The following is a 108,446-nucleotide window of genomic DNA, read 5'->3' on the forward strand; positions in this document are numbered from 1 at the left end:
CGGCATCGACCAGGCGGTGCACGAGGAGGGCATCGCGTCCTCGCTGGCCAACCTGGCCGCGTATGTCGAGTCGGCACGCTGACGACGTGGACGCCGTCTCAGGCCGGCGGGGTGAACACCACGGTGAAGATGGCGACCAGCGACGCCGCCGACATGACCATCGCCCCGAGTGCCGGATCGACCGCGAGCGCCAGCACGACGCCGCAGACCACCAGGCCCAGCGCGACCCCGACCACGCGACGCTGCCGCGCGGACATCCGGGACCATGCCGTCGACTGTCGAGCCACCCCGTCAGCGTCCCACAGGGCCGGGCGATCGGCTGGCCGGGGTTGCCCGCCGGCGGGCTGACGTGCCGGCCGGACACCGGTTTCGGCGCCGGCCGGCACATCGACCGAACTACAGGTACGGGCGGGTGATCAGCTCGATGGCGTGGCCCCCGGGGTCCTTGAAGTAGACGCCCCGCCCGCCGTGCTCGTTGTTGATCTCACCGGGTCGACGCATCTGCGGATCGGCCCAGTGCTCGACGCCCTGGTCGCACAGCCGCTGGTACGCCCGATCGAACAGGTCGTCGTCGATCAGGAACGCGTAGTGCTGCATCTGGATCTCCACCGGCGGCTCGGCGAACTGGAGCAGCACGCCGTCGGAAAGCTGCACGTTGGTGAACGGACCCCAGGACGGCGCCTCCGGCAGCTCCAGCAGCTCCCGGAAGAACCGGGCCGACGCGTGGCGGTCCCGGGCGGCGACGATGGTGTGGTTGAACGAAACGGTCATGCGGTTGACCTCACGGTGCTCGACACGAATGGGAACCATCGGTGCGCGAGCGGCGGGGAGGTCCGCGGGCCCGACCTGGCGGGTGCCCGTGGCGCACCCGTGGCGCGGTCAGACCTCCACCGGATCACCAATCCGTGCATGGCCTCGGGCCGGTCCGGTGTTCACGATCGCTGACGCTAGTCGGCCCGGTCGACAGTCGCAATCGTCACGCCGGCCGGGCCCGCCGGTCGGGAGGCGTCGCGGCGTCGTACGACTCGCGTGCGTCGAGCAGCTCGTTCCAGTGCCGCTCGGTCCAGGCGCACGCCACCGCGATCGGTTCGAGCATGCTGCGGCCCACCGGCGTCAGCTCGTACTCGACGGCGCGTCCGGGGTGGACGGTGCGCGTCACCAGACCGTCCCGTTGCAGGGCGCGCAGCGAGCCGGTGAGCACCTTCGGGGTGACGCGGCGCAGCGGCACCCGCAGTTCGGAGAAGCGCCGGGGCCCGCCTTCGAGGCAGCGGATGATGAGCGCCGCCCACTTGTCACCGAACCGGATCGGGTTGAGCGAGGACGGGCACAGCTCGTCGAACATGTCGGCGGGCAACGGTTGCCTCATGCGGCTCACGATAGCCGGTATCCCCGAGGTAACCAGGCCCGTCGATACCGTCGGCGCACCGGCCGGGCACAGGGCTCCGGCCCTGGTGAGAGGCGTCTTCTCATGAACATCGTGATCTTCGGCGCCGGCGGTCGCGCCGGACGCCGGGCCGTGGCCGAGGCGCGGCGGCGTGGCCACCAGGTCACGGCGGTGGTACGCGACCCCGCCCGGCACCGCGACCCGGTCGACGCGCCGGTGGTGGCCGGCGACGTCACCGACCCGGACAGCGTGGCGCGGGCCGCCGCCGGCCAGGACGCGGCGATCAGCGCGGCGGCGGACCTGACCGTGCCACCGCAGGACTTCTTCCCCGCGTCGTCGCGCGCGCTGGCCGCCGGGCTGACCGAGGCGGGCGTACGCCGCCTGGTGGTGGTCGGCCTCGCACCGGTCCTCCCCGGGCCGTCCGGCGCGCCCCTGATGGACGAGCCCGGCTACCCGGACGAGTACCGACCGTTCTTCCTCGGCCACGCGGCGGGCCTCGCCGAGCTGCGACACTGCGACCTCGACTGGTCGTACGTGGCGCCCGCCGGCGACTTCGACCACGACGGCGCCCGCACCGGCCGCTACGAGTTCGCCGCGCACGGCGATCCGGCCAGCCGGATCAGCTACCCGGACTTCGCGATCGCGCTGCTCGACGAGATCGAGGCGCCCAGCCACCTACGGGGCACCGCGAGCGTCCGGGAGGCGTGACGCCCGAGTCGGCCGGGTCCCGTCCCGACGAGGCTGGTTCAGTGTTCGCGGTTGAGGGCCGACAGGCCCCAGAGTTCGGCGATGCGCCCGTCGCGTACCCGGAGGAACTCCAGCATGGTCGACGGCGGCTGCCCGGGCACACCGTGCACGCTGGTGCGGACCGCGACCCGGTCCCCCTCGACGACCATGTCCTCGACGACGACCCGGACGTCGGGGACCGCCTCGTGGAACCGCCGCCAGGCCGGGGCCACGTGCTCCGGCCCGGTGGTCCCCAGCGGATGGCTGCGGAAGTCCGCCGCGAAGATCCCCGGCACGGCGTCGTAGTCACGACCGTTGAACGCCGCGTACATGCGCCGGGCCACGGCGCGCCCGTGGTCGGTCACCGGCCGTCCGGTTCGGTCGCGTTGGCGAGGACGCGTTGCAGGACGCGCCGCACGGTCTGCCGGTCGCGTGCGGTGACGCCGTCGAGCAGCCGCTCCTGGTACGCCTGGTGGGCCCGCACCAGGTCGTCGGCCACGCGTACGCCGGTGGGGGTCAACGCGGCCAGGGTGTAGCGGTTGTCCGCCGGGTCGAGACGGCGGCCGACCAGCCCTTCGGCCTCGAACTCCTTGACCAGCCGGGTGATGCTCGCGCCGTCGACGCCCAACGCCCGGCGCAGGTCACGGTGACTGGTCTCCCCCGCGCGTCGCAGCCGAACCAGCACCTGCACGCGCTGCGGGCTCATGCCCACGTGTCGGGCGAACGCCTGCCGCAGCTCGGCGCAGGTGCCGCCCAACTCCCGGAAGAAGGCGTCCTCGGACGTCTCGTCGGTCACGATCTCTTTATATCGTCAACTCTTGATAGCATCAAGAGATCACGCGACGAGGGGGGCGACCGATGACGTTGCCGGTGGCGGACCGGATGGCGATCCACGAGTTGTTGGCCCTGCACGGGCATCTCGTGGACGCCGGCGAACTCGACCGGATGGGCGAGCTGTTCACCGCCGACGTGGTCTACGACGTGACGTCCTTCGGATTCGGCGAGTTGCACGGCCACGAGGCGATCAGGAGCGCGGCCCTCGCCCTGGGGGACCGCAATCCGGTCGGGCACCACGTCACCAACGTCCACGTGACCGAGGACGCGGACGGCACGGTCCGAGCGGTGTCGAAGGGGATCGGCATCCACGCCGACGGGACGGTCGGCAGCGTCGTGTACGAGGACGTCGTCCGCCGCGAGGGTGCCGGGTGGCGGATCGCGCACCGGAAGGTGATCCCCCGCCGCACGCCCCTGCGCCCCTGAGTCAGTCCCCCTCGACGCCGGCGGCCCGCAGAATCTGCCGGAGATGATCTGCTGCCGCCTGCTTCTGCTCCCGGTCGCCACGGTCAGGGACGAGACGGCGGCTGGCCCGAGCAGACCTCAGCGCCCGGCGGCCTCCCGCGCGTTCCGCTCCACCATGTCCCGATGCTCGGCCATGGCCGCCGGGTCCAGGGCCGGCACGTTCGTCATGGTGGGGAGCAGGCCGACCGCGCCGTCGATCAGCTCGCGGACGATGTCGGCGTGACCGGCGTGGCGCTGCGTCTCGGCGGTCACGTGCACCAGGACGTGGTGCAGCGTCACCTCGCCGCCGTCGCCCCACCACGGCACCCGACCGACCGCGTCCAGCGGCAACGCCTTGATCGTGGCGTCCGCGTGCGCCCAGGACCGCCGGTACAGCTCGATGACGGACTCGCGCGACTCGGTCGGCAGGGCCCACGCCTCCCACGTCTCCTCGCCCGCCGGCCACTGTGGAACGGCGTCGCTCGGCCGACCGAAGGTCTCACCGAAGTAGCCGAACTCGCCTCGGGCCGAGTGCTTGACCAGGCCCAGCAGGTTCGTGCCGGTGGGCGTCAGCGGGCGGCGGATGTCGTACTCGTCCAGCCCGTCGAGCTTCCACACCAGCACGCTGCGCGCCCCGCGCAGGTAGTCGAGCAGGTCGGCCTTGGGGTCGAAGATCGCCATGGCGGACAGCATGCGGCATCCGACTCTGACCGCGCAGCCCCGACTCCCGACGGTCGCCGCTAGGGTGGGTCGGTGGCTGAGCTACTGGCGATCCTGCTGGTCGTCGGTGTCCTGGCGGCCGTCCTGGGGTCTCTCGCGTGGCTGGCGGCCCGGGTCCGTCGCCGGGGCATCGGCGACAACGTCATGGGGCCGTTCGAGGAGATCTGGCATCCGGCCGCGCACCGCTTCCGGGCCGAGATCCAGGTGTACGAGGAACGCACGGTGCCACTGCCACCGGCGGAGGATCCGCGACGGCGGAGTGACGAGCCGGGGCGCCCCCGTCCGGCTGACCGTTGACTCCTGTCTTTCGTCGTAGGCAGACAGCGGCCACGACCGCCGCCCGCCACCGACGAAGGTCGATCCCACGGGGCAGTACGGTCCGCCCGCTGTCGGTAGCATCTCCATGTTTTGTCTATAACGGGGAGGACCATCCACGTGCGATGGAAGTTGTCCGCCGGCGTCCTGGTGGCGCTGGCTTTTCTGATTCCGGCCGCCCCGGCGGCGGCTCAGGCTCAGGTGCCCGGGCTGGATCCGGCCTGCCAGACGGTGGAGCGAAAGGTCTACAAGGACTTCCGCGAACTCATCACCATCGATGTGGACACCGCGACCAACGCCGAGTTGCGGTTGCTGGCCTACCGGCTGCTGGCCGAGGCCCAAGCCGAATCGTTGCCCGTGCTGCCCAAGGCCATCGAGGACCGGCTGAACGGCACCGCGGATGATCTGCGCGCGTTCCTCAAGTCGGGCGTGCGAAACGCCTGGCAGACGGACCTGCGGGTCAAGACGGTCCAGACCTTGACCGGCGCCGGCCCCAACGTGCGTGCCGCGACGCAGAAGGCACTCGACGACGGGTCAATCGACGTCCTCCTGGCCTTCCTGAACACCGGCCTGTACGACGCCCGTGCGCTCGACTGCGCGGCGCAGCCGACGGCTACGGCGACGCCGACGGTTCAGCCCACGCCGACGGCGAGCGCCACGCCCAGCGCCTCGACGACGGTCGTGCCGACCGCTGCCCCCTCCGTCAGCCCGGGTGCTCCCGGTGGAGAGGGCGGCGAGGGCGGCGGGCTGCCGGTGACCGGTTCCGACACCGCGACCGTGGCCGCCGCCGGCGGCACGCTGCTGCTCCTCGGTGGCGTGGGCTACGTGATCGGGCGCCGGCGCCGCGCCCGCTTCGTGGCATAGCTCGCGCGACGGAGTGACGCCCCGGCAGTCAGACCAGAGGGGCGGGGGCGCGGGTTCATGGGCGGTCTCCGCCTGACAGGAAGCGGCCCCGGCGAGTGCCGGGGCCGCTGATGTGTCGGGTGGTGGCCGCGGGACCACCTCCCATGAGGTTCTATAGTTTGCCTCAATAGGCCCATAGCAGACGCTGCTGCGGCTTCCGTCCGCCCCGACGTGCCACAATCCCCACCGCCGCCAACCCTAACGCGGCAAACGGACACAGCAGAATCGGCAGCGCGACCAGCACCGTACCCGTCACGACCAGGCCGAGCACTCCGGCGGTGATCCAGGCGGAGGTGCGAGCGTTGTCGCCCAGCAGTGGCCGGCGGGCTGCGGATGGCCGCTAGCTTGGCTGCCACCGATACTCGCCATACGGCATGGCCAGGTCAGCGATGCGCTTGCGAGGCGCCGGCAACGGTACGTATCCGTCCACGATGACCTCCTCAACAGGCAACCGCCTCGACCGTGAAGGGCGGCTGCGTGAAGCCCGCCCACCTGGCGGACGGGATCCGGTTACAGGACCTTGATGGAGTCGACGCGCAGCAGCGGAACCGTCGTCTCCCCGCCGATCTGGGTGTCGTACGAGAACGACCCGAGCACGGTCACCTTCGCCTGAAACTCGTCGTCCTGCACCAGGTCGGAGAGCCGGCCGGCGTCGCCCTGCAACAGGGTGTTCGTGTCGTACTCGAACTCGTAGGTGAGGTTCCGGCCGCCGACGTTGGCGCGGAACGCGTCGGTGCCCGTCGCGGCGTCGAACTGGGTGACCTGCCCGTACACGACGTACGTGCGGCCGGTGTAGCTGTCCGGGTTTTTGGCGATGAGTTTCCACTGCCGCTCGGTGAGCTTCCCGTACACAACCGGCTTCGGCTTGGCCGGCGGGGTGGTCCTCGTCGGGGCGGGTTTGCTGCTCGCCGCCGCGGCGGGAGTGGCCGGGGCAACGGTTGGGGGTACCGCAGTGGTGGGTGCCGCCGTTGCTGTGGCCGTGGGTGTGCTCACACTCGGGCTGGTCTGAGCGGCGGGCTTGCTGTCGTCGAGGGCGGCACCGATCGCGCCCGCACCGCAGCAGAGGAGGACGAGCACCCCCAGACCGCCGGCTATCCACACCAGCGGGTTCCGCCGCTTGCCGCCGGGGGCGGGCGGGGAGGCAAAGGTGAGAGGCTGCGTTGGCGGTTGGGCGGCCGGCGGCGTGTACGGGTCGGTCAAGGTTTCTCCCCGGCTGGTGTGTGAGTCGTCGATGCTGCCCTGGCAGGTTGGTTCGAGGCTCAGGTACGTCGCGGAGGCGACAACGGGTGTGCCCGGATGGTGGCGGCTCTGAGCTGACCGTCAGCAGCACCAATCCGGGTATCGCCGATGTGGGACCGTCAGTACACCTCGCACCGGAGCCGGAAGTTCGGGTTGCCGTAGGCGTCGACTTGCCACGGTTTCGCGTTTCCTTGTCGATGCGCTCGCAGTCGCGGCGGTTCGTCCACCCGGTTTCACCCCGGTCGTCGACCACCTGCCCGCAGCACGGTCCTCCACACGGAGCAGTCAGTTTCCCGGGCGGTCCCCCATGCCGAGGTCGTAGATCCCGGCACGCAGCGCAGGCATCGGACGGGGAACATCATGGCGACGGTTGCCACCTCGGCCGGGTTGTTGGGGACCGGAGTTCAGGCGCGTGGGCGTGGTGTCGACTGTGCCGGTAGGCACCTTCGGCGCGGGCGGCGCGGGCCCGCACCGCGAGCGGGTAGTTGGATGCTCTGTCTGACACGTGCTTCGACAGCCAAGAGGCCCCGGACCTGCGAGAGGTCCGGGGCGTGCGGTGAAGATCAGGCGGCGACTTCGTGGTCCGGTTTGACGCCAGGCTTCTCGCCCTTGTTGCTCTTACTCGCGCGGCCGGTTACCACCTTGCGGCTTGCCACCTTGGCTGGTGCCTTTTTCGGCGCCAGCTGCGACACCCGCTGAGCGGAGATGCCGAGCAGGGCACCCGCGTCGCGGACTGTGTAACCCTTGTCGAGCAGCGTTCGGGCAGCAGCGACGGTGGCCTTGTCGGCAGACTGTTCGGCCTCGCGCAGCGCGATACGCGCCTTGCGCGCTCTGGTGACCTCCCTCGGGACTTCGGGCTGCACCTCCACGTCAAAACTGTCGGGCTTGACGTCGAGCATGAGCGCGATCGCTTCCCGTGCCATCTTTTCGACCTGGTCCAGGCGGCGGGCCTGAGAGAAGACGCCCGCGATCTCCGGGACGGTGATGGCCCACCAGCCGCCGGAGCGGACACACGTTGCGGTGTACTTCATCGGTGGTAGTCCCTTCTACCTCAAGCCGAGAGAGCGCAGGATGCCCCGCGCGGTGAGTTCGTTGATCTCCTTGTGTCGGGGTATGACGACGTTCTGCGAGCCGTACCGGTAGATGGTGTGACTGCCTCCTTCGCGAAGCTTCTCGAAGGTGATGCCCGCGTCGGCGGCGGCCTTGCCGATCCGGTTGATCAGGTCGGTTCGCTTCACGCGGCAAGTCTAGTGTAATAGACAACGACAGTAAAGCGTGCTTGACTTGATGACATGGGAGCGCCCGCCTGAACGAGGACTTCCAGCCGACGCCGAAAGTTCACTGCGAATCGAATGCTGCTACCGCGCCGGCGACACGTCACGCGACGAGCGCACCGCCTGGCTACGCGGGCGAGGCGGGCAATCGCGATGCCGCACGGCGAAGGCCTGGTTGCAACCCGCCAAGGGCTCACTTCACGAGTGCGATCGGTGGTCGACACGCAACCGTCGGAGCCGGCGCCTGCCGTGCACCGAGAGCCCCTTTTAGATGATCTTTAGACGGGCTTTTGCACTGGTGGGGCGGGCGGGGTTCGAACCCGCGACCGAGGGATTATGAGTCCCCTGCTCTAACCGGCTGAGCTACCGCCCCGTCACCGCGCGTCGGATCGTAACCCGCCGATCGATCACCGGCCACGACGGCGTACGCCGCCGCCATGCCCACGACGAGCAACGTGAGGATAACAGCGAGCAGCCGAGCGCCGAATCAACCCCGCAACTCGTCGAGGACCGCGCCGGCGGTGCGCCAGCCACTGGCCAACGCGCCCTGGATGGACGGGCTGTCCCGGTGGTCGCCGGCCACGAACAGGCCGTCGCCGAGCGCCACCGGCTTGCGCAGCCGGCCCTGCGGCGGCGGGGCGGCCGGCAGCGCGTCGGGCACCGAGACGGTGGTGAGGTGGGTCCAGTCGGCGGTGGACCGGCCGTAGAGGCGGTCCAGTTCGCGGCGGATCACCGGCTCGGGCGGGGCCTGCGGGCCGACCACCGACGTGGCCACCAGGTGCTGGCCGGCCGGCGCGTACGTGGGGGCGGCGTTGCTGATCACCACCGTGTTGACGACCAGCTCCCGGCGGTCGCCGTCGAGCAGCAGGATCGGCTCGTCCAGCGGCGGTGTGTCGGTGCGGTGGTAGTAGGTGGTGTACGCGTGCATGCGTACCCGCTCGACGGCCGGCAGCAGCGTGGCCGCCGCCGGCGGGTCGGCGGCGACCACGACGGCGCGGCAGGTGATCTCGCCGGCCTCGGTGCGGACCCGGCCGGGTGCGACTTCGGTGACCGGCGTGCGCAGCGTGATCTGCTCGGCGGGCAGCGGCGCGGCGACGGCTCGGGGCAGCGCGCCCATCCCCCGCGCGGGCAGGCCGATCCGGCCCCTGGCGAACGAGCGCAGGATGACCGCGAACACGTGGCTGGAGGTGGCCAGCTCGCGGTCGAGCAGCACGCCGGCCAGGAACGGCCGGATCAGCTCCTCGATGATCGCGTCGGAGAGCCCGGCCCGCCGTAGCGCCGTCTCGGTGCTGGTCTCCGTGGCGTCGAGCAGCCGCCCGACGGGCAGCGTGGCGCAGCCGGCGGCGAGCGCGGCCAGGCGCAGCCGGTCGCGCAGCGACCCGACGCCGGCGGTCAGCGCGCCGGGCGCGCCGGTGGGCTCGCGCAGCGGGTTGACCAGCCGGGCCAGTCGATCGCCGCGGCGGACCAGCACGCCGGAGGTGAACCAGCCCAGGTCGAGCGTGTCGAGGTCGAGCAGCGCGCCGAGCCGGGGGTAGGCGGTGTTGAGCACCTGGAAGCCGCGGTCCAGCCGGAAGCCGTCGACCTCGTCGGTGGCGACCCGGCCGCCGAGCCGGTCGCCGGCCTCCAGCAGTCGCCACGACACGCCGGCGCGGTGCAGCCGGCGGGCGGCGGCGAGGCCGGCGAGGCCGCCGCCGACGATCACCACGTCGGTGTCAGGCACGGTCCACCCCCGCTCCGGCCCGGTCGCCGTCGCGGTGCGACCGGGACAGCCGGCTGGGCCACCACACCTTCGGCCCGATGTCGTACGCGAGCGCGGGCACCAGCAGCGAGCGGACCACGATGGTGTCGAGCAGCACCCCGACGGCGACCGCCACGCCCAGCTCCACCAGCACGACGAGCGGCAGCACGGCGAGCGCGGAGAACGTGGCGGCGAGCACGATGCCGGCGGAGGTGATGACGCCACCGGTGACCGCCAGGCCGACCAGCACCCCGGCGCGGGTGCCGCGGCGCACCGACTCCTCGCGGACGCGGCTCATCAGGAAGATGTTGTAGTCGATGCCGAGCGCGACCAGGAACACGAAGGCGAACAGCGGGAAGGACTGGTCGACGCCGGGGAAGTCGAAGACGTGTCGGAACAGCAGCGCGCAGAGGCCGAGCGTGGCCAGGAACGACAGCACCACGGTGGCGATCAGCAGCAGCGGGGCGACCAGGGCGCGCAGCAGCAGCGCCAGGATGATCGCGATGACCAGCAGCACCACCGGGATGATCACGTTGCGGTCCCGGACGGACGCGTCGGCGGTGTCCACGTTGATGGCGGTGAAGCCGCCGACCACGGCGTCCGCCCCGGGCACCGCGTGCACCGCCTCGCGCAGGTCCCGGATGGTCCGTTCGGCGCCGTTGCTGTCGGGCGGGTCGGCGAGCGTGACGTTGAGCTGCACCCGGCCGTCGACCACCTTGGGCGGGGCGTTCGGGTCGGGCGGCGCGTTCTGGCCCTGCGGGCCGAGCGGCAGCACCGAGGCGACGCCCTTGACGCCCTGGGCCACCTGGGCGACCCGCTGCGCGGCGGCCTGTTCGGTGAAGATGGTGGCCGGGCTGCCGGTGCCGGCCGGGAAGTGCCTGTCGATGACCTCCTGGCCGGCCACCGAGTCGGTGCGCTGGGTGAAGAGCTGGGACTGGCCGAGGGTGGTGGCGCCGAGCTGGGTCACCCCGATCGCGAGGGCCGCCAGCACCACGGCGGTGACGATCCAGACGGTACGCGCGCGGCGCGCCACGAAGCCGGCGATCCGTCCCCACAGGCCGTGCTCGGTACGCGGGTCGGCGTCGTCGTGCCGGGGGCGCCGGGGCCAGAACGCCCACCGGCCGCCGAGCACCAGCAGGGCGGGCAGGAACGTCAGCATCACCAGCAGCGTGGCGGCGATGCCGACGGCGCTGACCGGGCCGAGCGCCCGGTTGGAGTTGAGGCTGGACAGCAGCAGGCAGAGCAGGCTGACGATGACGGTGGCGCCGGAGGCGACGATGGCCGGGGCGGCGCCCTTCCAGGCGGCCTTCATCGCGTCCCAGGGGCGTTCGTGCCGGTGCAGTTCCTCCCGGTAGCGGGCGATGAGCAGCAGCGCGTAGTCGGTGCCGGCGCCGAAGACGAGCACGGTGAGGATGCCCTGCGCCTGCCCGTTGAGCTTGACCACGTCGTGCTTGGCGAGCTGGTAGACGACGACGGCGGCCAGCGAGTACGACATCCCGGCGGCCAGCAGCGGGAAGACCCAGAGCACCGGGCTGCGGTAGACGATCAGCAGGATGATCAGCACCACGACCAGGGTGACCAGCAGCAGTGGCCCGTCGATGGCGGAGAACACCTCGATCAGGTCGCCGAGCAGGCCGGCCGGGCCGGCCACGTCGACGGTGAGCCCGTCGCGGTCCGGGCCGGTGATGGCCCGCAGTTGGTCGACCACGCTGCGGATCTGTTCGCCCTCGGCGCTGTCGATCGGGACGATCACCTGGGCGGCCTGCCTGTCCTGGCTGACGACCGGCGGTGGCAGCGGGCCGACCACGCCGGGCACCTGGGCGAAGCGGGCCGCGTCGGCCTGGATGCGCTGCTGGTCGGCGGCGGTGATGCCGCTGGTGCGCTCGTAGACGACCAGGGCCGGGGTGGTCTCCCGGTCGACGAAGCCGGCGGCGAGGTCCTGGGCGCGGGTGGCCTCGGCGTCGGTCGGGAGGAAGGACGCGTTGTCGTTGGTGGCGACGTCGCCGAGCTTGCCGGCGTACGGGCCGGCGAGGCCGCCGACGATCAGCCAGCCGAGCACCACCGCCACCGCGATCAGCGTCGCGGTCCAGCGGCTGCGTCCTGCGGCCATCTCCACCACCCTCGGATCGACGCAAAAATCGACGCAGCGGGAGTCTAAGTCGACCCCGACCATCCTGCCGTCCGAAGCGGCGTTCGCGGGCGAAAACCGGGCGGCCGTACGGGAACCGGCAATGAGAAACGCCCGTCGGCGTGGCCGACGGGCGTGAGGTGGAGCGAAGCTCCCCCGATTGGACTCGAACCAATAACCTGCCGGTTAACAGCCGGCTGCTCTGCCAATTGAGCTACAGGGGACCGTGCACCGCCCGGCTCGGATCTTCCCCGCGCCGTGCGACGGGAAAAGAATACAGGACATCGGGGGGTGGCGCGCCAGGGGGTTTGTCGGCGGCGCGGAATCGGGATAAATCGTCATCTCGGCACAGGGAGGCATGAGCGGCGAGCAGGATGGGTAGTTAGCCACCAACAGAGTTCAGGGACGGAAGGAGCCGCCATGCGCGGAAAGATCATGTTTCTTGGCGGGCTGGCAGCGGGGTTCGTCCTGGGCGCCCGTGCCGGCCGCGAGAAGTACGAGGAGCTGGTGGTCCGCGGGCGTAAGGTGCTCGACCACCCGACCGTCCAGGAGGCGGCCGGCGTCGCGCAGGCTCAGGCGACCCGGCTCTACTCCGAGGGCAAGGACAAGCTCGGCCAGACCAAGATCGGCGAGAAGATCTCGACGGGCAACGGCAGCAAGCCGGGGCTGAGCGACGCCGACAAGCCGTTCGCCGGCACGCCGGCCGCGGTGGGCAGCAAGGCCGGCACCACCGGCACGGGCTCGACCGGCGTGACCGGTTCGACCACGACCGGCACGAGCACCAAGCCCAACGGCACGAGCAGCACCCTCTGACACAGACGGACAGCGGGCCGGCCACCCTCGGGTGACCGGCCCGCTCCCGTGTGTCCTCCCCCCGCACGTCACGCCGCCGTGACGCCGGTGTGGCACATTCTCCGGTGGGGAGGTGGACGATCACATGACGATGGTCGGACCGGAGACCGCGGATCAGGCGCGGCTGCTGCGACTGCTGCGCGACGACGGCCCCCGGTCCCGGGTCGAGCTGGTCGACGTCCTCGGCCTGCCCCGGGCGCGGTTCGCCGCCGAGGCGGACCGGCTGGCCGCGCAGGGCCTGGTGGAGACCGCGGGGCCGGCCGCGTCCCGGGGTGGTCGCCGCTCGTCGCTGCTGCGGGTCGGCGCGCAGGTGCGCTTCGGCGCGGTGCGCGTCGGCGACGGCCGGCTGCGGGTCGCGCTCACCGACGGTGAGCTGAACCCGCTCACCCGGATCGACGAGCCCGTCGACGTGCGGCTCGGCCCCGAGGCGGTGGTCGCCCGGACGGTCGAGCTGCTCGGCAAGCTGCGGGCCGAGGCCGGGCTGACCCGGCTGACCGGCGTCGGGGTGGCGCTGCCCGCGCCGGTGGCGGTCAGCGACGGCACGCCCGTCTCCCCGCCCGCGCTGCCCGGCTGGCACCGGTTCCCGGTACGCGACACGCTCGCCGCCGAGCTGGGCTGCCCGGTGCACGTCGACAACGACGCCAACGCGATGGCGCTCGGCGAGTCGCATGCCGGCACCGGCCGCCCGTTCGACGACTTCCTGTACGTCAAGCTCGGCGACGCGATCGGCTGCGGGCTGGTGCTCGGCGGCTCGCTCCACCGGGGCGCGACAAGCGGCGCCGGCGACATCGGGCACCTCCAGCTGACCGAGGACGGACCGCTCTGCGGCTGCGGCAACACCGGCTGCGTCGAGGCGTACTGCGGGGATGCCGCCCTGGTCCGGGAGGCGGTGACGGCCGCGCGGGCCGGGCGCTCGACGGTGCTGGCGGAGCGGCTCGCCGCGGCCGGCGCGCTGACGGTGGCGGACGTGGCCGCGGCGGCGACCGAGGGCGATCCGGCGGCGCAGACGCTGGTCCGGGACGCCGCCCGTCGGCTCGGGCAGGTGCTGGTCGGGCTGGTCAGCTTCGTCAACCCGGCCCTCGTCATCATCGGCGGCGCGGCGCCCGGCATCGGGCCGGTCCTGCTCGCCGAGATCCGGGGCGTGGTCTACCGGCGCTCCACGCCGCTGGCCACCGGCAGCATGCCGATCGTCCTGTCCGACCTCGACGACCGCGCCGCCCTGATCGGCGCCGCCCGCCTCATCAGCGACCAGGTCTTCACCACCCGCTGAACCCCCACCCCTCCCCACCCCACCCCTCCCCACCCCACCCACCACCCCGCCGATCTTGCACTTGGGGCCCACCCGATGTCGCTTATTCCCTTTTTGGGAGGGCCGCAAGTGCAAGATCGCGCGAGTGGGGGCGGGGGGCGGGGGGCGGGGGGCGGGGGGCGGGGGCTAGCGGGTGGTGCTGAAGGCGGCGTCGAAGGCGGCGGTGGGGGCGTCGAAGGCGAGGCGGCGGACGAACTGGAGCGCCTCGGGCGCGCCGACCAGGCGGTCCATGCCGGCGTCCTCCCACTCGATCGAGATCGGGCCGTCGTAGCCGATCGCGTTCAACGCCCGGAAGCAGTCCTCCCACGGCACGTCGCCGTGGCCGGTGGAGACGAAGTCCCAGCCGCGCCGCAGGTCGGCCCAGGGCAGGTGGGAGGCGAGCCGGCCACGCCGGCCGTCGCCGGTGCGGACCTTCGCGTCCTTGCAGTCCACGTGGTAGATCCGGTCGGCGAAGTCGAAGATGAAGTTCACCGGGTCCAGCTCCTGCCAGACGAAGTGCGACGGGTCCCAGTTGAGCCCGAACGCCGGCCGGTGCCCGATCGCCTCCAGCGCGCGCTTCGTGGTCCAGTAGTCGTACGCGATCTCGCTGGGGTGCACCTCGTGCGCGAAGCGCACGCCCACCTCGTCGAAGACGTCCAGGATCGGGTTCCACCGGTCGGCGAAGTCCTGGTACCCGCGCTCGATCATGGCGGGCGGCACCGGCGGGAACATCGCCAGCGTGTGCCAGATGGACGACCCGGTGAAGCCGACCACGGTGCGTACGCCGAGCTTCGCCGCGGCCCGCGCGGTGTCCTTCATCTCCTCGGCGGCGCGGCGGCGCACTCCTTCCGGCTCGCCGTCGCCCCAGATCCGGGCCGGCAGGATGTCCTGGTGCCGCTCGTCGATCGGGTGGTCGCAGACCGCCTGCCCGACCAGGTGGTTGGAGATGGTGAAGACCTGGAGGTTGTGCTTGGCGAGCGTGTCCCGCTTCCGCTCGACGTACGAGTCGTCGGCGAGTGCCCTGTCGACCTCGAAGTGGTCACCCCAGCAGGCGATCTCCAGGCCGTCGTAGCCCCACTCGGCGGCGAGCCGGCAGACCTCGTCGAACGGAAGGTCGGCCCACTGGCCGGTGAAGAGCGTGATGGGTCGCGCCATTGTCGTTCTCCCCTGTCGTGATGGGGGATTCCGTTGCGGGCCGGGGCGAGGGCGACCGGGGGACGGCGACGGCCGGCACCGGTGGACGCGTGAGCGTCTGCGCCCGACGGGTTGCGCCTCCCGACGGGTCACCGGCCACCTCGCGGTCGCCGTCCCCACTCTATGGCCTACCTCACGGCAGGGTCCAGCGCTGGTTGGCGGCCCCGGTGCAGGTCCACAGGTGCACCGGCGTGCCGTCGGCCGAGTTGTTGCCGGACACGTCCAGGCACTTGCCGGACTGCGGGTTGCGGACCGTGCCGTCGGCCTGCGCCGACCAGTTCTGCGCGCCGCTGCCGTTGCACGTGTAGAGCTGGATCTTCGTGCCGTCGGCGCTGCCGCCGCCGGAGACGTCCAGGCACTTGCCCAACGCCTTCACCGGCCCGTTCGGGGTCACCGTCCACGTCTGGGCCGTGGACCCGTTGCAGGTGTAGAGCTGGATCTGGGTGCCGTCGGCGGTGGACGCGTTGCGCACGTCCAGGCACTTGCCGGCCAGGCCCTTCACCGGGCCGGTGCCGGCCGTGCCGCCGCCCCGCACCAGCGTGAAGTCGTCCACGTCGAACAGCCCGGACCCGCTGCCGGTGAACGTCAGGTACACCGTCTGGTTCCCCGACGGCACGCCGCTCAGCGCGGCGGAGACGTCGGCGAACGTGGTCCAGCTCCCGGTGTTCGGCACCGCCACCTGGCCGAGCAGCGTGCCGGTCGGCGAGCCGGTGCGCACTCCGATGGTGCCGCCGGGCCCGCCGGAGACCACCCGGGCCCGCAGCGACGTCACGCCGGTCAGGTCCAGGTTCTGGTACGCGGCCCAGTCGCCCGGGTCGACGTACCCCAGGGTCTGCCCGCCGTTGGCGCCGGCCTTGGCGAACGCGCTGACACCGCTGGCCGAGCTGAACGCCTCGGCCTGGACGGTGGTGGTGCCGCCCGGCGGCGGGGTGCCGCCCAGTTCCTTGATCCGGATGTTGCGGAACGACGCGTCGTCGCCGGTGCCGTGGTTCTGGATGCCGATGTGCCCGGCGAGCGACCGGACCGGGTCGGTGTTGGTGAAGTCGTTGACGCGCACGCCGTTGAGGAAGACCTGCAACCGCTCGCCCTCGACCAGGATCTCGTAGGTGTTCCACTCCCCCGCCGGGTTCAGCGCCGCGTCCCGGGCGGCCAGGTCGGCGGACTTGAAGCCGTAGATCGCGCCGGTGGTCTTGTCCGCCGAGTCGCTGGGGTCGATCTGCACCTCGTAGCCGTTGTTCACCGCCGAGTTCGGGTCGCTCGACGGTGGGAAGCCGACGAACACCCCGGAGTTGTCGTCGCCGGCCAGCCGCCAGTCCAGCTTGAGCGAGTAGTTGGTGAACTGCTTCGCGCTGTACCAGTAGAGGCCCATGCCGCCGACCGAGGTGAGCGTGGCGTCGCTGTTGGTGAAGCTGCCCGGCCCGGCCTGCGACCAGCCCGTGGTGCCGCCGTCGTAGAGCGCGGTGTAGCCGGTCTCCGGCCGGCAGTCGGCCTTCGTGCGGCCGGCGGCGTAGCGGATGCCGCCGAGCAGGTGCGCCCGGAACGCGGGCTCGGCGTACGACGCCTGGGTGTGCCCGCCGCCGGTGTAGAACGACCGGCCGCCGCTGTACGTCTTGCACCAGGCGTGCGGGTGGTCGCCGCCCATCGAGCCGCCGCTGTACGTGGACTCGTCGAGGCTGGCCAGCACGTGCGCGGTGGAGCGCGCGTTGGTGCGGTAGTCGTACCACTCGTCGGTGCGGTTCCACCGCTGCGGCAGGTGCGCGGTGGCGGCGTGCGCCCGGTCCTCCACCTTGACGGTGGCCGGCTGGATCGCCGGGTGGGACGCGAACCAGGCGCCGACCAGGTTGCCGTAGAACGGCCAGTCGTACTCGGTGTCGGCGGCGGAGTGCACGCCGACGTACCCGCCGCCACCGCCGATGTACGACTCGAACGCGGCCTGCTGGGTCGCGTTCAGCACGTCGCCGGTGGTGTTGAGGAAGATCACCGCCTCGAAGCGGGCCAGGTTGGCGGTGGTGAACTGGGTGGCGTCCTCGGTCGCGGTGACGGTGAAGTTGTTCGCCGCGCCCAGGTCGCGGACGGCCTGCGTGCCGACCGCGATGGAGTCGTGCCGGAAGCCGGCGGTCTTGGAGAAGACCAGCACGTCGTACGGGGCGTCGGCGGCGCTCGCCGGGGTGCCGGCGACGGTGGCGGCGACGGCGGTCACCGCCACCAGCGCGGTACGGAGGAGTCTCATCGGTGTTCTCCTTGCCATCCTCACGGCAGCGTCCACTTCTGGTTGGCGGCCCCGGTGCAGGTCCACAGGTGCACCGGCGTGCTGTCGGCCGAGTTGTTGCCGGACACGTCCAGGCACTTGCCGGACTGCGGGTTGCGGACCGTGCCGTCGGCCTGCGCCGACCAGTTCTGCGCGCCGCTGCCGTTGCACGTGTAGAGCTGGATCTTCGTGCCGTCGGCGCTGGCGCCGCCGGAGACGTCCAGGCACTTGCCGTACGCCTTGACTGTCGAGTTCGGCGTGACGGTCCAGGACTGCGCGGCGGTGCCGTTGCAGGTGTAGATCTGGATCTGGGTGCCGTCCGCGGTGGCCGCGTTGCGCACGTCCAGGCACTTGCCGGCCAGGCCCTTCACCGGGCCGGTGCGCACGCTCGACGTGGTGAGCGTGAACGCGTCCAGGTCGTAGAGCGCCCCGGTACCGCCGGCGAACGTGAGGTAGAGCGTGGTGGTGCCGGCCGGAGGGTTGGTGATGGTGCCGGTGACCGTGGTGAACGAGTCCCAGGCGCCGGTGACCGGGACGGTGGCCGAGCCGAGCACGGTGCCGGTGGCGGAGCCGGCCCGCACCTGGAGCGTGCCGCCCGCGCCGGCCGAGGAGACCCGGGCGGTGAAGCCGGTGGCGTCGGCGAGCAGGTACGGCTGGAACGCGATCCAGTCGCCGTTGTTGATGTCGCCGACGGTCTTGCCGCCCTCGGCGGTGCCCTTGTCGAACGTGTTGATCCCGGACGAGGTCTTGAAGTGCTCGGCCTGCCGGTGCCGGGGCTGGAGCGTGTGCTGGGTGTGCGTGGTGAGGCCGCCGGCGTCGGTGTACTCGGCGTCGAAGATGGCGAAGATGTTCGCCGCGTCGTCGTGCTCGCCGTCGACCGGGATGGCGATCGTGCCGGTGCAGCCGGTGGCCGAGGTGATCTGGTGGCCGTGCTGGTCGTGCCCGAGCACGTAGGTCATCTTGACCTTGGTGCAGTCGATCGTGCCGTCCTCCGGGTCGGTGACGGTGATCCGGAACGGCACCGTGTCGCCGAAGGAGAACAGCTTGCCGTTGCCGGGCGTCTCGATGACCACTGTCGGCGCGGTGTTGCCGACGGTGATCGTGACGCTGGCGGTGCCGGTGGCGCCCTGCGGGTCGCGGACGGTCAGCGTGGCGGTGTAGCGGCCGTTCGCGGCGTAGGTGTGCGACGGGTTGGCCGCCGTGGAGGTGCCACCGTCACCGAACGCCCAGGCGTACGTCAGCGCGCCGCTCTCCGGGTCGGACGAGCCGGCCGAGGAGAACGCCACGGTCAGCGGCGCGGTGCCGGAGGTCTTGTCGGCGGCGGCGCGGGCCACCGGGGCGCGGTTGCCGCCGCCCAGGTAGTCGAAGCGGTACAACGCCGAGTTGGCGTCCCCGTTGAAGTAGCCGGTGCCGTAGTCGAGCACGTAGTAGGCGCCGTCCGGGCCGAACGCGGAGTCCATCACCTGCTTGCCGGTCCACGGGAACGCGTCGATGGTGCCGGGTGAGCCGTCCGCGTTGACGTGGATCGGCTTGATCCAGCCGCGGCCGAACTCGGTGGCGAAGAACTGCCCGTCGAAGGACTGCGGGAACTTGGTGGTGGACGGGTTCGCCGCGTCGTACCGGTAGACCGGGCCGCCCATCGGCGACTCGGAGCCACCGCCGAACTCGGGCGGGCTGCCCGCGTCGCCGGCGTAGCGGATCCAGGCCGGCTTGGCGGCCGGCAGCGTGGTCAGGCCGGTGTTGCGGAACGAGTTGTTGGTCGGGCCGCCGGTGCAGTTGAACTTCGCGCCGGCGGTGCCGGTGGCGAAGTCCCACTCGGCGTACGTCTCGGCGGCCGTGTTGGTGCCGGTGCAGTACGGCCAGCCGTAGTTGCCCGGCCCGGTGACCCGGTCGAACTCGACCTGCCCGGACGGGCCGCGCGCCGAGGTGGTGCCGGCGTCCGGCCCGTAGTCGCCGACGTAGACGACGCCGGTGGCCTTGTCGACGCTCATCCGGAACGGGTTGCGGAAGCCCATGGCGTAGATCTCCGGGCGGGTCTTCGCGGTGCCGGGCGCGAAGAGGTTGCCGCTCGGGATCGAGTACGTGCCGTTGGCGTTGACCTTGATGCGGAGGATCTTGCCGCGCAGGTCATTGGTGTTGCCGGCGCTGCGTTGCGCGTCGTACCCGGGGTTGCGGTTGGTCCGCTCGTCGATCGGGGCGTAGCCGGCGGAGTCGAACGGGTTGGTGTCGTCACCGGTGGAGAGGTAGAGGTTGCCGGCGGCGTCGAAGTCGATGTCGCCGCCGACGTGGCAGCAGAGTCCGCGGTCGGCCGGCACGTCGAGCACGTCGACCTTGCTGGTCTGGTTGAGCGTGAAGTCGGCGTTCAGCGTGAACCGGGAGAGCCGGTTGACGCCCTGCCAGGCGGAGAAGTCGGTGCCGGTGGCCGGCGCGTCCCCGGCCGGGGTGGACAGCGGCGGCGCGTAGTAGAGGTAGATGTGCCGGTTGGTGGTGAAGCCGGGGTCGACGCCGACGCCCTGCAACCCCTCCTCGTCGTGGGTGTAGACCGGCAGCGTGCCGATGACGGTGGTGACGCCGGCCGCGTCGGTGCGGCGCAGCGTGCCGTTGCGGGCGGTGTGCAGGACCGACCGGTCGGGCAGCACCGCGAGGGAGATCGGCTCGCCGGTCTCGGCGACGCCGCGGGCGAGTTCGACCTGCTGGAAGTCGCTCGCCGAGATGGGGTGGGCGGACGCCGGGACGGGCGTCGTGGCCAGCGTGACGGTGCCGGCGGTGACCGCGAGCAGCAGCGCCGCGCCGGCGGCGAGCCGTCGTCGGGCCGGAGGGTGGGGGTGGTGGGGGTGGCTGGACATACCGTGCTGTCCTTCCTGACGCGCGCAGCCAGGACCGGGCGCGCGTCGCGCCGGATGCCGAAAGGGGGGAGCGTTGTGCTGGCCACGACATTAGGACCTTTCGATCGACCTGTCCATAGCTTCTGATCGATCAGCTTTGACTTTTGACGCGCGACGACAAAAGTCAGGTCAGGCGCGGCGCTCGACGGCGTGTTCCGCGAGCGTGGCCAACGCCCGCCGCGCCGACGCCGCCAGCGGCAGCGCGTCCAGCGCGACAAGCGCCGCGTCCGCCCGCGCGCGGATCATCCGCTCCACCGTGTCCCGCGCGCCCGACGCCTCGACGAGCGCGCGGACCTCGGCGGCCCCCGCCTGGTCCAGGGCCGGATCCCCGACCAGCGCCCGCAACCGGGCCGCGCCGGCCGGACCGACCGCCGCCCGGGCCAGCGCCAGCAACACCGTCGGCTTGCCCTCCCGCAGGTCGTCCATCACGGACTTGCCGGTCACCGCCGGGTCCCCGAACACGCCGAGCAGGTCGTCGCGGAGCTGGAACGCGTCCCCCAGCGGATCACCGAAGCCGGCCAACGCGGCCACCACGTCCGGCGTCGCGCCGGCCAACGCGGCCCCCACCTGGATCGGCCGGGTCACCGTGTAGCGGGCCGTCTTCAGCCGCACCACGGTGAGCGCGCTCGCCACCGAGCCGTCACCGGTCGCCGCCACCACGTCCAGGTACTCCCCCGCGATCACCTCGGCCCGCATCCGGGCCAGCAACGGATGCCCCCGGCGCAGCCGCTCGGCCGGCAACCCGCAGCCGTGGAACATCTGGGCCGACCAGGTGGCGCAGAGGTCGCCGCAGAGCAACGCCGCCGCCCGCCCGTACGCCGCCGGGTCGCCCGACCAGCCCGCCCCGGCGTGCAGCCCGGCGAAGTGCCGGTGCAGCGTCGGCTCGCCGCGCCGCCGGTCGCTGCGGTCCAGGATGTCGTCGTGGATCAACGCGAACGCGTGGAACAGCTCCAGCGCCGACGCGGCGACCACGATCGGCCGCCCGTCCGGGCCGCCGAAGCCCCGCCAGCCCCAGTAGCAGAACAGCGGGCGCAGCCGCTTGCCACCGGCCAGGACGAAACGGCGCAACGCGGTGTGGACGGCCCCCGTACCGTCGTCCGGCCGACCCGGCCGCCGCGCGTCCAGGAACGCGGCGAGCGCGGCGTCGAAGCGGCCCCGCAGCAGGGCCGGGTCGGTCCGGTCGACGGCGACGGTCATGGCGCCTCCCGAGCCAGTCCGGCGAGCTGGAGCAGCAACGCCTTGACGTCGGTCGCCGCGACCCGGGAACGGGCCGCGGCCGGGTCGGAGCAGATCAGCACCGGCCCGTCCGCCGGGTCGGCGGGCAGCCGGCCGTGCGAGCCGCGCACCGCCCGCGCCCCGGCGTCCAGCCCGACCACGCTCATCAGGTAGCGCATCCCCAGCTTCTTGCGGGCCAGCGCCACCGCCGCCCGGCGCTTCGCGGCACCCGGGGCGGCCGGGTCGAAGAACAGCTCCGCCGGGTCGTAACCCGGCTTGCGGTGGATCTCGACCAGCCGGGCGAAGTCGGGCGCCCGCGCGTCGTCCAGCCAGTAGTAGTAGGTGAACCAGGCGTCCGGCTCGGCCACCAGCACCAGCTCACCGGCGCGGGGATGGGCCAACCCGTACCCGGCCTGCCCGGCCGCGTCCAGCACCTCGGCGACGCCGGGCAGCGCGGCACAGCGCTTCGCCACCGCCGGCACGTCCGCCGGGTCCCGCACGTAGACGTGCGCCACCTGGTGGTCGGCCACCGCGAAGGCCCGTGACGTCCACGGGTCGAGGTATTCCATGCCGGCCTGCGTGTAGACGCGCAGCAGCCCCTCGGCGCGCAGCATCCGGTTGACGTCCACCGGGCGGGAGACGTCGGTGATGCCGTACTCGGAGAGCGCCACCACTGTCGCGTCGCGCTCCCGCGCCGCGTCCAGCAGCAGCCCGAGCACCGTGTCCAGCTCCGCCGCCGCGGCGGCGGCCCGCGGCGCGGACGGCCCGAAGCGTTGCAGGTCGTAGTCGAGGTGCGGCAGGTAGACCAGGGTCAGGTCGGGGGCGTGGTCGGCCAGGATCCGCTGCGCGGCCCGGCTGATCCACGCCGACGACGGCAGCCCCGCGCCCGGCCCCCAGTAGGTGAACAGCGGGAACGTGCCGAGCGCGTCGGTCAGCGTGTCGTGCAGCTCCGGCGGGTCGGTCCAGCAGTCCGGCTCCTTGCGCCCGTCGGCGTGGTAGACCGGGCGTGGCGTGACCGTCCAGTCGACGTCCGCGCCCATGGCGTACCACCAGCAGACGTTGGCGACCCGGTAGCCCGGCTCGACCCGGCGCGCCGCCTGCCACACCTTCTCGCCACCGACCAGCGCGTGGTGCTGCCGCCAGAGCAGTACCTCGCCGAGGTCCCGGAAATACCAGCCGTTGCCCACCACGCCGTGCCCGGCGGGCGGCTCACCGGTCAGGAACGTGGCCTGCGCCGAGCAGGTCACCGCCGGCAGCACGGTGCCCAGCTCGGCGACGAAGCCGGCCTCGGCCACCGCGCGTAGCCGGGGCATGTGCGCCAGCAGGCGCGGCGTCAACCCGACCACGTCGAGCACCACCAGCCGCCGACTCATGAGGGCACTCCCGCCGCCGTGGCCAGCCCCAGGCCGGTCAGCTCGTCGCGGGCGAAGGCCAGTTCGGCGGCGATGCCGGCGGCCAGCTCCGCGTCGCCGCGCGGCCGACGTGCCGCCGGCAGCACCCCCCAGGTGTACGTCTCCACGTCGAGGTGGTCGCAGCCGGCGGCCGGGCCGGCGAACAGCGCGGCGAGCGCGGCCCGCAGCACCGGCACCGTGGAGCGCAGCGGCGGCTCGGGTGGGGCGTGCAGCGGCACGTGGTAGTGCACCCGCCACGCCCCGGGCAGCCGCGCGTCCAGTGCCGCGTCCAGGTCGTCGGCGGCGTACGCCGGGTCGGCCGGATCGGTGGCGCCGGCGCAGCCCGCCGCGCGGGTCTGGTGCAGGAAGCGTGGCTCGACGAAGCGGCGCAGCGCGGCGGTCGCGCCGGCCGGGTCGGGGGCCTCGACGGCGGCGCAGACCTGCACCTTGACCACCGGCAGGCCGGCGTCGCGCAGCCGGGCCAGCGCGTCGGCCGGCGCCTCCCACGCGCACGCCAGGTGCGCCAGGTCCAGGCAGATCCCGAGCCGCTCGGTATCCATGGCCGACAATACCGCGCGGGCCTGTCCCGTGGACTCCACCAGACACCCCGGTTCCGGCTCGAAGCCGACCCGGACCACCCGGCCGGTGTCCCGCTGCACGTCGGCCAGCCCGGCGGCGAGCGCGTCGAGCATCCGCCGCGCCGACTCGGCCCGGCCGGCGTCCCACGGCGTGCGCCAGGCCACCGGCAGCGTGGAGACCGAGCCGCGCGCCGCGTCGTCGGGTAGCAGGTCGGCCAGCACCCGGGCCAGGTCCAGCGTGTACGCCAGCCGCGCCGGGGTGGTCCAGTCCGGCTGGTACACCGCGCCCTTGACGACCGGGGCCTGGAACGCCGCGTACGGGAAACCGTTGAGCGTGACCACCTCCAGCCCGCGTACGGTCAGCTCGTGACGCAGCCGGCGGCGGGCCGCCGGGTCGGCGGCGAGCGCGGCGGCGGCCGGGGCGGCCAGCCACAGTCCCAACCCGAGCAGGTCGGCGTCGAGGCTGCGGCGTACCGCGACCGCGTACGTGTCGAGCTGGGCGAGGATGCCCGGCAGGTCCTCGGCGGGGTGCACGTTGGTGCAGTAGCCGAGATGGACGGTGCTGCCGTCGGCGTGCCGCAGCCGCATCACTCGCCCCCGCGCCGGATCGAGTTGCCGGCGAACGTGGGCGCGGGCGCGTCCACGTCGCTGAGGTCGAGCCGGCCGGACTGGCCGTAGAACTCCACCGGGTTGCGCCACAGCACCCGGTCCACGTCGTCGGCGTCGAACCCGGCGGCCAGCATCGCCTCCCCGGTGTCCCGGGTGAGCAGCGGGTCGGAACGCCCCCAGTCGGCGGCGGAGTTGATCAGCATCCGCTCCGTCCCGTACGTCTTCAGCAGCTCGACCATCCGGGGCGGCGACATCTTCGTCTCCGGGTAGATCGAGAAGCCCAGCCAGCAGCCGGTGTCCCGGACCAGCTTCACGGTCACCTCGTTGAGGTGGTCGATCAGCACCCGCCCGGGCGCGATGCCCGACTCGGCGACCACCGCGAGCGTGCGTGCGACGCCGCGGGCCTTGTCCCGGTGCGGGGTGTGCACCAGCGCGGGCAGGTCGTGCGCGACGGCCAACGCGAGCTGACCGGCGAACGCGGCGTCCTCGGCCGGGGTCATCGCGTCGTAGCCGATCTCGCCGACCGCGACCACGCCGTCCTTGTCCAGGTAGCGCGGCAGTACGTCGAGCACCGGCCGGCAGCGCGGGTCGTTGGCCTCCTTCGGGTTCAGCGCCACGGTGGCGTGGTGCCGGACGCCGAACTGCCCGGCCCGGAACGGCTCCCAGCCGACGAGCGAGTCGAAGTAGTCGACGAAGCTGTCCACGCTGGTGCGCGGCTGGCCCAGCCAGAACGCCGGCTCGACCACCGCGCGCACCCCGGCGGCGGCCATCCGCTCGTAGTCGTCGGTGGTCCGGGACGTCATGTGGATGTGCGGGTCGAAGATGCGCATGTCACGCCTCCGTGGTGGGGATGGTGAGCCGGTCCAGCAGGTCGGCGGCGTCGGCGGGCGTGCTCCGGCCGGCGGCGTGCCGCTCGGCGGCGTACGCGGCCAGCATCTGCGCCAGCTCGCCGTCGGCCCGGTCGGTCAGGCTGTCGACCACGGCCAGCGGCACGCCGGTGAACACGCACTTGAGCACCGCCTGCCGCCAGGCCGGCTGTTCCAGGTGCCGGGCGTAGGGGCCGAGCGCGGCGGCGACCAGCCGGGTGTCGTTGGTGCGGATCGCGTCGTGCAGCAGCGGCACGCACTCCGCCCCGATCGGCAGCAGCGGCAGCGCCCGCAGCACGGCCCGCTTCTCGGCCGCGTCGCCCTCCCGGTAGAGCGTCTCGGCCGCGCCGGCGTGCCCGGTGGGCAACGCGGTGAGCAGCAACGCGCGGGCCGCCTCGTCGACCGTCCAGCCGGGCGGGTCGGGCACCGGCCCGCGCCCGCACCGCCGGGCGGCGGCGGCGAAGTAGCGCGGGACCGCCGCGGGTTCGGTCGCGACGCGGCGCAGCGCCGCGTCCAGCCACTGCGGATCGGGTACGCCCCGCAGCGCGGCGCGCAGTCGGTCGGGTGTCATGCCGTCTCCCCTCTGCCGGGTGGTGGATGGTGGTCGCTCACCGCCCCTCGCCGCGCCGGGCGGCGGCGCGCAGGAAGTCGAGTGAGCGGGCGGCGACGGTCGGGGCCGCGTGCGAGTGCCGGGGCAGTTCCACCGCGACCAGCCCTCGGTAGCCGGCGTCGGCCAGCGCGGCCAGCACCGGCGGGAAGTCGATCTCCCCGGTGCCGAACTCCAGGTGCTCGTGCACGCCCCGGCGCATGTCGTCGATCTGCACGTTGGCCAGGTGGTCGGCGACCGCCGCCACGCAGTCGGGCACCGGCAGCGGCTCCAGGCAGCGGCAGTGCCCGATGTCGAGCGTGATGCCGAAGCCGGGCGGCGCGTCGAGCGCGTCGCGCAGCCGCCGCCAGCCGGCGATGTCCTCGACCAGCATGCCCGGCTCGGGTTCGAAGCCGAGCGGCACGCCGGCCGCCGCCGCCTCGGCGCAGACCGTGGCGCAGCCGGCGACCAGGCGCTCCCACGCGACCGACGGCGGCACCTCCGGCGGGCGTACGCCGGCCCAGTAGGAGACCGCCTCCGCGCCCAGGTCGGCGCCGATCCGGACCGCCCGGCGGAGGAACTCGACGCGGCGGGCCGGCTCGTCGTGCAGCAGCGTCGGGGCGTGCTTGTGCCACGGATCGAGCAGGTAGCGGGCGCCGGTCTCGACCACCACGGCCAGCCCCAGCGCGTCCAGCCGGCGGCGCACGGCGGCGACCCGGCCGGCCAGCCCGCCGGCGAACGGGTCCAGGTGGTCGTGGTCCAGGGTGAGCGCCACACCCTGGTAGCCGAGGTCGGCGAGCACCGCGAGCGCGTCGTCGAGCCGGTGGTTGGCGAAGCCGTTGGTGCCGTACCCGAGGCGCAGCCGGCCCGGCTCGGGCGCGGGCCGGCGGGGCGCGGCGGCCGGGGTCACGGTGCTCATGTCGGCGAGACCAGCCGGGCCAGGCGGCGGCCGAGCGGCGCGGCGGCGGCCACCGCGAGGCCGAGCAGCCCGACGCCGGCGCGGGCGGTCAGCGCGCCCTGCAACGCGGGCAGCCCGGTGATGCCGGCGCCGACCGCGGCGCGCACCCGGGCCGGCGACGGGTCGGCGAGCACCCGGGCCTGCGCCCGCCCGTACCGCACGGCGTAGCCGGCCGCGAGCGCCACCGGCACCACGGCACCGAGCCGAAGGAAGGGCCCCCTCTTAACGCATCCGGTAGAGGAGGGGGCCCCGCTTAACACGGTCGGCCGGCCCGGGGCGGCGAGCGCGATCAGCGCGGTGCCGGCCAGGGTGAGGCCCGGCAACCGCCCGTCCGCCACCCCGGTCACCTCGCGGCGGGACAGCGCGGTGACGGTCCAGGTGTGCGCGGCGACGGTGAGCGCCGCCGGCAGCGCCCGCAGCAACGCCGGTCCGACGCTCCCGCCCGACCCGCCGGCACCCCGGCCGCAGCCGGTGCCGGACGGTCCGCCGCCGGGCCACCGGTCGCCGCCCGCGGCGCATCCCCGGGCGGTCGGGGTCGTGGTCGCGCCGAGCAGCACGTCCAGCCCCCGGCAGGCGGCCATCACGGCGGGACCGGCGGTGGTGTCCTTCGCGCTCAGGTCGTACCCCCAGATGGTGGCCGCGAGCGGGACCGCGACGGCCGCCGCGCGGGCGCCCCCGGCGGCGGTGGCGACGGCGAGGCCGGCGGCGGTCAGGCCGCCGGCCAGGCCGAGCGCGACGGCGGGGCGGACCCGGCCGGACGGGATCGGCCGCTCCGGGCGCTCCACCGCGTCGAGCCGCCGGTCCGCCCAGTCGTTGGCGGCCATCCCGGCCCAGTAGAGCAGCACCGACGCGCCGGCCAACGCGGGCGTACGCCGGCCGAGCGTCCCGGCCGACGCGGCCCCAGCCAGCACGTCCCCGGGCACGGAGAGCGCGGCCGGCGCGCGGACCAGCTCGGCCAGGTCGGCGAGCCGGGTCACCGGGCCGCCTCCGCGTGCAGGCCGGCCACGAAGTCGCACAGCACCGCCCACTGCTCACCGAGCGCGTGGCCGGTGTCGCCGAGCGGGTCCTTGAAGAAGAACGCCAGCTCGGCGAGGGGGCCTTGGCGGCCGGCGGCGTGCGCGGCGGCGGTCAGCCGGGCCAGGTCGAGCACCAGCGGGGCGGCCAGCGCCGAGTCGCAGCCGTGCCAGGTGAACTCCATCCGCATCCCGGTGCCCAGGAAGCCGGCGAACGTGACCAGGTCCCAGGCGGTCTTGAAGTCGCCCAGCTCCTCGACGTAGTCGATCCGGGTGCTGCCCTGCGGCAGGTAGCCGAGCGTCTCGGCGAGCACCCGCTGCTTGCTGCCCACCTTGGCGGCGTTGGCGGCCGGCTCGGCGAGCGTCGCGCCGTCGCCGCCGCCGAGCAGGTTCGTCCCGGACCAGGAACGCACCGCCAGGTGCCGCATCGCGAACATCGGCGCGAGCACCGACTTGAGCAGCGTCTCGCCGGTCTTGCCGTCGTGCCCGGCGTACGGCAGGCCGCGCTCGTCGGCCAACGCGGCCAGCGCCGGCAGCCGGGCGCCGGTGGACGGGGTGAAGTCGACGTACGGGCAGCCGGCGGTGAACGCCGCGTACGCGTACCGGGAGCTGGCCGGTAGCACGTCGAGCGCGGCGCGCAGCGCGGTCAGGTCGTGGTGGGCCGGGTGCGGGGCGGGCGCCGGCTCGGTGGCGGCCACGTTGACCACCACCACCCGGTCCAGGTCGTAGCGGCGGCGGAAGTCGGTCAGGTCGTCGACCACGGCGGCGATCCGCGCGGCCGGGTCGCCCTCGGTCGGCGCGGGTCGCAGCGCCGCCTCGACGTCGGCCAGCTCCGGCGCGACGGCGGCGGCGAGCCGGCCGGGCAGCACGCCGGCGGCGGCGAGCGCCTCGGCGCGTTTGGTCAGCGGGGTGGCGACCACGTCGTGGCCGCCGAAGACGAGATCGGCGAGGCCCGGCAGCGCGGGACCCCGCAGGTCGGGCAGTTCGGTGACGCAGCCGGTCGGCGCGGTGAGCCCGGCCCGCAGGGCGAGCGCCCCGACCACGCTTGTGGTCGCGACCGAACCACGTGCTCCCACCAGCCAGACACCCGTACGCATCGCGTTACCTCCCCAGGTCGGTGCCGGTCCACCGGTGCGGCCGGGGAATCCCGGTCCGGCCGCACCGGAGGGCCGTGCTGGTCGTGCCCCCCGGAGGACTCCGGTGGCACGCTCCCCGACGCCGGCCTCGTGCCCGCCGCGGGGCGCAACCGCGGTGGGCCCTCGCCGGCCGGCGCCGGAAGGGTGTCGGCGGCGCTTGCGCGCCGCGCGGGGTGGGCGGGGTGTTAAGCGGGGCCCCCTCCTCTACCGGAGGCGTTAAGCGGGGCCCCTTCCTTCGCCACCTCCGTGAAGGCGGCGGTGGCGGCGGACCGCTCGACCGCGTCCAGTACGAGCTGCACCTGCAACGCGTCGGCGAACGACGGGGTCGGGTCGGTTGCGGTGGCGACCGCCTCAACGAAGTCGCGCATCTGGTGCGTGAAGGAGTGCTCGTAGCCGATGATGTGGCCGGGCGGCCACCACGCGTCCAGGTACGGATGCTCCGGCTCGGTCACCAGGATCCGGCTGAACCCCTGCTCGGCGGCGGGCCGGGTGGCGTCCAGGAACTCCAGTTCGTTGAGGCGTTCCAGGTCGAACACCACGCTGCCGCGTGAGCCGTTGATCTCGACCCGCAGCGCGTTCTTGCGGCCGGTGGCGAAGCGGGTCGCCTCGTACGTGGCGAGCGCGCCGCCGTCGAGCCGGGCCACGAAGACCGCCGCGTCGTCCACGGTGACCTCGCCGGTGCCCCGGCCGTTGCCGTCGGCCTGCGCGGCCAGGCCGCTCGACCCGGCCGGCAACGGCCGCTGCCTGACGAACGTCTCGGTGAGCGCGCTGACGCCGGTGACGAGCTGCCCGGTGACGTACTGGGTCAGGTCGATGATGTGCGCGCCGATGTCGCCCAGCGCGCCGGAGCCCGCCCGGTCCTTCTGCAACCGCCAGACCAGCGGGAACTGCGGATCGACGATCCAGTCCTGGAGGTAGACCGCCCGGACGTGCCGGATCTCGCCGAGCCGCCCGTCGGCGACGAGCTGCCGCATCAGGGCGACCGCGGGCACCCGCCGGTAGTTGAAGCCGCACATCGCGCGGACCCCGGACGCCCGGGCCCGGGCCGCGGCGGCGGTCATCTCCCGCGCCTCGGCGACGGTGTTGGCCAGCGGCTTCTCGCACAGCACGTGCTTGCCCGCGGCCAACGCGGCGAGGGCGATCTCGCGGTGGCTGTCCCCCGGCGTGCAGATGTCCACCACGTCGATCTCGTCGGACTCGACGAGTCGCCGCCAGTCGGTGGTGTACCCGTCCCAGCCGAGCCGGTCGGCGGCCTCGGCCACCTTCGGTTCGTCCCGGCCGCAGACGAGCGCCATCCGCACCCGCGCCGGCAGGTCGAACACGCGGTTCACGGTGCGCCACGCCTGCGAGTGCGCGGCGCCCATGAACGCGTAGCCGACCATGCCGACCCGCAGGATGCTGTCGTGACTGGACAAGCTGGGTCTCCCCCCGTGTGTGTCAGAACCCGAGCTTCAGGTAGTCGCCCGAGTTCTCCTTGGTGATCGTCTCGGAGGAGAGCACGATCTCCTTCGGTACCTGGAGTTCCACCAGGTCGGACATGCCCTTGCCCTGCCCGATGAGCCGGGCCAGGGAGATGGCCGAGGAGGCCATCGACGGGCTGTAGGTGACGGTCGCCTTCAGCACCGTGTTGTCGGCGGCGATGTCCTCCATGGCCTTCTTCGAGCCGGCGCCGCCGACCATGAAGAACTCCTTGCGGTTGGCCTGGGTGACGGCGGCGAGCACGCCGATGCCCTGGTCGTCGTCGTGGTTCCAGACCGCGTCGATCTTCGGCAGCGCCTGGAACAGCCCGGTGGCGGCCTGCTGGCCGGAGTCCACGGTGAACTCGGCCGGCCGGCGGTTGGCCACCTTCAGCCCGTACGAGGCGAGCGTGTCGGCGAAGCCCTTGGAGCGTTCCTGGGTCAGCTCCAGCGACTCGATGCCGGGGATCTCGCCGATCACCGGGTTGCTGACGCCCTTCGCCTTGAGCTGCTCGGCGATGTAGGTGGCGGCGGCCACCCCCATGCCGTAGTTGTCGCCCTTGATCTGGAGTCGGTAGGCCTTCGGGTCGGGGAACGCCCGGTCCAGGTTGACCACCGGGATGCCGGCCTTCATGGCCTCCAGGCCGAACGCGTTGAGTTCCTTGCCGTCGTGCGGCAGCAGCACGATCACGTCCGGCTTCTGGGAGATCAGCGTGGACAGCGCCGCCCGCTGGGCCGCCGCGTCCGCGCCGGCCTCCACCGACTTCAGCTCCACGTCGGAGTACGCCCCGGCCTGCGCCTTGGCGTTGTTGGTGATGGCGGCGATCCAACCATGGTCGGCGGCCGGGGCGGAGAAACCGATGGTCACCTTCTTGCCCGGTTCGGCGGCGGCGCCGGTCGCGGCGGCCTTGGTCTGCGCCTCGGTCGGGGACTGCTCGTTGCTCGTGCAGCCGGCGAGCAGCACCCCGGCGGAGACGGCGGCCCCGCCGAAGAGCAACCGACGGCGTGACAGGTCACTGGGCATGACGGCCTCCTGATGAGGTGGTGGGGGTGATTTCGGGTGCGGTGGGCCGGGCCACCGTCTGCGCGACGGCGGCCTGGTGGTGCGGTGGGTCAGGTGGTGGTGGCCCGGTTGCGGGCGAGGAACTGGGTCAGGCTGCGGAACTGCACCTGCTGGACCAGGACGGCGGCGACGATGATGCCGCCCTTGACCATGTTCTGGGCCTCGGCGGAGAGGTTGTTGATGGCGAACAGGTTGGTGATCGTGGAGAAGATGATCACCCCGAGCAGGGAGCCGATGATGGTGCCCCGCCCGCCGCTGAGCAGCGTGCCGCCGATGATCGCGGCGGCGATCGCGTCCAGCTCGTAGAGGTTGGCCATCGCCGCCTGGGCGGAGGTGGCCTGCGCGGTCAGCATCACCGCGGCGATGCCGCAGCAGAGGCCGGAGAGCGCGTAGAGCAGCACGGTGTGCCGGCGTACGTTGATGCCGGCGAGCCGGGCCGCCTCCGGGTTGCCGCCGACCGCCACCGTGCGACGGCCGAACGTGGTCCGGTTGAGCAGCACCCACCCGGCCGCCACCACCGCGATCAGGATGTAGACGAGCAGCGGGATGCCGAGCACGTTTGTGGTGGCGATGCCGTTGATGAACGAGCTGGTGGAGACCTGGGTCTGCTTGTCGGAGATCTCCGCCGCGAGCCCTCGGGCGGCCACCAGCATGGCCAGCGTGGCGATGAACGGCACCAGCCGCCCGTACGAGATGAGCAGGCCGTTGACCACGCCGACGGCCAGCCCGACGGTGAGCGCGCTGAAGATCATGCCGCCGGCGCCGTAGCTCTGGGTGGCGAGCGTGGTGGACCAGACGCCGGCCAGCGCCACGATCGCGCCGACCGACAGGTCGATGCCGCCGCCGATGATCACGAAGGTCATGCCGACGGTGACCACGCCGACCACCGAGGCGAGCTTGAGGATGGTGAGCGTGTTGCCCCACACCCAGTTCGGGTCGCCGTACAGGTCGGGGCGGGTCAGGATGCCGATGACCACCAGCACCACAAGCGTGGCCAGTAGGCCGAGGTTGCGCTTCGCGCCCTCCCCGCCGTCGCCGCGCCACCAGGAGAGCCGGGCCGGGGCGTCGACCTTGGCGGTCTCCGCCCGGTCCACCGGCGGCGACTGCGCGGGGAGCGTGGTGTGGGTATCGCTCATGCCGGTGCGCCTTCCATGAGGGACCCCGCCATCACGAGGTCGAGCACGGTGTTCTCGTCGAGTTCGCCGGCCGGGGCCTCGCGGACCACCCGGCCCTCCCGCATCACCAGCACCCGGTCGGCCAGGCCCAGCACCTCGGGCACCTCGCTGGAGACCAGCAGCACCCCGACGCCACGGGCGGCCAGGTCGCGGATCACCTGGTACAGCTCGGCGCGGGCGCCGACGTCCACGCCCCGGGTCGGCTCGTCGAGCAGCAACAGCCGGGTGTCCCCGAGCAGCCACCGGCCGACCACCACCTTCTGCTGGTTGCCGCCGGACAGCGTGCGCACCGGCCGGCGTACGTCCCGGGGGCGCAGCTCCAGCGCGGCGGCGATCCGGTCCGCCTCGGCCCGTTCCCGTCCGGCGTCGGTGAAGCCCAGGCGGGCGTACCTGCCGAACGTGGCGAGCGTGACGTTGCGGTAGATCGGCTCGCCGAGCAGCAGCGCCTGGCTCTTGCGCTCCTCGGGGGCCATGCCCATGCCGGCCCGGACCGCCGCGCCCACGCTGCCCGGCCGCAGTGCCTTGCCGGCCAGCCGGACCGTCCCGGCGTGCGCCCGGCGGGCCCCGAAGATGGTCTCCAGCAGCTCGGAGCGGCCGGAGCCGACCAGCCCGGCGATCCCGACGATCTCCCCGGCCCGCACGCCGAGCGAGACGTCGGCGAACTCGCCGTGCCGGGTCAGCCCGTCCACCCGGAGCAGCTCCGCGCCGGCGCCGTCGTCGGCCGGGCGCTGCGGGAAGACGTACTCGATGGTCCGCCCGGTCATCCGGGCGACCAGGTCGCGGGTCGGGGTGTCACGCGCCGGCAGGCTCGCCGCCGTGGTCCGGCCGTCCTTGAGTACGGTCACCCGGTCGCCGATCTCGCGGATCTCCTCCATCCGGTGCGAGATGTAGATGACCGCGATGCCCTGCGCGGTGAGTTCCCGGATGATCCGGAACAGGTTGCCCACCTCGTCGTGGGCCAGCACCGCGCTCGGCTCGTCCATGATGATCAGCCGGGCCTCGTGGGACAGCGCCCGGGCCATGCTGACGATCTGCTTGCCGGCCGCCGGCAGGTGCCGCACCAGCCGCCCGGGCGGGATCTCCGGGTGGCCGAGCCGGGCCAGGATCTGCCGGGTCCGCCGAGCCATGTGCCCGCGCCTGACGAAGCCGAGCCGGCGCGGCTCGTGGCCGAGGAACGCGTTCTCCGCCACCGACAGGTCGTCGACCAGGTCGAGTTCCTGGTAGATGGTGGCGATGCCGGCGCGCATGGCGGCCTGCGGGTTGGCGAACGCGGCCGGTTCGCCGCGCCACACCACCTCGCCGGAATCCGGCCGGTGCACGCCGGCGAGCACCTTGATCAGGGTGGACTTGCCGGCGCCGTTCTGCCCCAGCAGGCAGTGCACCTCGCCGGCCCGCACCTCCAACTGCACGCCGTCCAGCGCGCGTACGCCGGGGAACGTCTTCACCACGTCGGTGAGGCGCAGCACCACCTCGCCCGCGACGGCGTCGGCGGGCGCCTCGACCAGCGGCTCCTTCCCGGACATCTTCACCCCCTCGTTCATGCTGTGCTGGCTGGGCATGCCCTCACGGCCCTCGCTCCGCTCGGTGCGCTCGGTCATGCGGTGCTGGCTGGGCATGCCCTCACGGCCCTCGCTCCGCTCGGTGCGCTCGGTCATGCGGCTTCCCCGAACGCGACGTCGCTGGCGAGCACGGCCGCGCCGGCGACGCCGGCGCGCGGGCCCAGCTCGGAGAGGACGACCGGCAGGTTGCCGGTGGCCAGCGGCAGCGAGCGGCGGTAGACCACGCTGCGGATCTCGGCGAGCAGGATGTGGCCGAGCTGGGCGAGCCCGCCGCCGATCACGATCATGGACGGATTGGTGAAGCTGACCAGCCCGGCCAGCACGCTGCCGACCCGTCGGCCGCCGTCGCGGATGAGCTGGATGCAGGTGACGTCGCCCTCGATCGCGCCCTGGGCCACGTCCAGCGCGGTGACCGCGCCCCGGGCGGTGAGCCGCTCGACCAGGGCCGGTGAGACCTCGGCGCGGGCCGCGGCGGTCGCCTCCCGGGCCAGCGCCGCGCCGCTGAACACCGCCTCCAGGCAGCCGAGGTTGCCGCAGGAGCACATCGGGCCGTTCGGGTCGACCTGGATGTGGCCGATGTCGCCGGCGCAGCCGTCGGTGCCCCGGTAGACCTCGCCGTGCAGGTAGATGCCGCAGCCGATGCCGGTGCCGATCTTGATGAAGAGGAAGTCGTCGACCGAGTGGGCGACGCCGCCGTGCCGCTCGCCGATCGCCATGATGTTGACGTCGTTGTCGACCACGGCCGGGCAGCCGTGCTCGCGGGTCAGCAGCTCGCGGACCGGGAAGCGGTCCCAGCCCGGCATGATCGGTGGCGAGACCGGCACCCCGTCGCGGAAGCTCACCGGGCCGGGCACGCCGATGCCGATCGCGTCGAGCCGCTCGTACGCGCCGTCCACCTTGGCCTTGTGCAGCAGGTCGTTGACCCGTTGCAGGGTCACCTTGGGGCCGGAGCGGATATCGGCCGGTTCGGTGTACGCGGTGACCGGCTCCAGCCGGCCGTTGACCACCTCGACGTCGATCGAGCTGGCGCCCAGGTCGACCGAGGCGAAGCGCAGGTGCGGGCTCAGCTCGACCAGCGTGGAGCGGCGCCCGCCCCGGGAGGCGGCCAACCCGGCCTCGGCCACGTAGCCGAGGGAGACCAGCCGCTCCAGCTCGGCGAGCAGCCGCGGGCGGGGCATCTGGAGGCGGTCACCGAGCTCGGCGCGGGAGATCGCGCCTTGGTCCCGGAGCAGCCGCAGGAGCCGTACGTGCAGGGGATCGACCGTCCGCACCGGCAGTCACCTCCGCATCGGAGTCGTTCACATCGACGCAATGCCGAGGTGTTGTGTCCGACACAGTAGGAGCCTTCCGGGTCGCGTGTCCATAGCTTCAGCGCATTTGGCGAAAACTTCTGTCCGTATGAACAAAAGCGTCTTCCGGATCATGAAAACGCGCCGCCCCGCCCGGTCGAACCGGGCGGGGCGGCGGCGTTCGAGGTCAGCGTGGTGCGGGCGCGTTGCGCTTCTTCCGCAGCTTGCGGTCGTCGCGCAGCTCGACGTAGGGCTCCTTGTCCTCGGGGAGGCCGGCGGCGATGGCGCGACTGCGCTCCAGCTCGGCGTCGAACTCGGCGCCGAGCAGGATGGCCACGTTGCTCAGCCAGAGCCAGACCAGGAAGATGATCACGCCGGCCACCGCGCCGTACGTCTTGTTGTACGAGCCGAAGTTGCTCACGTAGAGCGCGAACAGGCCGGACACCACCAGCCAGAGCACCACGGCGAGGATCCCGCCCGGGCTGACCCAGCGGAAGCCGCCGTGCCGGGCGTTCGGCGACGCCCAGTAGAGGATCGCGAACATCAGGCTGACCAGCATCAGCAGCACCGGCCACTTGGCGATGTTCCACACCGTGACCGCGGTGGAGCCGAGCCCGATGGCGTTGCCGGCCTGCTCGGCCAGCCCGCCGGTGAACACCACGATCACGGCGCTGATCAGCAGCATCACGCCGATCACCGCGGTCACGCCGAGCCGGATCGGCAGCGTCTTCCAGATCGGCCGCCCCTCCGGCACGTCGTAGATGCTGTTCGAGGCGCGCATGAACGCGGCGACGTAACCGGAGGCCGACCAGAACGCGGCGACCAGACCGACCACCGCCGCGATGCTCGCCAGCCCGCCGGACTGGCCGGCCTGGTCGATCGCGCTCTCGATGATCTTCCGGATGTTCTCCTCCGGCACCGCCTGGCCGACCGTGTCCCGGACGCCGTTGGTGGCCCGCTCGCCGAGCAGGCCGAGCAGCGAGATCAGCACCAGCACGCCGGGGAAGATCGAGAGCACGCCGTAGTAGGTGAGCGCGGCGGCCCAGTCGGTCAGGCTGTCGTCCTGGAACTCCCGGACGGTCCGCTTGAGCGTCGCCACCCAGCCCGGACCGGTCAGGTCGGTCGGGCTGTCCGGACCGTCGTCCGGCCCCACCGGCCCGGTGCGCTCGCGCCCCTCGCGGGCGGGAGACTCGTCGCTGGCCATCGCACCTCCCTCGTCGTCGTGTCGTCACTGCACGACTTGCCCCGAGGTCGGGTCGGATAACCAGCCACCTCCCCGACAACCTGCCGGCACGCCGGACCGGGCGGGGCCGTATGAGCGGGGCGGCAGGGCCGGGGTCATCCCCGTCACACCGCCCCGGCTTCGGTCAGCGGGCGGGGAGCCGGTCGACGAACGCGCGCCAGGCGTCGGGCGCGAAGGCCAGCACCGGGCCGGCCGGGTCCTTGGAGTCACGCACCGCGACCGCGCCGGGCCGAGCGTCCGCCACCTCCACGCAGGCTGCGCCCTGGCCGTTGCTGCGGCTGCTCTTGCGCCACCGGGCGTTGCTCAGGTCCATGTCTCCGCCACCTCTGTCAGGAATTCGAGGGACTGCTGGTGCGACAGTGCCTCGCCGCGGATCGACTCCCACACCTCGACCATCTGCCGCACGTGGTCGGCGCGGTCGATCACCTGCGCGTGGAGCTGCCCGTCCTGGTAGACCACGTCCTCGCCGTGCGGCGGGGTGGCGAGCACGAACGGGCCACTCAGGCCAGGGTAGGCCCCGACGGTGAGCGGCACAACGTGGATCCGCACCCGGGGCAGCCCCGTGCCGGCCTTCACCAGGTGGCGCACCTGCTCGCGCATCACTTCCGCCCCGCCGACCCGGCGGCGCAGCACGTGCTCATCGACGACGAAGGTGAGCAGCGGGGGCCGCTCGCGGGTCAGCAGCGCCTGGCGGTCCAGCCGCATCGTCACCTGCTGATCCACCTCGTCCGGCGCGAACAGCCCGTCGCCCGAGAGCAGCGCGCGGGCGTACCCCTCGGTCTGGAGCAGGCCCGGCACGCAGAGCGGCTCGAACCAGCGCAGCGCGGTGGCGTCCGCCTCGATGCCGGGCCAGTCGCGGAACCACGGCACCACGGCCTCCCGGCCGATCCGCCGCTGGATGCGCTCGAAGCGGCCGTCGACGCCGAACACCGTGTCGCAGCGGCGGGCGAAGTCCAGGCTCGGGCGGCGCTCACAGGTCTCCACCTTGGCCACCAGCGCGCCGGAATAGGTCAGCGCCTCGGCCAACGACGTCTGGGACATGCCGTTGGCCGCGCGGGCGAGCCGTAACTCCTCCGCGAAGTGCTCCAGCATGGACGACAGTTCCACGGACAGCCTCCGTACATCCTCGACACACCCGGGGCCGGCCGGCGGACGCGCTGGCCGTCGCCGTGCCGGACGCCCCACCGTAGTCGCCCCGTCACCAGACTGTCACGCAGCGGAACCGCTCACGGGATCGGACGGCGGGCGGAACCAGGCCGGGGGCGTCGGCGCACGACGAGGTCCGTCGACGCCCCCTCCCCACCGCGACGGAGGTTCACAGATGCCCCGGTACCGTCCGCACGTCGCGGCCCGCCCGTCCTGGCGCTGCCGGATCTGCGGCGCGGCCTGGCCGTGCTCCCCCGCCCGGCTGGCGCTGCTCGGTGAGTACCGCGAGGACCGGATCGCGCTGCTGGTGTATCTCGGCACGCTGCTGTGCGAGGCCACCGCCGACCTGGCCACCGACCGGGACGGCACCACCGCTCAGGGCCTGTGGCAGCGCTTCGTCGGCTGGGCGCGGGCCCGCTGAACGGGCACACTCTTCGATATGCTGGGCGTCAGCAGCCGCCGAGATTGTCGCGGGGGATGATGGGACGCCAATTCTCGTCGTATGGTCGCGGGCCGCAGGGCCACCGCCTGGTGCTGACGCTCGGGTTGGCGAGCGCCGTCCTGCTCATCCTCGTCGGGGTCTCCACCAACCTGGTGAGCGAATACATCGCCGAGCTGGGTCTGCCCAGACCGTTGGTGATCGGCGTCTTCCTCGGCTGCGCCGCGCTGGCGCTCCTGTTCACCGCCCTGCAACTGCGGCAGCAGACGGCGCAGGCCAGACGGTCCCCCGAACGGCGCGCGAAGGAACGCCGGCAGGCGCTCGCCCGGGTGACGGCCGCCATGCGGTCCGCCCTGGACCGGGCGTTGGGGGCGGTCCCCCAACTGCCCCTCGTCACCGAGTCTCGGCCCGACCTGGTCCGGCACCCCGACGCGCTGCCGGACGCGGCGATCGGCGAGGCGGGCCGGCCGAAGGTCCACGAGGAGCCCCTCGCGACGGTCTTCGACGAAACCGGCCAGGCGCTGCTCCTGCTCGGCCCGGGCGGCAGCGGCAAGAGCACCCTGCTCGCCCGGCTCTGCCTCGACCTGTGCGAACGGGTGGCCCCGGACGATGCCACCCCGTGCGTTCCCATGCTGGTGAACCTGACCTCCTGGGCCGACGAGCGGCGGTCGTTCGAGCAGTGGCTGGCCGACGCGATCGTCGACACCTATCCCGGCATCGGCCCGGACCTGGCACGGGAGCTGATCGAGGATCGCGCGCTGGCCGTGCTCCTGGACGGCCTCGACGAAATCCCGACCGTGCGCCATCGCAGGCGGGCGCTGCGTGAGATCGACGCGTTCCTGGCCGCCGGCTCCTGCCCACTGGCCGTCGCCTGCCGCACCGAGGACTTCGACGGGCTCACCACGCCGACCGGCATCACCTACGCCGTCGAGGTCCTTCGCCCCACCCGGGAGCGGGTCCAGGAGTTCCTGACCGGGCTGGGCACGCCCGCGGCCCTCTCGGTGCGGGACGTGCCGGCCACCGACCGGAAGTGGTGGTCGATGATGCGGTCGGTGATCATGTTGGGGATCGTGGCCCGGGTCTCCTCAGTCGACGCGCACGCCGACCTGGTCAGCGAGGGGACGCCGAGTGAACGCCGCAGGCACCTCATGGCGGTCTACGTGGCCACCCTCCTGCGTCGGCGCGGGGGCCGCCGGGGCGGCTTCGCCCACGACGACGCACACCGCTGGCTGGCCTGGCTGGCGACGTGGATGACGCGCCACGGTCAGACGGAGTTCTACGTGGACCGCCTGCCGGTCGACTGGATCCGGGACGTCAGCGAAATGGAGAAGATCAAGCCACCGGCGCGGGATCCGGTGCTCCTCGTGTTCTACATGGTGGCCGCGTACCTGTTGGTGGTCGAGGGTGGGACCATCGAGATCGCCGCGCCGACGCTCACCTTCATGACGTCGAGCATGGCCGCAGTGACGAACGCGCACATCCACCACTCGTCGACGACCGAGCCGATCCGGTTGGTATGGCGGCTCCGCTGGTCCTGGGCCTTCCCGGCGCTGGTCGTGGTGCCGTTCGTCACGCTGGGCGCGTGGGCCGCGGTCAACGCGGCCGACAACGGGGTGCTCCGCGTCGTGGCCTACATGCTGCTCAGCACGCCGGTGGCGATGTTCGCCTACGCCATCACCCCGACCAGCGCGCCGGACCAGGCCGGCCTGCCACCCGGCATGCGGCTGCGCGGGTCACGGCGCCGGGCCCGCCGGGGCGCGCTGCTGGTCGGCCTGCCGCTCGCGCTCGTGCTGGGCGTCCCGGTGGTGCTCGGCGCGCGGAGCGTGACGTTCGGCCTGTTCGCCGTAGCCATGATGGCGAGTTGCCTCATGTTCGCGTGCTCGGACATCTGCGGCGGCGTCCCCGCCCGGCAGTACGCCAATCTCTTCCGGGCGCTCCGTCGCACCGGTCGGGGCCCGAAGGACTATCTCGGTTTCCTCGACTGGGCGCGGGAGCGTCTCCTCCTGGAGGCCAACGGCAGCGCGCTGCGCTTCCCGCACCGGGAGATCCAACGCCACCTGGCCGAGACCTGGGACGAGGGAGCGGCGCGGGTCGCGTGACCCGCACCTCTACCGGGATGAGGCTGCCCGTCAGCGCCGCCCTCACGAAGCTGAACACGGCGGATACCGGAGCGGGCCGCCACCGAGTGCTAGCATTGCTCTCATCAGCTAGGGCCGGAGGAAGCTCGATGGCATCCCTCAGCATCAGAGATCTCGATGACGCGGTGCGGGAGAAGTTGCGCATCCGCGCCGCGCGACACGGCAGATCCATGGAATCCGAGATCCGGGACATCCTCACCGCGGCCGTCGCCGAGGATGAACCGGGGACCGATCTGTTCAGCGCACTCGCCGACCGATTCACCAGGCTCGGCGGAGTCGACCTGGACCTGCCGGCTCGTTCCACGTCACCCCGCCCGGCGAGCCTGCCCGAGTGATGATCGTTCTCGACACCAACGTCGTCTCCGAGCTGATGCGGGCCGAGCCCGCGCCAGCGGTCCTCGCGTGGCTCCGCCGCAGCTCCAGCACCGGCCTTTACACCACTGCCGTCACCGTCGCCGAGATCCGCTTCGGCATCGCCCGGTTGCCGCAGGGCCAGCGCCGGGAATCGCTGCACCAGTCCGCCAACGAGATCTTCGCCGCCTTCCCCCGCCAGGTGCTGCCCTTCGACCTCGCGGCGGCCGGCGCCTACGCCGACGTGGTGGCCGGTCGGGAAATGCTCGGCCGCCCGATAGACGGGTTCGACGCCCAGATCGCCGCCATCTGCCGCACCCAGGCCGCCACACTTGCCACCCGGAACACCAAGGACTTCGCTGATACCGGCATCGAGGTCACCGATCCCTGGCAGGAAAGCGTCGCCGAGAAGCCCTGAGCCGCAGACACGCACGAATGTCAGGGCGTCCACTCGCTCCGCAGCAGGCCGTAGAACACCAGGTCCGAGAAGCCGTCGCCGTCGTACGCGCGCTCCCGCTGGGTGCCCTCGTGGACGAAGCCGCACGCCTCGGCGGTGCGCCGCATGGCGGTGTTGCCGGCCAGCGTCTCCAGCTCCAGTCGGCGGAGGTTGCGGCTGCGGAAGCCGTACCGGCAGAGCAGCCGGATGACCTCCGTCCCGTAGCCCTGGCCACGCGCCTCGGGGACCAGCGAGATGCCGAGGTGGGCGAACCGCTCGAACGCGCTGATCCCCCACAGCGAGCAGCCGCCGAGGTACGTGCCGTCGGCGACCGTCTCGGCCAGCAGCGACACCGAGGTGTGGCCCTCGGGCGGCTCGGTGACCTGCTTCTCCAGCCGGGCCCGGACCTGGCCCACGTGGCGCGGCAGGAACGGCGCGTCGTCGGTGAGCAGGTGCAGCTCGGGGTCGGCGTCGAGGCGGAAGATGTTCGGCGCGTCGTCGGGCGTGGGCGGGCGCAGCCGGACCCGGTCGGTGGCGAACATCCCGCGACGCTAACAGCCAGTTTCGAACCCCACGACCGGATTACCGGTGACCTGCTCCCGCCACGAATGCGGCGCTGATGCGGCTGAGCAGGCTAAACTAGCCCCTTAGCTAAGCCAGGAGGTTTGCGCCATGTCGGCTGAGGCCGTGCACTACAACATGCATGATGCCAAGACCCACCTGTCGCGCATCATCGAACGGGTGGAACACGGCGAGGAGATCATCATCGATCGGGCGGGCACCCCGGTGGCGAAGGTGGTACCGCTGGTTCGGCGGGCCAACCGCACCGCGGTCGGCTCTCTCGCCGGCCAACTGGACCTCTCCGGTGACTGGGACTCGCCGCAGACAAACGCCGAGATCGCCGACGACTTCGGCATCGGTGCATGAACCTGCTGCTGGACACTCACGTCGCGCTCTGGGCGATCACCGGCGACCCGACCCTCGGCACCGAGTTGCTCGACCAACTACGCCACGAGCCGGACATCTTCCTCTCCCCGGTCACCCTGTGGGAGATCACCATCAAACAGAGCCTCGGGAAGCTCGCCGGCCCTCCTGACCTTGCCGAGCGGGTAAGAGACATGGGTTTCCGGGAACTCCCGGTGACCCACGCCCACGCCATCGCCGCCGGCCGGCTGCCATCGCATCACCGCGATCCCTTCGACCGCATGCTGGTGGCCCAGGCAATCACCGAAGGGCTGACCCTCGCCTCCCGCGACGCGTCGATAGCGCTGTACGACGTGGACGTCCTCAAGGTGTGATCGGACGCTTCGGTCCACACGTGATGCCCGAAAGAGGCTCAGGTCCATCCACGCGAACCCGCGCCGGTGGCGGTCAGGCGTCGGCGGGCGTGGTGGCGGCCCGGGCCTCGGCCACCAGGCGGCCGGTCTCGGCGACCACCGCCTCGTCGTCGGTCGGCGTTCCCGGGTCGTAGCGGACCGTCCAGGTCAGACCGTCCACGCCGGACACCCGCCGGGCCGCGATCCGCCCCGCGCCGCCGGGCACCGGGTGGTGCGCGGTGTACGCCACCGAACCGGTGACCCGGGTCCGCACCTGGTGCGGCAGTTCCCCGGGATCGAGCAGCAGGTACGTCTCGGCCGGGGCGTCGGCGACCACCAGGTAGTCGTCCCGCTCGGTGACCGGCTCGGCCGGCGTGACGGTGAGTTCCCGGCCGGACCAGACCGCCTTGAGGACGTCGTGCCAGCCGAGGCGCTCCCCCCGGCCAGGCAGCCAGAGCCCCCGGTTGCTGGCGACCAGCACGCCGTCGCCCTCGCCGTTGCCGGCGGCGGCCCAGGCGAGCACCCGCTCGTCGGCGGCGAGCGGCGGCCGGTCGACCGGCGGCAGCTTCGGGCGGCGGCGGAAGAGTCCCATCACAGTCCTCCGGCGGCCTGCTCGCGCAGGGCCCGCGCGTGTTGTTCGAGCGAGAGCAGCTCCCCGAACAGGGCGAAGTATTCGTCCTTGTTGCTCACCGGGTTGACCCGCTGGATCTTCGACTTGAGGTCGCGGATCCGGCCGGTGACCGAACTCCACTGCAAATGGGCCATGGTGACCGAGACGTACCTCGGGTCGGGCTCGCCGTCGATGCGCAACGGCTCCACCGCCAGCTCCCCCACCAGGGCCTGGGCGGCCAGGTCGGCGCAGGCGTCGCGGACCCGCTCGATCCAGACCGCACCGCCGGTGGCGCCGGCCGCACCGCCGGCCTCGGCGACGGCGACGCGCACCACGGCGTGCACCGGATGTTGGTAGTCGCCGGCCTCGACCGCGTCGAACATCGGGCCGGCCAGCACCGGCTCCTGCAACGCCAGCTTCAGCGCCTCCCGCTCCACCATGGAACGGGGACTGTCCACGGCGGGCGTGGCGGGGCCGGGGCGGGTCGGCGCGGGCCGACCGTTGGCCGGCTGCGCGTTGCCGGCGGTCAGCACGGCGCGCTGCACCGGCTCGATCTCCATACCGAGGTCGCCGGCGAGCTTGCGGACGTACTCCGGGCGTTTCTCCCGGTCCTTGATTTTCGCGACCAGCGGCGCGGCGCGGCGCATCGCCTCGACCCGGCCGTCGACGGTGTCGAGGTCGAACCGGTTGATGACGTGCCGGAGCGCGAAGTCGACGAGCGGCTCGCGGCGGGCCACCAGGTCGCGGACGGCCAGGTCGCCCTTGGCCAGCCGCAGGTCGCACGGGTCCATGTTGTCCGGGCTGACCGCGATGAACGTCCGCCCGACGAAGCGTTGGTCGTCCTCGAACGCGCGCAGCGCGGCCTTCTGGCCGGCGGCGTCGCCGTCGAACGTGAAGATGATCTCCCCGGCCCGCTCGTCGCTGTCGAAGAGCACCCGGCGCAGCACCGAGATGTGGTCGCCGCCGAACGCCGTGCCGCACGTCGCCACCGCGGTCGGGACGTCGGCGAGGTGGCAGGCCATCACGTCGGTGTAGCCCTCGACCACCACCACCTTGCCCTGCTTGGCGATCTCCCGTTTGGCCTGGTCGATGCCGTAGAGGACGTGCGACTTCTTGTAGATCGGCGTCTCGGGGGTGTTGAGGTATTTCGGGCCGTCGTCGTCGTCGAACAGCTTGCGCGCGCCGAAGCCGATCACGTCGCCGGTGATGTCCCGGATCGGCCACATCAGGCGACGGCGGAACCTGTCGATAAGCGAACCCGACCGGGCCGGGCGGGACAGGCCGCCGGTGACCAACTCGTCGTGGCTGAAGCCCTGCTGGCGCAGGTGCCTGGTGAGCAGGTCCCACCCCTCGGGGGCGAAGCCGCAGCCGTAGCGCTCGGCGGCGGCCCGGTCGAAGCCCCGCCGGGCCAGGAACTCGCGGGCCGGGCGGGCGCCGGCGGTGGTGAGCTGGGCCCGGTAGAACTTGACGGCGGCGGCGTGCGCGGCCACCAGGCGCTGCCGCTGCCCCTGCTGCGGCCGGGCGCGCGGGGTGGACCTGTCGTCCTCGACGTAGCGAAGCTGGATGCCGGCGCGGGCGGCGAGGCTCTCCACCGACTCGATGAAGCCGAGATGCTCGGCGTCCATCAGGAACTTGATCGCGTCACCGCCGACCCCGCAGCCGAAGCAGTAGAACACGTTGCGGGCGGGCGACACGTTGAACGAGGGACTCTTCTCGTCGTGGAACGGGCAGAGCCCCTTGAGGTTGCCACCCCCGGCCGACTTGAGCGTCACCACCTCGGAGATGACGTCCGCGATGGAGGTGCGCTCGCGGACCAGCGCGATGTCCTCGTCCCGGATCCGCCCCGCCATGACCGCCACCTCCTCGGCGTACATCCTGCCCTGCCGGGCCGACGATCCGGCGGCCGGGGGACGGACGTGTGGCGGACGCCGCCCGTCCCGCCGGCCTCACGCCGAGCGGCCGGCCCCGGCCGCGGCGTCGCCGATCCGCGGGAACGGTTCGATGGAGAAGACCACCTCGACCGGCACCTCGAAGTACGCGGCGATGCGCAGTGCCAGGTGCAGGCTGGGCCGGAACTCACCGCGTTCCAGGTAGCCGACGGTCTGGTAGTGCACCCCGAGCGCGTCGGCGAGCTGCCGGCGGGAGACGCCCCGTTCGGCGCGCAGCACCGCGATCCGGTTGTGCACGGTCTCGCTCATCGCCGCCCTCTCATCCGACCCGCTGCATGGCCCGCTCCCGCCGGGCCGCGACCCGCGAGCCGGACTCCCGGCGGGCCATCCGGCGCAGCACCACCGGGGCCAGCACCAGCCCGAGCACCGCCCAGGCGCCGAGCACGCCCAGCGTCTCCAGGTGCCGCCAGGAGCCGCCCAGCTCGACCGCCGCCAGGTCGGCCGGGAGCAGCGCCGAGCGCATGCCCAAGCCTAGCCAGTAGAGCGGGAAGACCTGGGCGACGCCCTGGAGCCAGCCGGGCAGGCCGTTGATCGGGTAGAAGATGCCGGAGAGCGCGATCAGGCCGAAGATCGGCAGCACCACCAGGCCCATGTTGCGCGGGTTCTCGATCACCGAGCCGATCACCGCGCCCAGCGGCAGCGTCGCCACCAGCCCGAGCGGCACCACCCAGGCCAGGGTGAGCCAGGCGCCGGGGTCGCCGAGCCGCAGCCCGTCCAGGAAGAACAGACCGGGCAGGAGCTGGATGACCACACCGATCAGCGAGATCGCCGAGATCAGCACCAGCTTGCCGACCAGGTAGCCGAGCATGCCGTTGGGGATCGCCTTGGCCCGCAGCAACGTGCCGTCCTCCCGGTCGACGATGAGCTGCTGGGCCAGCCCGAGCAGGCCGCCGAAGAGCAGGCCCATGCCGAGCGCGCTGGGCAGCGTCCGGGCGCCGAGCGAGAAGTCGGTGCCGGGCACGGTCGAGCCGCGCATGAAGAACATGGCGACCAGCAGCACCGCCGTGGGGAAGAAGTAGTTCCACAGGTCCTGGCCGTTGGTGAACGTGGCGCGCAGCTCGATCAGGCCGCGCCGCAGCCCGGCCCGGAGCGCGGTGGTGGTCGGGGTCATCGCGTCGCCTCCTGCTGCCACACCCGTTCGGCCCGGCCGGTGCGGATGCCGGTCTCCTCCTCGTGCACCAACGCCAGGTACGCGTCCTCCAGGCTGGCCCGGCGCACCTCCAGCTCCCGCACCCGGTCGCCGTGCTCGCGGAGCAGGTCGCGCAGGAACGCGGTGGCGTCGGCGGTGGCGTGCACGTACCGCTCGCCGTCGCGGGTCCAGCGGACCTCGGCGTCCCCGGCGACGCGGCGGGCCAACTGGTCCGGTGACCCCTCGGCGACGATCCGGCCGCCGGCCAGGATGAGGATGCGGTCGGCCAGCTTCTCCGCCTCGGCCAGGTCGTGCGTGGTCAGCACGATGGTGGTCTCGTCGAGGTCGGTGAGGCGGTGCACCAGCTCGTGGAACTCGCGCCGGGCCGCCGGGTCGAAGCCGACCGTCGGCTCGTCCAGGAACAGCAGCTCCGGCCGGCCGACGATGCCGACCGCCACGTCGAGCCGGCGGCGCTGCCCGCCGGAGAGCCGGGCCACCCGGGTGTCCGCGTGCCCGGTCAGCCCCACGGTGGCCAGCAGGTCGTCGACCGGCCAGGGACGCGGCGTCCGGTCGGTCGCGTACGGCGCGTAGAAGTCGCCGAGGTGGGTGAGCAGCTCCCGGACCCGCCACTTGCCGTGGTCGCGCCAGGACTGGAGCACCACGCCGAGCCGGGCGCGCCAGCGCTCGTCGCCGCGGGCCGGCTCGACGCCGAGCACCCGGACCGTGCCGGCGGAGGGCAGCCGGAACCCCTCCAGGATCTCGATGGTGGTGGTCTTGCCGGCGCCGTTGGGCCCGAGCAGCGCGACCACCTCGCCGCGCCGGGCGGTGAGATCGACGCCGTGCAGCACGTCGACCGCGCCGTACCGCATGCGCAGGTCGCGGACGTCGAGGACCAGATCCTCGTCGGGAGGCCGGGGGTCCGCGACCGCCCCCGGGAGTTCGACCGCAGTCATGCCTCGGAATGTAGCACTCCTACTACATTCCGAGGGAGACCCACTCACTCGCGCGGGCGGTGAAGCCACCGCGTCACCGGCGGCGGGTTCTCCTCCTCGTACGAGCGGGCCGCGCGCACCGCGGCGGCCAGGCCGGACCGGCGGGGCCGGGTCCCCGCGCGCAGCACCGGATCGGCGGCCATCTCCCGGACCAGGGCCACCGCCAGGCCCAGCATCACCACCACGAACGGCAGCGCGACCAGGATGGTGGCCTGCTGCAACGCGTCCAGGCCGCCGACCAGCAACAGCGCCGCCGCGACCGCGCCGATGAGCACGCCCCACAGCACCACCACGCCCCGGTGCGGGCGCAGCGCACCTCGCGAACTCAACGAACCGAGCACCAGCGACGCCGAGTCGGCGCTGGTCACGAAGTAGAGCGCGATCAGCACCATGGCGAGCACGCTGGTCACCGTGGCCAGCGGCAGCGCGTCCAACAGGCCGAACAGCGCCTGCTCCGAACCGGCGCCCACGTCGGCCACCAGGTCCCGGGTGCCGGTGGCCTGGGTCCGCAACGCGGTCCCGCCCATCACCGCGAACCAGACCGCGCTGGCACCGCTGGGCACCAGCAGCACCCCGATCAGGAACTGCCGGACCGTACGCCCGCGCGAGATGCGCGCGATGAACGTGCCCACGAACGGCGCCCAGGAGATCCACCACGCCCAGTAGAAGATCGTCCAGGAGCCCAGCCAGGCCGGATCGGAGAACGCGCCGGTGCGGGTCGACATCCGGACCAGGCCGCTCAGGTAGTCGCCGACCGCCGCCGGCAGCACCTCCAGCGTGTAGACGGTCGGGCCGACCACGAACACGAACAGCATCAGCGCGACGGCGATCAGCACGTTGGTGGTGGACAACCACTTGACGCCCCGGTGCAGCCCGGAGAACGCCGACAGGACGAACGCCAGGGTGAGCGCGCCGATGATCACCAGCTCGACCGTCCGGCTGTCCCGCACGCCGGTGACCAGGTCCAGGCCGGCCGCCACCTGGAGCGCGCCGAGCCCGAGGCTGGTCGCCGAGCCGAACACCGTGGCGAACACGGCCAGCAGGTCGATCGCGCGCCCGGCCGGGCCGTACGCCCGGTCACCGAGCAGCGGCACGAACGCCGACGAGATCCGGTTGCCCCGCCCCCTGCGGAACGTCGAGTACGCCAGCGCCGCGATCGCGTAGATGCCCCACGGGTGCAGCGTCCAGTGGAACAACGTGTACTGCATGGCCGTGGCGGCGGCGGCGCCGGTCTGCGGCTCGACGCCGGAGGCGGGCGGCGGGGCCGCGTAGTGCTGGATCGGCTCGGCGACGGCGAAGAAGACCAGACCGATGCCCATGCCGGCGCTGAACATCATGGCGATCCAGGCCAGCCCGTTGAACTCCGGCTCGTCGTCGTCGGCGCCCAGCCGGATCCGGCCGAACCGGGAGGCGGCGACCACCACCGCCAGCACCAGGAACGCGTCGGCGGCGACCACGAAGAACCAGCCGAACGTGCCGATCGTCCAGTTCAGCCCCGCCGCGCCGAACGACGCCAGGGAGCCACGGGCGAACACCCCCCAGAGCACCACGGCCAGCACGCCGGCCACGCCGAGCCCGAGCACCACCCGGTCGGCCGGCTGTGTCGCGGGCCGCTCCCCCACCTGTTCCGCCATGCCCCCATCCTGGGCAGCGCGGACGCCCGGGCGGGACGAAACGCCCCACCCGAGGGTCAGGCGGCGGTCGGGGTGGGTTCCTCGGCTTCGGCTTCGGCGTTCCAGGTGCGCTTGGTGGCACGCCAACCCTCGTCGTCCAGGCCCAGACGCCAGTAGCCGGAGATGGACAGGTCGGCCCGGGGCACGCCGCGCTCGACCCGCAGCAGGCGCCGCAGCTCCTTCACCGCGCCGGCCTCGCCGTGCACGAACACGTGCACCCGGCCGGGCGGGAACTCCAACGCCCGGACCGCCTCGACCAGTGCCGCGCCGACCGGACGCCCGGCCCGGTGCAGCCACCGCAGCTCCACCGCGCCGTCGCTGGCCAGCGGCAGCTCGTCGGCCGGCCCCTCGACCTCGACGAAGACCCGGGCCGGCGCGCCGGCCGGCAGCCGTTCCAGCGCGGCGGCGATCGCCGGCAGCGCGCTCTCGTCGCCGGCCAGCAGGTGCCAGTCGGCGGTCGGGTCCGGCGCGTACGCGCCGCCCGGCCCGGTGAACAGCACCCGGTCACCGGGGCGCAGCGCCGCCGCCCACGGGCCGGCCAGCCCCTCCTCGCCGTGGTGGACCACGTCGACGGTCAGCTCGCCGGCCGCCGCGTCCCAGGCCCGCACCGTGTAGGCGCGCAGCCGCGGCCACTGCGCCGCCGGGAAGTCACGTTTGATGGTGGCCAGGTCGACGGGGTGCGGGTAGGTCACCCCGGCCGGCGGGAAGACGAACTTCACGTAGTGGTCGGTGTACGCGCCCACCGGCAGGCCGGTCAGCTCGTCGCCGCCGAGCACGAGCCGGATCAGGTGCGGGGTGGGCCGCGTGGTCCGGACGACCGTGGCGGCGGTGAGCGTCTTCGGGCGATCCGTCATGCGACTGAGGCTACCCTCACTTCCCGGCCGGGCCGGTCGGGCGGTCAGCTCGCCGACACCAGCCGGGCGTGCCAGGCCAGCGCGGCCGGATCGGTGAGCGAGGCGACCTGGTCGATCACCACGCGCAGCCGCGCGGCGTCGTCCGGGGCGTCCCGCCAGAGCGGCGCGAAGACCTCGTCGAGCGCGTCCGGCGCCCGGTCGAGCAACGCGGCGACCAGCTCGGCGAGAAGTTCCCGCTGCCGGTCGTAGCGGCCACTGGCACCCGGCCGGCGCATCACGTACCGCAACGCGATGCCCTTGAGCAGCGCGCACTGCGCCCGGATCCGGCGCGGCACCACCAGGTCGGCGGCGTAGCGACGGTGCGGGCCGGGGCCGTGACGCGCCTCGGTGGCGGCCACCACGCTCGACACGAACCGGCCGGTGAGCACGCTTGTGGTGGCCTTCAGCGCGGCGAGCGCCCGGTGGCTGCCGTCGTACGCGGCGAGCGGGGCGAGCACCGGATCGGCGAGCAGTTCGGCCAGCACGCCGCCCAGGTCCTCCGGGGCCTCGCCGGAGTAGGCCGCCGCCACGTCGGCGCAGAGCGCCCGCCGCTCGTCCTCCTCGGCCAGCAGCGGGCGCAGGTCGACGTAGCCGCCGTGGATGCCGTCCTCGACGTCGTGCACCGAGTACGCCACGTCGTCGGCCCAGTCCATCACCTGGGCCTCCAGGCAGCGCCGGTCGCCGGGCGGGGCGCCGGCGCGCAGCCAGTCGAAGACCGGGCGGTCGTCGGCGTACACGCCGAACTTGCGCCGGCCGGGGCGGCGCGGCCACGGGTACTTGCCGACCGCGTCGAGCGCGGCCCGGGTCAGGTTCAGCCCGGCGGACCGCCCGTCCGGGGTGAGCACCTTCGCCTCCAGCCGGGTGAGCACCCGCAGCGTCTGCGCGTTGCCCTCGAAGCCGCCGCAGCCGGCGGCCAGCGCGTCAAGCGCGTCCTCGCCGTTGTGCCCGAACGGCGGGTGCCCCAGGTCGTGGGCCAGCCCGGCGGTGTCCACCACGTCCGGGTCGCAGCCGAGCCGGGCGCCCATCTCGCGGGCGATCTGCGCCACCTCCAGCGAGTGGGTCAGCCGGGTACGCAGGAAGTCGTCGGTGCCGGCGGCGTGCACCTGGGTCTTCGCGGCGAGCCGGCGGAACGCCGCGCTGTGCAGCACCCGGGCCCGGTCCCGCTCGAACGGCGACCGACCGTACCCGGTGTCCTTCGGCGCCTCGACGACCAGCCGCGCCGCGTCGTCGGTCAACGCGGCCGAAGCAGCCGGCGGTCGCGACTGCGGGGCTCGCAAGACCGGCTCACTCCTCGCGCTCCCGGAGGACGCAGAACTCGTTGCCCTCCGGATCGGCGAGCACCGTCCACCCCGCCTCGCCCTGCCCGACGTCGACGTGCCGCGCGCCCATGTCGACGAGCCGTTCCACCTCGGCCTCCAGGTCGGTCGGGCGCAGGTCGACGTGCAGCCGGTTCTTGCCCTGCTTCGGCCCGGAGACCGGGACGAAGACGAGGCCGGGGAGCGTGTCGGGCGTGCGGCGGATCTCCACCTCGTCCGGCTTGTCGGTGATCACCTGGTAGCCGAGCGCCTCGGCCCACCAGCGGGCGAGCCGGGACGGATCCCGGGCGTCGACGGTCAGGTTCTCCCAGACGGCGGTCATGCGGCCACCCCTCCTGATCGACACGTGGCGGAAGCTCAGGTTACGCCCGGGTGGCCGGAAAGGCGCGCCGGGCGGGGCCGCCGGTGCTCATCGGCGGGCCCGCCCGGACATGCTCAGCGGGAGTCGGAACCGGTGGTGCTGACGGCCGCGCGACCGGCCTCCAACCGGGCCACCGGCACCCGGAACGGCGAGCAGGAGACGTAGTCCAGTCCCACCTCGTGGAAGAAGTGCACCGAGTCCGGGTCACCACCGTGTTCGCCGCAGACGCCGAGCTTCAGCCCGGGCCGGGCCGCCCGGCCCTCCTCGGCGGCGATCCGGACCAGCCGGCCGACGCCGTCGGCGTCGATCGACTCGAACGGGGAGATGCCGAAGATGCCCAGCTCCAGGTAGCGCCAGAAGAACGCGCCCTCCACGTCGTCGCGGGAGAAGCCCCAGGCCATCTGCGTCAGGTCGTTCGTGCCGAAGGAGAAGAACTCGGCCGCCTCGGCGATCTGCCCGGCGGTCAGCGCCGCCCGGGGCACCTCGATCATGGTGCCGATCAGCACCTCGACGCCGCTGTCGCCGACCACCTCGGCGATGATCTTCTCGGCCTCCGCGCGTACCGTCTCCAGCTCCTGGACCGCGCCGACCAGCGGCACCATGATCTCCGGACAGGCCGTGCCGCCGTCGCGGGTGACCGCGACGGCGGCCTCCGCGATCGCGCGGACCTGCATCGCGAACAGGCCGGGGATGACCAGGCCGAGCCGGACGCCGCGCAGGCCCAGCATCGGGTTCTCCTCGTGCATCCGCCGGACGGCGGAGAGCAGCGCCTCTTCCTTTGCCACGTCCTCGCCGCGCTCCTGGGCCACCGCGACGTTGACCGCGAGCTGCTCCAGCGGGGGCAGGAACTCGTGCAGCGGCGGGTCGATCAGCCGCACCGTGACCGGCAGGCCGTCCATCTCCCGGAAGATCTCCACGAAGTCGGCCCGCTGGAGCGGCAGCAGCGCGGCGAGCGCGTCCTCCCGCTCCCGCTCGCCGGCGGCGAGGATGAGCCGCTCGACCAGCTCCCGGCGGTCGCCGAGGAACATGTGCTCGGTGCGGCACAGGCCGATGCCCTCGGCGCCGAAGCGCCGGGCCCGGGCCGCGTCCGCGCCGGTGTCGGCGTTCGTCCGCACGCGCAGCCGCCGCGCCGCGTCGGCGTGCGTCATGATCCGGTGTACGGCGCGGACCAGCGGGTTGTCGATGTGCTCCGGGTCGAGGCTGCCCTCGAAGTACTGCACCACCTCGGACGGCATGACCGGCACCTCGCCGAGGTAGACCTTGCCGGTGGTGCCGTCGATCGAGACCACGTCGCCCTCGCCGACGGTGTGCCCGCCGACGGTGAACTTCTTCGCCGGGACGTTCACCTCCAGCTCGTCGGCGCCGGAGACACAGGTCTTGCCCATGCCCCGGGCCACCACCGCGGCGTGGCTGGTCTTGCCGCCGCGCGAGGTGAGGATGCCCTTGGCGGCGATCATGCCGTTGAGGTCGTCCGGGTTGGTCTCCCGGCGGACCAGGATCACCGACTCCCCCTCGGCGGCCAGCTCGACCGCGCGGGCCGAGGTGAAGACCACCTTGCCGGAGGCGGCGCCCGGGGACGCGCCGATGCCCTTGGCGACCGGCGGGACGTCGTGGTCGAGCTGGAAGCGCGGGAACATCAACTGGGCGAGCTGCGCGCCGTTGACCCGGTGCAGCGCCTCGTCCAGGTCGATCAGGCCCTCGTCGACGAGCTGCCCGGCGATGACGAACGCGGCGGCGGCGGTGCGCTTGCCGACCCGGGTCTGGAGCATCCAGAGCTTGCCGCGCTCGATGGTGAACTCGATGTCGCAGAGGTCCTTGTAGTGCTCCTCCAGCCGGGCCATGATGCCGAGCAGCTCGTCGTAGGAGCGCTTGTCGAGCTGCTCCAGCTCCTGCAACGGCACGGTGTTGCGGATGCCGGCCACCACGTCCTCGCCCTGGGCGTTGGCCAGGTAGTCGCCGTAGATCCCCTGCGCGCCGCTGCCCGGGTCGCGGGTGAACGCGACGCCGGTGCCGGAGTCGGGACCGAGGTTGCCGAACACCATGCTCACCACGTTGACCGCGGTGCCCAGGTCGGCCGGGATGCGCTCCTGCCGGCGGTAGAGGATGGCCCGCTCCGCGTTCCACGAGTCGAAGACCGCCCGGATGGCCAGGTCGAGCTGCTCGCGCGGCTCCTGCGGGAACTCCCGCCCGGTGTGCTTGGCGAAGATCTTCTTGTACGCGTCGACCAGCCCGCGCAGGTCGTCGGCGTCCAGACCGAGGTCGTCGCGGGTGCCCTTGGCCTGCTTGGCCTCGTCCAGCGCGTGCTCGAACTCCTCGCCCGGCACCTCGCAGACGGTCTTGCCGAACATCTGGATCAGCCGGCGGTAGGAGTCCCAGGCGAACCTGTCTGCGCCGCCGGAGGCGGCCCGGTCGGCACTGCCGCCGGCCTGTCGTGCGAGTCCTTCGACGCTGCGGTCGTTGAGGCCGACGTTGAGGACGGTCTCCATCATGCCGGGCATGGAGAACTTGGCGCCGGAGCGTACCGAGACCAGCAGTGGGTCGCCCGGGTCGCCGAGGCGGCGGCCCATCTCGCGTTCCAGGGACTCCAGGTGCGCCTCGATCTGGCCGGCCAGCCCGTCCGGCTCACGCCCGGTCGTCAGGTACGCCTGGCAGGCCTCGGTGGTGATGGTGAAGCCGGGTGGGACGGGCAGGCCGAGGTTGGTCATCTCGGCCAGGTTGGCGCCCTTGCCACCGAGCAGGTCCTTCAGGTCCCTGTTGCCCTCGGCGAAATCGTAGACGTACTTGTGCTCGACCGTTTCCTGCGTTGCCACCAGAGCCTCCCACGCGCGCCATTGACACTTAACGAAGGTTCAGTTCGGACATACCCCGGGAGCCACCACCGGCAATCCCGGCTCGTCAGCGATCGGTGGGCGAAGGTTAAGCGAACTTCGCAGGACCTGGGACCGTTCGGTGACGATCGGCACAAGAGTCACCACTGCCCACGTCCGTACCGGTTTTTGGGAACGCTTCCACGCGCACGATCACGCAATTCCGATTCCCCTCGTACCCTTGACGGCACCGGATATCGCCGAACCTGACCTTTGCCATATCCCACGCGAATACACCCTCGGAGCCGTCGCCGTGTCGACCAACCCCACAGCACCCGAGACCGGGCCGCAGCCACGTCCCCTGCCCGCCGACGCGCCCGCCCCGTCGCCCGGCGTCGACCTGCCCGCCGCGCCGGCCACCGCCGCCGAACTGGCCCGCGTCGCCGCCGACCGGGCCGCCGGGCAACTCGGCCTGCCCGCGCCGGTCCGCCTCCACGACGTGGTGCCGGCGCCCGCGCAGGTGCGACCCGACCCGGCCGGCGACTTCACGCTGCCGCCGGACACCGTGCTGCGGGTCAGCGCCGCCGGCCGGCACGTGGCCGAACAGCTCGCCGGCTGGCTGCACCCGGCCACCGGGTTCCCGCTCCCGGTGACCGACCATGCCGAGCCGCGGCCGGACGCCCCGCTGACGCTCACCCTGTCGCCGGCCACCGCCACCGCCGGGACGGGCGGCGACGACGACACGGGCACCGCCCCGGCGCTCGGGGACGAGGGCTACCGGCTCGACGTCACCGCCACCGGCGTCCGGATCACGGCCGACGCGCCGGCCGGGCTGTTCCACGGCGCGCAGACGCTGCGGCAACTCCTGCCCCCGGCGATCGAGAGCGCCACCCCGGTCGCGGAGCGCTGGGCGGTGCCCGGCGGCACCATCGTCGACCGGCCACGCTTCCCCTACCGGGGCGCGATGCTCGACGTAGCCCGGCACTTCTTCGGCGTGGACGACGTGCTGCGGGTGGTCGACCACCTGGCCCGGTACAAGCTCAACCACCTGCACCTGCACCTGCACCTCACCGACGACCAGGGGTGGCGGATCGCCGTCGACTCCTGGCCCCGACTCGCCGAGGTCGGCGGCGTCACCGGCGTCGGCGGCGGCCCCGGCGGCTGGTACACCCCTGACGACTACCGGCGGATCGTCGCGTACGCCGCCCGCCGGCACGTGACAGTGGTGCCCGAGATCGACCTGCCGGGGCACACCAACGCGGCGCTTGTCGCGTACCCCGAACTGGCTCCGGGCAAGACCGCGCCACCGCCGTACACCGGCACCGACGTCGGGTTCAGCTACGTCGACCCCACCGACGAGCGGACGTACGCCTTCGTCGCCGACGTGTTCGGCGAGCTGGCCGCGCTGACCCCCGGCCCGTGGCTGCACCTCGGCGGCGACGAGGCGTTCAAGGTGCCGGCGGAGCGCTACCGCGCCTTCGTCGAGCGGGCCCAGACCCTGGTCGCGGCCACCGGGAAGACTGTCGTCGGCTGGCACCAGCTCGCCCCGGCCGCACACGTCGACGGGCGCGTCCTCCAGTGGTGGGGCACGAACGGCGACGACCCCGGGACCGCCGACGCGGTACGCCGTGGCGCCCGGCTGATCCTCTCCCCCGGCAACCACGCCTACCTGGACATGAAGTACGCCCCGGACACCCCGATCGGGCACGACTGGGCGGGCCTCGTCGACGTGCGGCGCGCGTACGACTGGGATCCCGGCAGCCACGTCCACGGCGTACCGGTCGAGGCTGTGCTGGGGGTGGAGGCGCCGCTGTGGACCGAGTCGGTCACCACCCGCGCCGAGATCGAGTTCATGATGTTCCCCCGCCTGCCCGCCGTCGCCGAGCTGGGCTGGTCACCCCGGTCGACGCACGACTGGGCCGGGTTCCGGGAACGGCTCGCCGGTCACGGCCCGCGCTGGGCCGCCGCCGGGATCGCCTTCCACCGCGCCCCCGAGATCCCCTGGCCGGCGACGGTGGCACCGCAGCGTCGCCCGGCCGACCGACCCGACCGCGACCGCGCGCCGCTGGGGTGATCCTCCCGCGTCAGGTCAGGCACCTCATCCCGGTGATGCCGTTGGCCAGCTCGCTGCCCGAACCACTGAGCACCCGGACCGAGTTGACGTCGCCGGAGTAGGCCACCTCGCCCGCCCGGTCGCAGAGCCGGCGGGCCGGGTCGGCGTCCCCGTCGGCCAGTGTGGTGGCGACCACGACCGTGGTGCACTGCCCCTCCACCGTCACCGCTCGGACCTGGTCAGACCGGAGGTGCCGGCTGACCGTGTCGGCGACCGCGTCGCACGGGACCTCGGTGGCCGTCGGGCTCGGCGCGGTGGCGTCCGGCGGGGTTGCCGTCCGGCTCGGCGCGGCGGCGCCGGGCGGGACGGACGGGTCGTCGGCGTCGGAGCAGCCGACCAACGACGCGAACCCGAGCGCGACCACCGAGGTGACGAGCGCGGCGTGCCTGAGCGATGTCATGTGCGGACCGTCCTGACGTGGTGGGTGGGATGGCGGATCGGGCGTCATGCCGGGGCCCGTCCGGTGAGCAGCAGGAGCCCGGCGGGCAGCCGGTAGCCGGTCCCGGGCTCGCGGAACCGGGCGAGCAGTGCGGAAACCCCGGCCCGCGCCGCCGCCTGTCGTGACGGTCCGGCGGCCCGGTACGCGGCCCCGGCCGGGCCGACCTCGATCAGCCAGTCGGCGACGGTGTCCGGGTCGTCGGGCGCGGACAGGGTGACGTCGTGGGCGTCGACGGTGACGTCGTCGAACCCGGCCTCGGCCAGGACCCGGCGGGCCCGCGCCGGGTCGGCGAGCGCGAACGGCCCCGGCTCGTCGCCGACCGGAAGCGGCGGCAGCGCCCCGACGTGCGGGGCGGCGCCGAGCACCGCCGCGGTCAGCCACGGCGTCGTGCGACCGTCCCGGAAGACGGTCGCCGCCAGCCGTCCGCCGGGACGCAGGGCCCGCCGCAGGGTGCGGCACGCGGTGACCGGGTCGGCGAGCAGCATCAGGGCCATCCGGGAGTGGACCGCGTCGAACGGCGCGCCCGGGACGACGTCCAGGGTGTCCAGGTCGGCCGCCACGAACCGCAGGTGGGGATGGCGGTCGCCGGGGAAGCGCGCACCGGCGGCGGCCAGCATCTCGGCGGACAGGTCGAGGCCGACGGCCTCCCCGGCCGGCCCGACCGCCGCCGCCAGGTCGGCCGTGGTGCCGCCACAGCCGCAGCCGACGTCGAGGATCCGTTCGCCGGGTCGCGGGCGCAGCCAGTCCAGCGCCACCGCGCCGAGCGGTCGCCCGAGCTGGTCCTGGCGGTCGGCGTGGCGTACCCAGCCCGGGGCCGCCCCCGTCCAGAACGTGACGTTGCGGGCCCGCAGGCCGACCAGGTCGGCCATCAGAACGGCATCTCGGCGCCGTCGACCGTCACGGACCGGAAGCCGGCGGCCTTGTTCGCGTCGAACCCGTCGTCCTGGGCCGCCAGGCCGGCCGCGCGGACGAGTCGCTCGGACTGGAAGCGCCGGAACGCGGCCTCGTCCTGCCAGATGTTGATGATGCGCCAGCCACCCTCGACCGGTCCGGCGACGTGGGCGAGCAGGCCCGGCGGACGGTCCGGGCCGAGGTGGCGCTCGACCATCCGGTACTCGTGCTCACTGACGCCGGGCATCTCCTGGACGACACCGAATGGCATGATCATCAACTCTTTCCGATAGAGTAAGTCTCTATCCAATAGATGACTACACTCCTGCCGTGGGTGTCAAGAGGAGGTACGAGTCGGCAAGACGCCAGGAGCAGGCCCGACAGACCCGACGGGTGATCCTCGCCGCGGCCGGCAAGCTGTTCGTCGATCCCGGCTACGCGGCCACCCCACTGACCGCCGTCGCCGCCGAGGCCGGCGTGGCCGTCCAGACCGTGTACGCGATCTTCGGCAGCAAGCGTCACCTGCTCTCCGCACTCGTCGACGTGACCATCGCCGGTGACGAGGAACCGACCGCGCTGCCCGACCGCCCGTTCGTCGCGGAGATCCGGGCGCTGCCCGACGCCCGGGCGAAGCTGGGCCGCTACGCCCGGCACCTCAGCGCGACCCAGGCCCGGCAGGTCGACATGATGATCGCCCTCACCGGCGCCGCCAGCGCGGACCCCGACGCGGCCGCCATCTGGCGCAAGAACGTCGAGGAACGTCGGCGGGGCATGGCGATGTTCGCCGCCGAACTCGTCGCCACCGGCTCCGTACGCCCCGACCATGACGTCGACAGCGTCGCCGACGTGCTGTGGCTGGCGATGGACTTCCGCAACTACGACTGGCTGGTACGACAACGCGGCTGGCCGGTCGAGCGGTACGAACGCTGGTACGTCGACACCGTCGCCGCCGCCGTGCTGGCCTGAGCCGCCCCGGCGCCGTCAGCCCGGGGCGCGTTCCCGGAGCACGGCGGCGGTCCGCTCGTCGGCCGGGTAGAACGACTCGATGGACAGCTCAGCCACCGTGACGTCCAACGGCGTGCCGAAGGCCGCGACGGTGCTGAGGAAGCACAGCTCCCCGCCGTCGTGCCGCAGCCGGAGCGGCACCACGATCTCGTCCGGGCCGGCCGGCTCCGCGGACCGGTGTCGGCCGTCGCCCGGATAGCCGCGCAGCTCCTCCTCCAGCGCCGCTGTCGTTGGCGTCCACCAGATGCCACCCCCGGTCGATCACGGCCGCCGGGTAGGGCTCGTGCCCGGCCAGCACCCGGCGAACCGCGGCCAGCCGCGGCGCGGCCAGCGCCGTCTCCGGGTACGCCGGGGCGTAGCCGGCCGCCGCCGCCGTGTCGATTACCCCCGGGTAACGCCGGGGTCACGGATCGCCGGTCCGCGCCTCACCTGCCGGGCAATCGACACGCCCGCACAGCCGGTGCCAGAGTTCCGCGCGCGGCCACGAGCAGATCGCGGCGGCCATCGCCGGCGTCCAGCAGACCTTCCCGGGCCACGTCCTGCGCCCGCACGGCCCGGTCGACGGCCACCACGACATGGTCCGGTTCGGCTGGCAACTGGTGCCCGCCACGGCCTAACCACCACCCCACCGGCCGCTCACCCACCCAGACCCCTCGACCTCGTTGATCATGAAGTTGGCGGCGACAAATCGGACTGCAATCGCCGTCAACTTCATGATCACCGGAGTCGGGTCGGGCTTTGGAATCGGGGCGCGGTGCGCGGGTGCGAGGTATGTCCGCGGGGTCCGGGTCGGTGGGCCAGACCGGTGTGGCCCGACCGGAATCCCTCCCCGCCCCCGGGCGTTGAACATGGCTCACCCCCGGGAGCCCGCCGCGGAGCGCCGGCCCCGGAATGCCGGGCCCCGCCCGGTGGTTACACCCCCGAGCCGCCCGAGCAGGTCGCCCACCGCTGACCGCCGTACGGCACAGACCTCCCCCGCGGCACCCCGCGCCGCACACCCCCGAACCCAGAGGAGTCGCATCATGCGTACCGATCTGATCCGCAAGACCGCGCTGACCGTCGCCGGTATCGCCGCCACCGCCGGTGGCATCGCCGGCCCCGCCATCGCCGCCCAGGCCACCCCCGCCGAGCGCGCCGCCCAGGTCGTCACCACCGACCGCAAGGGCCACGGCGAGCGCGAGCTGGGCGTGCGCTACGAGGCCCAGCCCAACTTCTACTTCTGCGGCCCGGCCGCGGCCCGCAACGCGCTCAGCGTGCAGGGCAAGAACATCGACGTGGCCGCCATGGCCAAGGAGATGGGCACCACCGAGGCCGGCACCAACTCCATCAACGACATCACCCCGGTGCTGAACAAGGAGACCGGCAAGGACGTCTACAGGTCCACCGAGATCCCGGTCGACAAGGCCGGCGACAAGGCCGACAAGCTGCGCGCCGACGTCGTGCGCGCGGTGGACGACGGCCGGGCCGTGGTGGCCAACATCGCCGGGACCGCCACCGACACCGACGGCACCGTGCACTCCTTCGAGGGTGGCCACTACATCAGCGTGGTGGGCTACCGCGACGGCGGGAAGGTCGTGACGATCGCCGACTCGGCGAACCCGGACCAGGCCTCCTACCGGATGGACGTGGACGCCCTGGCGCACTGGATCGCCAGCCGCGGCTACAGCTCCTGACCGCACGACGATGACGAAGGGCCCGACCCCACCCGGGGGTCGGGCCCTTCGGCGTACCGGGATCAGCCGCCGGAGTCGTCCAGCTCGGCGCCCTCCGGCGGGGTGTCGTCGTCGCGGCTGGCCAGCCAGCCGTCGGGCAGGAAGACCTTGCCCGGGGAGTTGGTCCGGCCGCGTGGCTGGCCGAGCGTCTCGACCGGGAAGGGCACCTCCGGGTCGAGCTTGCCGAGCAGGTCGTCGAGCTGGGCCAAGCTCTCGATCATGGCGAGCGAGCGGCGCAGCTCACCGCCGATCGGGAAGCCCTTCAGATACCAGGCCACGTGCTTGCGGAAGTCGGTGCAGCCGTCGCGTTCGCCCCGGGCCGGGTTGCGGGCTCCGGCGACGAACTGCTCCACCAGCAGCTCGGCGTGCCGCCGCATGGTCACCGCGACCTCGCCGAGCGTGGGCAGCCGCCGGTCGGTGCGCCCCTCGAACGCGGCCTCCAGGTCGGCGAAGAGCCACGGTCGGCCCAGACAGCCGCGCCCCACCACCACGCCGTCCACGCCGGTGTGGGCGACCATCCGCAACGCGTCGCCGCCCTCCCAGATGTCGCCGTTGCCGAGCACCGGCACGTCCAGCGCCGCCTTGAGCGTGGCGATGGCGTCCCAGTCGGCGGTGCCCGAGTAGCGCTGCGCCGCCGTACGCCCGTGCAGGGCGACCGCCGCGACGCCCGCGTCCTGGGCGGCGAGCCCGGCCTCGACGTACGTCAGGTGGTCGTCGTCGATGCCCTTGCGCATCTTGACCGTGACCGGCACCCCGGCCGGTGACGCGGCGTCCACCGCGGCCTTGACCAGCCGGGCGAAGAGCCGGCGCCGCCACGGCAGGGCCGAACCGCCGCCCCGGCGGGTGACCTTCGGGACCGGGCAGCCGAAGTTGAGGTCGATGTGGTCGGCGAGGTCCCGCTCGACCACGATCCGCACGGCGGCGGCGGTGATCTCCGGGTCGGTGCCGTAGAGCTGGAGGCTGCGCGGGTGCTCGTCGGCGCCGAAGGCGATCATGCGCAGCGTCTTCGGGTTCCGCTCGACCAGCGCGCGGGTGGTGATCATCTCGCAGACGTAGATGCCGCCGCCCTGCTCGCGGCAGAGCCGCCGGAAGCCGACGTTGGTGATCCCGGCCATCGGCGCGAGCACCACCGGCGGCCACACCGCATACGGCCCGATCTTCAGCTCACTCACCGCCCAAGTGTAAGGAGGGGCCCCCGCTTAACGCTTTCTGCATAGGCAGGGGCCCTGCTTAACACGGCGCATATCACAGCACCGGCGGGAGCTGCGAGGCTTCCACAAGCAGGGTGGTTGTCCACAGGACGGGGCGACGGGCAGGACGACGGCCCGCGCGTACCCCACGCTTGCCGCATGATCGATCACCCGCCCCGGCTGGCAGAAGTCGCGCACCGCCAGCAGGACCTGGTCACGCGCGTCCAACTGCTGGAAGCCGGCTACGACGACATGTTCATCTACCGACAGACCCGTCGGGGCCGTTGGCAACGCGTCCTGCCGGCGACGTACGCCCTGGTCACCGGCGTGCTGACCGACGAACAGCGACGGATTTCCGCCGCCCTGTACGCCGGCCGGGGCGCCCAGCTGACCGGGCTGTCCGCGCTCTCCTGGTACGGCTTCCGATACAGTCCGCGGACCACCGACGTACACCTGCTCGTCCCACACGAGACGAGCCGTAAGTCGACCGGTCACGTGCGGGTGTCCCGGGCCCTGTCGCTCGATCCGAAGGCGCGTCCGACCGACCACTACCCGGTCTGCTCGCCCGCGAGGGCCGTCGTCGACGCCGCCCGTGACCTGCGCGACCTGCGGACGGTGCGGGCGATCGTGGCCGAGGCCGTCCAGCGGAGTTTCACCGACCTGGCCGCCTTGGACGAGGAGATCATCCGGGCGAGGCGCAGCCGTACGGCGCTGATCCGGAAGGCCTTCCACGAGGTGACGGCCGGCACCCGCTCCGCACCGGAGGCCGAGTTGCGGGACTGCCTCGCCGAGAGCCGGCTGCTCCCGGCGATCGTCTGGAACCCACGGTTGACGACCGGTGATGGGAACACGCTCCCGACACCCGACGGTTACCTCGCCGAGTCGGCGCTGGCGCTGGAGGTCGACTCGCGGGAGTACCACTTCAGCCCGGAAGGCTGGGCGCGCACGCTCGACCGCCACAACGAGCTGAGCCGACTCGGAGTGATGATCCTGCACTTCACCCCGGCGCAGATCCGGCGCGAGCCCCAGCGGGTACGCCGGACGGTGGAGCAGGCGCACGCTTCCCGCCAGGGTCTCGGCGCAACCGTAGTGGTCCATGCCGCCCCGGCGGCGGGGTGTTAAGCGGGGGCCCTTCCTCTACCGAAAGCGTTAAGAAGGGCCCCCGCCTTACACCACTCAGCAGCCGGGGAGGCGCTCGATCAGGTAGCGCTCGACCTGGTCCAGGGCGACGCGCTCCTGGGCCATGGTGTCCCGGTTCCGGACCGTCACCGCGTTGTCGTCGAGCGTGTCGAAGTCGACGGTGACGCAGAACGGCGTGCCGATCTCGTCCTGGCGGCGGTAGCGGCGGCCGATCGCCTGCGAGTCGTCGAACTCGACCACCCAGCGCTTGCGCAGGTCGGCGGCGAGCTGCTTGGCCTTGGGCGAGAGCGCCTCGTTGCGGGACAGCGGCAGCACCGCCACCTTCACCGGGGCCAGTCGCGGGTCGAAGCGCATCACGGTGCGCTTGTCCACGCCGCCCTTGGTGTTCGGCGCCTCGTCCTCGTCGTACGCCTCCAGCAGGAACGCCAGCACCGCGCGGGTGAGGCCGGCGGCCGGCTCGATCACGTACGGCATCCAGCGTTCCTGCTTCGTCTGGTCGAAGTACGACAGGTCGACGCCGGAGTGCTTGCTGTGCGTGGAGAGGTCGAAGTCGGTGCGGTTGGCGATGCCCTCCAGCTCGGCGAACTCGGTGCCGCCGAAGCGGAACTTGTACTCGATGTCGACGGTGCGCTTCGAGTAGTGGGAGAGCTTGTCCTTGGGGTGCTCGTAGAAGCGCAGGTTCTCCTCGGACAGGCCGAGGTCGAGGTACCAGTTCCAGCGCTCCTGAAGCCAGTATTCGTGCCACTGCTCGTCGGTGCCCGGCTCGACGAAGAACTCCATCTCCATCTGCTCGAACTCGCGGGTGCGGAAGATGAAGTTGCCCGGGGTGATCTCGTTGCGGAACGACTTGCCGGTCTGCGCGATGCCGAACGGCGGCTTCTTGCGGGCGACCGTCTCCACGTTCTTGTAGTTGACGAAGATGCCCTGGGCGGTCTCCGGGCGCAGGTAGTGCAGGCCCTCGTCGCTCTCCACCGGGCCCAGGTAGGTCTTCATCAGGCCGTTGAACATCTTCGGCTCGGTGAAGGTGCCCTTGTTGCCGCAGTTGGGGCAGTTCAGCTCCGTCAGCGAGGTCAGCGGCTTGCCGTGCTTGGCCTCGTACGCCTCTTCCAGGTGGTCGGCCCGGAACCGCTTGTGGCAGGACTGGCACTCGGTGAGCGGGTCGACGAACTCGGCGATGTGGCCGCTGGCCTCCCAGACCTTGCGGGCCAGGATGACCGCCGAGTCGAGGCCGACCACGTCGTCGCGCTGCTGGACCATGGTCCGCCACCACTGCCGGCGGACGTTCTCCTTCAGCTCGACGCCGAGCGGACCGTAGTCCCACGCCGACCGGGTGCCCCCGTAGATCTCACTGGAGGGGAAGACGAAGCCCCGGCGCTTGGCGAGGCTGACGACGGCGTCGATACGGTCGGCTGGCATGTTTCCTCCTACGCCGGCTGGCGGTCGGCGCGGTCGAGATGGATGGAACCGGGCTGTTCGGGACCACGGTACGACCGCCGCCGCCCCGAGCCCAGCAGAATACCGGGGGCCGGTCAGCTCACCCCGCAGACCTCCATGCCGCCGGTCTGCCGGTCGGGCGCCAGCGTGACGGTCTGCGCCTCCCGCCGCCCACCGGCCAGCGTGACGTCCACCGGCACGGTCAGCGTGGTGGTGTCGACCTTGCCCACCCGGTAGCCGGAGATCTGCGGCTCGGTGGCGGCCCGCCGCGCGAACTCCGGCCGGGACTCGCGTCGCCGGGCGTCGTCGCAGAGCCGGTCGTACGCCTTGGACCACTCCCGGGCGACAAGCGCCTGGTAGTAGTCGTCGGTGACGGCCCGGCCCTGCTCGCCGACCGCCTGCACGTTGCTCACCGCCAGCCCGACCACGGCCGCGCCGCCCCCGCCGCAGCAGAGCACCACGGCCAGCGCGCCGACGCCGAGGCCGAGCCAGAGCCGGGCCCGCCCGCCCTCGGTGGGCGGGGCGGCGAACGGCGGCGCGACGCCGGGACCGGGCGGCGGCGCGGGCACGCCCGGCTCCGCCGGGGCGGCCGGCGGCGTGCCGGGCGGCGCGGGTGGCGGGGGCGGCGCGGCCGGTCCGGGAGCGGTCATACGCGCCAGGGTAGTGCCCCCGGACTCAGCGGTACGGGCCTGCGGCACGATCACTGGCGACGACGACGATCTCGCCCTGCGGGGCGGCGTTGGCGAGCGTCTCGTACGCCGACGGCTCGTCCACGGATCGGGCGAGCAGCGGCACGGCGGTGACCTTGACGTCGAACCCGCCCAGCGCCCGCCGGTACGCCCCGACCGACTCCCACTCGGTGAGCAGGCACCAGTGGGCCGGGTCGTCCAGCGCCCGGAGCAGTTCGCCGCGCAGGTAGCCGGGGCGGGCGGCGAGCGCGGCCAGCGCGGCGTGCGCCTCCCGGGTGAACTCGTCAGCCGTTTCGGCGTCCACCACGAACCGGTTGGTGACCAGCACGGCGTTCCTCCTCGTAGAGTTTGTGGCATGCAGCGTACGCAGAGTCCCGTGCTGTCCCGGTTGGCCCGGCTCAACCCGACGGCGGTGTTCCTCGCCGCGCTGGTGCTGGTGCTGGTCGGCCTCTTCGCGCCCGGCCCGGCCGGCGGCGTCCTGCTGTTGGTGCTGGCGGCCGGGCTGGCCGCGTTGATGTCGGTCACCTGGCCGGTGCAGCGGCCGGCGACCCGGGTACTGCGGCTGCTGATGCTCACCCTGTTGATCGCGGTGGCGCTGGCGAAGCTGACGGTCGGCTGAGCCGCTCCGGGTCGGGCGACCCGCGCTGACATGCAAGCATGCGTTTTTGACAATAGTTTTCGTTATCGCGGACAGTTGCTCCCATGACCGCCCGCGCCACCCCCCGCGTCCTGACCGCCGCCATCGCCGCCCTGCTCGCCCTGGGCGGGCTCAGCGCCTGCTCGGACGGCGACGGCGGCGGCGGCAAGGACCCGGACCGGGTCGACGTGGTGGCCGCGTTCTACCCGCTCCAGTTCCTGACCGAGCGCGTCGGCGGCGACCGGGTCGTGGTCGGCAACCTGACCAAGCCCGGCGCGGAGCCGCACGACCTGGAGCTGAACCCCCGCCAGGTCGGCCAGGTGGTCGACGCCGAGCTGATCGTCTACCTGACCGGCTTCCAGCCGGCGGTGGACGAGGCGGTCGAGCAGAACGGCGGCGACCGCGCGTTCGACGTGGCCGGTGTCGCCCCGCTGCTCGACGCCGCCGGCGGCGGCCACGAGCACGAGGGCGAGGGCGAGGGCGAGGCCGGGCACGAGGAGGAGGGCGGCGGCAAGGACCCGCACCTCTGGCTCGACCCGACCCGGCTGGCCACCGTCGGCGACAGGCTCGCCGGACGCCTCGGCGCGGTCGACCCGGACCACGCCGCCGACTACACCGCCCGGGCCGGCGCGCTGCGCGCCGAGCTGACGACGCTCGACACCGAGTACGCCGAGGGCCTGCGTACCTGCCAGCGCCGGGAGATCGTGACCAGTCACACCGCCTTCGGTTACCTGGCCGAGCACTACAAGCTGGAGCAGATCGGGCTCACCGGCCTCACCCCGGAGGCCGAACCCTCCCCGCAGCGGCTCGCCGAGGTCGCGCGGGAGGCCCGGGCGCACCAGGCCGGTACGATCTTCTTCGAGACGCTGGTCAGCCCGAAGGTCGCCGAGACGATCGCCCGGGAGGTCGGGGCGAAGACCGCGGTCCTGGACCCGATCGAGGGCCCGCCCGCCGAGGGCGACTACCTGTCGGCCATGCGCGCCAACCTCCAGACCCTGCGAACCGCCCTGGACTGCTCATGACCTCATCACCCGTGATCGACATCGCGCACGCCACCGTCGGCTACGACGGCCGGCCGGTGCTGCGGGACGTCTCGCTGGCGCTGGCCGCCGGCGAGGTGGTCGCCGTGCTCGGCGCCAACGGCTCCGGCAAGTCGACGCTGGTCCGCGCCGCGCTCGGCCTGGTGCCGCTCGGCGCCGGGTCGGTCACCCTGTTCGGCACGCCGCAGCGCCGCTTCCGGCAGTGGCACCGCATCGGGTACGTCCCACAGCGGCTCGGCGCCGGCGGCGGGGTGCCCGCCACGGTGGCCGAGGTGGTGGCGTCCGGGCGGCTGGCCCGCCGGGGCGTGCTCCGGCCGGCGGGGCGGGCGGACCGGGAGGCGGTGGCGGCGGCGCTGCGCGCGGTCGGGCTCGCCGACCGGGCCGGTGACCCGGTCGCCACGCTCTCCGGCGGCCAGCAGCAGCGCGCCCTGATCGCCCGCGCGCTCGCCGGCGGCCCGGAGCTGCTGGTGCTGGACGAACCGACCGCCGGCGTGGACGCGGCCAGCCAGGAGGCGTTCGCCGGGGCGCTGCGCGGGTTCCGCGACGGCGGCGGCACGGTGCTGCTGGTCGCCCACGAGCTGGGGCCGCTGCGCCCGCTGATCAGCCGGGCCGTGGTGGTGCACCAGGGCGGGATCGCCCACGACGGCGCGGTGCCCGAGCCGGCCGGCCACCACGCCGACCCGGACCACGAGCACGTGCACCCGCACTGCGACGAGGAGCCCGCCGGGCTCTGGAGGAGCATCTGAGATGGACCTCTTCCAGTACGACTTCATGCTCCGTGCCCTGGTCGGCGCGCTGGTCATCGGCCTGGCCGCGCCGGCGCTCGGCATCTACCTGGTGCAGCGCCGGCTGGCGTTGATCGGCGACGGCATCGGGCACGTGGCGCTCACCGGCGTCGGCGCCGGGCTGCTGCTCAACCGCTCCCCGGTGCTGGTGGCGGTGCTCGCCGCCACGCTCGGCGCGGTCGTCATCGAGCTGGTCCGCGCGTACGGGCGCACCTCCGGCGACCTCGCGCTGGCGTTGCTGTTCTACGGCGGCATCGCCGGCGGCGTGATGCTCGTCGGCCTCTCCGACGCCAGCAGCGGGTCGCTCAACGCGTACCTCTTCGGGTCGCTGACCACCACGTCGCAGGGCGACCTGGTCACCATCGGCGTGCTCGGCGCGGTGCTGCTGGTGACCATGCTGGTGCTGCGCCCGGCGCTGTTCGCGGTCTGCCACGACGAGGAGTACGCGCGCGTCTCCGGCCTGCCGGTGCGGGCGCTGAACCTGCTCCTCGCGGTGGGCACCGCGGTGACCGTGACCATCGCCATGCGGGCGGTCGGCGTGCTGCTGATCAGCGCGTTGATGGTGGTGCCGGTGGCCACCGCCCAGCAGGTGACCCGCGGCTTCCGGTCCACCATGACGGCGGCCATGGCGTTGGGCCTGTTCGCGGCCGGGGCCGGGGTGTGGGTGGCCGCCACGGCCGACACCGCGCCGGGCGCCTCGGTGGTGCTGGTGGCGATCGGCTCGTTCCTGGTGGTGGCGCTGCTGGCCGCCGGCGGGCGGGCGCTGCGGCGACGCCGCGGCCGGGCGACGCCGACTCCCGCGCCGGTCGAACCGGCCGAGCACGAGGTGCTGCTCGGATGAGAGCGTCCCAACCGGCAGTGGTTATCGTTACGGAGTGACCGGGACCAACGGGTACGACGCCTTCGAGGGCGCGGGCGAGCTGCTCCGTGCCCTCTCGGCCCCGATCCGGCTCGCCATCGTCAGCGAGCTGGCCGAGGGCGAGCGCTGCGTGCACGAGCTGGTCGAGACGCTCGGCGCCCCGCAGCCGCTGGTCTCCCAGCACCTGCGGGTGTTGCGCGGCGCCGGGGTGGTGCGCGGCTCGCGACGCGGCCGGGAGATCGCGTACGCGCTCGTCGACGAGCACGTCGCGCACATCGTGGCGGACGCGGTCAGCCACGCCGGGGAGGGACCGGCATGACCACCGGCACGCCGCGTACCACCCGGCAACGCAGCGCGGTGAGCGCGCTGCTGGACGAGGTCGAGGGCTTCCACAGCGCCCAGGACCTGCACGCCATGCTGCGCCGAAGGGGCGACCGGATCGGGCTGACCACGGTCTACCGGACGTTGCAGGTGCTCGCCGACGCCGGCGAGATCGACGTGATGCGCCCGCCGGGTGGCGAGCACCTCTACCGGCGGTGCAGCGACGACGGGCACCACCACCACCTGGTCTGCCGGGGCTGCGGTCGTACCGTCGAGGTGGCCGGGCCGGCGGTGGAGAAGTGGGCGGACCGCATCTCCGCCGAGCACGGCTTCACCGAGGTCAGCCACACCCTGGAGATCTTCGGCACCTGCCCGGCCTGCGCCGGCCGGTAAATCCGACCGGTGCCGCCGGGGCCGCGCCGTGGCAGGCTGTCCGGCGTGAAGATCTACGCCGACCGTTTCCCGACCGCCCTCCGCCAGCTCCTGACCGACCTGCTCGTGGTCGTCTGGGTGTACGCGGCGATCCGCTTCGCGCTCTGGCTGCACGACCTGGTCGAGAAGCTCGCCGTACCCGGGCAGAAGCTGGAGGGCGCCGGCGGCGGCCTCGCCGACAACCTGGCCGACGCCGGCGGCAAGGTGGGCCGGGTGCCGCTGGTCGGCGACGAGCTGACCGCGCCCTTCACCCGGGCCGCCGACGCCGCGCGCGCGATGGCCGAGGCCGGCCGGGACCAGCAGGAGCTGGTCGGCCAGTTGGCGCTCGCGTTGACCGTCGCGGTGCTGGTGTTCCCGCTCGGCCTGGTGTTGTTCGGCTGGCTGCCGCTGCGGGTGCGCTGGATGCGCCGGGCCGGCGCGGCGAAGGCGATGTCCGCCGCGCCCGCCGGCCGGGACCTGCTGGCGTTGCGCGCGCTCACCGGTCAGCCGCTGTCGAAGCTCCAGCGGATCGCGCCGGACGTGGCCGAGGCGTGGCGGCGCGGCGACGACGCCACCGTCGACGCGCTCGCCGCGCTGGAGCTGCGCGGACTGGGGTTACGCACCGGCCGGTAGGGTGTCCCGGTGCTGTACTTCCTGATCGTCGTGGCCGTGCTGCTGCTGGCCTACGCGGGCGTGCTGGTGAGTTTCGTCCGCAAGGGCCGCAAGATCCCGCCGGCGGCCTACCTGGTGCTGGCCGCCCTCAACGGCCTGATCCTCGCCGCGGTGATCGCCTGGGCCATCGCCCGCCGCTGAGCGGGTGTTAAAAGGGGCCCCCTCCTCTACCGGAGGCGTTAACAGGGGGCCCCTCCTTTCACAGTCGGCGGCGGACGTCGTGGGCGGTGGAGGGGCCTGGGGTCCAGGGGGCCACCCAGGGGAGGTCGGTTGGTGGGGTGATCACGCCGGTCTCTACCGAGGCGTAGCGGCCGGCGACGATCCGCTTCGCGGCGGCCACGTCGACCGAGTCGGTGTTCGACCAGAGGCCGGTGAACAGCTCGTCGACGCGCAGCCGCGCCTGGCGGCAGAACAGGTCGGCCAGCTCGATGTTCTCCGGGTGTTCGAGCCGCTCGGCGTACGCCCGGACGCAGACCGCGGACATCGCGAACAGCTCCGCGCCGATGTCCACCACCCGGCCGAGGAACGCCTGCTTGCGCTCCATCTTCCCCTGCCACCGGGACATCGCGTAGAACGTCGACCGGGCCAGCTTGCGGGAGGTCCGCTCGACGTGCCGCAGGTGCCCGGCCAGCGGCCCGAACTCCTGGTACGCCCCGGGCGCCTGCCCCTTGCCGACCGCGAGCGTCGGCAGCCACTTCGCGTAGAAGGCGCCGGCCCGCGCACCGGCGGCGGCCTTGCGGCCAAGGCCGGCGTCCGGGTCGATGATGTCGCCGGCCACCGAGAGGTGCGCGTCGACCGCCTCGCGGGCGATCAGCAGGTGCATGATCTCGGTGGAGCCCTCGAAGATCCGGTTGATCCGCAGGTCCCGCAGGAGCTGCTCGACCGCGGCCGGTCGTTCGCCCCGGGCTTCGAGTGAGTCGGCCGTCTCGTAGCCGCGCCCGCCCCGGATCTGGATCAGCTCGTCGGCGATCCGCCACGCCATCTCGCTGGCGTAGAGCTTGACCAGCGCCGCCTCGATCCGGATGTCGTTGCGGTCGTCGTCGGCGAGCAGGCAGGACAGGTCCAGCATCGACTCCATGCCGTACGTGGTGGCGGCGATGAACGACAGCTTCTTCGCCACCGCCTCGTGCTCGCCGACCGGCCGGCCCCACTGGACCCGGTCGGCGGCCCACTCCCGGGCCACGTTCAGCGCCCACTTGCCGGCGCCCACGCACATCGCCGGCAACGACAGCCGGCCGGTGTTCAGCGTGGTCAGCGCGATCTTCAGGCCCTTACCCTCGCCGCCGATCACGTTCTCGGCCGGCACCACCACGTCGTGGAACCGGGTGAGGCTGTTCTCCAGGCCGCGCAGCCCGACGAAGGAGTTACGCCGTTCCACCGTGATGCCCTCGCTGTCGCCCTCGACCACGAACGCGGTGATCCCGCCGCGCCGTCCCTCGGTGGCTGGCACCCGGGCCATCACCACCAGCAGGGTGGCGACCGTGCCGTTGGTGGCCCAGAGCTTCACCCCGTTGAGCCGGTAGCCGGTGCCGTCCTCGGTGGGCTCGGCGGTGGTGGCCAGCCGCGCCGGGTCGGAGCCGACGTCCGGCTCGGTGAGCAGGAACGCGGAGACCTCGCCGGCGGCCAGCCGGGGCAGGAAACGGTCCTTCTGCTCGGGCGTGCCGAACATCTTCAGCGGCTGCGGCACGCCGATCGACTGGTGCGCGGAGAGCAGCGCGCCGATCGCCGGGCTCACCGAACCGGCGAGCATCAACGCCCGACAGTAGTGCAGGTTGCTGAGCCCGAGGCCGCCGTACTTCCGGTCGATCTTCATGCCGAACGCGCCGAGCCGGGCCATGCCGTGGAACACGTCGTCCGGGATCCGCGCGTCGCGCTCGATCGCCGCGCCGTCCACCTCGGCGCCCAGGTACGCCCCGAACGCGTCGAGGAACTCCTGCGCGCGGGCCACGTCGGCCGGGTCGGACCGGGGCCACGGGTTGATCAGGTCGAGCCGGAACCGGCCGAGGAAGAGTTCCTTGCCGAAACTGGGCCGGTCCCAGGCCGCCTCGCGGGCCGCCTCGGCGACCTGGCGGGCCTCCTTCTCGGAGACCTGGCCGGCCTCGGTGGGCAGCGGTCCCACCCCGTCGGCGTTGTTCTGTGTCGTGGTCACGGCTGCCTCCTGGATGGTCGGTCCGGCTGCGATCGACGCGCTCGACGAAAACGACGCTACCCCCGGGTGTTACCCAGGGGTAGCGTCGCGTGCACGTCCGATTTGGCGGACCCTCAGTCGCCGGCCAGCGTCTGCGGGTCGTCGTCATCGTCGTCGACGTCGTCCTCACCCCAGTTGCGCCGCGCGAACGGCAGGATCGCCCAGAACGTCAGGAACCAGATGCCGGTGAGCGCGCTGAGCAGGAACGCGATGGGCCGGTCCAGCACGAAGTCGCTGACCAGCAGCACCGAGCTGACCATCGCGATCAGCATGAAGAACAGGCCGCCGGTGGCCATCCGGTGGGCGAAGCGGACCAGCTCCGGCTTGCGGCCCTGCCGGAACAGCGCCCGGTGGAACGCCACCGGCGAGATGATCATCGCGGCGGACGCGGCGGCGGCCAGCAACGCCACGATGTAGACGTCACGCTGGAACTCGGTGGTCCGGGTGAACCCGTTGCTGAACGGCAGCGTCAGCAAGAAGGCGAAGAGGATCTGCACGCCGGTCTGCGCGACGCGCAGCTCCTGCAACAGATCGGCGAAGTTGCGCTGCCAGCGCTGCTTCTCGGATTCCTTGGACACTCGCGAACCTCCGGTGAAGACGGCACGGCCGGCGGGTGAACACCCGCCGGCAGCAGCGCCTGTGCCCGATTCGGGCGCTCGCGAAACCGGCTCACGATCCCCGGCGGATCCGCCCCGCGTACCGGGCTTCCAGTTCGGCGTTGTACTCGTCGCCGCCGGTGATGTTGGCGGACAGGTAGACCGGCGGTCGCTCCCCCGCCGCCACCAGCCGGGCCACCACCTCGACGGTGATCTGCTGGGCCAGCAGCGCGGCGGTGATCGACGAGACCGCGCCGACCGCGCCACCGCCGGGCAACGGCAGCGTGGCGTCGCCGTACGGGGCGCCGTTGTCCAGCACCACGTCGGCGAAGTCGGCCAACTTCCGCCCGGACGGGTGCCGCGAGGTCATCCGCGCCGAGTGCCGCGCCGACGTGATCGCCACCAGCCCGTGCCCGCGCTGCTTCACGATCGACGCGAACTCGACCATCGCCCCGTTCACGCCCGAGTTGGAGGCGAGCACGAACACGTCCGGCGGCCGGACCGGGGCCAGCTCGTAGAGCCGGTGCGCCACCGCCGGCTCGCGTTCCAGCTTCGGGCCGAGCACGTCGGCCGGCTCGCCGCCGTGCAGGACCAGGTCGCGCAGCGCGATGCGGTTGGTGGGCACCAGCCCGCCGGCGCGGCCGGCGATCTCCATGGCGAGCGCCTCGGAGTGCCCGGTGCCGAACGCGTGCACCACCCCGTCGGCACGGAGCGCCGCCACGATCAGATCGGCCGCCTCCGCCACGTTCCCCCGCTGCTCGGTGGCCACCCGCTGCATCGTCGACGTCACCGTCGCCAGGTACGCCTCGGCGCTCACCGTCATGCCTCCTCCGTCCCTCGGACCCGGGCCAGGACCGCCTCGACCAGCGGGCCCGGGGCCTCGTCGGGGATCCAGTGGCTGACGCCGGACAGGGTCACGAACCGGTAGTCGCCGGTGACGTGTCCCGCGCACGCCTCGGCGGCGGTCCGGCCGACCGCCACGTCCCTGTCGCTCCAGACGTACGTGGTCGGCACCGCCACCGGGCCGACCGCCTTCATGTCCGACCCGCTCATCGCGCGGTACCAGTTCAGCGCCGCGGTGAGCGCCCCCGGCTCCCGCATCGGGTCGGCGTACCGGGCGACGGTGGCCGCGTCGCCGACGCCGCGCAGCATCCGGCGCAGCACGGCGCCGTGCAGCGCCAGCAGCACCTTCTCCGCCTTGCCCGGCATCCGGAACAGCGCCATGTAGGCGGACTTGGCCTTCTGCCGGGGATCGTTGGCGAGCGCGTGGCCCATCGCGGCCGGGTGCGGCACCGACACCGCGGTCAGCGTCCGCACCCGCTCCGGGTGCGCCGCCGCGAGGCCCCAGGCCACGATCGCGCCCCAGTCGTGGCCGACCAGGTGCGCGGCGGTCACCCCGAGCGCGTCCAGCACGGCCGCCGCGTCGGCCACCATCTCCGGGATCCGGTACGCCTCGACCGCCGCCGGCCGCGCGCCGGGCGAGTAGCCGCGCTGGTCGAGCGCGTACGTGCGCAGCCCGGCGGCGTGCAGCGCGGGCGTCACCGCGTCCCACTCGCCGGCGTGCTGCGGAAAGCCGTGCAGCAGCAGGACGGGGTCGCCGCCCTCGGGGCCGCCGGTGCGTACCTCGAACGTCAGATTTCGCGCCTCGACCCGCATGATCGCCAGCCTACCGACAGTCGCCCTGCTGGGCCCGGCCCCGACGTCGGTGCTAGCGTCTGCGACGAGACAACTTCACATCCGACAGGGGAGCGCACAGCGCTGAGAGTGCGGGCCGGTGCCCGCAGACCCTCGAACCTGATCTGGGTAATGCCAGCGCAGGGAGTTCGGTCGACCTCCAGCCGCGTCGACGTCCGGCATTCCGGGCGCGGCGTGCGTCTTCTCCTGGTTCCTCACCACGAACTGGGAGCCACCGTGAACCACACCGACAGCAACCGCTGGCGTACCGTCGACATCGTCGTCGCCTCGGTCATCGCCGTCGCCTTCGGCGTCGTCTTCTGGGCCTGGGGCCTGCTCTGGAGCGCCACCGACGCGGCGTTCGCGTTCTTTCCGCCCGCGCAGGCGGTGCTCTACGGCGTGTGGCTGATCCCGGCGGTGCTCGCCGGCCTGATCATCCGCAAGCCGGGTGCCGCGCTCTACTGCGAGACGGTGGCCGCGATCGTCTCCGCGCTGCTGGGCAGCCAGTGGGCGGGCATCGTGATCCTCCAGGGCCTGATGCAGGGCATCGGCGCGGAGTTGGCGTTCGCCGCCTTCCGCTACCGCTCGTTCAAGCTGCCGGTGGCGGTCCTGGCCGGCGCGCTGACCGGCCTGGGCGCGGCGATCTTCGACTTCGTCTACTGGAACAAGGCGTACGAGCTGACCTCCTACCGCATCCCGTACGCGCTCATCACGATCGTCAGCGCCACCGTGATCGCCGGCCTCGGCGCCCACCTGCTCACCCGCGCCCTGGCCAACACCGGCGTCCTGGACCGCTTCCCCGCCGGCCGCGACCGCGCCCTGGTCTGACGGGTTCCCGCCGTTGATCAAGGAGTTTGCGTCGGCGGCGGGCGGTTTCCCTGACGCGAACTCCTTGATCAACGAGGCTGGGGAGGGGGTGGCGCGGTGAGTGGGGTGGTTCTGCGGGGGTTCGGGTGGCGGCACGGGGGGCGGAAGCGCTGGGCGGTGCGTGGGGTTGACCTGCGCGTCGAGAGCGGGGAGCGGGTGCTGCTGCTCGGGGCCTCCGGTGCGGGCAAGAGCACGCTGCTGGCGGCGCTGGCCGGGCTGCTGCCGGAGGACTCCGGCGAGCAGGAGGGCGCCGTCGAGATCGACGGGCTGGACCCGCGCAAGGCCCGCGAACGCGTCGGCGTGGTGTTCCAGGACCCGGAGACCCAGCTCGTGATGGCCCGCTCCGGCGACGACGTCGCGTTCGGGCTGGAGAACCGCGGGGTGCCGGCCGAGGAGATCTGGCCCCGGGTCGACGAGGCGTTGCGCCGGGTCGGCTTCCCCTACCCCCGGGACCGCCCGACCGCCGCGCTCAGCGGCGGCGAGCAGCAGCGGCTGGCCCTCGCCGGGGCGCTCGCGCTGCGTCCCGGACTGCTGCTGCTCGACGAGCCGACCGCCAACCTCGACCCGGCCGGCGCCGCGCTGATCCGCCGGGCGGTCGCGGACGCGCTCGACCCGGACACCACGCTGATCCTGGTGGAGCACCGGGTCGCCGAGGCGCTGCCGCTCGTCGACCGCGTGGTGGTGCTGGAACCGGGTGGCGGCGTGCGCGCCGACGGGCCGCCCGGCGCGGTCTTCGCCGCGCACGGCGAGGCGCTGGCCGCCGCCGGGGTCTGGGTGCCCGGGCACACCGTGCCGCCGCGACACGCCACCGCGCCGGCCGGCGACGTGCTGCTCACCGCCGACCGGCTCGGCCTGCCGCCCCGGCTGGCCCCCACCGACCTTCGGGTACGCGCCGGCGAGGCGCTCGCCGTCCTCGGCCCGAACGGCGCCGGCAAGTCCACGCTGGCGCTGCTCCTCGGCGGCCTGCTGCGCCCCGGCACCGGCACGGTCACCGCGGCCACGGAACTGGCCGGGCGGGACGCGCGCACTCCCCCGCACCGCTGGCGGGCGCCGGCGCTGGCCCGCCGGATCGGCTCGGTCTTCCAGGACCCGGAGCACCAGTTCGTCACCGGTACGGTCCGCGACGAACTGGCGCTCGGCCCGCGCCGGACCGGGCAGTCCGAGGCGGCGGTCACCGCCACCGTGGACGCGCTGCTGCACCGGCTGCGACTGGACCGGCTGGCCGGCGCCAACCCGTACACCCTCTCCGGTGGCGAGGCGCGGCGGCTGAGCGTGGCGACCGCCCTGGCCACCGCGCCCCGCCTGCTGATCTGCGACGAGCCCACGTTCGGCCAGGACCGGCGCACCTGGCGGGAACTGATCGACCTGCTCGCCGAGCTGCGCGACGCCGGCCACGGCGTGGTCACGGTGACCCACGACGCCGACTTCGTCGCCGCGCTGGCCGACCGGACGCTCACCCTGGACCGCCCGGCCGGGTCCCACGAGCCGGGCCGTCCCGGTTCGGCGCGGCACCCGTCACCGCCGGGCCCTCCCGGTTCGGCGCGGCACCCGTCACCGCCGGGCCGTCCCGGTTCGGCGCGGCGTCCGTCACCGCCGGGCCGAGGGGCGGGTGCGACGTGATCGACCTGGAGCCGGTGGCGACGCCGGGCGCCCCGCTGGCCCGGCGCAACCCGGTGGCGAAGCTGGCCGCCGCGATGGTGTTCACCATCGTGCTGGTGGCGACGCTGGACCCGGTCGCGCCGGCCATCGCCATCGCGGTCGAGCTGGCCGTGCTGCCGCTGTTCGGGGTCCGCTACCGGGTGCTCGCCCGCCGGGCGTGGCCGCTGCTGGCCGCCGCCGTCGGCATCCTGGTCACGCTGGTGCTCTTCGCCGCCGACCGGTCCGGGCCGGTGCTGGTCGAGGCCGGGCCGGTGCTGGTCACCCAGGGCGTCCTGGTCACCGCGCTGGGGCTGGTGCTGCGCATGCTCGCGGTGGCGCTGCCCGGCATCATCGTGTTCGCCACCACGGACCCGACCGAACTGGCCGACGCGCTGATCCAGAACGCGAAGGCGCCGGCCCGGTTCGCCATCGGCGCGCTGGCCGCGTTCCGGCTGGTGCCGCTCCTCGAACAGGAGTGGCGGATGATCAGCATGGCCCGCCGGGCCCGGGGCGTGGACGCCGGCCGCAACCCGGTGGCCAAGCTGCGGCTCTTCGCGTCCACCGCGTTCACGCTGCTGGTCGGCGCGATCCGGCGCGGCACCCGGCTGGCCGTGGCGATGGACGCCCGGGGCTTCGACGCGGGAACCCCGCGTACGGTCGCCCGCCGACAGCGCTTCACCCGCGCGGACGCCCTGCTCGTGCTCGCCGCCGCCCTGCTCGCCGGTGCCGCCCTGACCACGAGCATCCTCCTGGGCACCTTCCGCCCCCTGATCGGCTGACCCCTCCCCCGCGCCCCCTCCCGGCCCGGCGATCATGAAGTTGACGGCGTTCCCTGTCCGTTTTGTCGCTGCCAACCTCATGATCGACGCGCCGCGGGGCGATCTTGGAAGGAAACGGCCCTTGGCGGGGCCGGAAGCTTCCAAGATCTGTTGCGATCTCCGCGCACCCCCGTGACGGGGGTGCGCGGAGATCGGGGACGGGTGAGGATCAGCTGCGCCGGAAGGCGTAGAACCGGTTCTGGCCGGCTCGCTGGCTACGGCCGGCCAACCGGGCGTCGCGGCCGGCGGACGGGCCGGCCTTCGGTGCCGAGCGAGCCGACGTCGAACCAGCCGACGTCGAACCAGCCGGCTCCGACCCGACCGGCGCTGAACCAGCCGACACCGGACCGGCCAACGCCGAACCGGGCGTCGAACCGGACAGGGTCACCGGCGTCGGCGGGGACACGGTGAGCGCGTCGAGATCCGTCGGCGTCAGCCCCAGCGGGGACGACGACGGCTTGCGGGACTTCTTCGGGTTGCGCTTCGCGGGCATCCGCGGGCCTCCTGTCTGTCGGGCGCGCCGACCACGGTCGCGCCGGGGGCGCGCCGTAGTGGGACGCGCCGAGCGGGTGCGATCCGGTGCGATCCGACCGCGACAGACACCGCGAACAACGGCGGCGGGACGGGATGCGGACGCCCGGAGCAGGACGGGTCCGCGGCAGCTACGGCGGCGGACCGGCTCGGAGGAAGGGCGTCAGTTGCGCATGCCGACACGCTAACCCGACGCCACCGACACCCGCACCCGAATTACTGACACCATCGTCGGCATGCTTGTCGCGTTCTCCATCACCCCGCTCGGCGTGGGTGAGTCCGTGGGCGACCCGGTCGCCGACGCCGTCCGGGTGGTCCGCGAGTCCGGCCTGCCGAACCGGACCGATGCCATGTTCACCACTGTCGAGGGTGAGTGGGACGAGGTGATGGCGGTGGTGAAGCGGGCCGTCGACACCGTCGCGGCCCAGGCGCCCCGGGTCAGCCTGGTGCTCAAGGCCGACCTGCGCCCCGGCGTGACCGACGCGTTGACCGCGAAGGTGGCGCACATCGAGGCGCGTCTCGCCGAGGGATGAGACGCGCCGCCACCGCCTCCTCACCCCTCGTCGCGGTGTGATCCCCTCACGCCACGACCGCGATACGGTCGCAGGACGGTAACGAGGACGGCCGCGGTCAGCGGCGCGGACGAGAGGTGGCGGTACGCATGGCAGAGCAGGCGACGGCGCAGATCGGGGTCACCGGTCTGGCCGTGATGGGCCGCAACCTGGCCCGGAACCTGGCCCGCAACGGCTTCGCCGTGGCGGTGCACAACCGGTCGCCGGAACGCACCCGCAGCCTGGTCGCCGAGCACGGTGACGAGGGCACGTTCGTGCCGTCCGAGTCGCTCGCCGACTTCGTCGCCTCGCTGGAGCGGCCCCGCGCGGTGATCGTGATGGTGAAGGCCGGCGCGCCGACCGACGCCGTGATCGACGAGCTGATCCCGCTGCTGGAGGAGGGGGACATCGTCGTCGACTGCGGCAACGCGCACTTCGCCGACACCCGCCGCCGCGAGGAGGCGCTGCGCACGCACGGGCTGCACTTCGTCGGCACCGGCGTCTCCGGCGGCGAGGAGGGCGCGCTGCGCGGCCCGAGCATCATGCCGGGCGGCTCGGCGGAGTCCTACCAGAAGCTCGGGCCGATCTTCGAGAAGATCGCCGCGCAGGTCGAGGGCGCGCCCTGCTGCCGGCACGTCGGCCCGGACGGCGCCGGCCACTTCGTCAAGATGGTGCACAACGGCATCGAGTACGCCGACATGCAGCTCATCGCCGAGGCGTACGACCTGTTGCGGGCCGGCCTGTCGGCGAGCCCGGCGGAGATCGCGGACATCTTCCGGGAGTGGAACGGCGGCGAGCTGGAGTCGTTCCTGATCGAGATCACCGCGGACGTGCTCGGGCACACCGACGCGGCGACCGGCCACGCGTTCGTGGACGTGGTGCTCGACCAGGCCGAGCAGAAGGGCACCGGCCGCTGGACCGTGCAGAGCGCGCTGGACCTGGGCATCCCGATCACCGGCATCGCCGAGGCCACGTTCGCCCGTTCGCTGTCCGGTCACGCGGACCAGCGCGAGGCGGCCCGTCGCGTGTTCGCCGACGCCGGCGAGAAGTGGCAGGTGGAGGACCGGGACACGTTCGTCGAGGACGTGCGCCGCGCGCTGCTGGCCAGCAAGATCGTCGCGTACGCGCAGGGCTTCGACCACATCCGGGCCGGCAGCCGGGAGTACGACTGGAACATCGACCTGGGCGGCACGGCCACCATCTGGCGGGGCGGCTGCATCATCCGGGCCCGCTTCCTGGACCGCATCCGGGAGGCGTACGACGGCGAGCCGGAGCTGGCGACGCTGCTCGTCGCGCCGTGGTTCGCCGACCGGGTCAGCGCCGGTGTCCCGGCCTGGCGGCGGGTGGTGGCCGACGCGGCCCGGGCGGGTGTGCCGACCCCGGCCTTCGCGTCGTCGCTGGCCTACTTCGACGCGCTGCGGGCGCAGCGGCTGCCGGCCGCGCTGATCCAGGGGCTGCGGGACAACTTCGGCGCGCACACCTACCACCGGGTGGACCGGGACGGCGCGTTCCACACCCGCTGGGCCGGCGACCGCTCCGAAGTGGAGGGCTGAGCCCCACCACGCTCACCGGTGGGCGGCCCGGGTCACGGCGCGGTACCGGACGCGCCGGGCCGGGGCCGTCGCCGGGTCATCGGGCCCAGTCCGCCGCCGGCTCACCGGCGGCCAGCTCGCCGATCTCGCCGGAACGGACGGTGGGGGTGTGTCCGAGGTCGGCGCACCACCGCTCGGCGACGCCGGCGCACAGCTCGGCGACCGCCTCCCGGCGGCTCGGCTCCATCAGGTCGGCGGCGGCCAGGGCGGCCGTCATCTCGTACCGGAGATCGCGCATCTTCCACCCCCGTGGCGGCGCGTCCCGGCGGCGCGCCCTGCGCCGATGGTAAAGCGGAACGCCCCACGGATGCGGGGCGTTCCGCCGATGGCCGGCCGACGCCGGCCGGCAGGTCAGAAGAACCGACGCCGCTTGGCCTTCTGCGGCCGGAGCAGGTCCGCGCCCTTGGTCAGCAGGCGGCTCACCCCGGTCGGCCCGCGACGGGCCTCCAGCGTGTGGCTGAGCCGGCGGGCGCCGGCCGCCGCCAGCGGCACGGCGACCGCCATGACCGCCCACTGCCCGATCCGCTTCTGAATCATGTGGTTCACCTCCGCGTTTGCTGTTGTCCCTACCGGTACCCAGCGCGTCGCGTCGGTAAGCGTGAGCTCAGACTCCCGGGGCCACCGGGTTGGGCAGCGCGCCGCCGAAGCGGCGGTCCCGTTGGGCGTACAACTCGCAGGCGTACCAGAGATGACGGCGGTCGAAGTCGGGCCAGAGCGTGTCCAGGTAGACCAGCTCCGCGTACGCGGTCTGCCAGAGCAGGAAGTTCGAGATGCGCTGCTCGCCGGAGGGACGCAGGAACATGTCCACCTCGGGCACCTCGGGGTGGTAGAGGTAACGCGCCACCGTCTTCTCGGTGACCTTGTCCGGATGCAGCCTGCCGGCGGCGACGTCCCGGGCGATCGCGGCGGCGGCGTCGGCGATCTCCGCCTGGCCGCCGTAGTTGACGCAGAACTGGAGCGTCAGCGTCGAGTTGTCCCGCGACATCTCCTCGGCGGTCTGCAACTCGGAGATGACGCTCTTCCAGAGCCGCCCGGCCCGGCCCGACCACACCACCCGGACGCCCAGGTCGACGAGCTGGTCCCGGCGGCGGCGGATGACGTCGCGGTTGAAGCCCATCAGGAAGCGGACCTCGTCCGGCGAGCGACGCCAGTTCTCGGTGGAGAACGCGTACGCGGACAGGTAGGGGATGCCCATCTCGATCGCGCCCTCGACGGTGTCGAACAGGCTGTGCTCGCCCTGCTCGTGACCCTTGGTGCGGGGCAACCCCCGCTCCTTGGCCCAGCGGCCGTTGCCGTCCATCACGATGGCGACGTGCCGGGGCACCGCGGCGGGCGGCAACGCCGGCGGCCGGGCACCGGACGGGTGCGGGGTCGGCGGCACCGGCTCACGGCGGTGCGCCCTCGTCGATCGGATCACTCGGTCATCTCCCTGTTCACACCAGCGACGGCGGGCCCGTCGCCGGTGCGCGGCGGGACCACACCCGGCCCCGCGCCGCCGGGCGGCGGGACCGCGCCGGGCGCCGGGGCACCCCGGTCGACCAGCGGCAGCGAGCGTAGCGCGCGCTCCAGATGCCACTGGAGGTGCGCCGCGACCAGCCCACTGCACTCCCGGCGTACGCCGTTCTCGGCGGCGTCGGCGTACGCCCAGTCGCCGGTGGTCAGCGCGGACATCAGCACGAACGTGGCCGGCGCGGGATGGGCGGCGCCGGGCGGCCGGCAGTCCGGGCAGACGGCGCCGCCGGCCGGCACCGAGAACGCGCGGTGCGGACCCGGCTCGCCGCAGACCGCGCAGGCGGTCAGCGCCGGCGCCCAGCCGGCGAACGCCATGCCGCGCAGCAGGTACGCGTCGAGCACCAGCGTGGTGGCGTGATCGCCGCGGGCCAGGGACTTCATCGCACCGAGGGTGAGCTGGAACAGCCGCAGCGACGGCTCCCGCTCGACCGGGGTCAGCCGTTCGGCGGTCTCGGCGATCGCGCTGGCCGCCGTGTAGCGGGGGTAGTCGCCGAGGAACCGCTTGCCGTACAGCTCGATCGCCTCGACCTGGCTCACGGTGTGCAGCGAGCTGCCCTGGTTGCCCTTGGGGTCGCCGGCGAGTTGGAGGTCGACGTGGCCGAACGGCTCCAGCCGGGCGCCGAACCTGCTGGTGGTGCGCCGGACGCCCCGGGCCACCGCGCGCAACCGGCCGTGTCGGCGGGTGAACAGCGTGATGATCCGGTCGGACTCGCCCAGCTTCTGCACGCGCAGCACCACCGCGTCGTCGCGGTAGAGCTGTCGGCGGTACCCGGCCATCGGTCCATTCTCCCTCGGGGTGCGATCTCAGGGTCGGCTCGGGGTGGACCGGCGGGCGATCCCGGATGTGACGGTCACCCGGCCGGCCCTAGGGTGCTGGCCATGGCTTCGCTCCGAACGGCGTTCCGGCCGCGCGGCACCGCTTCCCGGCCGTACGGCACCGCTTCCCGCCCGCGCGCGGTGGTGGCGGCGACCGCGGCCGCCGCGCTCATCGTGCTCGCCGGGTGTGACACCCTCTCGTTCCGCCGGCTCGACTACGACCAGACCGAACGCGCGAAGATCACCCGGATCACCGTGGACGGCGACGGCGACGGCTCCGGGGACGTGGTGGTGCGCGCCACCGGCCCGGTCGACCAGGTGCAGATCAAGCGCGTGGTCCGCTACCAGGGCGGCGAGCCGGACAGCCGGTACGAGATCAGGGGTGACGAGCTGGTGCTGCCCACCGACTGCGGGCAGCGGTGCAGCATCTCCTGGGAGGTGACCGCGCCGCCCGGCGTGGCGGTCCGGGGCGGCACCGGCTCGGGCAACGTCGACCTCAACGAGGTCGGGTCGGTGGAGTTCACGCTCAGCTCCGGGGACCTGACCGTCAGCGGCGCCAGCGGCGAGGTCCGCGCCTCCACCGCCTCGGGAAACATCCGGCTGACCGAGGTGGCCGGTCCGGTCCGGCTGCGGACCGGGTCCGGCGACATCGAGGCCCGCCGGCTCGCCTCCGCGGTCGACGCGGAAGCGGACCCGGGCAACCTGACCGTCGAGCTGGACCAGCCGGCCCCGGTCCGACTGCACACCACCAGCGGGAACATCGACCTCGCCGTGCCGGCCGGCCGGTACCGGGTGCGGGCCGACGCGAAGTCCGGCGACACCGACGTGCGGGTGTCGAACGACCCCGGTGCGTCCCTGCTGCTCGACGTGACGGCCACCAGCGGCGACGTCACCGTCAGCAGCCGCTGAACCGGCCGCCGCTCAGTCGGCGGCGCGGACGCTGGACGATCCGGCGGCGCGGCCCGCGGACGCCCCGGCGGCCCGGTCCCGGGGCGCGTCGGCGTCGGCGGGCGGCCCGCCGGATCGGCCGGTCGTCGGCCCGGGGACACGGCGGGGCGCCGGCACCCGGGCCCCGGCGCCGACCAGCCGGCCGGCCGCGCCGGCCGGGGCCGGGCTGGTCGGGGCCGGGCTGGTCGGGGCCGGCCTGGCCGGCGCGTCCGCCGCCTGCGCCGGCACGGTCCGCCGTGGCCGGTCGGGCACCAGTTCCGGGGTACGCCGGGCAGCCACGTCCTCGACCCAGCCGACCAGCAACGTCACCACGCCGACGAGCACGAAGACCAGCCCCACCCGCAGCCACAGGCCGACCGGGTCCCGCGGCGACCAGCCGACCAGGCCGACCAGCGGGGTGAGCGCCACCACGAACGGCATGTGCCAGAGGTAGACGGTGAGCGCCCGCCGGTTCACCACGGTCACCGCCCGGCCGAACACCGGGAACCGATCGACCCACGCCGCGCCCGTGGGCGCCCGGCCGATCGCCACCAGGATGAACGCGGTCGCCCAGAGCGCGTTGCCCAGCGGGATGTCGTTGATGTCGTAGCCGCGCGGCCCGGGATGGGTGACGATCCAGGCCAGACCGGCCGCGCCGAGCACGCCGGCAACCGGCAGCAGCACCCGGTTGCGCATCCGGCGCAGCAGGCCGTCGTGGTGGGCGAAGCCGAGCAGCCACGCGCCGAAGTAGAGGCCGAACTCGCGCAGCACCGTCGGCGGGTTCAGCAGGATGCCGAACTCGATGGCGGCGAGCAGCGCGTACGGGGCGACCAGCGTGGGCAGCGGCGCGCGGCGGAACAGCCACAGCGCCACCGGCGAGGCGAGCACGAACCAGAGATAGTCCCGCAGGTACCAGATCGGGCTGAGCGCCAGCCCACCCCAGTAGTTGGCCGGCGGGTCACCGATCGGGAAGAGCCAGAGCAGCACCTTCGGCTCGAACGCCAGCCCGGTGAGCAGCATCGCCGGCACGAAGACCGCCGCCGCCACCCAGAGCGAGGGCAGCAGCCGACGCAGCCGGCGGCCCACGGCGAACACCCCGCTGCGGTCCAGCGACGCGGCCATCAACGACCCGGCCAGGGCGAACATCACCGCCATCGCCGGGAACACCAGCGTGAGCGTGGCGTAGCCGGTGACGTGGTAGGTGACGACGCGCAGGATGGCCAGGAAGCGGAGCAGGTCGAGGTAGCGGTTTCGCATCAGCTCGCAGCGGGGTCCGGGGACAGAGACAGAAGTCCCTACCCTGCTCCCGCCGCCTGTGAAACGTGTAAGAACGCCCACGGAACGTGAGATGACCCATAAGAGTGACTGATCCGGCCCTCAGAAGCCGAGCTTGCGCAACTGCTTCGGGTCGCGCTGCCAGTCCTTCGCCACCCGCACGTGCAGGTCCAGGTAGACCCGGGTGCCCAGCAGTTCCTCGATCTGCCGGCGCGCGGTGGTGCCGACGTGCTTGAGCCGGCTGCCCCGGTGACCGATGACGATCGCCTTCTGGCTGGACCGCTCCACGTAGAGATCCGCGTAGATCTTCGTGAGGTTGCCCTCCGGGATCATCTCCTCCACCACCACGGCGATGGAGTGCGGCAGCTCGTCCCGGACCCCCTCCAGCGCCGCCTCCCGGACCAGCTCGGCGACGAGCACCTGCTCCGGGTCCTCGGTGAGCATGTCGTCCGGGTAGAGCTGGGGCGACTCCGGCAGGTAGCCGGTCATCACGTCGACGAGCGTGTCGAGCTGGTGGCCGGAGACCGCGCTCACCGGCACCACGGCCGCGAACTCGCCCAGCTCACTCACCGCGAGCAGTTGCTCGGCCAGGCGCTTCTTGTCCACCAGGTCGGTCTTGGTGACCACGGCCAGCACGGTCGCCTTGAGGCTGGCCAGCTCGCCGGTGATGAACCGGTCGCCCCGGCCGACCGGCTCGTTCGCCGGCACGCAGAGCCCGATCACGTCGACCTCGCTCCAGGTCTCCCGGACCAGGTCGTTGAGGCGCTCGCCGAGCAGCGTGCGGGGACGGTGCAGGCCGGGCGTGTCGACCAGCACGAGCTGCGACTCCGGCCGGTGCAGCACCGCCCGGATGACGTGCCGCGTGGTCTGCGGCTTGCTCGACGTGATGGCGATCTTGGTGCCGACGATCGCGTTGGTGAGCGTCGACTTGCCGGCGTTCGGCCGGCCGACGAAACAGGCGAAACCGGCCCGGTACGGGCGGTCCTCGGGGGCCGTCACTCGACCACCGTGCCGAGCACCGAGCCGTCCGGCGCGGCCACGTGGATCGGCGCGTCGGCGGAGAGGTCACGCACCGCGGCGTGCCCGGCGCCGTCAAGCGTCGACGCCTCGGTCACCACCACCGCGGCCTCCAGCCGGCTCGCGCCCGCGGCCACCGCCGAGGCGACCGCCAACTGGAGCGCGGTCAGGGTCAGCGACGGCAGCGCCACGCTGGCCGCCGCGTACGTCCGGCCGTCCTGGTCGCGGACCGCCGCGCCCTCCACGGCCCCCACCCGGCCCCGGGCGCCCCGGGCCAGCACGACCAGCTTGCCGTCCTCGGCGCTCAGCTCGGCCGGATCGGCGGGGGTGGGCCGGGCGGCCGGCACGGCGGGTGACTCAGGCATCGGCGGGTTGCCTCTCCTCGGAACGGTTGTGGTTGCCACGGGACTCGGTCGGATCGGGCCGCCCCGCGCCGTCCGGCGCGGAACCCGGCTCGGACCGGCTCACCAGCACGGTGTCGATCCGGTTGCGTCGGCCGGTGGTGCCCTCGGCGATCAGCCGCAGGCCGGCCACCTCGGCCTCGGCGCCCGGGATGGGCACCCGGCCGAGCGCCTGGGCGAGCAGGCCACCGACCGTCTCCACCTCGTCGGTGGGCAGGTCGGTGTCGAACAGCTCGCCCAGATTCTCCACCGGCAGCCGGGCGGTCACCCGCACGGCCCCGTCCGGCAGATGCTCCACCGGTGGGCGCTCGACATCGTACTCGTCGGTGATCTCACCGACGATCTCCTCCAGGATGTCCTCGATGGTGACCAGCCCGCCGGTGCCGCCGTACTCGTCGACCACGATGACCAGGTGGTTCCGGGCCGCCTGCATCTCGGAGAGCAGGTCGTCCACCGGCTTGGACTCCGGCACGAACGTCGCCGGGCGCATCAGCTCGGCCACCGGCATCTGCCGCGCCCCCCGGTCACCCTGGGTCCGCCGGATCAGATCCTTGAGGTAGAGCACGCCGAGCACGTCGTCGACGTTCTCGCCGATCACCGGGATGCGGGAGAACCCGGACCGCAGGAAGAGCGCCAACGCCTGCGCGAGCGTCTTACGTTCCTCTATCCACACCATCTCGGTACGCGGCACCATCACCTCACGGGCGATCGTGTCGCCGAGCGCGAAGACCGAGTGGATCATCTGACGCTCGCCGTGCTCCACCACGCCGCGCTGCTCGGCCAGGTCGACCAGCTCACGCAGCTCCACCTGGGTGGCGAACGGCCCCTCGCGGAAGCCCTTGCCCGGAGTGACCGCGTTGCCGATCAGGATCAGCAGCGACGCCAGCGGGTTGAGCGCCCGCCCCAACCAGCGCACCAGCGGCGCGACCGCCCGGCCGACCGCGTAGGCGTGCTGCCGGCCCAACGTGCGCGGCGCGACACCGACCACCACGAAGCTGACCACCGTCATCGCCCCGGCGGTGACCAGGGCCGCCCGCCAGCCGGCGCCGAACGTGTCCACCGCCACCAGCGCGACGAGCGTGGTGGCGGTCAACTCGGCCAGCAGGCGGAGCAGGAGCAGCAGGTTGAGGTGGCGGACCACGTCGCCGGCGACCGCCTGGAGGGCACGCGCGCCGCGCGCCCCGTCGCGGGCCAGCTCGGCCGCACGCGCCGGGGAGACCGCCGCCAGCGCCGCCTCGGTCATCGCGATCAGGCCGGCGAGCACCACCAGCCCGGCCCCGAAGAACAGGAGCTGAAGATCGGGCAGGCCGGCCGGGGCCGCCGCCGCGAGAGTGACCATCACCGGGACCGGGTCGACCGCCAGCTGGCCAGCAGCCGGGCCTGGAGACCGAACATCTCCCGCTCCTCCTCGGGCTCGGCGTGGTCGTAGCCGAGCAGGTGCAGCACGCCGTGCACGGTGAGCAGGTGCAGCTCGTCGGCGGCGGAGTGCCCGGCGGTGGCCGCCTGCTTGGCGGCCACCTCCGGGCAGAGCACGATGTCGCCGAGCAGGGCCGGCTCGCCGCCGGCCGGGCTGCTCTCGCCCGGGCCGTGGTCGACGCTCCCCTCGTCCATCGGGAACGCGAGCACGTCGGTCGGGCCGTCCCCGCCCATCCAGCGGTGGTTCAGCTCCGACATGTATTCGATGTCGACCAGCAGCACGGACAGCTCGGCGAGCGGGTTGACCCCCATCTCGTCGAGGGCGTGCCGGGCGACGGCGAGCACGGCGTCGGTGTCGACGTCGACACCGGACTCGTTGGCGATCTCGATGGACAACTGTCTTCCTCTGGTGGTTAGCGGCGCCGACCGGCCCGGCCGCCCTGGGCGGTCCGCCCCGGCACGGCGTGCACGCTCTGCGCCTGCTGGTTCTCCCGCTCGGCGTCCCAGCGGGCGTACGCGTCGACGATCTCACCGACCAGCTTGTGGCGGACCACGTCGGAGCTGGAGAGCTGGGCGAAGTGCACGTCCTCGACGTTGTTCAGGATCTCCCGGACCACCCGCAGGCCGCTGCTCGTCCCGCCGGGAAGGTCCACCTGGGTGATGTCGCCGGTGACCACGATCTTGGAGTTGAAGCCGAGTCGGGTGAGGAACATCTTCATCTGCTCGGGCGTGGTGTTCTGCGCCTCGTCCAGGATGATGAACGCGCTGTTCAGCGTCCTGCCCCTCATGTATGCCAGCGGCGCGACCTCGATCGTGCCGGCGGCCATCAGCTTCGGGATGGACTCCGGGTCGAGCATGTCGTGCAGCGCGTCGTAGAGCGGGCGCAGGTAGGGGTCGATCTTCTCGTTCAGCGTGCCCGGCAGGAAGCCCAGCCGCTCGCCCGCCTCGACCGCCGGCCGGGTCAGGATGATCCGGTCGACCTGCTTGGCCTGGAGCGCCTGAACCGCCTTCGCCATGGCCAGGTAGGTCTTGCCGGTGCCGGCCGGGCCGATGCCGAACACGATGGTGTGCGAGTCGATCGCGTCGACGTAGCGCTTCTGCCCGAGCGTCTTGGGACGGATGGTGCGACCGCGCCGGGAGAGGATGTTGAGCGTCAGGACCTCGGCGGGCCGCTCGGCGCCGCCCTGCTCGAGCATGCCGACGGTACGCCGAACGGCGTCTGTGGTCAGGGTCTCGCCTTTCTCGATCAGTTCGAGGAGCTCACTGAAGAGACGCTCGGCGAGGGCGTTGTCGGCGGGCGCACCGGTGATGGTGATCTCGTTGCCGCGGACGTGGACGTCGCTGCTGACCGAGCGTTCGACGAGACGCAGGATCTCGTCCCCCGCGCCGAGCAGGTTCACCATGATCTTCTGGTCTCCGACCGTGATCCTGGTCTGCACCCGGGGCGGGTCGGGAGGTGGGGTGCCGGTCATAGGTCGGGCCCGTCGGGCCCTGCGCCACCTGCTCTCCGATCTCGGCGCCGGGCCCTGCTGGCGCGGCGTACGGTGGCTTCCATCGTATCGGGTCCGCACCGTACGCACCGCGCCCATTTCCGGTGCCCGGCGATCAGCCGCCGGCGCGGAAGTCGTACCCGCCGAACGCCTCCTGCCGCCGGGTGAAACGGTAGGTCGCCCAGTGCATCCGGACCACCGCGCCCCGCTCGTCCCGGGTGAGCCGGAGCAGCTCACCCGCCTCCCGGCCGGAGACCGTGCGGAACACGTCCGGCCGGTCCGGCAGCGGCGCGAACACCGACGGCGGCTTGCCGGCCGGGTCGTCCGCGCCCCGGGCCCGCAGCGCGCCGTCGTGCCAGGAGAAGACGGACTCGAACCCCTCGCCCCACCAGCGGCCCAGCATGCCGCGCAGGTGTTCCGGGGCGGGTGGGCCGGGACGCCACGGCTCGATCTCCGCCGGGTCGTGCTCGGCGGCGGCGGTGAGCAACTCGTGCGCCAGGCCGAGCACCTCGACGCCGGTGCCGGACGAGCCGAGCACCGCGCAGCCCATCGCCCCGGCCGTGCCCTCGCCACCACGGCGACCGTAGACGGCGGCCAGGAAGCCCGGCATCGCGCCGTCGTGCCCGACGTGGGTCACCCGGCCCGGTCGGGGCACCAGGATCAGCCCGAGCCCGAAACCGGCCGTCCAGAGCGACTCGTCGGTGGTGGTGAGCGGCCAGCGCATCTCCTCGACGGTGGTCGGGGCGAGCACCGCGCCGGCCGGGTCCAGCGCCTCCGGGTCGGCCAGGAACGCCGCCCAGCGGGCCATGTCCGGCGCGGTGCTCCAGAGCTGGGCGGCCGGCGCCACCGCGCCGAAGTCGACGGGCGGCTCCGGGTGCGCCTCGTCGGAGTACGCGTCCACCAGGAAACCGATGACGGCCCGCTCCCCCGGCGTGACGCCGGTGGCGGTCAGCCCCAGCGGGGCGAGCACCCGCTCGGCGAGCACCTCGGCCCAGGTGCCGCCGCGCCGCCGGGCGACCGCCTCGCCGAGCAGCGCCAGGCCGAGGTTGGAGTAGTGGAAGCGACGGCCGGTGGGCAGCACCCGCTCCACCCGGGCCAGGTCGGCCAGCAGCTCGTCGACGGCCGGGGCACGCAGCGTGTCCCACACGTCGCCGTGCGGCTCGCGTTGCAGGCCGGCGGTGTGCGACAGCAGCCGACGGACGGTCAGCTCGCCGTACGCGGGCAGGTCCAGGTGCCGCCCGATCGGGTCGTCCAGGTCGAGCAGCCCGTCGTCGCGGCACTGCATGACCAGCACCGCGGTGAACGTCTTGGTGACCGAGCCGATCCGGAAGACGCTCTCCGGATCGAGCGCGGTGTCGTTGCCGGTGCCGCCCACCGCGCAGGCCCAGACCGGCCGGTCGGCCCGGTGCAGCGCCGCCGACAGCGCCGGGACCCGCCCGTTCGCCTGGGCCCGCCGGGCCATCCGGTCGAGCCGGTCGGAGATCGAGGTCATGCGTCAGCGGCAGAGCATCGGGCCGAGTGGCGCGCCACCCAGCAGGTGGGCGTGCACGTGGAAGACCTCCTGGCCGCCGTACGGGCCGGTGTTGAACATGAGGCGGAACCCGTCCACGGTCAGGCCCTCCTCCTCGGCCACCAGGGCGGCGGTGTGGAGCACCTCACCGGCCAACGTGGGGTCGCCCTGGGCGAGGGTGGCCACGTCCGCGTAGTGCTCCTTCGGGATCACCAGCACGTGGGTGGGGGCCTTCGGGTCGATGTCCCGGAAGGCGAGGGTGGTGGCGGTCTCACGGACGATGGTGGCGGGGATCTCCCCGGCGACGATCCGGCAGAACAGACAGTCCATCGCAGCAGTGTAGGGAACGTCCGGCAGGATGGCCGACATGGCGGGACGGGCGGTACTGGTGACGGGGGCCTCGCGGGGCATCGGGCGGGCGGTGGCGCGGGCGTTCGCGGCCGGCGGCGACCGGGTGGCGGTCCACCACCGGGACTCGGCCGGGCTGGCCGAGGCGTTGCGCGCCGAACTGCCCGGCGACGGCCACGTGGTGGTCCGCGCCGACCTGGCGGACCCGGACGCCGTGCGGGCCATGGTGGACGAGGCGGCCCGGCTGCTCGGCGGTCTCGACGTGCTGGTCAACAACGCCGGCGTGTTCGGGCCGGCCGATCCGCCGCACCCGGTCTTCGAGAGCAGTTACGAGGAGTGGCGGACGCGCTGGCGCGAGGTGCTGGACACCAACCTGGTCGGCGCCGCCAACGCCGCCTGGTGCGCCGCCCAGCACATGCGGGAGCGGGGCGGTCGGATCGTGAACGTCTCCTCCCGGGGCGCGTTCCGGGGCGAACCGGCCAATCCGGCGTACGGGGCCAGCAAGGCGGGGATGAACGCGATGGCCCAGTCGCTCGCGGTGGCGCTGGCGCCGTACGGCATCGGGGTGGCCTGCGTGGCCCCGGGCTTCGTCGAGACCGACATGACCAACGAGCACCTGAAGAGTGAGCGCGGCGAGGCGGTCCGGGCGCAGTCGCCGTTCCACCGGGTGGCCCGCCCCGAGGAGATCGCCGCCGCGGTCCACTGGCTGGCCAGCCCCGACGCGGAATGGGCCGCCGGCACCATCGTCGACCTGAACGGCGCCTCCTACCTCCGCACCTGACGCCCCCACCCCCACCGGGGCGCGGTTTCACGGAAAGAGTGCCTATCCCGCCGCGAACAGCCCCTCTTTCCGTGAAACCGCGCGGCAAGAGGGGTGGGGGTGGGGTGAGGGGAGGTGGGGGTTACCAGCGGGGGAGGCGGGTGGAGAGGACGGCCAGGGCGGCTACGCCGGCGGTGGAGGTGCGCAGGACGGAGGGGCCCAGGCGGACGGGGCGGGCACCGGCCTCGCGGAACGCGGCCAGCTCCGGCTCGGCGATGCCGCCCTCGGGGCCGACCACCAGGACGATCTCGCCGGTCGACGGCAGCGCGACGGTGGTCAGCCGCTCGTCGGCCTCCTCGTGCAGCACGAAGGCGGCGCCGGCGCCGGCGATCCGGCGGGCCACCGTGGCGGTGGACTCGTCCGGGGCGCCGGCCACCACCGGCAGCCACGGGCGGCGGGCCTGCTTGGCGGCCTCCCGGGCGGTGGCCACCCACTTCTCCCGGGCCCGGACGCCCCGGTCACCGCGCCACTGGGCGACCGACCGGGACGCCGCCCAGGGCACGATCTCGTCCACCCCGACCTCGGTCATCGCCTGCACGGCCAGCTCACCCCGCTCGCCCTTGGCGATCCCCTGCACCACCACCAGCCGGGGGACGCACGCGTCGGCGTACCCCCGGGAGGTGACGCGCAGGTCGAGCGTGCCCCGGCCGACGGCGGTGACGACGGCGGCGGCGGTGCCGCCCCGGCCGTCGGCGAGCAGCAGTTCCTCGCCGACGCGCAGCCGCTGCACGGTGGCCGCGTGGTGGCCCTCCGGGCCGTCCAGCGTCACCGTGTCACCGGCGGGCAGCGCCTCGACCAGGAACAGCGGCGCCGACACCTCAGGCGTGCCCGTTGAAGGCGTCGCGCATCCGGGAGAAGAAGCCGCCCTGCTTGGTCAGCTCGGCGACCTCCTCGCCGCGGGTCTTGGCGAAGTCGCGCAGCATCCGCTCCTGGTCGGCGTCGAGCTTGGTCGGGGTCCGCACGTCCAGGTGGACGTAGAGGTCACCCCGGCCGGTGCCGCGCAGGTGCGGCACCCCGCGGGCGCGCAACCGCATCGTGCTGCCGGGCTGGGTGCCGGCCTTGACGTCGACGATCTCCTCGCTGTCCAGCGTCTTGATGGTCAGCCGGGTGCCGAGCGCGGCGGCGGTCATCGGCACCGTGACCCGGCAGTGCAGGTCGTCGCCCTTGCGGGAGTAGACGTCGTGGGTCCGCTCGTGGATCTCGACGTAGAGGTCGCCGGCGGTGCCGCCACCCGGGCCGACCTCGCCCTGCTGGGCCAGCCGGATCCGCATGCCGTCCTCGACGCCGGCCGGGATCTTGACGGTCAGCGAGCGGCGGGTCCGCACCCGCCCGTCACCGGCACAGGTCGGGCAGGGGTGCGGGATCGTGGTGCCGTACCCCTGGCAGACGGTGCACGGCCGGGCGGAGACCACCTGGCCGAGGAACGTCCGCTGCACCGACTGCACCTCACCGCGGCCACCGCACGCCTCGCAGGTGGCCAGGTGGGTGCCGGCGGCGGTGCCGGCGCCGGAGCAGGTGGTGCAGAGCACCGCGGTGTCGACAGTGATCGGCGCCTCGACGCCGAACGCGGTCTCGTTGAGGTCCAGCTCCAGCCGCAGGATCGCGTCGGCGCCCGGCCGGGTACGCGGCCGGGGACCCCGGCTGCCGCCCGCCGCGCCGCCGAAGAACGCGTCCATGATGTCCTGGAAGCCGACGAACGGGCCGGCGCCGCCCGGGCCACCCGCGCCCGCGCCCCCGCCGCCCGGGGCGAGCGGGTCGCCGCCCAGGTCGACGATCTGCCGTTTCCGGTCGTCCGAGAGAACCTCGTACGCGGCGTTGATGTCCTTGAACTTCTCCTGTGCCTCCGGGTCCGGATTGACGTCCGGGTGGTACTGCCGCGCCAACTTCCGGTAGGCACGCTTGATGTCGTCGTCGGAGGCGTCCCGGCTCACGCCGAGAATTCCGTAGTAGTCCCTGGCCACTGCGTCTGGTGTCCTCATGTTCGTCTCGCGTCGCCGGTCGCCGGCCGTTCCCGGCCGTCGGCCCTGACTGGTCAGTTCTGGGCCAGCAGTTCGCCCACGTAGCGTGCCACGGCCCTCACCATGGCGATATTGCCGGGGTAGTCCATCCGGGTGGGCCCGAGCACGCCGAGCCCACCGACGATCGTGGCACCCGGGCCGTAACCGGTGCTGACCACCGAGGCGGCCCGCAGATTGTCGATCTCGTTCTCGTCGCCGATGAGCACCCGGGTGGTGTTGCTCGGCTCGGTCTCGCCGATCAGCTTGAGCAGCACGACCTCCTCTTCGAGCGCCTCGAGGATGGGGCGCAGCGAGCCCTGGAAGTCGAGCAGGCCGCCCCGGGTGAGGTTGGCGGTGCCGGCCAGCGCGATCCGTTCCTCGGACCGCTCGACGAGCGTCTCCAGCAGCACGGTGGAGAGCGTCGTCATGGCCGGGCGCAGGTGCGGCGCGGACTCCTCGACAAGCGCCTGCACCAGCGGGGGCGTCTCGGCGAGCTGGCTGCCGACCAGTTTCTCGTTGACCAGCCGGCGCAGGTCGGTCACGTGTTCGGCGGGGACCGGGGCGGGCAGCTCGACCAGCCGCTGCTCGACCCGCCCGGTATCGGCGATCATGACGACCATCAGCCGGGTGGTGGAGATCGGCACCAGCTCCAGGTGGCGCACCTTGGACCGGGCCAGGCTCGGGTACTGCACCACGGCCACCTGCCGGGTGAGCTGGGCCAGCAGCCGGACCGTGCGGTGCACCACGTCGTCGAGGTCGACGGCGCCGACCAGGAAGCGCTCGATCGCCCGGCGTTCGGCCGGGCTGAGCGGCTTGACCCGGGAGAGCCGGTCGACGAAGAGGCGGTAGCCACGGTCGGTGGGCACCCGGCCGGCGCTGGTGTGCGGCTGCCGGATGTAGCCCTCCTCCTCCAGCACCGCCATGTCGTTGCGCACGGTCGCCGGTGAGACGCCGAGCTGGTGCCGCTCGACCAGGGCCTTGCTGCCCACCGGTTCCTGCGTGGCGACGTAGTCCTCGACGATGGCGCGCAGCACGGCGAGCTTGCGGTCGTCGAGACCCATCTCCCCACCTCCTGACGCACCTCGGCCGGGTGACGCGCGGCATCCGGCGGGCAACTGGCACTCGACTGTAGCGAGTGCCAGTCTACGTCGGCAGCCCCGCCGACGCGATGATCAGCGCCGGACCTCGGATGCGGTCCGGCGCACAGTACGGCGCGTCGAGGCCGAACAGCCCTGGTGCCGCTTGCCCCCGGGACCTACCGTGACGTCCATGACTGAACCTCCTCGCCCTCCCGGAGCGGGGGACCCCGGCCCCCAGCCCGACCCGTTCCCGCCGTCGGCGCCGTACGGCTCCTCGCCTGCCGACGAGCCCCCCACCGCACCACTGTCCGGGGCGCCGGGCGGGGGCGGCTATCCCCCGCCCGGCGGTTATCCGCCCCCGGGCGGCCAGCCTCCGCCGGGTGGCTATCCCCCGCCGGGCGGCTACCCCCCGCCCGGTGGTGACACGCCGGGCTACGGCGCGCCCGGCGGCGGCGCCCCGGGCTACGGCGCGCCGGGCGGCGGCTACCCCGCCGGCGGCTCCTACGGCCCGCCGGCCGGCTACGCCAACAACGACGACAAGACCTGGGCCCTGGTGGCGCACTTCGGCGGCGCGGCCGGAATGCTGATCGGCGGCGGCGTGCTGGGCTGGGTCGCGCCGCTGGTGGCGCTGCTGGCCCGGGGCAACCAGTCCCCGACCGTACGGGCGCACGCGGTCGCCGCGCTGAACTTCCAGCTCATCTGGTCGATCATCGCGCTGGTCGGCTGGATCCTCACCTGCATCCTGATCGGCCTGGTGATCGGCTTCGGCGCCATGATCGTCGGCATCATCTTCGGCATCCTGGCCGGCGTGAAGGCCAACGAGGGGCAGCTCTACCGCTACCCGATGTCGGCCAGCCTGATCAAGTGACAGCCGCCGGCCGGTCCCGCGCGGCGGGGCCGGCCGGACCGGTCAGGGCAGCAGGTCGCGGACCACGCCGTCGGCCAGCAGTCGACCGCGCAGCGTGAGTACGGCGCGACCGTCCGCGTAGGCGTCGGCGTCCAGCAGCCCGCCGGTCCGGGCCCGCTCGGCACCGACCCGGCCGGCCTCGTCCAGCACGTCCAGCGGCAGCCCGGAGTCGAGCCGCAGCCGCAGCATCACGTCCTCCATGTGCTGCTCGTCAGCGGTGAGCCGTTCCCGGGCCAGCGCCGGCGAGGCGCCGCCGGCCAGCCGCTCCGCGTACCCGGCCGGGTGCTTGACGTTCCACCAGCGCACGCCGCCGACGTGGCTGTGCGCCCCCGGGCCCAGGCCCCACCAGTCGGCGCCGGTCCAGTAGAGCAGGTTGTGCCGGCACCGGGCCGCCTCGGAGCGGGCCCAGTTGGAGACCTCGTACCAGGAGAAACCGGCCCCGTGCAGGGCCGCCTCCGCGGCCAGGTAGCGGTCCGCCGCCACGTCGTCGGAGGGGTACGGCAGCTCGCCCCGGCGCATCCGCGCGGCCAGCCGGGTGCCGTCCTCCACGATCAGGGCGTACGCGCTGACGTGGTCCACGCCGGCGTCGACCACCTGGGTTAGCGAGGCGGCGAAGTCGTCCGCGGTCTCCCCCGGCGTGCCGTAGATCAGGTCCAGGTTGACGTGGTCGAACCCGGCGTCGCGGGCCTCGGCGGCGGCGGCGGTGGCCCGGCCCGCGCTGTGCCGCCGGTCGAGCACGGCGAGCACGCCCGGCGCGGCGGACTGCATGCCCAGCGAGATCCGGGTGTAGCCGGCCGCCCGCAGCGTCTTCAGCGACTGCGGGGTGACCGACTCGGGGTTGGCCTCGGTGGTCACCTCGACGTCGGCGGCCAGCCCCCAGGTGCGGTCGACGGCGTCCAGGATCCGGGCCAGGTCGTCGGCGGGCAGCAGGGTGGGTGTGCCGCCGCCGACGAAGACGGTGTCCACCCGGGGCGGCGGGGAGTTGCCGAGCACCCGGCCGGCGAGCGCCAGCTCGGCCAGCACGCTGTCGGCGTACGTCTCCCGGCTCACCCCGCCGCCCAGCTCCGCGGCGGTGTACGTGTTGAAGTCGCAGTAACCGCACCGGCTGGCGCAGAACGGGACGTGCACGTACACGCCGAAGCCGCGGGCGCCGACGGCGCGGCGGGCGGTGGCGGGCAGCGACCCGTCGCGCGGGACGGGTTCGCCTTCTGGAAGGACGCCGGGCATGGCCACTAGTGTGCCCGGCATGACCTCTCCGGACGCTCTCGTACGGGTCGCCACGGCCCGTGGGGTGACCACCCTCACCCTGGACAGCCCGCACAACCGCAACGCGCTCTCCACGCCGCTGATGACCGAGCTGCTGGCCGGGCTGGCCGCGGCGGTCGCCGACGACACGGTCCGGGCGATCGTGCTGGACCACACCGGCCCGGTCTTCTGCTCCGGCGCCGACCTGAAGGAGACCGCCGCCGCGTACGCCAGCGGGACCGTGCCGGCCGGCATGCTCGGCGACGTGCTGGTCGCCGTGCGGGAGTGCCCGAAGCCGGTGCTGGCGAAGGTGGCCGGGCCGGCCCGGGCCGGCGGGCTGGGCCTGATCGCCGCCGCTGACCTGGTGGTCTGCGCCGAGGAGGCGACGTTCGCGTTCACCGAGGTCCGGATCGGCGTGATCCCGGCGGTGATCTCGGCGACCGTGCTGCCCCGGCTGAGCCCGCGGGCCGCCGCCGAGCTGTACCTGACCGGGGAGACGTTCGACGGCCGGCGGGCCGCCGAGATCGGCCTGGTCACCGCCGCCGTGCCGGCGGACGGGCTGGACGCCGCCGTGGAGCGCTACCGCGTGGCGCTGGTGAAGGGCGCGCCGAAGGCCCTCGCCGGGGCGAAGGAGCTGCTGCGCCGGCCGGCCGCCACCGACCTGCGGGCGGAGATCGCCGCGTTGGCGGCGCTCTCCACCGGGTACTTCCTCTCCGACGAGGGGCGGGAGGGGGTGCTCGCGTTCCGCGAGAAGCGTCCGGCGGCGTGGGTGCCCACCGGCGAATAGCAGGCGGGGCCCCCGGTTGACGCCTCCGGTACAGGCGGGGCCCCCGCTTGACAGCGACCCGTCACGGGGCGGTGACGCGGCGGCGAGCAGGCCGGTCGGCCGAGCCGGAAAGTGGGACGGGCGACGTACGCTGGGCGGACTGTCAGGACAGGGGGTGCGGGTGCGGACGCGACCGGCGATCGTGGCATCTGGTGTGGTGGTGTGCGTGCTGGCCCTGCTCGCGATCTGGTTCGTGACCAAGCAGTTCGGTCACCACCTGCGGCTGCCGCTGGCCAGCCGGACCTGCACCGTCCAAGCCGACGGCGAGGTGGTGCTGGGCGCCGACCAGATGGCCAACGCGGCCACCATCGCCGCCATCGGCGTGCAGCGCCAGATGCCCGAGCGCGCGGTGGTGGTGGCGCTGGCGACCGCCTACCAGGAGTCGCACCTGCGCAACATCGCGCACGGCGACCGGGACTCGCTCGGCCTGTTCCAGCAGCGCCCGAGCCAGGGCTGGGGCACGCCGGAGGAGATCCAGGACCCGCGCTACGCGGCCCGGAAGTTCTACGCCGCGCTGAAGAAGGTCAAGGGCTGGGAACGGATGCGGGTCACCGAGGCCGCCCAGCGGGTGCAGCGGTCGGCCTACCCCGAGGCGTACCAGAAGTGGGCGGACGAGTCGGAGGTCCTCACCCGCGCGCTGCTCGGCCAGGCGACCGGCGCGGTGGCCTGCACGGTCGGTTCGACTCCGACGCTGCGGGGCCCGGCCGCCGCCAGCGCGGTGCTGGAGGGTCTGACGCTGGACTGGGGCCTGCCCCGCCTGACCGCGGCGACGACGCTGACCGGGCTGACCGTGCCGGCCGGTGACGACCGGGACGGCTGGCGCTACGCGCACTGGCTGGTCTCGCACGCCGACGACAACGGCGTGAAGCGGGTCCGCTTCGGCAGCCTGGAGTGGACCGCCGAGCAGGGCACCTGGGGCCGGGTGAAGGGTGACCCGGCGACGCAGGTGCTGGCCGAGGTCTTCGCCGACACCTGAGCCAGCACCTGAGCCGGCGACGGGCCGCCGGCGTCCCGCCGACGGCCCGTCATCGAGGTCGACCGGGGATCAGCCCTTCACCGCGCCGGCGACCAGCCCGGAGACCATCCGGCGCTGGACCAGCAGGAAGAAGATGATCACCGGCAGCGTGAACAGCGTGGACGCGGCCATCACCGAGCCCCACGCGGTGTCGTCCCGACCGAAGAAGAACGTCATCGCCACCGGCAGCGTGTACCGCTGCTGGTCGTTGATGAACGTCAACGCGAAGATCAGCTCGTTCCAGGCGGTGATGAAGGAGAAGATGCTGGTCGCCACCAGGCCGGGCGCGACCAGCGGGAACAGCACCTTGCGGAACGTCTGCGCCCGGCTGGCCCCGTCGATCGCGGCGGCCTCCTCCAGTTCCTTCGGCACCGCCGCGACGAAGCCGCGCAGCATCCAGACCGCGAACGGCAGCGAGAAGCCGAGGTAGGTGAGGATCAGGCTGGGTAGCGTGTTGTAGAGGCCGAGCCGCTGGATCATCAGGAACAGCGGGATGACAAGCGCCTCCAGCGGGATCATCTGCACCACCAGGAGCAGGATCAGGAAGCTGGTGCGCAGTTTGAACCGGAACCGGGCCACCGCGGTCGCGGCGAGCAGTGCCACCAGCCCGCTCAGCAACACGGTGGCCACCGCGACCAGCACGCTGTTGAGGAAGAAGTCGAGGAACGTCACGCCGGGGATCAGGTTGCCGGTGAGGATCTCCCGGTAGTGCTCCAGGGTGGGCTCCGCCGGCACCGGGCGCGGCGTGGCCGAGAAGATCTCCCGGTTGGGCTTCAGCGACGTCGCGATCATCCAGTAGACGGGAAACGCGGCGAAGAGCGCGACCAGCAGGCCGGCGCCGTTGAGCGCGATCTTCTTCACGACTCGTCCTCCTGCTTGAGCACCATGCGGACGTACAGGGCGGTCACCGCGAGCAGGATCACGGTGAGGATGACGGCGATCGCCGAGCCGAGGCCGTACTTGGGTGGCGGCGAGAACGCCTCCGCGTACGAGTAGATCGACAGCATGAACGTCGACCGGTCCTGGGTGCCGCCGGCCAGCACGAACTGCTGGGTGAAGACCTTGAAGTCCCAGATCGTGGAGAGCACCACCAGGATGCCGAAGACCGGCCGGAGCATCGGGAAGGTGACCGACCAGAAGACGCGCCACGGCCCGGCGCCGTCGACGCGGGCCGCCTCCTGCAACTCGGTGGGCACGCTCTTGAGCCCGGCCAGCACGCTCACCGCGATGAACGGGAACGAGTGCCAGACCACCACCAGCGTCAGGATGCCGAAGAACAGCAGCGGGTCGTTGAACCAGCCGTAGCCGGTCCAGTCGCTACGCCCGAACAGCGTCGTGGAGAGGCCGTCGGGCAGCTTGTTGAACAGCCAGGTGACCAGGCCGCTCGTGTCGTCGAAGATCCACTTCCAGACGATGGTGCCGGTCAGCGCCGGGGTGGCCCAGGCGAGCATCACGCAGCTCGCCACGAACGTGGCCATCTTCTTGCCGAGCCGGTTGAGCAGCAGCCCGACCAGCGTGCCGAGCACCATGGTGAGCGCCACGTTGGCGAACGCGAAGAGCACGGTGTTGCGCAGCACGGTCCGGAAGAACGGGTCGCCGAGGATCTGCGCGTAGTTGGCCAGGCCGACCCAGGGCCACTCGCGGTCCCCCCGGAGCTGCCGGACGCTGTCCAGCTTGTAGAAGGACATCATCACGACCTGGCCGAGCGGCCAGAGCAACAGCACGGCGATGATCGCCAGGCAGGGCAGGAGCAACAGGTACGGGAGGCGGTCCACCTTTCGGCGGCGCCGCCGCGCGGGGTTCTCCCGCGCGGCGGCCTCGCCGGTGGCCTTGGTCAGCGTTGTCACTTGGCGTTGAGAATGCTTTCCATCTCGGTGGCCGCGTCGGCGGTTGCCTTCTCGACCGTCTTCTGGCCCTTGATGACCGAGCTGTTCATCGCCTGGGTCACCGTCTTGGTGCGGCTGACCTCGACCCACTTCGGGGTGAGCGGGGTCAGCTTGGTGTTCTGGATGGCGGTCGCGAACGCGGCCATCACCTTGTCGTTGGCGTAGTTCCCGCCGCTGACCAGGTCCTGGTAGACCGGGAAGAAGCCGAGGCTGCTGGCGAACTCCTGATCCTTCTGCTTGCTCAGCAGCACGGTCATGTAGTCCCAGGCCAGCGCCGACCGCTCGCTGTCCTTCCAGACCGCGATGTCGGAGCCGCCGGCGAACGCCGGGGCGGGCTTGCCGTCCGGGCCGGGAATCGGGAACGTGCCCCACACCTTCTCGATGTCGGGGTTGTCCTTCTTCATCGCGCCGCCCTGCCAGCTACCGGCGAACGCCATGGCGGCCTTGCCGGTGGCGAACTGGGTCCGGGCGTCGACCTCGTTCCAGCCGGCGGCGGCCGGCGGGGCGACCTTGTGCACGGTCACCAGATCGGTCCAGAACTTGACCGCCTTCTGCGCCTCGGGCGTGTTGTAGCCGGACTTCCAGCTGTCGCCGTCCTTGGTGGCGATCTCCCCGCCGGCACCCCAGAGGAAGGAGTAGAACGGCAGCTCGGAGTTGCCGGGCAGGGCGATGCCGTAGGTGCCGGGCTTCTTGGCCTGGACGGCCTTCGCGGCGGCGACCATCTCGTCCCAGTTCGTCGGCGGCTTCACACCCGCCTCGGCGAACCAGTCGGTGCGGTAGTAGACGGCGCGCACGCCGGCGTACCACGGCACGCCGTACTGCTTGCCGTCGAGCTGGGCGTTCTTCACCAGGTCGGGCAGGATGTCCTTGCCCTCGGACCAGCCGTTGAACTTGTCCGTCACGTCGGCCAGGGCCTCCTGCGCGGCCCAGCCCTGGGTCTCGGTGTTGCCCAGCTCGGTGACGTCCGGGCCCTCGCCGCCGGCGAGCGCGGCCTGAAACTTCTTCGGCGCCTCGAGCCAGGGAATGTACTGCACCACGACGTCGGTCTCGGGGTGCTTCTTCTTGAACTCCGCCTCGACCGTGTCGAGGAACTTCGTCTGGGCGTCGCCGCCCTCGCCCATCATCCAGACCGTCAGCTTGCTGTTGTCGGCGGCCTTGTCATCGTCGCCGGAGCCACCGCAACCGGTCAGCACCAGCGCGGCCGACGCCACGATGGCGGTGACCGGAGCCAGCCGCTTCCACCTGTTCACGCCATATCTCCCTCAGGGCCGTTTGGCACTAACCTTCTCCGCCGCACCTTAGTAGGAAAATTTCCTTTACAACAGGGGGTGGTCCGGGCGGGCGGCCGAGGCGACCGTATCGCAGCCGAACGCCCGGCCGGCAGGGGTGCCGTCCGGGCAGGTCAAAGCGGGAGTACGCGGACGGGCGCCCGGCCGGTGGCCGGGCGCCCGTCGAGCGTCGTGGTGGGGGTCAGTAGCGCGAGACGCTCCGCCGACGGCCGACGCCGGCCACCAGGGCCACGGCGATGGCGGCGAAGAGCACCTGCAGCAGCAGCTCGCGCCAGTCGATGCCGGCGGTGTCGGCGAAGCCGGAGGCCCGGGCGACGATCGTGCCCAGCAGCGCGGCGCCGACGCCGATCAGCATGTGCAGCCACATCGGCATGTTCTGCCGGCCCGGCACGACCAGGCGGCCCAGCGCGCCGACGATCAGACCAACGACCAGCGCCGTGATGATGCCCCAAACGGTGAGCTCCATGGTCGCCCTCCTCCTTCAGATCGAGTCACACGATGTCGTGTGGTTTCTGTCGTGACCGCTAAGTTCCCGAGCCGCGAAATATCCAAACCGACTCCGGTGACGAATTGTTCATCTCTACCGTGAGCTGGGGTTTCCCCCCCAAAGTCCGGCCAGGGTTGCCGTCGTCCCCACCGTTGGCGAACCGACCGGCTTCAATGCGAAACGGCGACGGGCGCCCGGCCGGTCGGCCGGGCGCCCGTCGAGGCGCGTTGGTACGCGGTCAGTGGTGGGTGACGCCCCGCCGACGACCGACCCCGGCCACCAGGGCCACGGCGATGGCGGCGAAGAGCACCTGCAGCAGCAGCTCGCGCCAGTCGATGCCGGCGGTGTCGGCGAAGCCGGACGCCCGGGCGACGATCGTGCCCAGCAGCGCGGCGCCCACACCGATCAGCATGTGCAGCCACATCGGCATGTTCTGCCGGCCCGGCACGACCAGCCGGCCCAGCGCGCCGACGATCAGGCCGACGATCAGCGCGGTGATGATGCCCCAGACGGTGAACTCCACGGTCGGTCCTCCTATAAGCGGTTTCGCACGTTCTGTGCGGTTGCTGTCGTGACCGCTAAGTTCCCGACCGGCCGAAAACCGAAACCGACCGAATCCCCGCCGCGCCGGCCGCCGCCGGCTCGAAGACCCGAAACCCGCAGGTGGGAGCGGTTCCGGCGAGCTGAAAATTTCCTGAGTACGCGAACCGGCCGGCACCCTCGACGGAGGATGCCGGCCGGTTTCGTGGGCTGCGGGGCTACTTCTTGCCGGCCGGCTTGCCGTCGCCGGAGTCGGACGAGAGCGCCGCGATGAAGGCCTCCTGGGGAACCTCCACCCGGCCCACCATCTTCATCCGCTTCTTGCCCTCCTTCTGCTTCTCCAGCAGCTTGCGCTTCCGGCTGATGTCACCGCCGTAGCACTTGGCGAGCACGTCCTTGCGGATCGCGCGGATCGTCTCCCGGGCGATCACCCGGCTACCGATGGCCGCCTGGATCGGCACCTCGAACTGCTGACGGGGGATCAGCGACCGCAGCTTCGCCGCGATCGTGGTGCCGTAGTTGTACGCCTTCTCCTTGTGCACGATGGCGCTGAACGCGTCCACCGGCTCACCGTGCAGCAGGATGTCCACCTTCACCAGGTCGGACGCCTGCTCGCCGGAGGTCTCGTAGTCGAGCGAGGCGTACCCCTTGGTGCGGCTCTTGAGCTGGTCGAAGAAGTCGTAGATGATCTCGGCCAGCGGCAGCGTGTAGCGCAGCTCCACCCGGTCGGCGGAGAGGTAGTCCATGCCGAGCAGGTTGCCCCGGCGGCCCTGGCACAACTCCATCACCGCGCCGACGTAGTCGTTCGGCGTCAGCACGGTGGCCCGCACGGTCGGCTCGTACACCTCGGCGATCTTGCCGGTCGGGTACTCGCTCGGGTTGGTCACCACGATCTCCTGGGCGTCCTCCGTGATGGCCCGGTAGACCACGTTCGGCGCGGTGGAGATCAGGTCGAGGTTGAACTCCCGCTCCAGCCGCTCCCGGATGATCTCCAGGTGCAGCAGGCCGAGGAAGCCGCAGCGGAAGCCGAACCCCAGCGCGCCGGATGTCTCCGGCTCGTAGACCAGCGCCGCGTCGTTGAGCTTGAGCTTGTCCAGCGCCTCACGCAGGTTCGGGTAGTCCGAGCCGTCGATGGGGTAGAGGCCCGAGTAGACCATCGGCTTCGGGTCCTTGTAGCCGCCGAGCGCCTCCTTGGCCGGGTTGCCGTTGATGGTGACCGTGTCACCGACCCGCGACTGGCGGACGTCCTTCACGCCGGTGATCAGGTATCCCACCTCGCCGACGCCGAGCGCGTCGGCCTTCACCATCTCCGGCGAGATGACACCGATCTCCAGCAGCTCGTGCACCGCGCCGGTGGACATCATCTTGATCCGGTCCCGGGCCGAGATGCGACCGTCGATCACCCGGACGTAGGTGACCACGCCGCGGTAGACGTCGTACACCGAGTCGAAGATCATCGCGCGGGCCGGATTGTCGGCCTCCCCCACCGGCGGCACGAACTGCCGGACGATCTCGTCGAGCAGGTACGGCACGCCCTCACCGGTCTTACCGGAGACCCGGATGCAGTCCGCCGGGTCACCGCCGATCAGGTGCGCCAGCTCCTCGGCGTACTTCTCCGGCTGGGCGGCCGGCAGGTCGATCTTGTTGAGCACCGGGATGATGCGCAGGTCGTTCTCGAGCGCCAGGTAGAGGTTCGCGAGGGTCTGCGCCTCGATGCCCTGCGCGGCGTCGACAAGCAGCACCGCGCCCTCGCAGGCGGCCAGCGAGCGGGACACCTCGTAGGTGAAGTCGACGTGGCCGGGAGTGTCGATCATGTTGAGCACGGCGGTCTCGCCGGTCCGGTCACCCTCCCGGATCGTCCACGGCATCCGGACGGCCTGGCTCTTGATGGTGATGCCGCGCTCGCGCTCGATGTCCATCCGGTCCAGGTACTGCGCGCGCATCTGCCGGGGGTCGACCACGCCGGTGAGCTGCAGCATCCGGTCGGCCAGGGTCGACTTCCCGTGGTCGATGTGGGCGATGATGCAGAAGTTCCGGATGCGCGCCGGGTCGGTGGCACCAGGAGCGTTCGCGCCGGGATCGAGCTTCGGTGGCACAGCGGTCCGTTCTGGTCGGCTGACGTGAGCGGGCCGGCGCGCCGCCGGCCCCCTCTATGCTCCCACGTCGTCCGGCGCGCGCCCGGGCTCCCCCGGCACTGCCCGGCCACCCGCCGCCCGGCGGGGCGTCACTCCGCCGGCGGCTCGACGAAGAGCGCGGCGAGCCGGGGCAGCCGGCGGCGGGCCTCCTCCTCGTCGTCGAAGTCCCAGAAGTCGTTCAGGTCCGGCACCTTCACCGGGTCCCGGTCGGCCGGCAACTCGGACGCGGTGGCCTGCCGGTACGCCTCCCAGGGCACCGACAGCATCCGCTCGCACTCGAACTCCTCGCCGCTGAGCGCGGCGGAGCGCACCCGGGGCAGCTCGGCCAGCGAATCCGGCTCGGTCACCGCCCGCGCGAAGACGGCCCGGCCCTGCGTCATCAGCCAGCCCCGGAAGTACTCGAAGCCGTCGTCCGAGGCACCGCCGTTGATCAGGTACGCCGCGCCCCACAGGTCGACCCGGTAGGAGGCGGCGAGCACCCGCCGCTGGTGGTGGGCGTACCCGACGATCTCCTCCGGCTCGCGCTCGGCGAGCAGCGCGACCGCCCGCACGGCGACCGCGTCGGCCTCTCCCCCGGCGTTGGCCCGGGCCTGGTCGATCAACTGCCAGAAGTCCTCGGTCCTCATGGTCGGCAGTCTGGCAGAGCCCACCGACGCGCCGCCCGCACCCGGCGGTGGTGGCGGTGCGGCAGCATGGAGCGGTGCGTGCGATCTCGCTACCGCCCGTTCCGTACGGGGAGACGGCCGACCGACCCGGCTGGGCCGACCTGCCGGACGGGCTGCGCGCCGCGCTGGCGGCCCGGCTCGGCGGCCCACCGGCCGAGGTCCGGGTGGCCGGCGGCGGCTTCACGCGCGGCTTCGCCGCCGTGCTGACCGGCCCGAGGGGCGACCGGGTGTTCGTCAAGGCGGCGGCGCTGGCCGGGCAGCGGCACCTGGTCGACTGGTACGCCCACGAGGCCGCGATCCTGGCCCGGCTCCCCGCCGGCCTGCCGGTGCCCCGGCCGCGCTGGGCGTTGACCGGGTCCGGCTGGTACGCGCTCGCGCTCGACGCGATCGACGGACACACCCCCCGGCTGCCCTGGGACCCGGCCGAGCTGGCTGCGGCCCTCGCCACGTACGCCGAGGTGGCCGCCGCGCTCGCCGAACCGCCCGGGGACCTCGTCGCGCTCGGGCTGCCGCGCCTGGCCGACCTGGCCCGGGACGACATCCTGTGGTGGGGCGAGGTGGCCGCCGGCCGCGAACCGCTGCCCGCGGCGGCGGCGGGCGTCCCGCTGGCGGAGCTGGTCGCGCTGGAGTCCCGCCTTCCCGGGTATGCCGACGCCGCCCCCGGGCTGGCCCACGGTGACCTGCGGGTGGACAACCTCCTGATCGACGCCGACGGCCGCGCCTGGCTCTGCGACTGGACCTGGCTCTGTCACGGGCCCGCCTGGTTCGACCTGGCCGGTCTGCTGCTCACCGGGTACGCCAGCGGCCTCGACGCGGACGCCGCCTTCGCCCGCCACCCGGCGACCGCCGGGGCGCCCGCGGACGCGCTCGACGTGAGCCTCGCCGCACTAGCCGGCTACTTCCTCACCGGCGCCGCCGCCGACCCGTCCACCGTCTCCCCCCACCTACGCTCCCACCAGCAGTGGAGCGGCACCCAGGCCCTCACCTGGCTCACCGCCCGCCGCGGCTGGGCCCGGGGCGAAGGAGGGGCCCCTTCTTAACGTTTCCGGTAGAGAAGGGGCCCCTTCTCACCCCCGCTGACCGGTGCGTTCGGGAGGCGTTTTGGCTCGTCCGGGAACGACCTGGTAGCCTGACCATTCGCGCGGCGATGACGCATGCTCGTCGCGTACGCAAGCTGACCAACCCGAGCTATCAAGACGAGGCTGTCGCGTGGCGAACATCAAGTCCCAGATCAAGCGCAACCGGCAGAACGAGAAGCGCCGGCTGCGTAACAAGTCGGTCAAGTCGTCGCTGAAGACCGCCATCCGCAAGTTCCACGAGGCTGCCGAGGCGGGCGACACCGAGAAGGCCGCCGTGCTCATGCAGGAGGCCACCCGGAAGCTGGACAAGGCCGCCAGCAAGGGTGTCATTCACGCCAACCAGGCGGCGAACCGGAAGTCGGCGATCGCCAAGCGCGTCGCCTCGTTCTCGGCCTGACGAGACCGCAGACCTGACCGGAAACCCCGGGGCCACCGCCTCGGGGTTTCCGGCTGTCCGCGTTTCTCCGCCGAGGGCGGGGTCAGGCGCGCGCACGCGGTCCGGCTGGCCGGGCTGGCTGGGCCGCGGCCCGCAGGGGGCGTCGCCTGACCGATGCGGCGCGGCCGACCGACCCGCATCGGTCGCGGCCTGACTGAGTAGCACTGCCAACTGACTGGCGCTGCTGACTGACTGGCGCTGCTGACTGACTGGCGCTGCTGGGCGGAGCGGGCGGCGGTCAGTGGAAGGGATCGGGCCAGGTGATCTCGGAGGCGGTCCGCCGGCCCCGCTCCTCGGACCGGTCGAGCGGCGGCACCGAACGCCCCGCCCGGTGGTAGGGAGCCGCCGAGTGGGTGGCGCTGTCCCCGGTCAGGCTCAGGCCATCGGACACCGCCCGGACCGTGGCCGGCACGGGGGCCCGCCCGACGACCGGCTCCATCTGCCGGCGGAAGCGGTCCCGCTCCTGGTCGGGCACCTGGGCAGCGGTGCGGATCACGATCTCGGCCACCACGTCGTTGAGCTTGACCATGACCGCCACGGCGGTCGGCAGCACCAGCACCGCCCACCAGCTCACCAACTCGGCGAGCGAGAGCAGCACGGCCAATGCCACCGCGCCCTCGAAGAAGAGGAAGCAGAGCACCCCGCCCGGGTTGACGAAGCGCAGGCCGAGCACCCGGGCGTAGAGAGGCCGGTAACGGTCCTCTTCCCTCGGCACGGTCGGCCACGCTCGGGTCACCGAGCGCCGCCCTGCCGGGCCGCGGCCACCGAGAAGACGGCCCGCTCCAACGCGTACGCCCGGTCGTCGGCACCGCCCTTGACCGCCGCGTTGCACTCGGCGGCGGCCCGCATCGCCGTGACCAGGCCCTCCGGCGTCCAGCCCCGACCCTGGCGTTGGGCCCGCTCGATCTTCCACGCCGGCATGCCCAGGCTGCTGGCGAGCTGGTAGGCGCTGCCCCGTCCGGCCGAAGCGACCCGGGCCACGGTCCGCACGCCGTCGGCGAGCGCGTCCGCGATGGGTACCGGATCGACCCCGACGTGCAGCGCCCAGCGCAGCGCCTCCAGGGCACCCGGAACGTCACCGACCATCGTCGCGTCGGCCACCGTGAAGCCGGTCACCTCGACCCGGCCCCGGTAGTAGCGGGCGACCGTCTCGGCGTCGATCCGACCGTCGGTGTCGGCAACGAGCTGTGAGCAGGCGGCGGCCAGCTCACGCAGGTCGTTGCCGACGGCCGCGATCAGCGCCTCGGCCGCGTCCTCGGCACACTTCCCGCCATGGCGGCGGATCTCGTCCCGGACGAAGGCGACCCGCTCACGGTGCCCCTTGAGCTTGCCCGCCGGCACCACGGTGGCGCCCGCCGACCGCAGGCCGTCGGCGAACGCCCTGCCCTTGGCGCCGCCCACGTGCAACACCACGAGATGCACGTCCGGGTCGGGATTCTTCGCGTACGCCAGCAACGCGGCGGACAGGTCCTTGCGGGTGTCCTGGCCGGAGCGGAGCACCAGCACGCGGCGACCGCCGAACAGGGACGGGCTCAGCATCTCGTCGATCTCACCGACCGCCAGCGAGCCGGCCTGGTATTCCCGCACGTCCACGTCGGGGTCCACCGCGCGGGCCCGGGCGACCGCGTCGGAGACCGCGCGCGTGGCGAGCAGCTCCTCGTCGCCGAGG

At 73.0% G+C, this 108,446-nt stretch carries 115 protein-coding genes, 2 tRNA genes, 1 pseudogene and 1 riboswitch (2 of these 119 only partly in view); of the genes and pseudogenes, 37 read left to right on the forward strand and 81 right to left on the reverse strand.

The window, feature by feature from the left end; all coding sequences use genetic code 11:
* A protein-coding gene (locus ACZ6O5_RS20930; RefSeq protein ID WP_465979343.1) for an SRPBCC family protein crosses the window boundary here: on the forward strand, positions 1 to 82 show its 3' portion. It extends 386 nt beyond the left edge of the window; only the last 82 of its 468 coding nucleotides appear in the window; its start codon lies beyond the left edge, outside the window; it ends in the stop codon at positions 80 to 82.
* 16 nt (positions 83 to 98) lie between these two features.
* Here the strand turns inward: ACZ6O5_RS20930 and ACZ6O5_RS20935 are convergent, their stop codons facing one another.
* The 3 genes from ACZ6O5_RS20935 to ACZ6O5_RS20945 form a co-directional block, all read right to left on the reverse strand.
* Positions 99 to 257 carry a hypothetical protein gene (locus tag ACZ6O5_RS20935; protein ID WP_343445691.1) on the reverse strand — a complete coding sequence of 53 codons (159 nt, stop codon included), beginning with the start codon at positions 255 to 257 and terminating at the stop codon, positions 99 to 101.
* A 139-nt stretch (positions 258 to 396) separates the two neighbouring features.
* Positions 397 to 771: a VOC family protein gene (locus ACZ6O5_RS20940; protein WP_405090749.1), complete on the reverse strand. Its 375-nt coding sequence runs from the start codon at positions 769 to 771 to the stop codon at positions 397 to 399.
* 205 nt (positions 772 to 976) lie between these two features.
* On the reverse strand, positions 977 to 1,366 hold the full coding sequence (locus tag ACZ6O5_RS20945; protein WP_465979345.1) for a winged helix-turn-helix transcriptional regulator: 390 nt from the start codon (positions 1,364 to 1,366) through the stop codon (positions 977 to 979).
* 102 nt (positions 1,367 to 1,468) lie between these two features.
* Between ACZ6O5_RS20945 and ACZ6O5_RS20950 the strand changes: the two genes are divergently transcribed.
* Positions 1,469 to 2,092: an NAD(P)-dependent oxidoreductase gene (locus tag ACZ6O5_RS20950; RefSeq protein WP_465979347.1), complete on the forward strand. Its 624-nt coding sequence runs from the start codon at positions 1,469 to 1,471 to the stop codon at positions 2,090 to 2,092.
* A 38-nt stretch (positions 2,093 to 2,130) separates the two neighbouring features.
* Here ACZ6O5_RS20950 and ACZ6O5_RS20955 read toward each other — a convergent pair whose 3' ends face one another.
* Positions 2,131 to 2,475 (reverse strand): nuclear transport factor 2 family protein, encoded by a 345-nt coding sequence (locus tag ACZ6O5_RS20955; RefSeq protein ID WP_465979349.1) that lies wholly within the window; start codon positions 2,473 to 2,475, stop codon positions 2,131 to 2,133.
* Complete coding sequence (locus tag ACZ6O5_RS20960; protein WP_465979351.1) at positions 2,472 to 2,906, reverse strand: MarR family winged helix-turn-helix transcriptional regulator; 435 nt, start codon at positions 2,904 to 2,906, stop codon at positions 2,472 to 2,474. Before ACZ6O5_RS20960 ends, ACZ6O5_RS20955 begins: the two co-directional genes overlap by 4 nt.
* Before the next feature lie 62 nt (positions 2,907 to 2,968).
* Here ACZ6O5_RS20960 and ACZ6O5_RS20965 point away from each other — a divergent pair, with 62 nt between their 5' ends.
* Positions 2,969 to 3,370 (forward strand): nuclear transport factor 2 family protein, encoded by a 402-nt coding sequence (locus ACZ6O5_RS20965; RefSeq protein ID WP_465979353.1) that lies wholly within the window; start codon positions 2,969 to 2,971, stop codon positions 3,368 to 3,370.
* 117 nt (positions 3,371 to 3,487) lie between these two features.
* On the opposite strand, the gene ACZ6O5_RS20970 is transcribed toward ACZ6O5_RS20965, so the two are convergent.
* Positions 3,488 to 4,069, reverse strand: a complete 582-nt coding sequence (locus tag ACZ6O5_RS20970) for a DinB family protein (RefSeq protein WP_465979355.1) — start codon at positions 4,067 to 4,069, stop codon at positions 3,488 to 3,490.
* Positions 4,070 to 4,141: 72 nt separating this feature from the next.
* Between ACZ6O5_RS20970 and ACZ6O5_RS20975 the strand changes: the two genes are divergently transcribed.
* Both ACZ6O5_RS20975 and ACZ6O5_RS20980 read left to right on the forward strand, forming a co-directional pair.
* Positions 4,142 to 4,405, forward strand: a complete 264-nt coding sequence (locus ACZ6O5_RS20975) for a hypothetical protein (protein ID WP_465979357.1) — start codon at positions 4,142 to 4,144, stop codon at positions 4,403 to 4,405.
* Positions 4,406 to 4,543: 138 nt separating this feature from the next.
* Positions 4,544 to 5,287: an LPXTG cell wall anchor domain-containing protein gene (locus tag ACZ6O5_RS20980; RefSeq protein WP_465979359.1), complete on the forward strand. Its 744-nt coding sequence runs from the start codon at positions 4,544 to 4,546 to the stop codon at positions 5,285 to 5,287.
* 549 nt (positions 5,288 to 5,836) lie between these two features.
* Here ACZ6O5_RS20980 and ACZ6O5_RS20985 read toward each other — a convergent pair.
* From ACZ6O5_RS20985 to ACZ6O5_RS21015, 7 genes are all read right to left on the reverse strand, one after another.
* Entirely contained in the window at positions 5,837 to 6,526 is a 690-nt protein-coding gene (locus ACZ6O5_RS20985; protein WP_465979361.1) for a hypothetical protein, read from the reverse strand.
* Between the two features lie 602 nt (positions 6,527 to 7,128).
* Positions 7,129 to 7,596 carry a type II toxin-antitoxin system HicB family antitoxin gene (locus ACZ6O5_RS20990; protein WP_465979363.1) on the reverse strand — a complete coding sequence of 156 codons (468 nt, stop codon included), beginning with the start codon at positions 7,594 to 7,596 and terminating at the stop codon, positions 7,129 to 7,131.
* 15 nt (positions 7,597 to 7,611) lie between these two features.
* Entirely contained in the window at positions 7,612 to 7,803 is a 192-nt protein-coding gene (locus tag ACZ6O5_RS20995; RefSeq protein ID WP_343445677.1) for a type II toxin-antitoxin system HicA family toxin, read from the reverse strand.
* Positions 7,804 to 8,135: 332 nt separating this feature from the next.
* Positions 8,136 to 8,212, reverse strand: a tRNA-Ile gene (locus ACZ6O5_RS21000).
* A gap of 114 nt (positions 8,213 to 8,326) precedes the next feature.
* On the reverse strand, positions 8,327 to 9,559 hold the full coding sequence (locus tag ACZ6O5_RS21005) for an FAD-dependent oxidoreductase (protein ID WP_465979365.1): 1,233 nt from the start codon (positions 9,557 to 9,559) through the stop codon (positions 8,327 to 8,329).
* Positions 9,552 to 11,687 (reverse strand): MMPL family transporter, encoded by a 2,136-nt coding sequence (locus tag ACZ6O5_RS21010; RefSeq protein WP_465979367.1) that lies wholly within the window; start codon positions 11,685 to 11,687, stop codon positions 9,552 to 9,554. The genes ACZ6O5_RS21005 and ACZ6O5_RS21010 overlap by 8 nt, the downstream gene beginning before the upstream one ends.
* A 169-nt stretch (positions 11,688 to 11,856) precedes the next feature.
* A tRNA-Asn gene (locus ACZ6O5_RS21015) sits at positions 11,857 to 11,929 on the reverse strand.
* 196 nt (positions 11,930 to 12,125) lie between these two features.
* On the opposite strand from ACZ6O5_RS21015, the gene ACZ6O5_RS21020 reads away from it, so the two are divergent.
* Both ACZ6O5_RS21020 and ACZ6O5_RS21025 read left to right on the forward strand, forming a co-directional pair.
* The gene (locus tag ACZ6O5_RS21020) at positions 12,126 to 12,518 is read left to right on the forward strand and encodes a hypothetical protein (RefSeq protein WP_107155776.1); all 393 of its coding nucleotides are present in this window, start codon (positions 12,126 to 12,128) and stop codon (positions 12,516 to 12,518) included.
* Between the two features lie 124 nt (positions 12,519 to 12,642).
* Positions 12,643 to 13,827: an ROK family transcriptional regulator gene (locus tag ACZ6O5_RS21025; RefSeq protein WP_465979370.1), complete on the forward strand. Its 1,185-nt coding sequence runs from the start codon at positions 12,643 to 12,645 to the stop codon at positions 13,825 to 13,827.
* Between the two features lie 165 nt (positions 13,828 to 13,992).
* Here ACZ6O5_RS21025 and ACZ6O5_RS21030 read toward each other — a convergent pair whose 3' ends face one another.
* From ACZ6O5_RS21030 to ACZ6O5_RS21120, 19 genes are all read right to left on the reverse strand, one after another.
* Positions 13,993 to 15,000 carry a sugar phosphate isomerase/epimerase family protein gene (locus ACZ6O5_RS21030; RefSeq protein WP_465979372.1) on the reverse strand — a complete coding sequence of 336 codons (1,008 nt, stop codon included), beginning with the start codon at positions 14,998 to 15,000 and terminating at the stop codon, positions 13,993 to 13,995.
* 172 nt (positions 15,001 to 15,172) lie between these two features.
* Entirely contained in the window at positions 15,173 to 17,269 is a 2,097-nt protein-coding gene (locus ACZ6O5_RS21035) for a ThuA domain-containing protein (protein WP_465979374.1), read from the reverse strand.
* 20 nt (positions 17,270 to 17,289) lie between these two features.
* The gene (locus tag ACZ6O5_RS21040) at positions 17,290 to 20,133 is read right to left on the reverse strand and encodes an RICIN domain-containing protein (RefSeq protein WP_465979376.1); all 2,844 of its coding nucleotides are present in this window, start codon (positions 20,131 to 20,133) and stop codon (positions 17,290 to 17,292) included.
* Between the two features lie 168 nt (positions 20,134 to 20,301).
* Complete coding sequence (locus ACZ6O5_RS21045) at positions 20,302 to 21,369, reverse strand: polyprenyl synthetase family protein (RefSeq protein ID WP_465979378.1); 1,068 nt, start codon at positions 21,367 to 21,369, stop codon at positions 20,302 to 20,304.
* Positions 21,366 to 22,760 carry a nucleotide pyrophosphatase/phosphodiesterase family protein gene (locus tag ACZ6O5_RS21050; RefSeq protein ID WP_465979379.1) on the reverse strand — a complete coding sequence of 465 codons (1,395 nt, stop codon included), beginning with the start codon at positions 22,758 to 22,760 and terminating at the stop codon, positions 21,366 to 21,368. The genes ACZ6O5_RS21045 and ACZ6O5_RS21050 overlap by 4 nt, the downstream gene beginning before the upstream one ends.
* Positions 22,757 to 23,944: a metabolite traffic protein EboE gene (gene eboE, locus ACZ6O5_RS21055; protein WP_465979381.1), complete on the reverse strand. Its 1,188-nt coding sequence runs from the start codon at positions 23,942 to 23,944 to the stop codon at positions 22,757 to 22,759. The genes ACZ6O5_RS21050 and eboE overlap by 4 nt, the downstream gene beginning before the upstream one ends.
* Positions 23,944 to 24,795 carry a TatD family hydrolase gene (locus tag ACZ6O5_RS21060; RefSeq protein WP_465979383.1) on the reverse strand — a complete coding sequence of 284 codons (852 nt, stop codon included), beginning with the start codon at positions 24,793 to 24,795 and terminating at the stop codon, positions 23,944 to 23,946. The genes eboE and ACZ6O5_RS21060 overlap by 1 nt, the downstream gene beginning before the upstream one ends.
* Position 24,796: 1 nt before the next feature.
* On the reverse strand, positions 24,797 to 25,402 hold the full coding sequence (locus tag ACZ6O5_RS21065; RefSeq protein ID WP_465979385.1) for an EboA domain-containing protein: 606 nt from the start codon (positions 25,400 to 25,402) through the stop codon (positions 24,797 to 24,799).
* Positions 25,403 to 25,439: 37 nt separating this feature from the next.
* Entirely contained in the window at positions 25,440 to 26,336 is an 897-nt protein-coding gene (locus ACZ6O5_RS21070; RefSeq protein WP_465979387.1) for a sugar phosphate isomerase/epimerase family protein, read from the reverse strand.
* The gene (locus tag ACZ6O5_RS21075; RefSeq protein ID WP_465979388.1) at positions 26,333 to 27,352 is read right to left on the reverse strand and encodes an SCO3242 family prenyltransferase; all 1,020 of its coding nucleotides are present in this window, start codon (positions 27,350 to 27,352) and stop codon (positions 26,333 to 26,335) included. Before ACZ6O5_RS21075 ends, ACZ6O5_RS21070 begins: the two co-directional genes overlap by 4 nt.
* On the reverse strand, positions 27,349 to 28,485 hold the full coding sequence (locus ACZ6O5_RS21080) for an inositol-3-phosphate synthase (RefSeq protein WP_465979390.1): 1,137 nt from the start codon (positions 28,483 to 28,485) through the stop codon (positions 27,349 to 27,351). Before ACZ6O5_RS21080 ends, ACZ6O5_RS21075 begins: the two co-directional genes overlap by 4 nt.
* Positions 28,486 to 28,709: 224 nt before the next feature.
* Positions 28,710 to 29,906, reverse strand: a complete 1,197-nt coding sequence (locus ACZ6O5_RS21085) for a Gfo/Idh/MocA family protein (RefSeq protein ID WP_465979574.1) — start codon at positions 29,904 to 29,906, stop codon at positions 28,710 to 28,712.
* A gap of 55 nt (positions 29,907 to 29,961) precedes the next feature.
* Positions 29,962 to 31,005 (reverse strand): substrate-binding domain-containing protein, encoded by a 1,044-nt coding sequence (locus ACZ6O5_RS21090; protein ID WP_281937117.1) that lies wholly within the window; start codon positions 31,003 to 31,005, stop codon positions 29,962 to 29,964.
* 89 nt (positions 31,006 to 31,094) lie between these two features.
* Positions 31,095 to 32,180: an ABC transporter permease gene (locus ACZ6O5_RS21095; protein WP_281937119.1), complete on the reverse strand. Its 1,086-nt coding sequence runs from the start codon at positions 32,178 to 32,180 to the stop codon at positions 31,095 to 31,097.
* Positions 32,177 to 33,742, reverse strand: a complete 1,566-nt coding sequence (locus ACZ6O5_RS21100; RefSeq protein ID WP_465979576.1) for a sugar ABC transporter ATP-binding protein — start codon at positions 33,740 to 33,742, stop codon at positions 32,177 to 32,179. Before ACZ6O5_RS21100 ends, ACZ6O5_RS21095 begins: the two co-directional genes overlap by 4 nt.
* A 128-nt stretch (positions 33,743 to 33,870) precedes the next feature.
* A complete protein-coding gene (locus tag ACZ6O5_RS21105) occupies positions 33,871 to 35,049 on the reverse strand; it encodes an ROK family protein (RefSeq protein WP_107155761.1) in 1,179 nt (392 codons plus the stop codon).
* 205 nt (positions 35,050 to 35,254) lie between these two features.
* Entirely contained in the window at positions 35,255 to 36,271 is a 1,017-nt protein-coding gene (locus tag ACZ6O5_RS21110) for a YihY/virulence factor BrkB family protein (protein ID WP_465979393.1), read from the reverse strand.
* Between the two features lie 163 nt (positions 36,272 to 36,434).
* Positions 36,435 to 36,623 (reverse strand): DUF397 domain-containing protein, encoded by a 189-nt coding sequence (locus tag ACZ6O5_RS21115; RefSeq protein WP_465979394.1) that lies wholly within the window; start codon positions 36,621 to 36,623, stop codon positions 36,435 to 36,437.
* Positions 36,614 to 37,417 (reverse strand): helix-turn-helix domain-containing protein, encoded by an 804-nt coding sequence (locus ACZ6O5_RS21120; protein ID WP_465979396.1) that lies wholly within the window; start codon positions 37,415 to 37,417, stop codon positions 36,614 to 36,616. Before ACZ6O5_RS21120 ends, ACZ6O5_RS21115 begins: the two co-directional genes overlap by 10 nt.
* Positions 37,418 to 37,631: 214 nt before the next feature.
* Between ACZ6O5_RS21120 and ACZ6O5_RS21125 the strand changes: the two genes are divergently transcribed.
* From ACZ6O5_RS21125 to ACZ6O5_RS21140, 4 genes are all read left to right on the forward strand, one after another.
* Positions 37,632 to 37,877: a flavin reductase gene (locus ACZ6O5_RS21125; protein WP_465979398.1), complete on the forward strand. Its 246-nt coding sequence runs from the start codon at positions 37,632 to 37,634 to the stop codon at positions 37,875 to 37,877.
* A gap of 56 nt (positions 37,878 to 37,933) precedes the next feature.
* A complete protein-coding gene (locus ACZ6O5_RS21130) occupies positions 37,934 to 39,994 on the forward strand; it encodes an NACHT domain-containing protein (RefSeq protein WP_465979400.1) in 2,061 nt (686 codons plus the stop codon).
* Between the two features lie 128 nt (positions 39,995 to 40,122).
* A complete protein-coding gene (locus tag ACZ6O5_RS21135; RefSeq protein ID WP_343445651.1) occupies positions 40,123 to 40,368 on the forward strand; it encodes a FitA-like ribbon-helix-helix domain-containing protein in 246 nt (81 codons plus the stop codon).
* On the forward strand, positions 40,368 to 40,802 hold the full coding sequence (locus ACZ6O5_RS21140; RefSeq protein WP_465979402.1) for a PIN domain-containing protein: 435 nt from the start codon (positions 40,368 to 40,370) through the stop codon (positions 40,800 to 40,802). Before ACZ6O5_RS21135 ends, ACZ6O5_RS21140 begins: the two co-directional genes overlap by 1 nt.
* Before the next feature lie 20 nt (positions 40,803 to 40,822).
* Here ACZ6O5_RS21140 and ACZ6O5_RS21145 read toward each other — a convergent pair whose 3' ends face one another.
* Positions 40,823 to 41,362 (reverse strand): GNAT family N-acetyltransferase, encoded by a 540-nt coding sequence (locus ACZ6O5_RS21145; protein ID WP_465979404.1) that lies wholly within the window; start codon positions 41,360 to 41,362, stop codon positions 40,823 to 40,825.
* 130 nt (positions 41,363 to 41,492) lie between these two features.
* On the opposite strand from ACZ6O5_RS21145, the gene ACZ6O5_RS21150 reads away from it, so the two are divergent.
* Positions 41,493 to 41,747, forward strand: a complete 255-nt coding sequence (locus ACZ6O5_RS21150; RefSeq protein ID WP_396775734.1) for a type II toxin-antitoxin system Phd/YefM family antitoxin — start codon at positions 41,493 to 41,495, stop codon at positions 41,745 to 41,747.
* Complete coding sequence (locus ACZ6O5_RS21155) at positions 41,744 to 42,118, forward strand: type II toxin-antitoxin system VapC family toxin (protein WP_465979407.1); 375 nt, start codon at positions 41,744 to 41,746, stop codon at positions 42,116 to 42,118. The genes ACZ6O5_RS21150 and ACZ6O5_RS21155 overlap by 4 nt, the downstream gene beginning before the upstream one ends.
* Positions 42,119 to 42,191: 73 nt before the next feature.
* Here ACZ6O5_RS21155 and ACZ6O5_RS21160 read toward each other — a convergent pair whose 3' ends face one another.
* The 10 genes from ACZ6O5_RS21160 to ppdK form a co-directional block, all read right to left on the reverse strand.
* Positions 42,192 to 42,728 (reverse strand): hypothetical protein, encoded by a 537-nt coding sequence (locus ACZ6O5_RS21160; protein ID WP_465979409.1) that lies wholly within the window; start codon positions 42,726 to 42,728, stop codon positions 42,192 to 42,194.
* Positions 42,728 to 44,620: a DNA primase gene (gene dnaG, locus ACZ6O5_RS21165; RefSeq protein WP_465979410.1), complete on the reverse strand. Its 1,893-nt coding sequence runs from the start codon at positions 44,618 to 44,620 to the stop codon at positions 42,728 to 42,730. The genes ACZ6O5_RS21160 and dnaG overlap by 1 nt, the downstream gene beginning before the upstream one ends.
* A 72-nt stretch (positions 44,621 to 44,692) precedes the next feature.
* Complete coding sequence (locus ACZ6O5_RS21170; protein ID WP_091071236.1) at positions 44,693 to 44,944, reverse strand: helix-turn-helix transcriptional regulator; 252 nt, start codon at positions 44,942 to 44,944, stop codon at positions 44,693 to 44,695.
* A 10-nt stretch (positions 44,945 to 44,954) separates the two neighbouring features.
* Complete coding sequence (locus ACZ6O5_RS21175; RefSeq protein WP_465979413.1) at positions 44,955 to 45,806, reverse strand: ABC transporter permease; 852 nt, start codon at positions 45,804 to 45,806, stop codon at positions 44,955 to 44,957.
* Entirely contained in the window at positions 45,803 to 46,777 is a 975-nt protein-coding gene (locus tag ACZ6O5_RS21180) for an ABC transporter ATP-binding protein (RefSeq protein ID WP_465979415.1), read from the reverse strand. Before ACZ6O5_RS21180 ends, ACZ6O5_RS21175 begins: the two co-directional genes overlap by 4 nt.
* A gap of 44 nt (positions 46,778 to 46,821) precedes the next feature.
* On the reverse strand, positions 46,822 to 48,450 hold the full coding sequence (locus ACZ6O5_RS21185; protein ID WP_465979417.1) for a BCCT family transporter: 1,629 nt from the start codon (positions 48,448 to 48,450) through the stop codon (positions 46,822 to 46,824).
* 56 nt (positions 48,451 to 48,506) lie between these two features.
* Complete coding sequence (locus ACZ6O5_RS21190) at positions 48,507 to 49,343, reverse strand: siderophore-interacting protein (protein WP_465979419.1); 837 nt, start codon at positions 49,341 to 49,343, stop codon at positions 48,507 to 48,509.
* 44 nt (positions 49,344 to 49,387) lie between these two features.
* Positions 49,388 to 50,617 (reverse strand): deoxyguanosinetriphosphate triphosphohydrolase, encoded by a 1,230-nt coding sequence (locus ACZ6O5_RS21195; RefSeq protein WP_465979578.1) that lies wholly within the window; start codon positions 50,615 to 50,617, stop codon positions 49,388 to 49,390.
* Between the two features lie 49 nt (positions 50,618 to 50,666).
* Positions 50,667 to 51,020 carry a VOC family protein gene (locus ACZ6O5_RS21200; protein WP_465979421.1) on the reverse strand — a complete coding sequence of 118 codons (354 nt, stop codon included), beginning with the start codon at positions 51,018 to 51,020 and terminating at the stop codon, positions 50,667 to 50,669.
* A gap of 113 nt (positions 51,021 to 51,133) precedes the next feature.
* Entirely contained in the window at positions 51,134 to 53,869 is a 2,736-nt protein-coding gene (gene ppdK / locus ACZ6O5_RS21205; protein WP_465979423.1) for a pyruvate, phosphate dikinase, read from the reverse strand.
* 277 nt (positions 53,870 to 54,146) lie between these two features.
* Here ppdK and ACZ6O5_RS21210 point away from each other — a divergent pair, with 277 nt between their 5' ends.
* Positions 54,147 to 55,940, forward strand: coding sequence for a beta-N-acetylhexosaminidase (locus ACZ6O5_RS21210; RefSeq protein ID WP_465979580.1), 1,794 nt, complete (start codon positions 54,147 to 54,149; stop codon positions 55,938 to 55,940).
* Positions 55,941 to 55,950: 10 nt separating this feature from the next.
* Here the strand turns inward: ACZ6O5_RS21210 and ACZ6O5_RS21215 are convergent, their stop codons facing one another.
* Genes ACZ6O5_RS21215 through ACZ6O5_RS21225 form a run of 3 tightly spaced genes read right to left on the reverse strand, consistent with a single transcriptional unit; the run spans position 55,951 to position 57,586 of the window.
* Positions 55,951 to 56,379: a hypothetical protein gene (locus ACZ6O5_RS21215; protein WP_465979425.1), complete on the reverse strand. Its 429-nt coding sequence runs from the start codon at positions 56,377 to 56,379 to the stop codon at positions 55,951 to 55,953.
* Between the two features lie 44 nt (positions 56,380 to 56,423).
* Positions 56,424 to 57,287 carry a methyltransferase domain-containing protein gene (locus ACZ6O5_RS21220; protein WP_465979427.1) on the reverse strand — a complete coding sequence of 288 codons (864 nt, stop codon included), beginning with the start codon at positions 57,285 to 57,287 and terminating at the stop codon, positions 56,424 to 56,426.
* A complete protein-coding gene (locus tag ACZ6O5_RS21225) occupies positions 57,287 to 57,586 on the reverse strand; it encodes a hypothetical protein (RefSeq protein ID WP_465979429.1) in 300 nt (99 codons plus the stop codon). Before ACZ6O5_RS21225 ends, ACZ6O5_RS21220 begins: the two co-directional genes overlap by 1 nt.
* A gap of 53 nt (positions 57,587 to 57,639) precedes the next feature.
* Here ACZ6O5_RS21225 and ACZ6O5_RS21230 point away from each other — a divergent pair, with 53 nt between their 5' ends.
* Entirely contained in the window at positions 57,640 to 58,275 is a 636-nt protein-coding gene (locus ACZ6O5_RS21230; RefSeq protein WP_465979431.1) for a TetR/AcrR family transcriptional regulator, read from the forward strand.
* A gap of 15 nt (positions 58,276 to 58,290) precedes the next feature.
* On the opposite strand, the pseudogene ACZ6O5_RS21235 reads toward ACZ6O5_RS21230, so the two are convergent.
* Positions 58,291 to 58,681 (reverse strand): annotated as a pseudogene (locus tag ACZ6O5_RS21235) (transcriptional regulator); the annotation flags it as partial.
* A 655-nt stretch (positions 58,682 to 59,336) separates the two neighbouring features.
* Here ACZ6O5_RS21235 and ACZ6O5_RS21240 point away from each other — a divergent pair.
* Positions 59,337 to 59,987, forward strand: coding sequence for a C39 family peptidase (locus ACZ6O5_RS21240; RefSeq protein ID WP_465979433.1), 651 nt, complete (start codon positions 59,337 to 59,339; stop codon positions 59,985 to 59,987).
* A 62-nt stretch (positions 59,988 to 60,049) separates the two neighbouring features.
* Here ACZ6O5_RS21240 and dusB read toward each other — a convergent pair whose 3' ends face one another.
* Positions 60,050 to 61,198, reverse strand: coding sequence for a tRNA dihydrouridine synthase DusB (gene dusB, locus ACZ6O5_RS21245; protein ID WP_465979435.1), 1,149 nt, complete (start codon positions 61,196 to 61,198; stop codon positions 60,050 to 60,052).
* 177 nt (positions 61,199 to 61,375) lie between these two features.
* On the opposite strand from dusB, the gene ACZ6O5_RS21250 reads away from it, so the two are divergent.
* The gene (locus tag ACZ6O5_RS21250; RefSeq protein WP_465979437.1) at positions 61,376 to 62,338 is read left to right on the forward strand and encodes a type IV toxin-antitoxin system AbiEi family antitoxin domain-containing protein; all 963 of its coding nucleotides are present in this window, start codon (positions 61,376 to 61,378) and stop codon (positions 62,336 to 62,338) included.
* A 54-nt stretch (positions 62,339 to 62,392) separates the two neighbouring features.
* On the opposite strand, the gene ACZ6O5_RS21255 is transcribed toward ACZ6O5_RS21250, so the two are convergent.
* The 3 genes from ACZ6O5_RS21255 to ACZ6O5_RS21265 all read right to left on the reverse strand — a co-directional run bounded on the left by ACZ6O5_RS21255 (position 62,393) and on the right by ACZ6O5_RS21265 (position 64,807).
* Positions 62,393 to 63,772, reverse strand: coding sequence for a glycine--tRNA ligase (locus tag ACZ6O5_RS21255; RefSeq protein WP_465979439.1), 1,380 nt, complete (start codon positions 63,770 to 63,772; stop codon positions 62,393 to 62,395).
* 113 nt (positions 63,773 to 63,885) lie between these two features.
* Positions 63,886 to 64,359 carry an Rv0361 family membrane protein gene (locus ACZ6O5_RS21260; protein WP_465979582.1) on the reverse strand — a complete coding sequence of 158 codons (474 nt, stop codon included), beginning with the start codon at positions 64,357 to 64,359 and terminating at the stop codon, positions 63,886 to 63,888.
* Positions 64,360 to 64,465: 106 nt separating this feature from the next.
* Complete coding sequence (locus ACZ6O5_RS21265) at positions 64,466 to 64,807, reverse strand: antibiotic biosynthesis monooxygenase family protein (protein WP_107155735.1); 342 nt, start codon at positions 64,805 to 64,807, stop codon at positions 64,466 to 64,468.
* Between the two features lie 27 nt (positions 64,808 to 64,834).
* Here ACZ6O5_RS21265 and ACZ6O5_RS21270 point away from each other — a divergent pair, with 27 nt between their 5' ends.
* The 8 genes from ACZ6O5_RS21270 to ACZ6O5_RS21305 all read left to right on the forward strand — a co-directional run bounded on the left by ACZ6O5_RS21270 (position 64,835) and on the right by ACZ6O5_RS21305 (position 69,345).
* On the forward strand, positions 64,835 to 65,098 hold the full coding sequence (locus ACZ6O5_RS21270) for a DUF6703 family protein (protein WP_465979441.1): 264 nt from the start codon (positions 64,835 to 64,837) through the stop codon (positions 65,096 to 65,098).
* 83 nt (positions 65,099 to 65,181) lie between these two features.
* Positions 65,182 to 66,138 (forward strand): metal ABC transporter substrate-binding protein, encoded by a 957-nt coding sequence (locus tag ACZ6O5_RS21275; protein WP_465979443.1) that lies wholly within the window; start codon positions 65,182 to 65,184, stop codon positions 66,136 to 66,138.
* On the forward strand, positions 66,135 to 66,902 hold the full coding sequence (locus ACZ6O5_RS21280) for a metal ABC transporter ATP-binding protein (protein ID WP_465979445.1): 768 nt from the start codon (positions 66,135 to 66,137) through the stop codon (positions 66,900 to 66,902). Before ACZ6O5_RS21275 ends, ACZ6O5_RS21280 begins: the two co-directional genes overlap by 4 nt.
* Position 66,903: 1 nt before the next feature.
* Positions 66,904 to 67,782, forward strand: coding sequence for a metal ABC transporter permease (locus ACZ6O5_RS21285; RefSeq protein WP_465979447.1), 879 nt, complete (start codon positions 66,904 to 66,906; stop codon positions 67,780 to 67,782).
* A gap of 34 nt (positions 67,783 to 67,816) precedes the next feature.
* Positions 67,817 to 68,119 carry an ArsR/SmtB family transcription factor gene (locus tag ACZ6O5_RS21290; protein WP_107155730.1) on the forward strand — a complete coding sequence of 101 codons (303 nt, stop codon included), beginning with the start codon at positions 67,817 to 67,819 and terminating at the stop codon, positions 68,117 to 68,119.
* Positions 68,116 to 68,514: a Fur family transcriptional regulator gene (locus ACZ6O5_RS21295; protein ID WP_281937165.1), complete on the forward strand. Its 399-nt coding sequence runs from the start codon at positions 68,116 to 68,118 to the stop codon at positions 68,512 to 68,514. The genes ACZ6O5_RS21290 and ACZ6O5_RS21295 overlap by 4 nt, the downstream gene beginning before the upstream one ends.
* Before the next feature lie 45 nt (positions 68,515 to 68,559).
* Positions 68,560 to 69,165 carry a hypothetical protein gene (locus ACZ6O5_RS21300; RefSeq protein ID WP_465979450.1) on the forward strand — a complete coding sequence of 202 codons (606 nt, stop codon included), beginning with the start codon at positions 68,560 to 68,562 and terminating at the stop codon, positions 69,163 to 69,165.
* Between the two features lie 9 nt (positions 69,166 to 69,174).
* Positions 69,175 to 69,345 (forward strand): hypothetical protein, encoded by a 171-nt coding sequence (locus ACZ6O5_RS21305; RefSeq protein WP_199199561.1) that lies wholly within the window; start codon positions 69,175 to 69,177, stop codon positions 69,343 to 69,345.
* Positions 69,346 to 69,403: 58 nt separating this feature from the next.
* Here ACZ6O5_RS21305 and ACZ6O5_RS21310 read toward each other — a convergent pair whose 3' ends face one another.
* From ACZ6O5_RS21310 to ACZ6O5_RS21325, 4 genes are all read right to left on the reverse strand, one after another.
* Complete coding sequence (locus ACZ6O5_RS21310; protein WP_465979452.1) at positions 69,404 to 71,353, reverse strand: acyl-CoA dehydrogenase family protein; 1,950 nt, start codon at positions 71,351 to 71,353, stop codon at positions 69,404 to 69,406.
* Positions 71,354 to 71,466: 113 nt separating this feature from the next.
* The gene (locus ACZ6O5_RS21315; protein WP_465979454.1) at positions 71,467 to 71,970 is read right to left on the reverse strand and encodes a DUF6328 family protein; all 504 of its coding nucleotides are present in this window, start codon (positions 71,968 to 71,970) and stop codon (positions 71,467 to 71,469) included.
* 91 nt (positions 71,971 to 72,061) lie between these two features.
* Positions 72,062 to 72,811 (reverse strand): sugar isomerase domain-containing protein, encoded by a 750-nt coding sequence (locus ACZ6O5_RS21320; protein WP_465979456.1) that lies wholly within the window; start codon positions 72,809 to 72,811, stop codon positions 72,062 to 72,064.
* Positions 72,808 to 73,644 (reverse strand): alpha/beta fold hydrolase, encoded by an 837-nt coding sequence (locus tag ACZ6O5_RS21325; RefSeq protein WP_465979458.1) that lies wholly within the window; start codon positions 73,642 to 73,644, stop codon positions 72,808 to 72,810. Before ACZ6O5_RS21325 ends, ACZ6O5_RS21320 begins: the two co-directional genes overlap by 4 nt.
* Positions 73,645 to 73,720: 76 nt before the next feature.
* A riboswitch (TPP riboswitch) is annotated at positions 73,721 to 73,827 on the forward strand.
* Between the two features lie 72 nt (positions 73,828 to 73,899).
* Between ACZ6O5_RS21325 and ACZ6O5_RS21330 the strand changes: the two genes are divergently transcribed.
* The 3 genes from ACZ6O5_RS21330 to ACZ6O5_RS21340 all read left to right on the forward strand — a co-directional run bounded on the left by ACZ6O5_RS21330 (position 73,900) and on the right by ACZ6O5_RS21340 (position 76,946).
* Complete coding sequence (locus ACZ6O5_RS21330) at positions 73,900 to 74,490, forward strand: ECF transporter S component (protein WP_465979459.1); 591 nt, start codon at positions 73,900 to 73,902, stop codon at positions 74,488 to 74,490.
* 96 nt (positions 74,491 to 74,586) lie between these two features.
* The gene (locus ACZ6O5_RS21335) at positions 74,587 to 76,149 is read left to right on the forward strand and encodes an ABC transporter ATP-binding protein (RefSeq protein WP_465979461.1); all 1,563 of its coding nucleotides are present in this window, start codon (positions 74,587 to 74,589) and stop codon (positions 76,147 to 76,149) included.
* Complete coding sequence (locus ACZ6O5_RS21340) at positions 76,146 to 76,946, forward strand: energy-coupling factor transporter transmembrane component T family protein (RefSeq protein WP_107155722.1); 801 nt, start codon at positions 76,146 to 76,148, stop codon at positions 76,944 to 76,946. Before ACZ6O5_RS21335 ends, ACZ6O5_RS21340 begins: the two co-directional genes overlap by 4 nt.
* Positions 76,947 to 77,154: 208 nt before the next feature.
* Here the strand turns inward: ACZ6O5_RS21340 and ACZ6O5_RS21345 are convergent, their stop codons facing one another.
* Complete coding sequence (locus tag ACZ6O5_RS21345) at positions 77,155 to 77,478, reverse strand: hypothetical protein (RefSeq protein ID WP_465979463.1); 324 nt, start codon at positions 77,476 to 77,478, stop codon at positions 77,155 to 77,157.
* 274 nt (positions 77,479 to 77,752) lie between these two features.
* Between ACZ6O5_RS21345 and ACZ6O5_RS21350 the strand changes: the two genes are divergently transcribed.
* The gene (locus ACZ6O5_RS21350; RefSeq protein WP_107155720.1) at positions 77,753 to 78,049 is read left to right on the forward strand and encodes an MTH1187 family thiamine-binding protein; all 297 of its coding nucleotides are present in this window, start codon (positions 77,753 to 77,755) and stop codon (positions 78,047 to 78,049) included.
* A 128-nt stretch (positions 78,050 to 78,177) separates the two neighbouring features.
* A complete protein-coding gene (gndA, locus tag ACZ6O5_RS21355) occupies positions 78,178 to 79,620 on the forward strand; it encodes an NADP-dependent phosphogluconate dehydrogenase (protein ID WP_405090808.1) in 1,443 nt (480 codons plus the stop codon).
* A gap of 76 nt (positions 79,621 to 79,696) precedes the next feature.
* Here gndA and ACZ6O5_RS21360 read toward each other — a convergent pair whose 3' ends face one another.
* The 4 genes from ACZ6O5_RS21360 to recO all read right to left on the reverse strand — a co-directional run bounded on the left by ACZ6O5_RS21360 (position 79,697) and on the right by recO (position 81,948).
* Positions 79,697 to 79,897, reverse strand: coding sequence for a thioredoxin reductase (locus tag ACZ6O5_RS21360; RefSeq protein WP_465979466.1), 201 nt, complete (start codon positions 79,895 to 79,897; stop codon positions 79,697 to 79,699).
* Positions 79,898 to 80,010: 113 nt separating this feature from the next.
* Positions 80,011 to 80,196: a hypothetical protein gene (locus tag ACZ6O5_RS21365; protein ID WP_107155717.1), complete on the reverse strand. Its 186-nt coding sequence runs from the start codon at positions 80,194 to 80,196 to the stop codon at positions 80,011 to 80,013.
* Positions 80,197 to 80,263: 67 nt separating this feature from the next.
* Complete coding sequence (locus ACZ6O5_RS21370; RefSeq protein WP_396775902.1) at positions 80,264 to 81,040, reverse strand: isoprenyl transferase; 777 nt, start codon at positions 81,038 to 81,040, stop codon at positions 80,264 to 80,266.
* A gap of 32 nt (positions 81,041 to 81,072) precedes the next feature.
* Positions 81,073 to 81,948, reverse strand: coding sequence for a DNA repair protein RecO (recO, locus tag ACZ6O5_RS21375; RefSeq protein ID WP_465979468.1), 876 nt, complete (start codon positions 81,946 to 81,948; stop codon positions 81,073 to 81,075).
* A gap of 102 nt (positions 81,949 to 82,050) precedes the next feature.
* On the opposite strand from recO, the gene ACZ6O5_RS21380 reads away from it, so the two are divergent.
* Positions 82,051 to 82,896, forward strand: a complete 846-nt coding sequence (locus ACZ6O5_RS21380) for a DUF4097 family beta strand repeat-containing protein (RefSeq protein WP_465979470.1) — start codon at positions 82,051 to 82,053, stop codon at positions 82,894 to 82,896.
* 12 nt (positions 82,897 to 82,908) lie between these two features.
* On the opposite strand, the gene ACZ6O5_RS21385 is transcribed toward ACZ6O5_RS21380, so the two are convergent.
* From ACZ6O5_RS21385 to ACZ6O5_RS21420, 8 genes are all read right to left on the reverse strand, one after another.
* Complete coding sequence (locus tag ACZ6O5_RS21385; protein ID WP_465979472.1) at positions 82,909 to 84,171, reverse strand: acyltransferase family protein; 1,263 nt, start codon at positions 84,169 to 84,171, stop codon at positions 82,909 to 82,911.
* Between the two features lie 120 nt (positions 84,172 to 84,291).
* Positions 84,292 to 85,188, reverse strand: a complete 897-nt coding sequence (gene era / locus ACZ6O5_RS21390; protein WP_465979474.1) for a GTPase Era — start codon at positions 85,186 to 85,188, stop codon at positions 84,292 to 84,294.
* The gene (locus tag ACZ6O5_RS21395; RefSeq protein WP_281937199.1) at positions 85,185 to 85,571 is read right to left on the reverse strand and encodes a cytidine deaminase; all 387 of its coding nucleotides are present in this window, start codon (positions 85,569 to 85,571) and stop codon (positions 85,185 to 85,187) included. Before ACZ6O5_RS21395 ends, era begins: the two co-directional genes overlap by 4 nt.
* On the reverse strand, positions 85,564 to 86,970 hold the full coding sequence (locus tag ACZ6O5_RS21400) for a hemolysin family protein (protein ID WP_199199575.1): 1,407 nt from the start codon (positions 86,968 to 86,970) through the stop codon (positions 85,564 to 85,566). Before ACZ6O5_RS21400 ends, ACZ6O5_RS21395 begins: the two co-directional genes overlap by 8 nt.
* The gene (ybeY, locus tag ACZ6O5_RS21405; protein WP_343445605.1) at positions 86,946 to 87,419 is read right to left on the reverse strand and encodes an rRNA maturation RNase YbeY; all 474 of its coding nucleotides are present in this window, start codon (positions 87,417 to 87,419) and stop codon (positions 86,946 to 86,948) included. Before ybeY ends, ACZ6O5_RS21400 begins: the two co-directional genes overlap by 25 nt.
* A gap of 17 nt (positions 87,420 to 87,436) precedes the next feature.
* Positions 87,437 to 88,495: a PhoH family protein gene (locus tag ACZ6O5_RS21410; RefSeq protein WP_465979477.1), complete on the reverse strand. Its 1,059-nt coding sequence runs from the start codon at positions 88,493 to 88,495 to the stop codon at positions 87,437 to 87,439.
* Between the two features lie 133 nt (positions 88,496 to 88,628).
* Positions 88,629 to 90,005, reverse strand: a complete 1,377-nt coding sequence (locus ACZ6O5_RS21415; protein WP_465979478.1) for a serine hydrolase domain-containing protein — start codon at positions 90,003 to 90,005, stop codon at positions 88,629 to 88,631.
* A gap of 3 nt (positions 90,006 to 90,008) precedes the next feature.
* Entirely contained in the window at positions 90,009 to 90,353 is a 345-nt protein-coding gene (locus ACZ6O5_RS21420; RefSeq protein ID WP_107155707.1) for a histidine triad nucleotide-binding protein, read from the reverse strand.
* 37 nt (positions 90,354 to 90,390) lie between these two features.
* Here ACZ6O5_RS21420 and ACZ6O5_RS21425 point away from each other — a divergent pair, with 37 nt between their 5' ends.
* The gene (locus tag ACZ6O5_RS21425) at positions 90,391 to 91,152 is read left to right on the forward strand and encodes an SDR family NAD(P)-dependent oxidoreductase (protein ID WP_465979481.1); all 762 of its coding nucleotides are present in this window, start codon (positions 90,391 to 90,393) and stop codon (positions 91,150 to 91,152) included.
* 121 nt (positions 91,153 to 91,273) lie between these two features.
* Here ACZ6O5_RS21425 and ACZ6O5_RS21430 read toward each other — a convergent pair whose 3' ends face one another.
* The 3 genes from ACZ6O5_RS21430 to hrcA form a co-directional block, all read right to left on the reverse strand.
* The gene (locus ACZ6O5_RS21430; RefSeq protein WP_465979483.1) at positions 91,274 to 92,008 is read right to left on the reverse strand and encodes a 16S rRNA (uracil(1498)-N(3))-methyltransferase; all 735 of its coding nucleotides are present in this window, start codon (positions 92,006 to 92,008) and stop codon (positions 91,274 to 91,276) included.
* Position 92,009: 1 nt separating this feature from the next.
* Entirely contained in the window at positions 92,010 to 93,152 is a 1,143-nt protein-coding gene (gene dnaJ / locus ACZ6O5_RS21435; protein WP_199199573.1) for a molecular chaperone DnaJ, read from the reverse strand.
* Between the two features lie 71 nt (positions 93,153 to 93,223).
* Complete coding sequence (gene hrcA, locus ACZ6O5_RS21440; protein WP_465979485.1) at positions 93,224 to 94,249, reverse strand: heat-inducible transcriptional repressor HrcA; 1,026 nt, start codon at positions 94,247 to 94,249, stop codon at positions 93,224 to 93,226.
* Positions 94,250 to 94,457: 208 nt separating this feature from the next.
* Between hrcA and ACZ6O5_RS21445 the strand changes: the two genes are divergently transcribed.
* Positions 94,458 to 95,135, forward strand: coding sequence for a DUF4870 domain-containing protein (locus ACZ6O5_RS21445; RefSeq protein WP_465979487.1), 678 nt, complete (start codon positions 94,458 to 94,460; stop codon positions 95,133 to 95,135).
* Positions 95,136 to 95,177: 42 nt separating this feature from the next.
* Here the strand turns inward: ACZ6O5_RS21445 and hemW are convergent, their stop codons facing one another.
* Positions 95,178 to 96,401, reverse strand: a complete 1,224-nt coding sequence (gene hemW / locus ACZ6O5_RS21450; RefSeq protein ID WP_465979585.1) for a radical SAM family heme chaperone HemW — start codon at positions 96,399 to 96,401, stop codon at positions 95,178 to 95,180.
* A gap of 19 nt (positions 96,402 to 96,420) precedes the next feature.
* Between hemW and ACZ6O5_RS21455 the strand changes: the two genes are divergently transcribed.
* On the forward strand, positions 96,421 to 97,206 hold the full coding sequence (locus tag ACZ6O5_RS21455; protein WP_465979489.1) for an enoyl-CoA hydratase-related protein: 786 nt from the start codon (positions 96,421 to 96,423) through the stop codon (positions 97,204 to 97,206).
* 154 nt (positions 97,207 to 97,360) lie between these two features.
* Positions 97,361 to 98,221, forward strand: a complete 861-nt coding sequence (locus ACZ6O5_RS21460) for a hypothetical protein (RefSeq protein WP_405090821.1) — start codon at positions 97,361 to 97,363, stop codon at positions 98,219 to 98,221.
* A gap of 69 nt (positions 98,222 to 98,290) precedes the next feature.
* On the opposite strand, the gene ACZ6O5_RS21465 is transcribed toward ACZ6O5_RS21460, so the two are convergent.
* From ACZ6O5_RS21465 to ACZ6O5_RS21495, 7 genes are all read right to left on the reverse strand, one after another.
* Positions 98,291 to 99,121 (reverse strand): carbohydrate ABC transporter permease, encoded by an 831-nt coding sequence (locus tag ACZ6O5_RS21465; protein ID WP_357300924.1) that lies wholly within the window; start codon positions 99,119 to 99,121, stop codon positions 98,291 to 98,293.
* Positions 99,118 to 100,107, reverse strand: a complete 990-nt coding sequence (locus tag ACZ6O5_RS21470) for a carbohydrate ABC transporter permease (RefSeq protein WP_425787482.1) — start codon at positions 100,105 to 100,107, stop codon at positions 99,118 to 99,120. Before ACZ6O5_RS21470 ends, ACZ6O5_RS21465 begins: the two co-directional genes overlap by 4 nt.
* Positions 100,104 to 101,396, reverse strand: coding sequence for a sugar ABC transporter substrate-binding protein (locus ACZ6O5_RS21475; protein ID WP_465979492.1), 1,293 nt, complete (start codon positions 101,394 to 101,396; stop codon positions 100,104 to 100,106). The genes ACZ6O5_RS21470 and ACZ6O5_RS21475 overlap by 4 nt, the downstream gene beginning before the upstream one ends.
* Positions 101,397 to 101,616: 220 nt before the next feature.
* Positions 101,617 to 101,901, reverse strand: a complete 285-nt coding sequence (locus tag ACZ6O5_RS21480; protein ID WP_465979494.1) for a GlsB/YeaQ/YmgE family stress response membrane protein — start codon at positions 101,899 to 101,901, stop codon at positions 101,617 to 101,619.
* A 259-nt stretch (positions 101,902 to 102,160) separates the two neighbouring features.
* The gene (locus ACZ6O5_RS21485) at positions 102,161 to 102,445 is read right to left on the reverse strand and encodes a GlsB/YeaQ/YmgE family stress response membrane protein (RefSeq protein ID WP_343445592.1); all 285 of its coding nucleotides are present in this window, start codon (positions 102,443 to 102,445) and stop codon (positions 102,161 to 102,163) included.
* Between the two features lie 235 nt (positions 102,446 to 102,680).
* Entirely contained in the window at positions 102,681 to 104,558 is a 1,878-nt protein-coding gene (gene lepA / locus ACZ6O5_RS21490) for a translation elongation factor 4 (protein WP_465979496.1), read from the reverse strand.
* A 128-nt stretch (positions 104,559 to 104,686) separates the two neighbouring features.
* Complete coding sequence (locus ACZ6O5_RS21495; RefSeq protein ID WP_465979498.1) at positions 104,687 to 105,223, reverse strand: DUF4240 domain-containing protein; 537 nt, start codon at positions 105,221 to 105,223, stop codon at positions 104,687 to 104,689.
* A gap of 74 nt (positions 105,224 to 105,297) precedes the next feature.
* Here ACZ6O5_RS21495 and ACZ6O5_RS21500 point away from each other — a divergent pair, with 74 nt between their 5' ends.
* Together ACZ6O5_RS21500 and rpsT are read left to right on the forward strand one after the other, a co-directional pair.
* Positions 105,298 to 106,302, forward strand: coding sequence for a phosphotransferase family protein (locus ACZ6O5_RS21500; RefSeq protein WP_465979500.1), 1,005 nt, complete (start codon positions 105,298 to 105,300; stop codon positions 106,300 to 106,302).
* A gap of 169 nt (positions 106,303 to 106,471) precedes the next feature.
* Positions 106,472 to 106,738 (forward strand): 30S ribosomal protein S20, encoded by a 267-nt coding sequence (rpsT, locus tag ACZ6O5_RS21505; RefSeq protein WP_089158054.1) that lies wholly within the window; start codon positions 106,472 to 106,474, stop codon positions 106,736 to 106,738.
* A gap of 277 nt (positions 106,739 to 107,015) precedes the next feature.
* On the opposite strand, the gene ACZ6O5_RS21510 is transcribed toward rpsT, so the two are convergent.
* Positions 107,016 to 107,513 carry a hypothetical protein gene (locus ACZ6O5_RS21510; protein WP_465979502.1) on the reverse strand — a complete coding sequence of 166 codons (498 nt, stop codon included), beginning with the start codon at positions 107,511 to 107,513 and terminating at the stop codon, positions 107,016 to 107,018.
* Positions 107,510 to 108,446: the 3' portion of a DNA polymerase III subunit delta gene (gene holA / locus ACZ6O5_RS21515; protein WP_465979504.1), read on the reverse strand. 44 nt of this gene lie beyond the right edge of the window; the window shows 937 of its 981 coding nt (coding positions 45-981); its start codon lies off the right edge, out of view; the stop codon is at positions 107,510 to 107,512. The genes ACZ6O5_RS21510 and holA overlap by 4 nt, the downstream gene beginning before the upstream one ends.

This window comes from Micromonospora sp. NPDC049201, from assembly GCF_055586805.1.

What these genes read in the sequence shown, in the direction of transcription:
- ACZ6O5_RS20935 (WP_343445691.1), bottom strand. Translation starts at nt 257, where the DNA reads ATGTCCGCGCGGCAGCGTCGCGTGGTCGGGGTCGCGCTGGGCCTGGTG.
- ACZ6O5_RS20940 (WP_405090749.1), bottom strand. Translation starts at nt 771, where the DNA reads ATGACCGTTTCGTTCAACCACACCATCGTCGCCGCCCGGGACCGCCAC.
- ACZ6O5_RS20945 (WP_465979345.1), bottom strand. Translation starts at nt 1,366, where the DNA reads ATGAGGCAACCGTTGCCCGCCGACATGTTCGACGAGCTGTGCCCGTCC.
- ACZ6O5_RS20950 (WP_465979347.1), top strand. Translation starts at nt 1,469, where the DNA reads ATGAACATCGTGATCTTCGGCGCCGGCGGTCGCGCCGGACGCCGGGCC.
- ACZ6O5_RS20965 (WP_465979353.1), top strand. Translation starts at nt 2,969, where the DNA reads ATGACGTTGCCGGTGGCGGACCGGATGGCGATCCACGAGTTGTTGGCC.
- ACZ6O5_RS20970 (WP_465979355.1), bottom strand. Translation starts at nt 4,069, where the DNA reads ATGGCGATCTTCGACCCCAAGGCCGACCTGCTCGACTACCTGCGCGGG.
- ACZ6O5_RS20990 (WP_465979363.1), bottom strand. Translation starts at nt 7,596, where the DNA reads ATGAAGTACACCGCAACGTGTGTCCGCTCCGGCGGCTGGTGGGCCATC.
- ACZ6O5_RS21010 (WP_465979367.1), bottom strand. Translation starts at nt 11,687, where the DNA reads ATGGCCGCAGGACGCAGCCGCTGGACCGCGACGCTGATCGCGGTGGCG.
- ACZ6O5_RS21020 (WP_107155776.1), top strand. Translation starts at nt 12,126, where the DNA reads ATGCGCGGAAAGATCATGTTTCTTGGCGGGCTGGCAGCGGGGTTCGTC.
- ACZ6O5_RS21025 (WP_465979370.1), top strand. Translation starts at nt 12,643, where the DNA reads ATGACGATGGTCGGACCGGAGACCGCGGATCAGGCGCGGCTGCTGCGA.
- ACZ6O5_RS21030 (WP_465979372.1), bottom strand. Translation starts at nt 15,000, where the DNA reads ATGGCGCGACCCATCACGCTCTTCACCGGCCAGTGGGCCGACCTTCCG.
- ACZ6O5_RS21035 (WP_465979374.1), bottom strand. Translation starts at nt 17,269, where the DNA reads ATGAGACTCCTCCGTACCGCGCTGGTGGCGGTGACCGCCGTCGCCGCC.
- ACZ6O5_RS21040 (WP_465979376.1), bottom strand. Translation starts at nt 20,133, where the DNA reads ATGTCCAGCCACCCCCACCACCCCCACCCTCCGGCCCGACGACGGCTC.
- ACZ6O5_RS21045 (WP_465979378.1), bottom strand. Translation starts at nt 21,369, where the DNA reads ATGACCGTCGCCGTCGACCGGACCGACCCGGCCCTGCTGCGGGGCCGC.
- ACZ6O5_RS21050 (WP_465979379.1), bottom strand. Translation starts at nt 22,760, where the DNA reads ATGAGTCGGCGGCTGGTGGTGCTCGACGTGGTCGGGTTGACGCCGCGC.
- eboE (WP_465979381.1), bottom strand. Translation starts at nt 23,944, where the DNA reads ATGCGGCTGCGGCACGCCGACGGCAGCACCGTCCATCTCGGCTACTGC.
- ACZ6O5_RS21060 (WP_465979383.1), bottom strand. Translation starts at nt 24,795, where the DNA reads ATGCGCATCTTCGACCCGCACATCCACATGACGTCCCGGACCACCGAC.
- ACZ6O5_RS21065 (WP_465979385.1), bottom strand. Translation starts at nt 25,402, where the DNA reads ATGACACCCGACCGACTGCGCGCCGCGCTGCGGGGCGTACCCGATCCG.
- ACZ6O5_RS21070 (WP_465979387.1), bottom strand. Translation starts at nt 26,336, where the DNA reads ATGAGCACCGTGACCCCGGCCGCCGCGCCCCGCCGGCCCGCGCCCGAG.
- ACZ6O5_RS21080 (WP_465979390.1), bottom strand. Translation starts at nt 28,485, where the DNA reads ATGCGTACGGGTGTCTGGCTGGTGGGAGCACGTGGTTCGGTCGCGACC.
- ACZ6O5_RS21085 (WP_465979574.1), bottom strand. Translation starts at nt 29,906, where the DNA reads ATGGTCGGCTACGCGTTCATGGGCGCCGCGCACTCGCAGGCGTGGCGC.
- ACZ6O5_RS21090 (WP_281937117.1), bottom strand. Translation starts at nt 31,005, where the DNA reads ATGCCCAGTGACCTGTCACGCCGTCGGTTGCTCTTCGGCGGGGCCGCC.
- ACZ6O5_RS21095 (WP_281937119.1), bottom strand. Translation starts at nt 32,180, where the DNA reads ATGAGCGATACCCACACCACGCTCCCCGCGCAGTCGCCGCCGGTGGAC.
- ACZ6O5_RS21100 (WP_465979576.1), bottom strand. Translation starts at nt 33,742, where the DNA reads ATGTCCGGGAAGGAGCCGCTGGTCGAGGCGCCCGCCGACGCCGTCGCG.
- ACZ6O5_RS21110 (WP_465979393.1), bottom strand. Translation starts at nt 36,271, where the DNA reads ATGGCCAGCGACGAGTCTCCCGCCCGCGAGGGGCGCGAGCGCACCGGG.
- ACZ6O5_RS21115 (WP_465979394.1), bottom strand. Translation starts at nt 36,623, where the DNA reads ATGGACCTGAGCAACGCCCGGTGGCGCAAGAGCAGCCGCAGCAACGGC.
- ACZ6O5_RS21125 (WP_465979398.1), top strand. Translation starts at nt 37,632, where the DNA reads ATGCCCCGGTACCGTCCGCACGTCGCGGCCCGCCCGTCCTGGCGCTGC.
- ACZ6O5_RS21130 (WP_465979400.1), top strand. Translation starts at nt 37,934, where the DNA reads ATGATGGGACGCCAATTCTCGTCGTATGGTCGCGGGCCGCAGGGCCAC.
- ACZ6O5_RS21135 (WP_343445651.1), top strand. Translation starts at nt 40,123, where the DNA reads ATGGCATCCCTCAGCATCAGAGATCTCGATGACGCGGTGCGGGAGAAG.
- ACZ6O5_RS21140 (WP_465979402.1), top strand. Translation starts at nt 40,368, where the DNA reads ATGATCGTTCTCGACACCAACGTCGTCTCCGAGCTGATGCGGGCCGAG.
- ACZ6O5_RS21145 (WP_465979404.1), bottom strand. Translation starts at nt 41,362, where the DNA reads ATGTTCGCCACCGACCGGGTCCGGCTGCGCCCGCCCACGCCCGACGAC.
- ACZ6O5_RS21150 (WP_396775734.1), top strand. Translation starts at nt 41,493, where the DNA reads ATGTCGGCTGAGGCCGTGCACTACAACATGCATGATGCCAAGACCCAC.
- ACZ6O5_RS21155 (WP_465979407.1), top strand. Translation starts at nt 41,744, where the DNA reads ATGAACCTGCTGCTGGACACTCACGTCGCGCTCTGGGCGATCACCGGC.
- ACZ6O5_RS21160 (WP_465979409.1), bottom strand. Translation starts at nt 42,728, where the DNA reads ATGGGACTCTTCCGCCGCCGCCCGAAGCTGCCGCCGGTCGACCGGCCG.
- dnaG (WP_465979410.1), bottom strand. Translation starts at nt 44,620, where the DNA reads ATGTACGCCGAGGAGGTGGCGGTCATGGCGGGGCGGATCCGGGACGAG.
- ACZ6O5_RS21170 (WP_091071236.1), bottom strand. Translation starts at nt 44,944, where the DNA reads ATGAGCGAGACCGTGCACAACCGGATCGCGGTGCTGCGCGCCGAACGG.
- ACZ6O5_RS21175 (WP_465979413.1), bottom strand. Translation starts at nt 45,806, where the DNA reads ATGACCCCGACCACCACCGCGCTCCGGGCCGGGCTGCGGCGCGGCCTG.
- ACZ6O5_RS21180 (WP_465979415.1), bottom strand. Translation starts at nt 46,777, where the DNA reads ATGACTGCGGTCGAACTCCCGGGGGCGGTCGCGGACCCCCGGCCTCCC.
- ACZ6O5_RS21185 (WP_465979417.1), bottom strand. Translation starts at nt 48,450, where the DNA reads ATGGCGGAACAGGTGGGGGAGCGGCCCGCGACACAGCCGGCCGACCGG.
- ACZ6O5_RS21190 (WP_465979419.1), bottom strand. Translation starts at nt 49,343, where the DNA reads ATGACGGATCGCCCGAAGACGCTCACCGCCGCCACGGTCGTCCGGACC.
- ACZ6O5_RS21200 (WP_465979421.1), bottom strand. Translation starts at nt 51,020, where the DNA reads ATGACCGCCGTCTGGGAGAACCTGACCGTCGACGCCCGGGATCCGTCC.
- ACZ6O5_RS21215 (WP_465979425.1), bottom strand. Translation starts at nt 56,379, where the DNA reads ATGACATCGCTCAGGCACGCCGCGCTCGTCACCTCGGTGGTCGCGCTC.
- ACZ6O5_RS21220 (WP_465979427.1), bottom strand. Translation starts at nt 57,287, where the DNA reads ATGGCCGACCTGGTCGGCCTGCGGGCCCGCAACGTCACGTTCTGGACG.
- ACZ6O5_RS21225 (WP_465979429.1), bottom strand. Translation starts at nt 57,586, where the DNA reads ATGATCATGCCATTCGGTGTCGTCCAGGAGATGCCCGGCGTCAGTGAG.
- ACZ6O5_RS21240 (WP_465979433.1), top strand. Translation starts at nt 59,337, where the DNA reads ATGCGTACCGATCTGATCCGCAAGACCGCGCTGACCGTCGCCGGTATC.
- ACZ6O5_RS21250 (WP_465979437.1), top strand. Translation starts at nt 61,376, where the DNA reads ATGATCGATCACCCGCCCCGGCTGGCAGAAGTCGCGCACCGCCAGCAG.
- ACZ6O5_RS21255 (WP_465979439.1), bottom strand. Translation starts at nt 63,772, where the DNA reads ATGCCAGCCGACCGTATCGACGCCGTCGTCAGCCTCGCCAAGCGCCGG.
- ACZ6O5_RS21270 (WP_465979441.1), top strand. Translation starts at nt 64,835, where the DNA reads ATGCAGCGTACGCAGAGTCCCGTGCTGTCCCGGTTGGCCCGGCTCAAC.
- ACZ6O5_RS21275 (WP_465979443.1), top strand. Translation starts at nt 65,182, where the DNA reads ATGACCGCCCGCGCCACCCCCCGCGTCCTGACCGCCGCCATCGCCGCC.
- ACZ6O5_RS21280 (WP_465979445.1), top strand. Translation starts at nt 66,135, where the DNA reads ATGACCTCATCACCCGTGATCGACATCGCGCACGCCACCGTCGGCTAC.
- ACZ6O5_RS21285 (WP_465979447.1), top strand. Translation starts at nt 66,904, where the DNA reads ATGGACCTCTTCCAGTACGACTTCATGCTCCGTGCCCTGGTCGGCGCG.
- ACZ6O5_RS21295 (WP_281937165.1), top strand. Translation starts at nt 68,116, where the DNA reads ATGACCACCGGCACGCCGCGTACCACCCGGCAACGCAGCGCGGTGAGC.
- ACZ6O5_RS21320 (WP_465979456.1), bottom strand. Translation starts at nt 72,811, where the DNA reads ATGACGGTGAGCGCCGAGGCGTACCTGGCGACGGTGACGTCGACGATG.
- ACZ6O5_RS21325 (WP_465979458.1), bottom strand. Translation starts at nt 73,644, where the DNA reads ATGCGGGTCGAGGCGCGAAATCTGACGTTCGAGGTACGCACCGGCGGC.
- ACZ6O5_RS21345 (WP_465979463.1), bottom strand. Translation starts at nt 77,478, where the DNA reads ATGCCCGCGAAGCGCAACCCGAAGAAGTCCCGCAAGCCGTCGTCGTCC.
- ACZ6O5_RS21350 (WP_107155720.1), top strand. Translation starts at nt 77,753, where the DNA reads ATGCTTGTCGCGTTCTCCATCACCCCGCTCGGCGTGGGTGAGTCCGTG.
- gndA (WP_405090808.1), top strand. Translation starts at nt 78,178, where the DNA reads ATGGCAGAGCAGGCGACGGCGCAGATCGGGGTCACCGGTCTGGCCGTG.
- ACZ6O5_RS21360 (WP_465979466.1), bottom strand. Translation starts at nt 79,897, where the DNA reads ATGCGCGATCTCCGGTACGAGATGACGGCCGCCCTGGCCGCCGCCGAC.
- ACZ6O5_RS21365 (WP_107155717.1), bottom strand. Translation starts at nt 80,196, where the DNA reads ATGATTCAGAAGCGGATCGGGCAGTGGGCGGTCATGGCGGTCGCCGTG.
- recO (WP_465979468.1), bottom strand. Translation starts at nt 81,948, where the DNA reads ATGGCCGGGTACCGCCGACAGCTCTACCGCGACGACGCGGTGGTGCTG.
- ACZ6O5_RS21380 (WP_465979470.1), top strand. Translation starts at nt 82,051, where the DNA reads ATGGCTTCGCTCCGAACGGCGTTCCGGCCGCGCGGCACCGCTTCCCGG.
- ACZ6O5_RS21385 (WP_465979472.1), bottom strand. Translation starts at nt 84,171, where the DNA reads ATGCGAAACCGCTACCTCGACCTGCTCCGCTTCCTGGCCATCCTGCGC.
- ACZ6O5_RS21395 (WP_281937199.1), bottom strand. Translation starts at nt 85,571, where the DNA reads ATGCCTGAGTCACCCGCCGTGCCGGCCGCCCGGCCCACCCCCGCCGAT.
- ACZ6O5_RS21410 (WP_465979477.1), bottom strand. Translation starts at nt 88,495, where the DNA reads ATGACCGGCACCCCACCTCCCGACCCGCCCCGGGTGCAGACCAGGATC.
- ACZ6O5_RS21415 (WP_465979478.1), bottom strand. Translation starts at nt 90,005, where the DNA reads ATGACCTCGATCTCCGACCGGCTCGACCGGATGGCCCGGCGGGCCCAG.
- ACZ6O5_RS21420 (WP_107155707.1), bottom strand. Translation starts at nt 90,353, where the DNA reads ATGGACTGTCTGTTCTGCCGGATCGTCGCCGGGGAGATCCCCGCCACC.
- ACZ6O5_RS21425 (WP_465979481.1), top strand. Translation starts at nt 90,391, where the DNA reads ATGGCGGGACGGGCGGTACTGGTGACGGGGGCCTCGCGGGGCATCGGG.
- hrcA (WP_465979485.1), bottom strand. Translation starts at nt 94,249, where the DNA reads ATGGGTCTCGACGACCGCAAGCTCGCCGTGCTGCGCGCCATCGTCGAG.
- ACZ6O5_RS21445 (WP_465979487.1), top strand. Translation starts at nt 94,458, where the DNA reads ATGACTGAACCTCCTCGCCCTCCCGGAGCGGGGGACCCCGGCCCCCAG.
- hemW (WP_465979585.1), bottom strand. Translation starts at nt 96,401, where the DNA reads ATGCCCGGCGTCCTTCCAGAAGGCGAACCCGTCCCGCGCGACGGGTCG.
- ACZ6O5_RS21455 (WP_465979489.1), top strand. Translation starts at nt 96,421, where the DNA reads ATGACCTCTCCGGACGCTCTCGTACGGGTCGCCACGGCCCGTGGGGTG.
- ACZ6O5_RS21480 (WP_465979494.1), bottom strand. Translation starts at nt 101,901, where the DNA reads ATGGAGCTCACCGTTTGGGGCATCATCACGGCGCTGGTCGTTGGTCTG.
- ACZ6O5_RS21495 (WP_465979498.1), bottom strand. Translation starts at nt 105,223, where the DNA reads ATGAGGACCGAGGACTTCTGGCAGTTGATCGACCAGGCCCGGGCCAAC.